Source organism: uncultured Chryseobacterium sp., from assembly GCF_936933875.1.
GTDB lineage: Bacteria > Bacteroidota > Bacteroidia > Flavobacteriales > Weeksellaceae > CAKZIK01.
In genome coordinates this window covers 1-115,343 of record NZ_CAKZIK010000022.1, presented here as the reverse complement: position 1 = coordinate 115,343, position 115,343 = coordinate 1, and the positions used below count along the sequence as shown (strand labels likewise).

The following is a 115,343-nucleotide window of genomic DNA, read 5'->3' as shown; positions in this document are numbered from 1 at the left end:
GTGGTAAATCCGCCAAGAGAATTATGGGGGACGTCTAGATTTTCTATTCCATTCTTTATGCATCCGGTAAGCGAAATGCCGTTGAATGCTTTGGAAGGTACTTATGACGAAAATAATCCTAAACTGTATCCGGACACAAATGCAGGAGAATTTTTACACGAAAGACTGGTGGAGTTGGGCTTGATTAAGTAAGATTTTACTTTTAAATAATTTAAAAAGGACTGAAGAAATTCGGTTCTTTTTTTTGTTTTAAGTTTTTGTACGTAATTTATACGTATATTTATCGTAAAATTTACAGAAATGAGTTCAACTAAAATAAGAAAAGAAGTGACGCTTGATTCAGAAGTAATTGAAAAACTAAAAGTTAAAGCAAAAATTGACGGCAGAAGTTTGAAAAATTATATGGAAAAAGTTCTTCAGGCGCAAGCAGAAATATTGACGGAACTGAGTGATGAAAAGAAATCTAAATTAGACGAATTGCTCTACGAATATGAAGCCGGAACTTTGAAATTAGTTTCTGAAGAAGAATTTAAATATAAGTCGAAAAGAAAATAATGTACACGCTTTATTTTGAAGATTCTACCTTCGAAAGCTTTCAGGAAACAATTAATTATTACGAATATATTTCGGAAGGGTTAGCCGATAAGTTTGAGATCGATTTTTGGAAAACGATTGAGAAGATGAAGAATAATCCAAAACATTTTCAGATTCGTTACAAAAATGTGAGAGTTGCTTTTACAGAGACTTTTTCTTTTGGTATACATTTTTTCATAGACGAAGATAAAATTGTTGTGATTGATCTGTTTCATACAAGTCAGGATGTTGAAAAAGAAATTTGATTTCCAACCTTTTATTGTTAGTTTCTGGCGGCGGCGAAGCCGCCGCCAGAAAAGCATTCTTTAAAACAGCCTCAATTGCTGTGCTTTAGTTCCGGTAAAATCTTTGGTTGAATAAGGCGGCATGTGTTTATCCGCAAAATATTTTCGCTTCCCTAATTTAAAGGTGTTGTGAATGAGTTCTGCGATGTTTCCTTCGCCTTTGTATCTTTCAAAATATCTTTTTTCTCCGAGATTTCCGCCACGCATGGAACGGATTAAATTCAAAACTTTTTGAGCTTTTTCGGGATAATGTTGATTTATCCAATGAACAAAAACGGGTTGAACGGTATCATTCAACCGAATGAGGACATGACTAAAACTTAGTGCACCCGCCTCCGAAACCGCTTTTAAAATAGGTAAACTTTCATCGCTTGTTAAACCGGGAATTACAGGTGCAACCATCACATTCACAGGGATTTTGTTTTCCGATAATATTTCAATTGCTTTAAGTTTATTTTTTACGGATGAAGTCCTTGGTTCCATGGTTCTGCGCAATTCTTCATTAATGGTTGGAATGCTTAAATTAACATGAACTAAACTTTGTTCCGCCATGGGTTTCAAAATATCCAAATCTCGCAAAACCAATGCATTTTTAGTGATAATTCCTACAGGATGGCGGTAATCCAGGCAAACCTGCAGAATTTTTCTTGTGATTTCAAGCTTTCTTTCAATCGGTTGATAACAGTCTGTATTTCCTGAAAGCATAATTGGAAGAGGATTGTAATTTTTTTTCTGAAAGAATTTTTCGAGTAATTCCGGAGCGTTGTTTTTCACCATGATTTTTCTTTCGAAATCAACTCCGGCAGAAAATCCCCAATATTCATGAGTAGGTCTTGCAAAACAGTAGGAGCAGCCGTGTTCGCAACCTTGGTATGGATTCATGGAATATTCCATCGATAAGTCCGGGCTCTTCACAGGATTCACAATGGTTTTTGGAAAAACTTCGGTGAAAGCTGTTTTTACAGCTTCAATATCTTCATCTTCAGGTTCATAGGTGTACCTTTCGAAACGGTTGATTTCGTTTCGGGTTGCGCCTTGTCCTTTATGAAGAAGTTGGTTTTCCATTCTTCAAAATTAAAAATAGTAGAAATTTTTAAAGCGAAAAATTGGCTATAAATTATCACAAAAAAACGATACTAAAATCCGATTATGATAGTTCAACGCAAAATCGCAATTAAATTTTAATACTTTGAAATGTTTTTAAGGCGCAAAGTTTTTGACTTCGTCAAAAATTCTCACAAAAAAACCTGCTCAAAAATTGAGCAGGTTCAGTATTAACATTTAGCAAATTATTTTGCCTTTTCTTTCGTTTTCTTGCTTTCGCCTTCTAAACCGTCTTTGGCTTCGTTGAGTTTCAAAACAACGGTTTCGCCTTCAGCAAACTGCTTGTTCACGAGCATTTCCGCCAATAAATCTTCGATGTATTTTTGGATGGCACGTTTCAAAGGTCTTGCGCCGAAATCTTTATCCCAACCTTTTTCCGAGATGAAATCTTTGGCTTCTTCTGTTAATTCAACTTGGTAGCCCAATTTATCAAGTCTTGTATAAAGTTTACCTAATTCAAGGTCGATAATTTTCTTGATGTCTTCCTGTGCAAGAGAGTTGAAGATAATGATATCGTCAATCCTGTTCAGGAATTCCGGAGCGAAAGCTTTTTTCAAAGCATTTTCAATAGTACTTCTTGCTCTTGCATCGGAAGTTGACTTCTTCGCATTAGTTCCGAAACCAACACCGTCGCCGAAATCTTTCAAATCTCTCGTTCCAATATTGGAAGTTAAAATCACAATAGTATTTCTAAAATCGATTTTTCTACCTAAAGAATCGGTCACAAAACCTTCATCCAAAATCTGCAATAAGATATTGAAAACATCAGGATGAGCTTTTTCGATTTCGTCTAAAAGCACAACGGCATAAGGTTTTCTACGAACCGCTTCCGTCAATTGACCACCTTCTTCGTAACCAACATATCCCGGAGGAGCTCCAACCAATCTCGAAACAGCGAATTTTTCCATGTATTCACTCATATCGATTCGGATTAAAGCATCGTCTGAATCGAAAAGTTCTCTCGCCATTACTTTTGCCAATTCGGTTTTTCCGACACCCGTTGTTCCCAGGAAAATAAATGTTCCGATTGGTCGGTTCGGGTCTTTCAAACCGGCTCTGTTTCTTTGGATGGCTTTTACGACTTTTTTCACCGCATCTTCCTGTCCGATCACTTTTCCGTTCAACAAATTGTCCATTTGCGCCAACTTGTCGAGTTCGTTTTTGCCGACTTTCGTTACAGGAATTCCACTCATCATGGAAACGACTTCTGCCACGTTTTCTTCGGTTACAACTTCTTTCTTTTCCTTAACGTTTTTATCCCAAGTTTCTTGAGCCAAATTCAGTTCAATCTGCAATCTTTCTTCCTCGTCTTTTAATTTTCTTGCTTCAAGGTAATCTTGTGCTTTTACCGCTTTCTGTTTTTGATCCTTGATTTCCTCGATTTTCTTTTCGTGATCGATGATTTCAGTCGGAACTTTCATGTTTTTGATATACACTCTTGAACCCGCTTCATCTAAAGCATCAATCGCTTTGTCTGGTAAAAAACGGTCGGTAATATATCTCGCCGTCAAATTTACACAAGCATCAATCGCTTCTTCAGTATAAGTAACATTGTGATGGTCTTCGTATTTATCTTTGATTTGATTTAAAATCTGAACGGTTTCCTCAATCGTAGTCGGTTCTACCATTACTTTTTGAAAACGTCTTTCCAAAGCACCGTCTTTCTCGATATACTGTCTGTATTCATCAAGCGTCGTTGCTCCGATGCATTGAATTTCGCCTCTCGCCAAAGCAGGTTTGAACATATTGGAAGCGTCCAAACTTCCGGTAGAACTTCCTGCACCAACAATCGTGTGTAATTCGTCGATGAAAAGGATGACGTCTCTGTTTTTTTCGAGCTCCGTCATAATAGCTTTCATTCTTTCTTCGAACTGTCCACGGTATTTTGTTCCCGCAACCAAACTTGCCAAATCAAGTGTAATGACACGTTTCCCGAAAAGAACGCGAGAAACTTTTTTCTGTTGAATTCTCAATGCCAAACCTTCTGCAATTGCAGATTTACCAACTCCCGGTTCTCCAATTAAAAGCGGATTGTTTTTCTTTCTTCTTGATAGAATTTGAGAAACTCTTTCGATTTCTTTTTCACGGCCGATTACAGGATCCAGTTTTCCGTCTTTTGCCAAAGAAGTTAAATCTCTGCCGAAATTATCTAAAGTTGGTGTTTTGCTTTTTCCTGTTCCTATATTTCCGGTTGGTTTACGCATTTGTCCATAATCCTCACGTTCCTCATCATCATCGTATGCGCTCATTTTCGGATTTTGTCCTAAATTTTTCAACAACGTTTGATATTCTTTAGATACACGTTCATAATCCACATCGAAGGCATCCAAAATGCTAGAGGTAGGGTCTTCCGGTTTGTATAAAATTCCCAAAAGCAAATGAACGGTATTGATTTCCGTACTTTGATATTGTCTGCATTCCAATTCTGCTCTTTTTACACCCTGGTCTGCCATTTTTGTAAACGAAATTTTTTCAACTTCTTCTGTGAAAGGATTTAAACTTGCTACATTCAGAGTCTCAATTCTTCTACGGATTTGTGTGATGTCCGCGTTTAAATTCTGCAATATTTCCTTTGCTGAGTTTTCTGTTTTCAGGATTCCCAAAAGCAAATGCTCCGTATTCAGAAACTCACTTTTCAGCCTTCTTGCTTCAATTTTACTCTGTTTGAACACTTTGCCCAAACCGTCTGAAAATTTATAATCCATACTATAATCTCAATAATTGTTATTAAAGGTAGAGATTTTTCCCATACCTCTTTATCAAAGTTACAAATACTTTACCAAAAAACCTAGTGTGACGATATGGCAGAAAAGATTTCTTTATCTCACTGAAAATGATTAGGTTTGTTGCCCAAAATTTTTAAACATGACTCCCGAAATCGCAAGTTATATTGGTTACGCCGCATCTTTTTTTGTTGTTTTGAGCTTTTTGCTGAAAGACATTAAGAAAATTAGAATCATTAATCTTATAGGATGTATCTGTTTCGTGCTATACGGCTTTTACAGCGGAATGTTGTGGCCAATTATTATCCCGAACGCGATACTTTGCATTATTCAGCTTTACCATATCTTCAAAAAAGACTAAATTAACGGAATGAAAGTTCTCGTTAGCGTTTTCGGTAATTTAGCCACAGACCAAAGAGTTGAAAAGGTTTGCAGAACACTTCACGAAAACGCTTACGAAATCTCACTCATTGGTAATAATTGGAAAAGATTACCAGAAATGGTTCGTCCTTATCCTTTTAAAAGGCTTGAGCTTTCCTCAAAATTTCTGAAAGCAGGATATCCCGAATTTAATTTCAAACTATACCAAGAGCTGCTGAAACAGGCAGATAAAAGCACCATTCTTTTGGCGAATGATTTGGACAGTTTGCTTCCAAACTATTTAGTATCAAAAAAATTAGGAATTCCTTTGGTTTTTGACAGTCACGAAATTTTCACTGAAATGCCTTCGGTTCAAGGAAGGTTTACGCAGAAAATTTGGAGATTTTTGGAACGGAAACTTGTGCCAAAATTAAAGTATATGATGTCGGCAAGTGAAAGTTATTCTAAATGGTTTGCGGAAACGTATCACATTCAAAAACCAATAACTGTTCAAAATTTCCCTCGTAAAGTTTTTTTTGAAAAAAAATTTACAGAGAATAAGCCTAAAATAATTTTTTATCAGGGAGCAGTTAATCCTTCCCGCGGTTTGGATAAAATGATTCCGGTCATGAAAAATATTGAAAATGCAGTGTTTTGGATTGCGGGAGATGGACCAAAAAAAGAGGAATATATTGCTTTAACTAAAAATTTAGGTTTAGAAGAAAAAGTAAAGTTTTTAGGAAATATAGAATCTGAGAAATTGCGTGAAATTACAACAAAAGCAGATGTTGGCCTGAGTATCGAAGAAAACAACGGTCTCAGTTATTATTATTCACTTCCGAATAAAGTATCCGATTATATTCAGGCTGGAGTTCCTGTTTTGACAACCAATTATCCTGAAACTTCAAAAATCATCAATCAGTACAAAGTTGGCGCAATTATCAATAATCATTCTGAAGATGAATTGGTTTCTAAAGTTTCGGAAATTCTGAATAATGGCAAAGAATTCTATGCCGAAAATTTAAGAAAAGCCGCTTCAGAACTCTGTTGGGAGAACGAAGAGCAGAAAATAATTTCTCTTTTTGATAGAGTTGTTCAGGAGAACTTCCGTTAATTACGCCCTCAAAAATTCTTATCTTTGAAGAATTAATTTCAGAACAGTATGACCATCAAAGAAAAACAGCAGGAAATTGTAGAGGAATTTGCCTTTCTTGACGATTGGGAGCAGAAATACGAATACATTATCGACTTGGGAAAATCTTTGAAAGGACTTCCCGCAGACAAAAAAACCGACGAAAACCTCATCAAAGGCTGCCAAAGTAAAGTTTGGATTGATGCCGAATTTCGCGATGGCAAATTATTCTTCGATGGTGATTCCGACGGTATTTTACCGAAAGGAATTGTTTCTCTGTTGGTTTCTATTTACAGCGGACATACCACTGCAGAAATTTTGGATTCTGATTTTACCTTTATCTCGGAAATTGGACTTCAAGAGTTTCTTTCTCCATCAAGAGCCAATGGTTTGATGGCGATGACCAAGCAAATTAAATTTTACGCCGTAGCTTTTCAGTTGAAATCGTGACGAAAATTTTAGCATACCGGTTTTCTGCTTTTGGAGATGTTGCCATGACGGTTGCGGTCTTTAGAGAATTTTTAGAACAAAATCCGGAAGCGGAAATTTTAATGGTTTCCCGAAAAAATTTCAAAGACCTTTTTGACGATATTCCACATTTAAAATTTCACGGAATTAACCTCGATGATTACAAAGGATTTTTGGGAATGAATAAGCTTTCAAAAGAAATTCTGAATATTTATCAGCCGGATTATATTGCAGATTTACATGATGTTATCCGCACGAAGATTCTGAACAAAATTTTCCGAAGAAAAGGGTTTAAGATTTTTAAAATCAATAAAGGAAAAGAAGAAAAAGAGGAACTGACTGACGTTTGGAATCTCGAAAAAACGCAACTGAAACAAACTACGGAACGTTATGCTGATGTTTTCCGCGAAATGGGTTTTCCTTTGCAGCTTTCAAATCAGTTTAAAGTCATCAATACAAATAAGAACGGAATCGGATTTGCGCCATTTGCTCAGCACAAAGGAAAAATGCTTCCATTGGAAAAATCTTTTGAAGTGGCAAGAATTTTAGCAAAAGACCATAAAATTTTCTTTTTCGGAGGCGGAAAAGAGGAAACTGAAATTCTAAACGATTGGGAGAAAAAAATCCCCAATTCACAAAGTCTTGCCGGAAAATTGTCTTTAAAAGAGGAACTTCACAAAATTTCAGAACTCGAAACCATGATTTCCATGGATTCCGCGAATATGCATTTGGCGAGTTTGGTAGGAACGAGATGTGTTTCTGTTTGGGGTTCAACACATCCTTTTGCCGGATTTTTAGGGTATGGACAAAGTTTGGATGACGTTGTTCAGGTGAAAGATTTAACGTGCAGACCTTGCTCGGTTTTTGGTGACAAAGAATGTTACCGCGGAGATTGGGCTTGTCTGGAAGAAATCAACATCCAAAAAATTCTGGAAAAGATATGACGCTTTCAATCTGTATTCCTGTTTATAATTTTGATGTGAGAAATCTTGTCAACGATTTGCACAGGGAGATTTCGGACAAGAATTTGGATTCAGAAATTATTTTAATTGATGATGCTTGTGATAAAAATTTTCAGGAAATTAATTCAGAAATCCAGAATAAGGCTGCTCAGTATATTGTTCTTGAAGAAAATGTTGGTCGTTCCAAAATCCGTAATCTATTTTTAAAATATTCTTCAGGTGAATCACTTCTTTTTTTGGATTGTGATGCTAAAATTATATCCAAAAATTTTGTTGAAAAATACATCAACATTATTGAAAAGGAAATACCTCAAGTTATATTTGGTGGATTTAAAGAAAATGAAATAGAAGGAAATCTCCGCTCGCACTATTCGAAAGAAAGAGAAATAAAGTCTTTGGCTGAAAGAATAGCATCTCCCTACGAAACATTCAGAGGAATTAATTTTGTTGTTAAACGTGATGTCTTTGAAGAGGTTCCTTTTGAAGAGAGCATCACAGGATATGGTTACGAAGATTATGTTTTTGCCCAAAGCTTGAAAAGAAATCTGATAAAAATTTCTAATATAGATAATCCAGTTATTCATCTTGATGAAAGCAGCAACGAAGAATTCCTGCAAAAGGTTGAAGCAGCGATTCAGACCTTGTCTGTGCTCTTAAAAAACAAAGAAATTTCTACAAGTTTTCAAGAAATGAAATTGATTAAAGTCTTTAATTTTTTGCAAAAAACAAAAGGTGATAGATTTTTCGCAAAAATTTTTAGAAAACAAAAATCGAGAATAAGAAAAAAGCTATTGACAGGAAAGGTTAGTTTACGTTACCTGGATTTTTATAAACTTGGAGTTCTTGTTGAAAAATTTCAGAACACATAAACAAAAAAATCTCACATTTCTGTGAGATTTTTTTTACAAGTGTGGGTCCTGAGGGATTCGAACCCCCGACCCTCTGGGTGTAAACCAGATGCTCTGAACCAACTGAGCTAAGAACCCTTGTTTTTGGTTCGGCAAATATACAACGTTTTTTTATTCCTGCAAATTTTTTTCTAAAAATTCTCCCACTACAAAGTTGCTTCCGCCAATAAAAATCATTTCGTCATTTTTAATGTTTTGTTTTGCAGTGAGATAGCCTTCCTGAACAGCATCGAAAATTTTGTAATTGATTTTAAATTTTTTCAACAAATATTCGTAATCTTTTGGGTGTCGACCACGGTTGAGGTAAGGTTTTACAAAATAATAGGATTCTTTTTTGGGTAAGATTTCTAAAACTTCATCAATTTTTTTGTCATTAACGAAGCCTAAAACGATGTGTTTTCTTTTTTGAATGGAATTGAGTTGGTCAATTACGAGTTCTAAGCCCGCTTGGTTATGTGCTGTGTCACAAATCGTTAATGGGTTTTCCGAAAACACAAACCATCTTCCAATGAAACCGGTGTTTTGGTGAACTTTCTGTAAGCCATTTTGGAGATTTTCTTCCGATATTTTTACGCCTTGCTTTCTTAATTCATCAACAAGAGCAACTACAACACGGATATTTTTTTGCTGATAATTTCCTTTTAAATCGGTAGATAAGTTGGTTTGAATTTCGGTAGCATCAATAAAAGGAGCAGATGTTTCCACAGCTTTATTTTTGATGATTTCTTTAACAACAGCATTTTCGTCCCCTGAAATAATGGGAATATTTTTTTTGATGATTCCCGCCTTTTCTGCGGCGATTTCTTCAACAGTGTTTCCCAAAATATTCATGTGGTCTAAAGCGACATTCGTGATTGCTGAAACCACAGGTTCAATGATGTTCGTTGAATCTAATCTTCCACCTAAACCGACTTCGATAACAGCAAAATCTACTTTTTGTTGGTAGAAATATTCGAAAGCCATAATGGTTGTGAATTCAAAGAATGATGGACGAATATCTTCCGAAAGTTGCTTTAGTTTTTGGATGAAGTTGTAAACGAATTCTTTATCTGCATTTTTACCATTCACTTTTATTCTTTCCGTGAAATCGATGAGGTGAGGCGAATTGTAAAGACCAACTTTATAACCCGCTTCCTGCAATACCGAAGCCAACATATTGCTTGTAGAGCCTTTTCCGTTGGTTCCACCGATGTGGATGGTTTTGATTTTATCCTGCGGATTTCCAAAAAATTCGCAAAGTTTGCTAATATTCTGAAGTCCCGGTTTGTACGCTTTTTGGCCATCAATTTGATAATTGGGAGCCTGAACAAAAAGCCATTCTACAGCTTCCTGATATTGCTGATTCGTCATAATACAAATTTGAAAAAAGTTTTTCTGAACCAGAAATTTTTCCTGAAAAATATAAGAAATCCTGCGTTACGCCCCGACTTGAGCGGAAATCCTTTTTTCGGCGGCGGCGAAGCCGCCGCCGAAAAAAGATTGGGAGCGGAAGGCGGAAATAGGCGCCTAAAAAAATTAAAAAGTAATTCTGTAAGTTCCTGTTGATGAGGAGTTTGCTCTTTCAGCCTTTACGTATTTTTTTACCCAAGCTACAGAAGTTGAAGCTACACAAGGGTCGGAAATTCCACCTGAACGACGCGCAGAAACCACATTTCCGGCTTTATCTACCGTGTAGGAAATATTAATAGTTCCGCTCGCAGAACAGTTGTGCGAAGGTTGAGCTCCGCCACGACCCATTGTTCCGGGAATGTAGCCGATTAATCGTCTGTCCACCCCAATTTTGCTGTCGCCGTTTCCATCGCCACCTAAAGGGTCGCCGTTGTTTCCAATGCCGGTTCCGGTTCCCTGTGAGCCGGGTTTTGTACCGCGTCCTTTAATTAAATTTCCGACAGCGGCAGTTCCTTTTCCGTCGCCGTTTCCTGTAGTAGAATTGGCTGTAGTTGCTTTGCTACCACTGGTTTTTGAACTTGATGCAGAACTTGTTGTTGATTTGACTGTTGAGGTTTTCGATGCGGTTTTTGATGTTTTGTCAGTCTTGTCCGAAGTCTTTACGGAACTTTTAGTATTGTTTCCGGTAATTATTTTTTCTTTTGCCGCTTCTTTTTTTTGAGGAGTCGCAACTGTGGGTTTTGGTGCTGCTACTGTTTTTGTTTCAGATTTTGGTGCTGAAATTTCCTCAACATTGGTATTAGCTTCTGAAGCTAATGAACCATCCCGATTTGCGGGTTCTTCAATTCCGTTCCCGTTGCGGTTGTCGCCGAAATTGATGAGCATTTTGGTAACAACTTCCTGTTTTGCCGGAAGTCTTTCGGTTACTTTGTAAATAAAGAGAAACAGCAAAATTGCAGACCAAATAATGGCAGTAATAATACCACTTTTCAGTTTGTCCTTATTTTCTTCTCTTTTATTTAAAGTGTAATCGTTCATTATGCGAAGTTTTGCAAAGATTGTGCTATTGCTCTTTTGTGGTCGCGATGGCGATATTAAATTTGTGTTTCTCGGCAATTTCCATAGCGAAAACTACGTCTTTATGCATTGTGTTTTCGTCGGCACGAATTGTAAAACTCGGACTCGTCTGATTTTGAAGTCGGCTCACAATAATTTGTTCCACCTCTTCTTTTTTTACAGGTTTATCGTCGATGTAATATGTTCCGTCCGGTTTAATACTCAATGAAAGGTCATTCGGGATGTTTGGGTTTTCCACTTCGCCTTTTGGTAATTTTACATCAATCGCACTTACATTGGAAGCTGCAGAAGTTACCATAAAAAAGATGAGCAAAAGCAGAATAACATCCACCATCGCAGCAAGCGAGAACTCCGGATTGGCTTTATTTCTTCGTTTAATTTTCATAATTCTTACGGTCTGTTGATGATATCAAGGAAGTCTGATGACAGATTCTGAATTTTCAATACAAATTTGTCAATTCTGGTCAATAATAAATTATAGAAAAAGTTAGACGGAATTGCTACTGCAAGACCCATCGCAGTTTGTCCAAGTGCGGTGTAAATACCTTCTGACAAAATTTTTGGAGAAAAAGAACCTTCAGCATTTGCCATGTTGAAGAACGCCATAATAATTCCGATAACGGTTCCCAAAAGTCCGAGCATTGGAGCAATACTTGGGATTGCGGCCAAAAGGTTCAGGTTTTTTTCCAGTTTTGAAACTTCAATTTGTCCCTGGCTTTCCATTGCGCTTACAATATCCGAAATTGGGCGCCCAATTCTTGTAACTCCTTTTTCCAAAACTCTGGCTTCAGGAGTATTTTGTCTTTCGCAATAATCTACAGCGCTTTCAATTCTACCGTCTTTCAATAAATCGTTGATGTTGTTCATCATATTGAAATCGTTGATTTTCAACTGACGGTTGATGTAGAACAATCTTTCCAAAAAGATATACAATGAAAAAACACCTAGACAAAGTACAGTTATCATGACGATGTTGGCGAAAAGATTACCGTGGAACATAATTTTCCAGAAAGAGAATACCTGTTCCTGAGTTTGGGGTGCTGCTGCTGTTTGCGCTACTGCCTGTAAAAACATATTTTATTTGAGTTTTTTATAATTTGTATTTTTTTAGCTTTAAAACTAACGGAAAAGCGCGTCAGTTATTATGTTTCTGCAATTTTTGCTGCAAAAAATCAAGGCAAAAGTAGTAATTAAAATCCATAGTCTCTTTCCACAAGAGCAATACGGACTTTAAAGCTTTTGTACCATAATTTTATTCCGGTTTCTCTCGCAGTGGTATGTTCAGAATTTACACGCCATTTTTTGACGGATTCTAAATCTTTCCAATAAGAGAAGGTAATTCCGATGTCGTTTCGGGCGCTTTCAACGCCTAAAAAACCGTCCTGATTTTTGCGAGTTCGACCGTCCCTTCAGCCATTTCGGCGTAACCTTCATCATTTTCAGATTTGATGGAAGTAAAGATTAATGCTTAAGATGGTGTTTGGGGAGTTTGAGCAATCACAAATTTTTCTCGCAGATTTAGCAGATTCTTAGAATTTTAATTCGCGCAATCAGCAAAATCTGCGTGAGCTATTATATTTTAAAGATTATTCGTCTTCAACCTCGATGTCATCCTGCTTGAAGTGGCATTTCAGTTTGAAAGGAATGGGCTCGTCGGAACCGGTGTAGAAATCATCAATATTGCCTTTCCAAACCAATTGCAGTTCGCCGTTTTCGTCTTTTGCAAAGGAAAGTTCATTATCGTAGATGTAAGCTTCATCATCATCGAAAAGGTCGACCTCAGTATAAGTTTCTTCGTCGGAATCGTTGACTGTAATGGTCTTGCCTTCAATTTCGGGATCTTCAATAGGAAAATCGAAAACGTCTAAAGAAAGTTGTGGAAAATTGTACTGTAAAGAATCGTCGTCTACATGATCCAAAGAATCGTCTGTAATAACTTCTACCTCGAGGAAATGTTGTGAGTTGCTGTAAACCGCTTTGCAATAAGTGCTTTTGATGTGATATTTAAGGGTTTCGTCCGGATGGTAGATTTTTAAAATCCCTTTCATTTTTTAAGAGAAAAGTTGAGTTAAATAATTGATTGTTAAACTTGTTCAACAAAGATAGAAAATAGATTGAATCATCAAAATTTTTTAGATTATTTTATCGTTATAGAGCGGATCTACATTCATTAAAATAATTTAATTTAGCGTGTCCAAAATTTTAGAAATGAAAAATATCTTCCTGAAAATTGTAATGATGCTTTGTATTGTCGTAGCTTTTCTTTCATGTAAAAAGAAAGATTCTCCTCTTACTAAAGTTACTCCTATTGAGATAGATTCTATCGCATCCAATTATTATGACCAATATCTGAAGCTTTATCCGCTTGAAGCAACAGCTCAAGGTGATAACCGCTACAACGACCAACTTCCTATTAATATTGATAAAGATTTCATTTCGACTGAAATTGCGTTTTATAATTCCGTTCAGGAACAGTTGAAAAAAGTGGATTACAAAGGTCTTTCCGATGAAGATAAAACGGTTTATGATGTGTTGGATTACACCTTGAAAGATAAAGTAGAACGGTATGCTTATCATCCGGAATATATTCCTTTTACGCAGTTTAGCGGTTTGCCTTTAGATTTTCCATTGTTGGGAAGCGGACAGGGAAGTCAGCCATTTAAAACTGAAAAAGATTATGATGACTGGATGAAGCGTGTTGAAAAATTTCCGGAGTGGATGGACACTGCGATAGACAATTTCCGCGAAGGAATGACGAATAATTATGTGCTTCCAAAATCGTTGGTGGCAAAAATGATTCCTCAAATGAAAGCCGAAGAAATTGTAACCGGCGATTATGAAAAGAATATTTTCTTTGGACCGATTAAAAATTTTCCAAAGAATTTTTCATCAGCACAAAAGGAAAAATATACTACGCTTTATAAGGATATGATCGTAAAGAAAATTATTCCAACCTACACCAAAATGGCTAATTTCCTTGAAACCGAATATCTTCCGAAAGCCAGAACTTCTGATGGGATTAATGCTTTACCAAAAGGTAGCGATATCTATGCTTATTATGCAAAAAGCTGGACAACCACTAACAAAACTCCTGAAGAAATCAATAAAATAGGGCTTCAGCAAGTGGCAATGCTTCGTGCAGAAATGGAAAAAGTAAAACAGCAGGTTGGGTTCAACGGAACGCTTGAGGAATTCATCAATTTTGTGAAAACCGACCCGAAAGCAATGCCTTACAAAACTAACACTGAAGTTTTGAATGCGTTCAACGGGATTCTGAAAAAAATCACACCGAAGTTGAAAACGATGTTCAGTGTTACTCCAAAAACACCTTTTGAAATCCGCCAAACCGAAAAATTCCGTGAGGCGAGCGCAAGTGCAGAATATATCCAGGGAACTCCGGACGGAAAAAGACCAGGAATTTTCTATATTCCGCTTCCTGACCCTACCAAATTTAATGTAACATCGGGTATGGAATCTCTGTTTTTACACGAAGCAATTCCGGGACATCATTACCAAGTTTCCTTACAGCAGGAGAATACGGAACTTCCGAAGTTTATGAGATTCGGTTGGTTTGGAGCTTATGGTGAAGGTTGGGCTCATTATTGTGAAACTCTAGGTCCGGAATTCGGATTGTACACCGACCCTTATCAAAAAATGGGTTATTTGAGCGACCAAATGTTACGCGCAGTTCGTTTGGTTGTTGATACAGGTTTGCATACTGGAACAATGACGAGAGCACAGGCAATAAAATATTTTTTAAGCAATATTGCTTATGACGAAGCCGGTGCAACTGCGGAAGTAGAGCGTTACATGGCAGTTCCGGGACAGGCTTTAGGATACAAAATTGGTTCTTTAAAAATCCGTGAACTTCGTGATAAATATTCAAAACAGTTGGGAAGCAAATTCAGTTTGGCAAAATTTCATGATGAAATCCTGAACCAAGGCTGTCTTCCGCTAGATGTTTTGGAAAGAAAGATGGAGAATTGGGCGAAGAAGCAATAGTTGTTGGGGTTCCACTCTGAAAGAGAGGAACCCGCTCCTCATAAAACTATTTTTCAAACAACATTTTCGTAATAAAATCTTTCTCTTTATTTCCGCGTGCAGGTGAATATTCGCGGCCGTAGAAAATAATTTGAAGGTGGAGTTTATTCCAGGTATCTTCAGGGAAAATAGTTTTCGCGTCTCGTTCGGTTTCTACCACATTTTTTCCGGAAGTCAGTTTCCATTGTGTCATTAAGCGATGAATGTGCGTATCAACCGGAAAAGCAGGAAAACCAAAACTCTGGCTCATCACCACCGATGCTGTTTTATGTCCAACGCCCGGAAGTTCTTCGAGCTCTTCAAAAGTTTGTGGAACGATGGAATTATGTTTTTTCACCAGAATTTCAGACATTCTTTTCAGGTTTTTTGCCTTTTGATTTGCGAGACCAATTTCTTTAATCAACTCTTTAATTTCAGCAATTTCAAGCTTCGACATTCTTTCAGGCGTTCCGGCTACTTCAAAAAGTTTTGGCGTGATTTTGTTTACTTTTTTATCGGTGGTTTGTGCAGAAAGTGCGACGGCAACAAGTAAAGTAAAAGGGTCGGAATGATCGAGAGGAATTGGTACTTCGGGATATAGTTTTTCCAGCTCTTCCATTACAACCTTGGCTCTTTGCTTTTTTGTCATTTTAAATTTAAATTTGAACAAAAATAGAAATAATGCTTAAAAAAGGGGAAAAATTACCGGAATTTGAAGGAGTAAATCAGGACGGAAAGAACGTGAATTCTTCCAAATTTTTGGGAAAGAAGCTCGTGATTTTCTTTTATCCGCAAGCCAATACACCAACCTGTACCGTGGAAGCCTGCAATTTGAGCGATAATTATTCAAAACTGAAAAAAGCAGGATTTCAGCTTTTGGGAGTTTCTGCAGATTCTGTAAAAAAGCAGAAAAATTTTCATTCCAAATTTGCTTTTCCGTATGATTTAATTGCAGATGAAAATCATGATATTATTGAGAAGTTTGGAGTGTGGCAGGAAAAAACCACGTTCGGAAAAACCTATATGGGAATTGTGCGAACTACGTTTATTTTTGATGAAAACGGAATTTGTACGGATGTTATTGAAAAAGTAAAATCAAAAGAAGCAGCTGCGCAGATTTTGGAATTATAATTAATCCAAAAGTTCGTAATACATCAGTTCTTCATCGTCGTTCGGAAGCGTAACCATTTTTTTATATTTCAAACCGAGTTTTTCAATCAGTTTTTGTGATGGAATATTGGTTTTGGTGGTGATAGCAGAAATATTTTTGATTCCAAATTCGTTCATCGCGACTTCCTTCAGCTTATTTGCAGCTTCGAAAGCGTTGCCTTTTCCAATAAATTGTGGAAGGTAAGAGAATCCGATGTCCATAACATCCAATCCGTCGCGTTCGAAAATTCCAACAGCTCCGATTTTCTGAGAATCTTCTTTGCGAATCACCACATAATTTCCCAAACCTAATCTTTCAAGCTGAGGTCGAAATTTTTCAACGATATAATTTTCAGCATCTTCAATACTGCGAAGATTTCTGTCGCCGATATTTTAAATAAACTGCGGAGAATTGTAGAGCTCAAGAAAAAATTCGGCATCATTGATGTCTGATGGTTTCAGGATAAAACGTTCGGTTTCGTAGGATTTCATTTGTGAAAGTTAAATAAAATTCTGAACACCCCGTCAAAATTTTCAGTTGAAAATTTCAGCACACCTCTAAGAGCGGAATCTCTAAATTCCTTTTTTACCGACCAAAATCATTTCAATCATTTTTACTTTTCGATTTTCGCGCGTTTCGGGTTTTTTGGCTTCGGTAATCCAACGGATGTATTCTTTTCGGTGCGTGTAACTCATCGCGTCGAAAAGTTCTTTTGCTTTGCTTTCGTTTTCAAAAACCTTCTGCACATCATCGGGAATTTCCACAATACGCTCTTCTTGGTCTTCCCAAAGTTCAACATCAACCGTATCTCCAAGAGATTTGGCGAGTTTTTTTTCTGATGTCTAGTGTTACCCAAGTTTTGGCAGTTTCCATCCATTTTTGCAAAACATTCACTATATACTGTTGCTCCATAAAATATGGCTTTAATTTTTACCTGTCCTTTCTTCCCAAACAGTTCTTCGGTAGAGAAGGGGAAATCAACAAACGCAGCGTTAATGTTTCCGTTTTTTTGAACTTCAGCACTGAATTTTATTTTCTTTTGCATTATTAATTTATTAAAATGAAGGCATTACTTTAAATTTTAAATTATATAAAAAATAATAATAAATGTTTAAAATTACTCAATTAAACTTTAATTTATATAGTAAATATATTAGACCAACAAACGATATTAAAAGGAATCTTATTTCATTAATTTTATGAAATAAATAATAAATTATTAAAAAGGTACAACAATTTTCTTGTATGATTTGAAAAAAGTTATAATTTTGAGTTAGTCAAATTTACTAAAAAATGAAAAAAAGAACTATCTTCTCTGTAGCCGCAATTGGTATTGCGGCTATTTTCTATGGTCAGCAAAATGGCAAAGACCGTCTTTATCCAAATCTCACTGAGTTTTCTGATGCTCAGGCTCCGGGCTTTGCTAAAGGCAAATTCCTGAATGCGGCAAAAGGTCAGGAAAATGTAGAATCAAAACTTTTAAAGTCTGAAAAAGACAACCACGGTTTTGAACATTTCCGTTATCAGCAAACGTTAAACGGCATTCCTGTTGAAGGAGCTTTCTTCGTTCAACACGTTAAAAACGGAAAATTGATGTCTCAAAACGGAACTGTTGTAAAAGATTTTACTTCAGAATCTAAAAATTCCAGAACATCAAAAATTTCTGAAAAAACTGCATTGGAATCTGCAAAAGCATTTGTTGGAGCCAAAGAATACAAGTGGGAAAATGCGGGTGAAGAAGCTTTCCTGAAAAGAGAAACCGGAAATTCTGCCGCTACTTTTTTACCGGAAGCAGAATTGGTTTACTATAACGAAGGTTCTGAATTCGATGCATCTCAACTGAAGCTGGCTTACAAGTTTGATATTTATGCAAATGCGCCGCTTTCCAGACAAATTGTTTACGTTGATGCGCAAAACGGAAAAGTTTTGGGAACCAACCAATTAATTAAAACACTTTACGGTGAAGGTTCGGACCGGGAAATCGTCATTGACCGTTTTCCGGTGCTTGCAGCTCCTGCATCTGTTTTAGCAAATGCTTCAGCAACTGCAACAACAGCTTATAGCGGAACACAAAGCATGACAACGGATTATACCGGCACAACTTACAGACTTCGTGAAACGGGAAGAGGAAACGGTATTGAAACGTATAACCTTAAGAAAGGTACTTCTTATACTGCAGCAGTTGATTTTACAGATGCAGATAACAGCTGGAACAACGTAAATACGGCAGAAGACCAATACGCAACCGACGCACATTGGGGTTCTGAAAAAGTCTATGATTATTATAGCAGCGCTTACGGAAGAAACGGAATCGACGGAGCCGGGATGAAAATGTTAAGCTACGTTCATTATTCTTCAAGTTACTTAAATGCTTTCTGGGATGGAAGCAGAATGACTTATGGTGATGGAGATGCTTCAACAACACCATTGACTTCTTTGGATATCGTTGGTCACGAAATGACTCACGGTGTTACAGAAAGAACTTCCAATCTTGCTTACAAAGGAGAATCCGGTGCATTGAATGAAGCTTACAGTGATATTTTGGGAGTTGCCGTAGAATTCGCAGCAAAACCAACCGGAGCCAACTGGTTAATGGGAGACCAAATCGGGATGACTTTCAGAAGTATGAGTAATCCGAATGCTTACAGTCAACCTGACACATACAAAGGAACAAAGTGGGTTACTGTAACAGGATGTTCACCAACATCTTCGAACGATTATTGCGGAGTTCACACCAATTCTGGAGTATTGAATTACTGGTTCTATCTTTTAACAAACGGTGGTAGCGGAACAAATGATATCGGAAGCGCATTCAATGTTTCTGGTCTTGGTATTACTAAAGCTGCTGCAATTGCTTACAGAACGAATACAACATATTTAGGAGCTTCATCAACTTATGCAGATGCTAGAACTTACTCTATAAAATCTGCTGAAGATTTATACGGAGTTGGAAGTGACGAAGCAAACCAAGTAATGAACGCTTTCTACGCAGTTGGAATTGGAGCAGCTGCAAGTGGAGGAGGAACAACAACATGTTCAGCGCCATCAACAATTTCTGCTGCTTCTGTTACACAAACTTCTGCTACTGTAAGTTGGGGTGCGGTTTCGGGTTCTACAGGATATACATTTGAATATAAAACTGCTGCCTCTTCAACTTGGACGACCTCTTCTACAACTTCAACTTCACAAAGTTTATCAGGCTTAACAGCCGGAACAACTTATGATATTAGAGTTTTGAATGTTTGTTCTACCACTTCAAGCAGTGCATACACAACAGGACAGTTCACCACAACTGCTGCAACAGGTTCTTGTGCACAAAATTACGAATCCAACAATACAGTTGCGACGGCTTATACAATTACTGCCTTGAGTACAGATTACAACGCAACAATTCAGGCTTCAGGAGATATTGACTGGTATAAAATTACCTTCACAACAGGTGGACAAATGACAGTGAAGCTAAGCGGATTAACTCACGATGTAGATTTGAAACTGTATAGCAGCAACGGAACAACTTTATTGAAATCTTCAGTAAATTCCGGAACAACAGCTGAAAAAGTACAGTACACTGTTTCTGCAGGAACTTATTATATCAAAGTTTATCCTTACAGCGGATACAATGCTAATTCTTGCTATGCTTTAAGAGTTGAGCCAGGCTATACTTTAGATAGAGCTTCAACGGTATCGAATGATAATGTGGTGAATGATGAAATGAATCTTTATCCAAATCCGGCGGTAGATTTCGTAACGGTTTCAGTTCCGGAAAAATTAGCTAAAGGAGCGGTTGCAAACGTTTATGATGCATCAGGAAACCTTAGAATGTCTTCTAAACTGAACGGAAACAAACATCAGATTAATGTTTCCAAACTTCAGCAGGGAATCTACGTTGTAAAAGTAGAAATGAATGATGAAGAACCAATTGTAATGAAGTTTATCAAGAGATAAACATTGTTAAATAAACTATGGGAAAGCCACCTCGCAAGAGGTGGTTTTTTTGTTTTTAAATGATTTACCTATTGCAGTGATGAATGTCGAATGATTTAAAAAACATAAGCTTTAAAACGAATTGATTGGTCTCTACTGCTTCTTAAATTGCGTAATTGTTGGAAATCCTGGTATTAATAAACCACTCTAAATGTAATTATTGATACAAAAAACTGTATGAATTATTGCAAATAAAAACGCCGCAGCGAAGCTGCGACGTTCAATTATAACAGTGTTGTATATTATTTTACAAACTTCATTTCACTAATTAAGTGACCTGCTTTACCATATTTTTCAATAATCCAAAGAACAAAACGGATATCAACGTTGATGGTTTTCTGCCATTCTTTTTCGAAAACGATGTCGCCACTTAAAGCTTCACTGTTTCCGTCGAAAGCAAGACCAATCAACCTTCCGTAACCGTCCATAATTGGAGAGCCTGAGTTTCCACCCGTAATATCATTATCAGAAAGGAAGTTCACCGGTAATGTTTTATTCTTTTTGTCCGCATATTGTCCCCAATCTTTTTTAGCTACTAAAGCCAGGAAATCTGCAGGTAAATCAAACTCTTCATCACCTTTTTTGTACTTAGCAACCAATCCATTAATGTCTGTGTAATAATTATTTTTCTCTTTAATACCGAAGTATTTTCTGTCCGTTCTTTCCGGTAGCGTAGCAATTTTTCCAAAAGTTACTCTCATTGTTGAGTTGGCATCCGGATAAAATACTTTGTCCGGTTGAGATTTTCTCAAACCATCAAAGAACAGTCTGTTGTTTTTAGCAAAATTTTCGTCCACTTTTACCCATCTTTCACCTGCAAGTTTTTGGTCAGCCATGTACCCATTTGCTAGTTTCAATAATGGGTCTGCGTCAATTTTCAATCTGTCCGGATTGTTTACAAAAGCCATTGCAGATTCTTTATTCGCAAAAATAGAAGCAAAAGCCATGTTAGAAAGTGCGGAAGCGTTTGCAGCCATTAAAGTGGGAGAAGCTACATCTTTGTTTACTCTTTGCTGATAAAGATTGACCATAGAGTTCAACATTTCGCCTTCTAAATTCGTATTGAATTTATCATAAGCATTGTTAATAGCATCTGTAACTTTAGTTTTCATTGCTGCTTTTCCTGCAGCATCTTGGTCAGCATAAGATTTCAGCAAAGCACCTAAAGAATACGCGTAAGAAATATATTTAGCATTTCTCTGAAGTTGAGCTCCGTAATTTCTTTCAACACCTCTGTTCGAAGTTTGTTGATAGTAAGCCTGAATATCTTTCAACACAGAGCTGTAAGTTGCCTCATTTTCACCTTTTAATGCCCATGTATTGTAGGAATTTTCCAAAGCCTGCTTGTCGGAAATTGTTCCGTTTTTATTTACAGCGTCAATAGTTCCCTGTCTGTTTTTCCAGTAGTTTGCAACTCCTGCGTATTGTGAAGCGTAGTTCAGTTTTGTAGCCTGGTCTTTGTCCATGTATTTTTTCATCACGTCCATTGCCAGTTTCGAAGCTTCTACCCAAGCCGGATAATCTTTGTTCACCATTTGCTCAATTCCGTAAGATGTAAGGTAACGGTTTGTTCTTCCTGGGAAACCAACGATCATGGCAAAATCATTGGGTTTATAACCTTTTAAAGAAATTGGTAATGAATGTTTTGGCTTTAATGGAACGTTGTTTACAGAATATTCTGCAGGATTGTTGTTCGCATCAGCATATATTCTGAATACAGAGAAATCCGCAGTATGTCTTGGCCATTCCCAGTTATCTGTGTCACCACCAAATTTTCCTAAGGAAGCAGGAGGTGTTCCTACAAATCTTACATCGTTATAATCCTGATATACAAAATAATAGAACTCATTTCCGTTAAAGAAATCTCTTACAACAACAGTATATTTTCCGTTTCCATTGTTTTCTTTTTCAATGGCTTTGTATTCGTCATCGATGATTTTTTTACGGTCAGCTTCTGCAACACCGTTTAGTTTTGCATTAATTCTTGCTGAAACATCGTCCATTCTTACCAAAAATCTTACTTTAAGTCCTTTAGCAGGAAGTTCTTCAGATTTTTTCTTTGCCCAATAACCATTCGTTAAATAATCTTTTTGAGGAGTAGAAAGTGCCGCAATGTTCCCGTAACCACAGTGGTGATTCGTGAAAAGTAAACCTTCCTGAGATACAATTTCTGCAGTACAACCACCGCCAAACTGTACGATAGCGTCTTTCAAGCTTGAATTATTTACAGAATAAATTTCATCCGCAGTAAGGTGAAGCCCCTGTTTTTGTAAATCTGTACCGTTAAGTCTTTTAATCAATGTGAAAAGCCACATTCCTTCATCGGCTCTCAACTGCATAAAACTCAACATAAATGTGAGTAGCAAAAATATTTTTTTCATTTACTTAAAAATTTTAATGTCGCTAAATTAACCATTTTAACGCAAAAACAAGCTGAAATTGGTACAGTTTTGGGTTAAAATTTTCATAAAATCAAAATGATGAAAATGCTTCTTAAGACTTTCCTGTTCATTTCCTCTTTCTTCATTTTCCAAAGCTGTGCCTCAGGAAAAAATAATCCCGATGAGCTGAACCGGCAATGGATGCTGATTGAATTTCAGAACTTTAGCCGAGATTTAATGGTGAAAAACAATGCTCAAATGGATTTAAGCCAAACAAAATCTCCCAAAAACCTGTGGAAGGCAAAAATGGGTTGCAATCAAATGTTTTTTGAAGCAGATTTCAAAGCCAATGGAACCGTAAAATTCTCGGATGTTGGAAGCACCATGATGTATTGCGAAAACAATATGAAACTCGAAGATGCTTTTGGAAAAGCACTTCCGTTGATGACGAAATATGAAATTGATGGACATCATCTCACCCTTACAGACACAAAAGGAAACCAAATGAAATTTGTCGCTGCAGATTGGGATTGAAAAGATTGGTGATAAGCGATAGGTAATGAGTAATTCTTTATTTTTGTACTGTTACTCATCGCTAATTATCCATTGCTCATGAACTTTAACCCAGAAATTATAGGTCTTGCCGGAGGATTTTTGTCCTGCATCACCTTCGTTCCTCAAATTTTTAAAACCTGGAAATCAAAATCTGTAAAAGATATTTCGGTTTCCACCTTCCTCATCGTTTTGGCAAGTACCATAATTTGGATTGCTTATGGTGTTTTCAAAGACAGTATTTCGGTAATTCTTACCAATATTATTGTATTTCTTACCGCCGTTATTATGCTCTGGATGAAATGGAAGTTTACAAAAAAAACGTAATATGCTAAATATCAATCCTGAAATTATCGGTTTTGTTGCTGGAGGTTTGTCTTCATCACTTTTTATCCCGCAAATATTTAAAATATTGAAAGAAAAATCTACGGATGAACTTTCTTGGCTTACCATAATCATTGGTGTTGTCAGCTCTTCACTTTGGTTATGGTACGGGATTCTAAACAGCCATATTTCTATGATCGTTACCAATTCTGTTTCAATTTTAGCTTCAGTGATTTTGTTGGGTTTGAAATGGAAATTTTCTAAACAATAAAAATTTAAAATAAAATTAAGGCGAACAAAATTCTTAATTTTGCCAAAAGCGAAAGCAAACCGCCCCACGCGGAAAGCAACAATAATATATGCTCGAAAAAAAAGAACACATCTACGAAAGAGCCGTTTTGGTAGGCTTAATTACCAAAGATCAGGACGAAGATAAACTCACAGCATACCTTGATGAACTCGGGTTTTTGGCTTATACCGCTGGAGCAACTGTGGACAAACGTTTTACACAAAAAATGTCTCAGCCCGACTCCAAAACTTTTGTCGGAAGCGGAAAAGCGGAAGAAATTCGTGATTATGTAAAAGAAAACGAAATCGGAACCGTTATTTTCGATGACGAACTTACGCCGTCTCAGCTCAAAAATTTAGAAAGAGAACTCGAAGTAAAAATTCTCGACAGAACCAATTTGATTCTTGATATTTTTGCGCAAAGAGCCCAAACTTCATACGCAAGAACACAAGTGGAACTCGCTCAGTATGAGTACCTTTTGCCACGTTTAACCAGAATGTGGACCCACTTGGAACGTCAACGAGGTGGTATCGGAATGCGCGGTCCCGGTGAAACAGAAATCGAGACCGACCGAAGAATTATCCGCGACAGAATTTCCCTGTTGAAGGAAAAACTCAAAACGATCGATAAACAAATGTCCACACAACGCCAAAACCGTGGAAAAATGGTTCGTGTTGCGTTGGTTGGTTATACGAACGTTGGGAAATCCACGTTGATGAATGCGCTTTCAAAGTCTGAAGTTTTCGCAGAAAATAAATTGTTTGCAACACTTGACACCACAGTAAGAAAAGTCGTTATCGGAAATTTACCGTTTTTACTAACCGACACCGTTGGTTTTATCAGAAAATTGCCGACACAGTTGGTGGAGTCTTTTAAATCAACTTTGGATGAGGTTCGCGAAGCGGATTTGCTGGTTCACGTTGTTGATATTTCGCACGAAAGCTTTGAAGACCACATCAATTCTGTCAACCAAATTCTTCAGGAAATAGATGCGCACAGAAAACCGATGATTATGGTTTTCAACAAGATAGATGCTTTTGCGTACGAGAAAAAAGATGAAGATGATTTAACGCCTTCTTCCAGAAAAAACATTTCTCTGGACGAATGGCAACACACTTGGATGGCAAAATCTAAATTCCCTACCGTCTTTATTTCAGCATTAACGAAAGAGAACTTCCCGGAAATGAAGAAGTTGATTTACGATGAGGTCTTGAAAATCCATATTTCAAGGTTCCCTTACAACGATTTTCTCTTTGAGTATTTTGATGATGAGGAAGTTTAGAAATTATTGAGTCGTGAAGTCGTAAAGTTGATTATTGATGGAACATAAATATTACTTTGAGAAACTTGATGTTTGGCAAAACGCGAGAGCATTTGTAAAAAATATTTATGTTATCACAGATGGTTTCCTGAAAAAGAAAAATTTGGAATTACTAACCAAATTCGAAGAGCTTCTTTAAGTATAACAGCAAATATTGCTGAAGGTTTTGCAAGAAGCACAAAGGTGGAAAAAGCAAGATTTCTAAATATCTCGTACAGTTCCTGCATTGAGGTTATTAATTTTCTCATTCTTTGTTTAGATTTAAAATTTTTGAACGAAGATGAATATCAGAAATTGAGAAGTAATGCAGAAAAAATTTCTAATCAGTTGATCGCACTTCACAAATCAGTCAATGCAAAATAATTTTACAGCTTTACAACTTTACAACTCAACGACTTTACAATGATAAATGACATCCAACAAGCCTTTGAATTCCTTTCCAGCAAAGAAAAGGCAGAATTTTTTCCGCGTTTTTTCAAGGCTGGTCCTGGTGAATATGCTGAAGGTGATGAATTTATGGGCGTTACCGTTCCCGACCAAAGAAAAGTGGCCAAAGAATTCTGGAATAAAATTTCTCTCGAAGAATTGGCAGAATTGCTTTCATCCAAAATTCACGAACATCGTCACACTGCTTTGCTGATGCTCGTTACAAAATTCGAAAAATCAAATGATTCAAAAGAGAAAGACGAACTTGTAAAATTTTATCTGAAAAATAAAAAGTTCGTTAACAACTGGGATTTGGTGGACAATTCGTGCTATAAAATTTTGGGACGGTATTGTTTTGAAAATCAAGATGATACTATTCTTAAAGAATTATCCGAAGAAGAAAATCTGTGGAGCAAAAGAATCGCAATTGTTTCTACCATGTGGCACCTCAAAAAAGGAAACAGTTTTGAACTGTTGAAAGGATTGGCATTGAAAAACCTACACCACGAACACGATTTAATGCACAAAGCAAATGGTTGGTTGTTGCGCGAAATGGGTGAAAAAAACCAACAAGAACTCATGGATTTCCTCAAACGGCACTACAAAAAAATGCCCAGAACCACACTTCGTTATTCTATTGAAAAACTGGATGAAGATTTGCGTCAGGATTTCTTAAAAGGCAGAATTTAATGGGCGAGTTTTTATATTTACGAGAGTTTGTGCACTACTTTCTGCACATTATTTTTCCGGCAGTAATTGCTTACATGTTTTTTCGAAAAGAATGGAAGAAAGCTTATCTCATGATGTTGGCAACGATGTTGGTGGATGTAGACCACGTTTTCGCCAACCCAATTTTCGACCCCAACAGAAGCAGCGTAGGATTTCATCCTTTACATACTTATCCAATGATTGCGCTTTACTTTTTAGGTGTTATATTTCTAAAAGGCAACTACAAAATCATCGCAGTAGGTTTGCTTTTTCATATGTTTACCGATTTTCAGGATTTTTATTTTTGGCGTTGTTTAGCTCAGATTTAATTAAAATTTGATTTGTTTTAGGACGAAAAAGTCGTATTTTGTAAAAAATCAAAATATGAAGCTGCGCTATTTCCTAAAATGGTATAATATTCTTCCCATTATTTCTGCAATCTTTTATCTCTCTGGTTTTCTGAAAGATGCCGGAACTTCTGCCAATACTATCGGTGGAATACTTCTTTTTGGAAGCGTTCTTGCTGCAGTTCATCATGCTGAAGTTGTGGCACACAAAGTTGGCGAACCTTATGGAACCATTGTTTTGGCCATCTGTATTACGATTTTGGAAGTGGGATTGATAATATCCTTCATGCTTTCCGGTGGAGAAGGAGCAATGACTTATCCAAGAGATACCATTTTTGCGGCAGTCATGCTTATTTTGAACGGAATTTTAGGAGTCTGTATTCTCGTTGGAGGTGTAAAATATAGTGAACAGTTTTTTGCGCGAAGTTCCGCAACAACCTACTTAGTAAGCTTAATTGCTATCCTTGTTCTCACACTTATTTTACCGAATTTTACCTCAAGTGTTCATGGTCCGTTTTATTCGGAACCGCAACTTATTTTTGTTTCTATTGCCTGTCTTGTGATTTATGGCGTGTTTCTGATGGTACAAACCGTAAGACACAGAAATTATTTTATTGTAGAAGGAGCCGAAGAAAATGGAGGAGAACTTCCATCAGTCCAAAAAACTTTTCTAAGCCTTTTTCTTTTGGTTGTCTGTCTCGCAGTCGTAATTTTTATGGCAAAAGGACTTTCTCCTGTTATTGAAGACTTTGTAGAAAGCATGGGAGCTCCAAGAGCTTTAGTGGGGGTAATTATTGCGTCAGTGGTTTTACTTCCGGAAGGACTGGCCGCAATTATGGCTGCCAGAAAAAATCAAATCCAAACATCTATCAATCTGGGTCTTGGTTCTGCGTTGGCGAGTGTTGGTTTAACAATTCCGGCAGTTTCGGTGGTATGTATTATTTATGATATTCCGTTTGTATTAGGATTGGATATTAAATCCATCATTCTGCTTGCGCTTTCAGTTTTTATCGTGATGCTTTCTTTAAGCCGCGGCAAAACCAATATCCTTTACGGAACGGTATTGTTGGTAAATCTTGCAGCCTATATTTTTACCGTAATTTTTCCTTAAGGTTTTCCGGAAAGTCTCGTCGCGGTTTCCATTTTAAAAGCCATTAAATTGGCGATATTCGAAGCTTTGTAAATTGCCAAATCTGCGGTTTCGCCTGCAAAATTTTCTTCCACGGTTTCAGTCCAGAGTTTCAGCCAGTGTTCGAAATGAAATTTTTCCATGGGTAATTTTTCGTTAATGGGAAAGTGCGCTGCCATTGGATTTCCTTTGTAAGAAACCTGCCCGAAAAGCAACGTTTCCCAAAATTTGTACATTTTCGGGAGATGTTCGCCCCAGTTCACTTTTGCAATATCGTTAAAGAAGAAGCCAATCGTTTCGTCCTGTCCAACTTTGTCGTAAAATTTATTCACAAGCAACTCGATATCCTCTCTTGTTTCCAACTTTTTCATGCCTCAAAATTACGGTTTTTTAAAAAGATTGGTTATGAGTGTAATCATCATTTTTATGGCGGACGAACGCTACGTCCGCTGCAATCTTTTTACGCGGCGGCGAAGCCGCCGCGTAAAAAGGATTTTCACTTCCATCGCTGCCGCATTCAGGATATCAAAAGAAAGGTCTTGCAAAAAATAAAAAAGAATTGAGTGACATTGTCAACTTTGTCCCAACCTTATCAAACAATCTCAAACATAATCAAAAATTTCATCTTGCTTATTTAACTAAATTTGCCACAACGTTATCAAGCAAGTTCAAACTCTCAAACAACCTCAAACCAAAAATCTTTGGATTTAGAATTCTACAAAAAACAGGCGCTTCAAAAACAAAAGGAACACAAAAAATTCCTTGAAACGCTCAAAAAGAAACTACCCAAAAATCTCGATTATGTGGTGGAAGAAACCCATGAACAGGTATTTGAAAAAATAGATTGCCTTTCATGTGCAAACTGTTGCAAAACAACCGGTCCGCTTTACACAGAAAAAGATATTGAAAGAATTTCCAAACATCTTCGCATGAAACCTGCTGATTTCGAAGCAAAATTTTTACGAGTAGATGAAGACAATGATAAAGTTCTCCAAAATCTTCCTTGTTTCTTTCTGAATGAGGATAACACCTGTTCCATCTACGATGTCCGTCCAAAAGCCTGTAGAGAATATCCGCACACAGACCGTAAGAAGATTTACCAAATCAATCATTTAATGTTGAAAAACACGGTAATTTGTCCAGCAGCATTTTCGTTTTTGGAAAAATTAACGGAAAATCTCAAAAATCAACGTTAGAAGATCTCAAAAAATATTAAACAATCTTAAAAAAATCTTTTCCAGATAATTTATCAGCTTTAACCAGCGTTTATAATGGCGTAAACTAAAAAATTTAAAATTATGAAAAGGTTACTTTTCGCGGCGGTATTTGCTGCAACAGGTTTTGTGATGGTTAACGCACAAAAGACAGAAACTAAGGCTACAGTTACACAGCAATCAACAACAGCAGATTCCGCTGTAATGAAAACGCTTAAAGGAGCAGATGAAAAAACAAAAGAAGTTTCACCTTTTGCATCTGTAACAGCACAAACAGCCACAACAACTTCTGTAACAGGAGCAGAAAAAGCAGCAGAAGTAAAAGCGACAACTCCGGCTGTAGATGCGGGTGTAAATGCAAACCTTAACGCTCAGGAAAATGCCAATGCAAAATCAGCAGTTGCAGCACAAACTGAGGTAAAAGCAGAAGTTTCTGCTGATAAACCTAATAAAGAAGCAAAAAAATCTAAAAAATAGATTTTATTCAGTAAAAAGTAAAAATTGAAGAAGAAGGATACGGTTTTCGTATCCTTTTTTTATGCAAAAAAATTCCCGAACAAAAACGTTCGGGAATTTCCTTTCACTTTACTTTTTATTTCCCATTATCCCGGGACAGGATTTATCAATAAAAAAGCCCGAAAATTTCCGGGCTTTTTTTTATACTACACCTTGAGCCAACATTGCTTCGGCAACCTTTACAAAACCTGCGATGTTTGCACCTTTTACATAGTTAACATAACCGTCTTCCTCTTTCCCGTAATCTCTACAAGCTTTGTGGATTCCAATCATAATTTCTTTCAGTCTTGCATCTACTTCTTCAGACGTCCAGTTCAAACGGATAGAGTTCTGCGTCATTTCCAAACCTGATGTTGCAACACCACCTGCATTGGAAGCCTTTCCTGGGCTGAACAACACTTTGTTATCCAAGAAATAATTAATAGCGTCCAGAGTTGAAGGCATGTTTGCAGCTTCAGTTACACACATACAACCGTTGGCAACCAAATGTTTAGCGTCCTCCAAATCCAGTTCGTTTTGGGTTGCACATGGGAATGCTACATCACATTTTATTTCCCAAGGACGTTTTCCGGCAACAAATTTTGCATTAGGATATTTGGTAATATAATCTTCAGCTCTGTTGTTTCCAGAGTTACGAAGTTCCAGTAGATATTCAATTTTATCTCCGGAAATTCCGTCTTCATCATAAATATATCCATCTGGACCAGAAATAGTTAAAACTTTTCCGCCCAGTTCTGTCCATTTTTTAACAACACCCCAAGCAACGTTACCGAAACCGGAAACTGCAGCCGTTTTTCCTTCAATTTTTTCGCCTTTAGTCTTCAACATTTGCTCTGCGAAATATACCACACCGAAACCGGTAGCTTCAGGACGGATTAATGAACCACCGTACGCCAAACCTTTTCCGGTAAGCACTCCTGTAAACTCGTTTCTGATTTTTTTGTACTGTCCGAATAAGTATCCGATTTCTCTGGCTCCAACACCAATATCTCCTGCAGGAACGTCAGTTTCCGGACCAATGTGTTTGCAAAGTTCCGTCATGAAAGCCTGGCAAAAACGCATTACTTCCATATCCGATTTTCCTTGCGGGTCGAAATCCGAACCTCCTTTTCCACCTCCCATCGGAAGCGTCGTTAAAGAGTTTTTGAACGTTTGTTCGAATGCTAAAAATTTCAGTACAGAAAGGTTTACAGTTGGATGGAAACGGATTCCCCCTTTGTATGGACCAATTGCAGAATTCATTTGAATTCTGAAACCTCTGTTTACTTGGATTTCTCCTTTATCATCTACCCATGGAACTCTAAAGATGATGATTCTTTCAGCTTCTGCCATTCTTTCCAAAAGCTTCATTCCGTTGTATTCTTTTCTTGTAGCGATAAACGGAATAACGGTTACTGCAACTTCTTTTACAGCTTGTAAAAACTCAGGTTCGTTTGGGTTCTTTGCTTCAATTTTTGCAATAAACTCCTGAATTTTCTGGTCAACATTATAATGTTCCATATCTTAAAAAGGGTGATTAATATTGTCAACAAATTTAATTTTTTTTTCAATATTCGCAAGTCTCGAAATGTTATTTAACGAAAATTTATTGTTTTTGCGTTAAAATTTTACTAAATTCATAATTTATACCATAACATTGTGGAAAATAGTTTGTTAACACTTAATTAATGCATTATTATGAAATGCATTTTTTCTATATCACCAGAAATTGTCTTCCCGAAAATGTTTTGATGTGTCCCGAAAGTTCCAGTTCTAAGATTAAAGGCAAAATTTTGTAGGTTGCAAATTCAGAAAGGTCTGAAAGTTCATCTAAAGTAATGTAAGGATTCTGTTTAATGAAATTATAGATTAACTCCTGTTTTTCAGTGAGCTGCAGTTTGATTTCGGAGGTTGGGAAAAGTTCGCCTGTGCTTTCTTTTGGTTTGTTGAATCCTAAATTTTCGACCAAATCTTTAATGGTGGTAATCGTAAAAGCTTTGTGATGCGCAATCATTTGGTTGCAACCTTGGCTGTATTTGTCAGTGATTTTTCCGGGAAGCGCATAAACGTCTCGATTATAACCATTCGCAAAAGTTACGGTACTGATGGAACCACCACCAAACGCAGATTCCACTAAAATGGTTGCGGGAGAGAGCCCAGCAATAATTCGGTTTCGCTGAATGAAATTTTCCCTGTCGGGTTTTTGGGAAGTATTAAATTCAGTGAAAAGAGCGCCATCGTTTTCCAAAATTCTTTCGGAAAGCAATTTATTCTTTGAAGGATAAAAAGTGTGAAAACCATGGGCTAAAATGCCAACTGTTGCAATATTTTTTTGCAAAGATTTTTCATGAACTTCCGCATCTGCACCTAAAGCAAGTCCGCTAATCGTTACAACGCCATGGTTTTTTAGTTCTTCTAATAAATCTTCAATAAAATGTTTTCCGTAAGCGGTACAGTTTCTTGTTCCAACAATACTTATCGCATTTAATTTTTCGGGAAAAATTCCTTTTTCATACAAAACAGAAGGAGGGTCATCACATTCTGAAAGTAAATTCGGGAGTTCATTTTTGTGTCTTAACCTGATGTTGATTCCATTTTTCTCGCAGAACTTCAGTTCTTTTTCGGCAAAATCAAGAATGCTTTTCTCGCCAATTTCAGCAGAAATCTTTTGACCAATTCCGTTAATTTTCTGAAGTTTTAATTTTGGAGTTTTCCATACTTCTTCCGCAGAACCGGCATTTTCAACCAATTTTTTAAAGTTGGAATCTCCCACGAAAGCGCACTTCCTCAGTGCGATGGAATAAAGATGTTCTTCGGAAAACATTTGTGTTATTTACAGGTAAATGTACGGAAAAAATCAGCTGTTACTACGCAGCTCATCGAGTCTGTCCCAAATTTCATCCTTTTTCTTGTAAGGCATTTCCAAAAAGTCTTCAGGGTGATGTTCTTTGTAGTCCTGCCACAGTTTATCGTCCTTTTCATTATAATAATTAGGATATTCCCAGATAAATTTTTGTTTTCTTTCCCCAATTCTTTTAAAAATGAAAGCCAAAATTACTCCAACTATAGCTCCTGAAAGGTGACTTTGCCAAGAAATTCTGCTTGGCTCTTCCAAATTATAAAATAATTCTTCCGGAAGCATTCCCCAAACCAAACCACCGTAATACAATGCAACAGCAAGAGAAACGGTCAAAAGTTTCATATTCCAACGAAAAACGCCACTAAAGAATAAGAAAAACGCCAAAACATACACCAAACCACTGGCTCCAATGATGCAGCTGTAAAACATTTCGCCGGTGAAAATATCTATTGGCGGAAGAAGCCAGACCAAAAGTCCGGAAATAACCCAGCCTGTAAAAAATATTTTGTTGGCAATTTTAGGATAGAATTGATAAAGCAAAAACATCAGCCCCGCGATTGGAATAGAATTTCCGATAATGTGTTCGTAATTTCCGTGAAGTAGCGGACTCAAGAATATTCCTTTCAAACCTTCCGGAACTAAAGGAATAATTGCACCATTACAGGCTTCAAAAAAACAATGATTCTGCAGGAAAAATCCAAACCACATCGCGCAAAGCATGAGGAAAGGATATAATACCGCTTGTGGAGAGATTGCTTTTTTAACCATTGATTATTTTTCACAAAAAAATTGCCACAAAAGAAACTCTGCAATTTTGTCTATGAATTTATCTAAAATTTTGGTTTTAGGACAAAAAGAACACATTTTGAGCATAAGATGTAAGTTTAAAAGTTTAAGATGTTCTATTTTTGCACTGATTTTTAATGAATTTGGTTTGAAAAAATTACTTCTTCTTATCCTGATGTTGGTGATGGGCTTTAATTTTGCCCAACGAAATAAAAATTTTCAGAAACAGATAGATTCCATTTCGCAACAGCGATGGGACAGTGTTGCGCTGGATTTGGACAGCCTTGCGAATCCGGTGTACGTTGAAATTGATGTAAATCCGAAAGATACGGTTGTTGTTGAGGATGAAATTTTTGTTCCCCAAGTTCCGGAAGAAGTTCCTATCACACCTTTTAACTTAGTAAACAGCGTTGAAGAGCAGCGTTGGTTTTTCTTTGGACAGAATAATTTGGTGTTCAATCAATCTACCTTTTCGAACTGGAACAGCGGTGGTAACAATAATATTGGTGTTATTGGAAAAATAAATTACAATTTAAGCTATAAAAAAGATAAACATTATCTTGAAAATATATTGCAGTTGGGTTATGGTTTTGTGGCTGCAAAAGGACAAAGCACCAGAAAAACTGAAGATTATATTAATTTAATGACCAATTACGGGTATGAGTTAGGCAGGAATTACTATCTGTCAACAGGTTACCAATTTTTGTCGCAATTTACGCCGGGTTATAATTACGGACTTACTCCTGATCCTAATTATGAAGACCGTGTTTCTAAATTTATGGCTCCAGGTTACTTGAATGCTGGTTTGGGTATCGCTTACAATCCCAACGAAAATTTTCAGGTCATCTTCAGACCTTTGAACGGTAAATTCACTTTTGTAACAGATCCGAAATTACAGGTTGCAGGAAGATATGGTTTGGAAAAAGACGGACAAAGCGTAAGAAGTGAGCTTGGTGCAATGCTGAATATTTTGTACAGAATCAAAATTATTAAAGACATTAATCTTATTAACCAGCTTAATTTCTTCTCTAATTATCTATATCATACCGAAAGAGTCGATATCAATTATTCCGGTGTGCTGAATATGAAATTCAATAAATTTATTAATGCCGTGGTAAGTTTAGATATGGTTTACGATCACGATCAAATTCAAAAAATGCAACTCAAGCAAACGCTCGGAATTGGATTTACTTATAATCTTGGGGCAGAAGCACAACCTAAAAACACCAATAAAAAGAACATTAAACCATTCATTAGCAAGTAAATAATTTTTTTTTCTTGCTGTATTTTTTATATTTTTGCACTCTCAAAAATGAGGGCCTTTTAAGGAGATTTTCTTTGCGCTCCATTTATTGATAATTTTTTTGATACAAAAACACAATTGAAACTGGATCTAAGCAAATGATTTTGCTTTAAACATATTCAAAACAAAAACAGGAATTTTTTAAATTCCAAAACAGACACAAATGCCTATATAGCGGAATCCACTTCAACAGAAGTGGATTTTTTTATGCGTTCCAAAATTCGCGATCAAGACTGCGGTACTGAATAGCTTCTGCAATATGATTGGAATTTATTTTTTCAGATTGTTCTAAATCTGCGATCGTTCGCGCAACTTTCAAAATTCTGTCATAAGCTCTTGCTGAGAGATTGAGTCTTTCCATAGCCGTTTTGATGAGATTTTTTGACGTTTCATCGAGTTCGCAATGCGCTTCAATTTCTTTTGGACCAATTTGCGCATTGTAGTGAATATCAGAATTTTTATAGCGCTCCTGCTGAATTTTTCTAGCATTTAAAACCCTTTCACGAATACGTTTGCTGTCTTCGCCTTTTCTTTTGTCAGAAAGCTGTTCGAACTCTACTTTTTGAACTTCAATATGAATGTCAATTCTGTCCAAAAGTGGTCCAGAAAGTTTGTTCATATATCTTTGCATCTCGGAGAATGAAGAAGTGTTGTTGGGATCGTCGGGAAAATATCCACTCGGACTGGGATTCATACTTGCAATCAGCATAAAACTTGCGGGATAGTTAATCGTAAATTTTGCTCTGGAAATAGTGACTTCTCTGTCTTCCAAAGGCTGTCTCATCACTTCGAGAACCGTTCTTTTAAATTCGGGCATTTCATCCAGAAACAAAACGCCGTTATGCGCCAAAGAAATTTCACCTGGTTGAGGATAACTTCCTCCACCAACTAACGCGACATCAGAAATGGTATGGTGTGGAGAACGAAACGGACGAACAGTCATCAACGAAGTTTCAGCACCAATTTTTCCGGCAACTGAATGAATTTTTGTGGTTTCCAGAGCTTCTTTCAAAGTTAAAGGCGGCAAAATGCTCGGAACTCTTTTTGCGAGCATTGTCTTTCCACTTCCGGGAGGACCAATCAAAATAATATTATGTCCACCTGCAGCTGCGACTTCCATTGCACGTTTTGCGGTTTCCTGCCCTTTTACTTCAGAAAAATCGAACGGAAAGATATCCATTTTTTCGTGGAATTCTTTTCTCGTGTCGAGCTCTGTTCTAGTTAACGGAATATCTTCGTTGAAAAAATCGATTACTTCTTTAATATTTTCTACACCGTAAACTTCCAAATCTGCAACTATGGCTGCTTCTTTGGTATTTTGCTGGGGTAAAATAATTCCTTTAAATCCTTCTTCTCGGGCTTTAATGGCAATCGGAAGTACGCCTTTTATTGGTTGTAAACCTCCATCCAAAGAAAGTTCGCCCATGATGATATAGTCTCCAAGGTTTTCAGCCTTTATCTGGTCTGAAGCTGCGAGAATTCCAATAGCAATGCTTAAATCATACGAGGAGCCTTCCTTGCGCAAATCTGCAGGAGCCATATTGATGGTAATTTTTTTTCCGGGAAGTTTGAAACCGACATTTTTCAGCGCTGCAGAAATTCTGTGAGAACTTTCCTTGATGGCATTATCGGGAAGTCCTACTAAATGGTAACCAACGCCTTGGTCAACATTCACTTCAATTGTGATGGTTTGCGCAGAAACTCCATGAATAGCACTTCCGTAGATTTTTACGAGCATATTTGTGTTTTATCTAATAAAATTAATAAAAAACTCAACACAAAGGCACGAACCAAATTAAAAAAAAAATCCGAAGCATTTGCTCCGGAAATGTATTAGATGTATTTATCTCCTTTTTTTAAGTTCTTCAAATCGAGGACATAATCTTTTATCAATTGGTCGTTGTCGCGTGGACAAATGAGTAAAGCTTTTTCGGTATCGACAATGATGTAGTTTTTCAAACCATCAATTACAGCAGCTTTTTTATTGTTTTTCAAACGGATAATATTTCCTCTTGAATTGTAAGTCAGAATATTTTTAGATTTCACCGCGTTATTGTTATCATCTTTTTCTGCATTCTGATAAACGGAAGTCCACGTTCCCAAATCGCTCCAACCTAAATCTGCAGGAATTACATAAACGTTTTTCGCTTTCTCCAAAATTCCATTGTCTATTGAAACTTTAGCCACTTTCGGGTAAATCAGTTCGATGCATTCAGCTTCGCGGTTGCTGTTATATTCGCAAAAATTAAATTGCTGAACCATTTCCGGAAGATGTTTTTCAAACGCTTTTAAAATGGATTTTACATTCCAGATAAAAATTCCGGCATTCCAAAGGAAATCACCACTTTCAAGAAAGCTTTTAGCGATTTCAAGATTTGGTTTTTCGGTAAATGTTTTTACTTTAAAAACTTCGTCTTTTTCGTTCGCCAAATATTGGATGTAGCCGTAACCTGTATCAGGACGCGTTGGTTTGATTCCTAAAGTAATTAAATAATCATTTTGAGAAGCCAAATCGAAACCAAGAGAAACCTTCTCTATAAATTTTTTCTCCTTTAAAATTAAATGGTCCGCAGGAAGCACAATCATGTTTGCCTCAGGATTTTTCTCCGCGATTTTGTTTACCATATAAAGGTTGCAAGCAGAAGTGTTCTTCATCATCGGTTCTCCTACAATATTTTCGGCGGGAACATCCGGAAGTTGGCTTTGGCAAAGCTCAACATATTCTTTATTGGTAATCACAAAGATATTTTCATTCGGAATAATCTGGCTGATTCTATCATACGTCTGCTGAATCATCGTTCTTCCTGTTCCTAAAATATCCTGAAACTGTTTTGGGAATTTTATGGTACTCATCGGCCAGAAACGGCTTCCGATACCTCCTGCCATAATTACGCAGTAATTGTTGGTGCTCATTTAGATGTCTGTTTTTTCAACTTTGGCTAAAGGTTTAAAAATATAATTTTTGCCGTTGCTGAGATTTTTGCAAATATAATTCTTTTTCAGCTTTTCCTGGATAATATACGTTTGTTGTCTGTAAATGAATTTGTTGCCGACTTCAAGTTGCTCAATAAAATAATGATTTTCTTCCAGATTTTCGATGTGAAAGTATCTCACCAAATCGGGACTCGCCATAAAATTGGCTTTCGGCGACAGTGAAAATTTTTTGATAATAGGTTTTAAATCTTCTTCATAGATTTCAATACTTTCTAAAAGCATATCGCGAAAAGTATGTTTCCATTCCATTCCGTGCGGAGCAATTCGGCTTCCAAATTTTTCGAATGCCAAAAGATGTGCGAGTTCGTGAGTGAGAACAAAAAAGAACAACTGTGGTTGCAGAGTAGAATTCACCGTAATCTGATGCGATTTGTCGGGCATTCTACGGTAATCTCCTAATTTACTGTTTCTTCCACGCGTAATTTTGATATGGATATAATGCTCACCAAACCATCTTCTGAGGTAGGGAAGTGTATTTTCGGGAAGATATTTTTCTAAATTTTTTACAGACATTTTACAGACTCAAAGGAATTCCTGCATAGAAATTCAGGAGTTTCTGGCTGAAAAGATAGTTATATTTTGCCTGTGCAACCGAACCTTTTGCATTCGCATAGTTGTTTCGGGCAATATTCAAATCGTAAATCGTCGTTCTTCCGGCTTCGTAACTTTTCTCAGCAAAATCAAGCGCTAAAGCAGAACTTTTCTCGGCTTCAACAGCGGCAAGATAAACTGCGTAATTGCTTTCTGCATTGAACTGTGCACGCTGAACATTTTGCAAAACTTCCTGTTTTTGCAGGCTTAAAGTATTTTTTGCAATTTCTTCATTGAGCTTAGATTGTTCTACCTGAAGCTTTGTAATTCCTTTATTGAAAATCGGAATACTTGCAGAAACGCCAATTTGTTGCCCAAAATTATCTTTGTATTGAGTAAAGAAACTTTTCTCCGAAATATATAGTTGAGAGCCGCCAATATTGTTGGTTACCAGTGAATTATAATAATAAGTTCCAATTCCCGCATTTGCTGAAACGGTTGGCCAAAAGTTGGTTTTCACAATTTCAGTTTGTGCTTCCGCAGATTTTATTCTGCTTTCGGAAGCCTTTATTTGAGGCTGATTTTCGTAGGCTTTATTAATAACATCTTCAGCAGAGTAAAGAGGAGCATCCAATTTGTTTTGGAGTGCAACATCTTGAACATCAAAATTTTTGTAGTCTTCTATTTGAAGCAGCTGTGCTAAGCTGAATAATGATCTTTTAGTATTAATTTCCGCCGTTTTTACATTCTGTTTTTCTCTTGCAACTGCAGCTTCGGCTTCAGCAAGTGTTGTTTTTGGAGTAGTTCCGACTTCAGTTGTAATTTTCGCTCTTCTGTACATTTTGTCAGCATTATCCAGAGCGCTTTGGTTTATTTTTTCGATTTCTCTGTTCAGTAATACATTCAAATATTGTTCAGCAACCTGCAAAGAAATATCATTTTTAATTTTTTCCAAATCCTGCGAAGAGGCTTCTACATCGAACTCATTTTTGCGAACAGTTTTTTCTAATCTTCCGTGGTTGAAAAGTAAAATATCTCCACTTACATTCGCATTGTTACTGAAATTATCGTTTCTCTGGCTGTTCCCAAAAACATCCTGTCCCTGTCCAAAATTAAAAGTATTGCTTACATTTCCGGCAACTCGCGGCAATTTTTCTTTCTTGGAGATTTCCAGCGTATTTTCCTGGATTTGTTTATTGTAATTGCTTTGGCGAACCTGAAGATTATTTTCAACAGCATAATTTACGGCTTCCTGAAGCGTCCATTTTTTTTGAGAAAAAACAGCAACTGCGCTTAGTGAGAACAGAAATGCAAAAACCTTAGTCATTTTTAGCTTTTAGAATATTAGACGAATGTTTTTTTAAATTGTTACAAATTTTTAGTACTCTGAAACGATGAAATGGTTTTACAGGAACGAAAGTTTTTATTATTTTTGTCAGAATGGCAACAAAAGCACTTTTCAATTCGGTGGTGAATTGGTTCATCAAGCAACGGATAGACCAAATTCAGAATTTCATGAACGACCCGATTGAAACGCAACAAGGCGTGCTTTTTTCCAATCTTTTCAGGTCTGAAGAAACTTTTTACGGTAAAAAATTCGGCTTTAAAGATATTTCTTCCATACGAGATTTTCAGAATCGGGTTCCGATTGTAACTTATGAAGATTTCGAACCTTATATTGAAAGGGCAAGACAGGGAGAACGAGATGTCATTTGGCCGGGAAGCATTCGTCATTTCGCCAAATCTTCGGGAACTACGAACGCGAAAAGTAAATTCATTCCTATTACAGACGACAGTTTGGAAGACTGCCATTATAAAGCCGGAAAAGATTTAATCTCTATTTACGCCAATAATCATCCTGAAAATCAACTTTTTACTAATAAAAATTTACGGTTGGGTGGAAGTTCCGAAATGTATGGCGACTTCAATACAAAATATGGTGATTTATCTGCCATTTTAATTGAAAATTTGCCTTTTTGGGTTGAAATTACCACAGTTCCGAGCAAAAAAGTGTCTTTAATGTCGGAATGGGAAACCAAGCTTCAGGCGATTGTTTCCGAAGTAAAATCTGAAGATGTCGGAAGTTTAACAGGAGTTCCAAGTTGGATGATGGTCTTGCTTCAAAGAATTCTCACCGAAACTGGAAACGGTTCCATTTCAGAACTTTGGCCGAATTTGGAAGTGTTTTTTCACGGTGGAATCAGTTTCAAACCGTATCGAGAACAATACCGAAGCCTTATCGGAAAAAACATCAATTACTACGAAATTTACAATGCTTCGGAAGGATTCTTCGGGATTCAGGACCAGGATGGCAGTGATGAAATGCTGTTGATGTTGGATTACGGCATATTCTACGAGTTTATCCCGATGGAAGAGTTCGGTTCATCCAATCCAAAAACGTTAACGCTTGAAGAAGTGGAAATCGGTAAAAATTATGCGTTGGTAATTTCTTCCAATGGTGGATTATGGCGTTATTTAATTGGTGACACAATTCAGTTTACGTGTTTAAATCCGTTCAGAATAAAAATTTCGGGAAGAACGAAACATTATATCAATGCATTCGGTGAGGAACTGATGATTGATAATGTGGAAACCGCAATTTCGCATGCATGTTCAGCAACTGAAGCGGCAGTTTCGGACTACACTGGAGCTCCAATTTATATGAAGGACGGCAATTCGGGAGCACATGAGTGGATTTTCGAATTCAATAAATCGCCCAATAATCTCGACCATTTCACTCAGGTTTTTGATGAAAGTCTGAAGGCTATCAATTCGGATTACGAAGCAAAACGGTACAATAATATGACGTTGAATAAGCCTGTAATTCACGTTGCAAAACCACAACTTTTTTATCACTGGATGTCAGAACGCGGAAAACTCGGCGGACAAAACAAAGTTCCGAGATTAAGTAACGACAGGGAATATATAGAACCTTTGCTTAAAATGAATTCACAGTTTTAACCAGGGTTTTCAAAACACGCACATCATTGTAGAGACGCGATTTATTACGTGTCACGAACGTAACCACAATTTTTTCAACCACAAAAGTCACAAAAGTCATAAGTTGAAAGTTACACTGCTTAAAAGTGAACATAAGAATAGAATCTGGGAAAATCCATTTAATCTGCGGGAAATAAAACCACAAAGTCACAAAAGATTTAAGTTGTAAGTTAAACTGCATAAAAGTCAGCATTAGGAACATCTGCTCTATCAGCTAAATCTGCGAGAAACGAAAAAGAAAAAAGCCGTCAAACGACGGCTTTCCTATTGAAATTTCTTGGATGATTTTTATCCGTTGAATTTTTCTTCTACTTTATCCCAGTTAATCACATCGAAAAACGCGGTAACATAATCCGGTCTTCTATTTTGGTAATTCAGGTAATAAGCATGCTCCCAAACATCAAGACCAAGAACCGGCGTTCCTTTACAGTCTGAAACAGGCATCAAAGGATTGTCTTGATTTGGAGTTGAGCAAACTGAAACAGAACCGTCATCATTTTTGCACAACCAAGCCCAACCAGAACCGAATCTCGTTTTCGCAGCTTCAGTGAAATCTGTTTTAAATTTTTCGAAACCTCCATAAGCTTCAATCGCAGCTTTTACATTTCCTACAGGTTCTTTGCTTCCTCCTGGAGTTAAAATTTCCCAGAAAAGCGTGTGGTTGTAATGTCCGCCTCCGTTGTTTCTTACCGCAGGTTTGTCGGTACCTGTTTTGCAGATTTCCTCGATGGTTTTATCTGCCAAATCTGTTCCTTCAATTGCTTTGTTAAGATTATCAATATAAGCTTGATGATGCTTTGTATGGTGGATTTCCATTGTTTTTGCATCAATGATTGGTTCCAAAGCGTCGTACGCGTATCCTAATTTTGGTAATTCAAATGCCATAATATTTAATTATTTTTAATTAACCCAAAGATAAGACTTACCAAAAATTTTCTCATTATAAATTTTCTTAAATTATTTATAAAAGTGATAGATGTAAACAAAAAACCGCCCAAATCGGACGGTTCGTATTTCAAATTTCGTGATTCGTATTTCAAATTATCTGTTCATCGACATCAAAAACTCCTCATTGTTCAGGCTGTTTTTCATGCTTTTTTCAACAAATTCCATGGCTTCCACAGGATTCATATCGGAAAGATATTTTCTCAGAATCCACATTCTCTGTTGCGTAACATCGTCGAGAAGCAAATCATCTCGTCGTGTTGAAGATGCCACCAAATCAATCGCAGGATAAACACGCTTGTTCGCAATTTTTCTATCGAGCTGAAGTTCCATGTTTCCGGTTCCTTTAAATTCCTCGAAAATCACTTCATCCATTTTAGAACCCGTGTCAATTAACGCAGTTGCGATAATCGTTAAAGAACCACCACCTTCAATATTTCTTGCAGCACCGAAAAATCTTTTTGGTCTGTGAAGTGCATTGGCATCAACACCACCGGAAAGAATTTTTCCTGAAGCAGGCGTAACGGTATTGTAAGCTCTTGCCAAACGCGTGATGGAATCCAAAAGAATCACCACATCGTGTCCGCATTCTACCATTCTTTGCGCTTTAGAAAGAACAAGGTTGGCTACTTTTACGTGTTTTTCTGCAGGTTCATCGAATGTTGAAGCAATGACTTCCGCATTCACGCTTCTTTCCATGTCGGTAACTTCTTCCGGACGCTCGTCAATCAGCAAAATCATCATGTAAGCTTCAGGATGGTTTGCAGAAATGGAGTTCGCGATATCTTTTAGCAACATGGTTTTACCTGTTTTCGGCTGTGCAACAATCATGGCACGCTGTCCTTTACCAATTGGCGTAAATAAATCCACAATTCTCGTAGAAAGTGTAGCGTTTTTACCCGCCAAATTGAATTTTTCTTCCGGGAAAAGCGGCGTCAAAAATTCGAAAGCTACTCTGTCTTTGATGAATTCAAGTTCGCGACCGTTAACTTCCGTTGGTTTCTGAAGTGAAAAATATTTTTCGCCTTCTTTAGGCAAACGAACAATTCCTTTTACCGTGTCTCCGGTTTTCAAACCATAATTTCGGATTTGTGCTGTAGAAACATAAACATCATCCGGCGAAGAAATATAGGAGAAGTCCGAGGAACGAAGGAATCCGTAATTGTCGGGAAGAATTTCCAAAACACCTTCAATCGTCACCAAACCGTCAAAATTATAATCTTTTTTGTTGGCATCTTCGTGGTTTTCACCGTTCTGATGATTTTTTTGATTAGGATTTTGGTTTTGATTTCTGTTTTGGTTCTGGTTCTGATTTTTTTGCTGTTGATTTTGCTGATTTCCGTTTTGGTTTTGGTTTTTGTTTTCAACTTTTGGTTGAGGTTCAACAGTAGTTTCAGTTTCAGCAGCAGCTACAACTTCTTCGTTGGAATTAGGGATACGCTGCCTTTTTTTCTTTTGCTGATTTTGGTTGTTTGTCGGTTTTTCCGCAGGAGTTTCTGCCTGAACTTCCGTTTTTGGCGTAGCTTCAGTACCTTCAAAATTAATTTCACCTGAAGCTTCAGCTGGTTTTTCAGTCTTTTTCTTAGGAGCCGGCTTTTTGGCTGCCGGTTTTTTAGCAGGCGTGCTGCTTTCTTCTGTAGTCATCGGATTTTCTGTAGCGTTATAGTAATCTTTTGCTGCTTTGGTATTGGTAGCCTGAAAATCCAGGATTGCAAAGATTTTATCATTTTCTGTGCTGTTTTTAGCAACTTTAACGCCCAAATCCTTGGAGATTTTGGCCAATTCCGCATCGGATTTTGACCTTAACGTTTCAATGTTAAACATAAATGTATGTAAAATGTTTTTTCTAAAATGTGTGAGATAAGAATGTGAAAGTCAGGCGACTTTCAATAATTATGACGTGGTTGTACACTGCAAATCTACACTAATTTTTGAATTAAGCAAAATTTGTGCTATTTTTGCCCTGTTTTATTAGAAAATGCTACAAAGAATACAAACAATATTTATGGCACTTGCAGTTTTAGCTGCTGTGTTTCTGTTTGTTACATCGCAGGATGTTGACGCTTTCGGAAGTTTACCATCGATGATGATTGGCTGTGTAGTTTTGGTTTTAACCGGACTTTTGAGCATATTTTCTTTCAGAAACAGAAAAAGACAGATTTTGCTGAATAACATCAGCATCTTCATAAACGCTTTGTTGATTGGTGTATTGATTTACTGGCTGCAAAACTTATCCGGAGGAATTAAATTTCCTGAGAAGGGTATTGAGCCAATATTTCCTGTCCTTGCGATTATCTGTTTGTTTATTGCAAACATTTATATCCGAAGAGATGAAAGGCTTGTAAAATCTGTAGACAGACTTCGGTAACCTTACAACGATTTTTTTGAGTGTAAACAGTCCTGAATTTTCGGGACTGTTTTTTTTAGGAATGAGCTATTAAAATTTCAGTAATTTTGCCGTTCAATTTTATTGGATGAAACCATTACAGCGCATTTTATATTTCGCAAAACCACACCAAAGATTTCTTTATTTAAGCATCTTATTTAATATTCTATATTCTGTTCTGAATATTTTTTCCGTCGCCACAATGCTCCCAATTTTGGGTTTGATGTTTGGGACGATGGAAAGGATTGATACCTCGAAGGCTCCGGTTTACAGCGGAAAATTTGCAGATTATTTTGGCTATGCGAAAGATTGGGCATATTATAAAATTCAGCTGAGCATCGATAATTACGGCGCTGTAAAAGTATTGGCTGTGCTTTGTGCGATTACAGCGGTAGCGTTTTTGCTGCGAAATATTTTCCGTTATTTGGGAGCATATTTATTGGTGAATTACCGCGTTGGAATTACCAAAGATTTGCGTACTGCCATGTACAATAAGTTTCTTAAACTTCCGGTTTCTTTCTTTACAGAACAGCGAAAAGGAGATATGATGTCGAGAATTTCGAACGATATCGGTGCTGTAGAAAACGGAATTATGGGAAGTTTAGTGGATGTAGTGAATTCGCCTTTCATGATTATTTCTTCGTTAATTACCCTTTTTCTTCTTTCGCCAAAACTGACGCTGTTTTCACTCATCGTCTTTCCAATTATGGGATGGTTGATTTCTGCTGTTGGAAAAAGTTTGAAACGACAAGCAACAGCTGCGCAGGAAGAACTCGGAAATCTTTTTTCATTGGTTGATGAAACTTTGAAATCATCAAAGGTGATTAAGATTTTTAATGCAGATAAAATCCTGAAAAACAGATTTAATACTACAACAGATAATTGGCAGAATTACGCAATTGGGATGAGTCGCCGTCGTGAAATGGCATCTCCAATGAGTGAATTTTTGGGCTCTGTAACGATTTTGCTGATCACTTGGTTTGCCGGAGTTCAGATTCTGAATGAAAAAACCATGGATCCGGAAACATTTTTGGTGTTCATCGGGATGTTTTTCCAAATTTTGGATCCTGCGAAAAAATTGTCTTCAGCTTTCTCCAATATTCAGGGTGGAATGGCGAGTTTGGACCGTGTTTCGGAAGTTTTGGATTATGATTTGAAGGTGGATGAAATTCCAAATCCAGTTGCAATTACTGGTTTGAAAGACAAGATTGAATTCAAAAACATTGGTTTTTATTACGATAAAGACAATTTGATTCTGAAGAATTTCAGTCTTACAATTCCAAAAGGTAAAACCGTTGCTTTGGTAGGACAATCAGGCTCAGGAAAAACTACGATTGCAAATCTCTTGGCCCGTTTTTATGATGTTTCTGAAGGCGAAATCTTAATAGATGGCGTGAATATCAAACATCTCAATTTGAAAGAATACCGCCATCTTTTGGGAATGGTAACACAGGAATCGGTTTTGTTTAACGATACCGTTTACAATAATATTTTGATGGGAAAGCCGGAAGCTGATTTCGAAGAACTCATCAACGCTTCAAAAATTGCCAATGCGCATAGTTTCATCGTGAATTTACCTGAAGGTTACAACACCAATATTGGGGACGACGGAAACAAACTTTCAGGCGGACAAAAACAACGTGTTTCCATTGCGAGAGCGGTATTGAAAAATCCACCGATTATGATTTTGGATGAAGCTACTTCCGCTTTAGATACCGAAAGCGAGAGACTCGTTCAGGACGCTTTGGAACACATGATGGAAAACCGTACTTCTTTAGTTATTGCACACCGACTTTCTACCATCCAAAAAGCAGATTTAATTGTCGTAATGGAGCGCGGAAATATTGTTGAGCAGGGAACACATCAGGAACTGTTTAACCAAAATGGGGTTTACAGGAAATTGGTTGAGCTGCAGAATTTTGGGTAAACGCTCGCGTCTTATTTCAAGAAACTTTATTCGATAAAAAAGTATAAATTTGTTTTACAAGTTTAAAACAATGGAAGATGATTTGAAAAAATAAATTTGCCAGGAAAACACCAATAAAAATTCGTGCATTCGTGGCAAAAATTTTAAATATTTTAAAGAGATTGCTCTTTCATTTTCGCAATTACATCTACACCACCAGTCGTTTTGTCGCCAATTTTGCAGGTAATTTCTGTATCTAAAGGCAAGAAAACGTCCATTCTGGAACCGAATTTAATAAAACCAAATTCGTGTCCAGCTTTTGCAGTATCGCCTTCATTACAGTAGAACACAATTCTTCTTGCAACATAACCCGCAATTTGTCGGAAAACCACTTTATGATTGGTTAAACTTTGCACCGCAACGGTTGTTCTTTCGTTTTCTGTAGAAGATTTTTCGTGCCATGCAACCAAATATTTTCCGGGATGATATTTTTTGTAAATCACTTTTCCGGAAACAGGATATCTACAGATATGAACATTCAAAGGTGACATGAAAATCGAAATCTGAACGGCTTTTCCCTTCAAAAATTCATCTTCTTCTACTTCTTTAATCATTACCACTTTTCCGTCAACAGGAGCAATTACATTTTCCTTATGATCCAAAATTTCTCTTTCCGGAACACGGAAGAACCAGAACACCAATCCGTAAATAACCAAAAGTGGAATAATAATTAGTAACGACCACATTTTCAGGAAATACACCGCCAAAAAGCCAACTACGGCAAAAATAATGGAAGCAACAATAATAGTTCCTGTGGATTCTCTATGTAATTTCATGATTTTTTTAAATAAATTTTTCCAGAATAAAGTACAAATATACAACCGGAGCAGCAATAATAAAACTGTCGAGCCTGTCTAAAATTCCGCCGTGTCCCGGAATTATGTTTCCGGAATCTTTCACCCCGAAATTTCTTTTGAGTTGACTTTCTACCAAATCTCCAAGCGGAGCAAAAACTGCCACTAAAAATCCTACAACCATCCAGTTTCCACGCAAATCGGTGTGATACTTTTCAATAAAATAGGAAAGGATTAAAGTTAGAATAACACCGCCTGCAAAACCCTCCCAAGTTTTTTTAGGTGAAATTTTCGGAGCCATTTTATGTTTTCCAAAAAGTCTTCCTGAGAAATATGCGAAAGAATCACTACTCCAAATCAAAACAAAAAGAAAGAAAACTTCTAAAGAAAAAGTATCATCAAAAGAAGTAAATCTAGGCAATCCTAACGCAAAGCTAAAAGGAAGCGCGACGTAAATGACGGAAAAAATCAGTTTTCCGCTGTCGTAATAAAGTTCTTCTTTAAATCTGAATAGCGTAATTACCGCAATTGCAATTAAAGATAAACCAAGAATTTCAGATAAATTAAAATCGAAAGAAAACCCGTGGTTAAAGTATCTTTTCGCGAAACGGTATAAAACAAGAAGCGCCAAAGGTAAAACCGCGTACATTTCCCAGCCACGACGAAATTTCATGATCTTGATGCATTCCCAAATTCCAATAAACAAAAAAAAAGAAATTAAACCAAAATAAAGCTGAGACTGTTTGATGTCCGGAAAAACTTTCCCAATCAATTGCGAACCTAAAGGTGTTGTACAAACTATGACAATCAGTCCGTATAAAAAACCTCCAATGAGGCGTTGTACTAGATTTCTATCCAAAATTTTCCGGTTTTAGTTATCATAAAAACTCAAAGAATTAATCCTCGAGCAAAAGTAAGAAAAGTTTGGTATTGTCTTTATTAGGGGTATCCAGCTTGGATTGGCTTCCACTGATCGAGGTAAGGTTTTTCAATGTGCCTCTTCTTTTTACCTTCATCATTGCATCGCCCAAATTGGTAACAATTTGTGAAACGTTTGCCATGATGATAATTTTTTCAGGAAGTCTGGAAGAATGATAATGTAGAATATTGTTATGTGAAAGCATGATTCTTCCATCGAAAGCAATAAGATATTCGCAAGTGATAAATGCGGCATCGTTGAAAAGCTCCAGTTCTTTGGTATAAGGAACTTTTACCACATCAAGAAAATTTTTCAAATCATTATCCCAACAGAAGACAGAGTTGATGCCTTCAATTTTGATGATTTGATTTAAAGTTTGTAACGCTTCTGCCTCATCCGAACAGTAATTGAAAAAACCACCGGAATGCGTAAAAAGCTGCGCAAACTTATAATCAAGATCGGCGTGTTTCAGCTGATCTCCCAGTTTGCTCAGGTCCTGATTTTCTTCATCTTCAGGCTGATTTAGAATGCGTCCTACAATTTTCTTAAATAAACTCAATTGTTGTGGTTTATACGATAAGTATTACAAAAATAGAAAATAATTATTAACAGGCTAAAAAATAAGAAAAAAATCCCAATACTTCTTATGAAAACCGAAATATTGGGATTAATTTTAATTAAATCTGAGTGTTAGATTCCGGAGCCAATACTGTTTCCGGCGATTCACTTTCTTTATTTTGATTGCTTGAAACAGGATGTTCCGTTAATTCCGGATCCCAAGCTCTTTTGCCGAAGATTTCTTCAAGGTCTTCTCGGAAAATCACTTCTTTTTCTAAAAGTTTTCCAGCCAAAGCATCTAGTTTATCCTTGTTTTCAGCCAAAATATGTAGCGCTCTTTGATACTGGGTTTCGATGATTGTAAAAATCTCGCCATCAATCATTTTTGCAGTTTCTTCAGAATATGGTTTTCCGAACGAATATTCAGACTGTCCTGAACTGTCGTAGTAAGAGATGTTACCTACTTTTTCATTTAAACCGTAGATCGTAACCATCGCTTGAGCTTGCTTCGTTACTCTTTCCAAATCCGAAAGTGCGCCCGTAGAAATGTTTCCAAAAATTACCTGTTCTGCAGCTCTGCCACCTAAAGTTGCGCAAAGTTCGTCGTTCATTTGTTCGGTTGTTGTCAACTGTCTTTCTTCCGGAAGATACCAAGCTGCACCCAACGAGCGTCCTCTTGGGACAATTGTAACTTTTAAAAGTGGAGCCGCGTGTTCCACCAACCAGGAAATTGTTGCGTGACCGGCTTCGTGATAGGCTACCCTTTTCTTTTCAGAAGGTTTAATAGCTTTATTTTTCTTTTCAAGACCACCAATAATTCTGTCCACAGCGTCAAGGAAATCCTGTTTTGTAACTGCTTCATGATTGTTACGCGCTGCAATTAAAGCTGCTTCGTTACAAACGTTTGCGATATCTGCACCACTAAATCCTGGAGTTTGTTTTGCCAAGAATTCTCTGTCAACAGTTGGATCTAATTTAATTTTAGCCAAATGAACATCGAAAATTTCTTTTCTTTCATGAAGTTCCGGCAAATCAACGTAAATAGAACGGTCGAAACGTCCTGCTCTTAATAAGGCTTTGTCCAAAATATCTGCACGGTTCGTTGCGGCCATTACGATAACGTTCGTATCGGTTCCGAAACCGTCCATTTCCGTTAATAATTGGTTCAAAGTGTTTTCACGTTCGTCGTTTCCTCCTGTGAAATTTTTCCCGCCTCTTGCTCTACCAATCGCATCAATCTCGTCAATGAAAATAATGGCCGGAGATTTTGCTTTCGCCTGTGCGAACAAATCACGCACTCTGGAAGCTCCAACACCAACAAACATTTCTACAAAATCTGAACCTGAAAGCGAGAAGAAAGGGACTTTCGCTTCACCTGCAACAGCTTTGGCCAATAAAGTTTTACCAGTTCCCGGAGGACCTACCAAAAGAACACCTTTCGGAATTTTTCCTCCTAGTTTTGTATACTTTTCGGAGTTTTTCAAGAAATCTACTACTTCCTGAACTTCCTCTTTTGCACCTTCCAAACCGGCAACATCTTTAAACGTTACCTGAATTTTATCTTTTTCGTCAAAAAGTTTTGCTCTGGATTTTCCGATGGAGAAAATTTGTCCACCAGGTCCACCAGAACCACCCATTCTTCTGAACAATACGAAATAGAATAATGCCATAATCGCAATCCAGAACAAAGCAGTGAAAAGCAATTCGGACATCGGATTTTTGCCAATTCCGTATTCTTTTTGCGTTGTAAGTTGAGGATTTTGCGCTTTTATGTCATCAAATTTTTTGAGAAAAAGCTGCAAGTCTCCATAATCTACCGTGTAATCTGCAGTTGCGCTTTGGTTAAACAAAACCGAAAGCGGGTTTTCCACCGTTTGGTCTTTTTTTACCGTTGCTGCTTGTGCTGCTTTTGTTAAAAAAACATCGATTTTCTCGGTGTCTTTGTAAATTTTAATGTCCTGAACTTTTCCCGCTTGAAATTCTTTAAAGAAATCGTCTTCTGACATCGTTTTTCCACTCGAATCTCCGAAGAATTGCGAGGCGAAAAACAGAAGTAAGGCAACGATAGCAATAGGAAAAAACCAGTTGAATCCTTTATTATTCATTTTTCTTTTTTAATTAATTAGCTTTCAACATTTGTGATTTTTGCATCACCCCAAAGTTCTTCAATATCATAATACTCACGGGTTTCTCTCTGGAAAACATGCACCACCACAGAAACGTAATCTACCAAAACCCACATTGCATTATCTGTTCCTTCAACATGCCATGGCCTTTCTTTAATTTCGTTTCTTACCTTTTTTTCGATATTTCCTGCGATGGCTGAAACCTGAGTGTTAGAATTTCCGCTGCAGATGATGAACGTTTCTGCCACGGAATTTTCGATATTGGAAAGGTCGAAAATTTTGATATCTTCCCCTTTCGTATCCTGTATAGCTTCTACTATTTTATCGATTAGTAGTTGTTTTTCTGTACTTTTACTCATTCAAAAATTGTATAATCTGCAAATTTATTGTTTTTTTATTGATTTTCATTGATTTTAAGGCGCTTCAACTCATAAAATTTTCTTAAAATGCTTCCTCTTTTTTACCTTGAAAACTGCGGCTCAACACAGGATGAAATTCTTCAGTTTTTAGAAATAAATCCTGATGGTGCATCTGTTTTCACTTTTAATCAAACGCAGGGAAGAGGACAGTATGGAAATTCATGGAAATCTCCGGAACATCTTAATCTTGCGTATAGCATCGCTATTAAAACCAGTGCTTTTTTACTTTCGGATATTTTATTCAATTTTCGTACCGCCGTTATTGTTCGGGATTTTCTTGCCAAATTGACCAATGTTGATGTTAAAATCAAATGGCCAAATGACATCATCATCGCTGGAAAAAAGGTTTCCGGAATGCTGATCGAAAAACGAAAATTCAACGGAGAAGACTATTTTATTGCCGGAATCGGGCTGAATATTCTTCAGGAAAATTTTGCTCATTTGCCAAAAGCGGGCTCTATTTTTACACAGACGAATGAAAGATACGATTTACTTCACTTTACTGAAAACTTTCATCAACATATTTGCTCTACTTTGCATAAATGGATTGAAAAAGAGTTGATTTTAAATGATTTAAACCAAAATCTTTTCAGGAAAAATGAAATCGCGGTTTTTGAAATTAAAGGGGTGCGACAAAATGGCATTATTCAAGAAGCCGATGAAGACGGTTTTCTCTGGATTGATTTAGAAAATGACGGTTTACAAAAGTTTTTCTTTAAAGAAATCGAAATGCTTTACTGATTCGCTCTTCTGAGATAAAGAATTAAAGCCAAAGGCCCGAAAATAAAATTCGGAAGCCACATCGCAACTAAAGGAGGCAATGTATTGTTTTCTGAAACTACCTTTAAGGCTTCAAAAGAAAATACAAAAACAAATGCGAGTGAAATACCGATGGCCAAATTAGCTCCAAGTCCACCTCTTCTTTTTTCCGAAGAAAGTGAAAGGGCTAAAACTGCCAAAATTATAATAGAAACAGGCATTGAAGTCCTTTGATAAAGCTCGTTGAGATAAAGGTTCAAGTTGGTATTTCCTTTCTGTTTTTCCTGTTCGATCAATCTTTTCAACTCAGGAGTTGTTTTGGTTTGTCCCAATAATTCATCCGGAAAAAGCTCTTCCGGAGTATGTCCGAAACTCATTGTTTTTTTCTCGCCATTGGAAAGAACTTCGGTATCGTTTACCGACGCTTTTCGCTCCATATAATTGGTAATGACAAAGTTTTTCCCCTTTTCGTCCCAATAAAATTCGTTTCCTGTAACTTGTTGAATGAGTTTTCGTTTCGCATCAAATTTTTGGTAAATAAAGCTTGATCCTCGCTTTTCTTTACGGTTGTAATTGTTGATGAAAATATATTCTGTTTTGGAAAGTGCCGTTGAAATTTCCGTATTTCCAATAACTTTCTGTTTATTAGTCTCGTTGTAGGTGTACGCTTCGAGTTTATTTTTCTGAATATTTGCCCAAGGCAAAAGGAAATGATTCGTCATCAAAGCAAAAGCGGCAATTAAAAGAGAAGCAATAAAATAAGGCCTCGCAAAACGGTGAAAACTTGCGCCACTACTGATGATGGCTACAATTTCGGTATTGTTCGCGATTCGTGATGTAAAATAGATGACAGAAATAAATACCAAAATCGACATGAACGTGATGATAAGGTAAATCATCCAAAACGGATAGTAATGCGTTAGGAAATAACTTACGGTAAATCCGTTTCCTTCAATCCTCGGAGATTTTGCCTGAACATCTATCACGATAACGATTACAGACAGCAAAAGAAGCATGAAACCCAGGGTTCCAAGATACTTTTTGATGATGTAAAGGTCTATAATCTTCATTCTGTTAACAATGAGCAAATATAAGTTTATTGTTTAAATTGTCTTTATATTATCTGAATTGATTGGGTGTTTATTGTTTAAATTAATATTTATTCGTAAGAAATTTTTTCTATATTAGCAATATCAAATCAAAAATATTTTATATGAAAACAAAAAACACTCTTAATTTACTATTATTGCTTATAGTTTTAATTGGATGTAAAAGCAGGGAAGAAGACTTTCTTGCTGTTGATCCTGTTGAAGTTGTACCGGATATTGTTTATAAAGCAGATAATTCTATCATGACTCCCGAAGAAAGACTTGAATTACAGGCGCAACTTAATAATGGAAATCCTATTCCTCCTGCAGGTGGAAGGATTCCGAACAATCCGTAGTGAAAAATTTTAATACAGAGGCTGATTCTAAAAAATCAGCCGCTTAAATTTTAAAGTCTTTGTTTTAAAACTGGAACGATTGAATCCTTCCACTGATAAAAATCTCCTGCTAAAATATGTTCTCTTGCCACTTTTACCAAATCTAAGTAAAATGCAAGATTATGAATCGACGCAATTTGCTTTGCCAAATATTCTTTAGAAACAAAAAGGTGTCTCACATACGCTTTCGAGTAATCGCTGTCCACGAAACTTGTCCCGAATTCGTCCAAAGGAGAAAAATCATTCTTCCATTTTTCGTTTTTCATATTCATAACGCCTTGCCAAGTGAAAAGCATGGCGTTTCGTGCATTTCTTGTCGGCATTACGCAATCCATCATATCAACACCTAAACCAATGGATTCCAAAATATTCCACGGCGTTCCAACTCCCATTAAATATCTTGGTTTTTCAACAGGAAGAACGTCTGTAACTTCGTTGGTGATTCTGTACATTTCTTCTTCAGGTTCGCCAACGGAAAGTCCGCCAATTGCGTTTCCTTCTGCGTTTTGTTCTGAAATAAATTCAGCGGAAGCTTTTCTTAAATCTGAATAAGTAGAACCCTGAACAATTGGGAAAAGTCTTTGTTGGTGTCCGTAGATTTCAGGATTTTCGTTACACCATTCGATACATCTTTTCAACCAACGATGCGTCATTTCCATGGAGTCTTTGGCTAAATTATAATCGCATGGATAAGGAGTACATTCGTCAAAAGCCATGAAGATATCTGCGCCAATTTGTCTTTGGATTTCCATGGATTTTTCCGGAGAAATAAAATGAAAACTTCCGTCGATATGCGATTTAAACTTCACGCCTTCCTCACTCATTTTTCTTGAAGCTGAAAGAGAAAAAACTTGATAACCACCGGAATCTGTAAGAATCGGCAAATCCCAGTTCATGAATTTATGCAAACCTCCGGCTTCCTGCATCACTTCCATTTTCGGACGAAGGTAGAGGTGATAAGTGTTACCTAAAATAATTTGGGCTTTAATGTCTTCTTTGAGCTCGCGCTGATGAACGGTTTTTACAGAGGCAACAGTTCCAACAGGCATAAAAATAGGGGTTTGGATTGTTCCGTGATCGGTATTAATAACACCGGCTCTGGCTTTGCTCTTCGTTGTTTTTTCTATTTCAAAAAATTTCTGCTTCATTTTATTTGTTTAGATATGGTGCGGAAGTTTTGTTCTGCTCCATTTTCTTATCAATGTATTTTTCTGCGTCCGGGTCTTTATTGATGATGATTTCCTGTGCATCATCATAAATTTTATCCAATGAACTTGGAGACGAAAGGTAATATTTATAACTCTCCGAAAACTGTTTCGCGGTTACATTATGTTTTTTCAGAATGTATCTTGTTTGGGTTTCAAGATTTCCGGTTTGGTTCAAGAAACTCATCTGATCTGCCATGGCAAAATCGGCCACCATTTCGCTCATTTTATCTTTCGGTATGAGGTTTTTGGGCTCGTCAATGGGTTTTGAACAACCAACAATCGCAAAAATGGTAAAGAGAAGAATTAAATTTTTCATAGCTTTCCGATTAATGCTTTCCATCTTAAATTCAAAACTCCAAAAATAGCTTCATGAATGATTCCGCCATTCATTTTACTTTCACCCAATATTCTGTTGGTGAAAATAATAGGAACTTCAACGATTTTTAAACCTTTCTTAAAAACGCGGTATTTCATTTCTACCTGAAATCCGTAGCCTTTCAGTTTTACATTATTCAAGCCAATCGCCTCTAAAGTTTCCCTTTTAAAACAAACAAAACCCGCAGTTGTATCATGAACCGGAATTCCCAAAACAAAACGAACATATCTTGACGCGAAATACGAAAGCAAAACCCTTCCCATTGGCCAATTCACAACGTTTACCCCTTGAGAATAGCGCGAGCCAACGGACATATCTGCATTTTTACAGGCTTCAAAAAGTTTAGGCAAATCGTTCGGATTATGCGAAAAATCCGCATCCATCTCGAAAATGTAATCATAATGATTATCGATAGCCCACTGAAAACCATGAAGGTAAGCTTTTCCTAAACCGTCTTTTACTTTTCTGGTCGTGAGATGAAGATGGTGTGGATAATGTTGCTGAAAGCGTTTTACGATATCAGCAGTTCCATCGGGTGAAGAATCGTCAACAACAAGAACATGGAAATCCTGTTCCAAAGAAAAAACCGCCGAAAGGATCGCTTCAATGTTTTCTTTTTCGTTGTAAGTGGGTATAATGACGAGTTTCTTCATTTCAATGCGCAAAGATAAGGTATTTCGGGAATTGAGTTTTATTGCTTTAAAATATTATGATACTTTTGCAAAAAATATTCCCTTGATAAGACTTGCAGAAAATAATGATTGGGTTGTATTGATACTTTTGGGCTCTGTATTGGCTTATGTTCTGATGCTCATGTACTTACACCGTGAAGCAACTTTGAAGGAATTTCTGAGCCAGCAAATTTCAGATACAGGAAATGTTTTGCCAACCTGGCTTATTGTTTCTGTTATCAACTGTGTTCTTTTAGCAGCGCTGATTTCGCAGTACATTCCTATAGTTCCAAGATTGGTTAACAATGTTAGTATTTTGGGTTATTCATTAAATAAGTTTGGTTTTACTTTAATTGTTTTGTCGATTTTCTATTTTGTAAAAATTGTTTTTACGTTTCTTTTTTATTCTTCGATAGGGCAGGATAAAAAGTGGAAAGCAGTAAATTTTGTCGCCTCGCGCTTCTATTTTGTGTTCTCCATTTTTCTAATGATTGCGGTTTTGGTTAATTATTATTTCCCTATCGATAAGCATAAAGCGTTGCAGATTTTTGTAGCATTTGTGCTGCTTGTTTTTATTTTCAAAAACATATTCTACTCTTTCAACAAAAACAGAATTTTACCTAATGAATGGTATTATAAAATTTTGTATATTTGCACGCTCCAAATAGCACCAATGTTAGCGCTATGGAGATTACTGTTTTTTTAAACAAAGCGTGTAAAAGAAATGATGATGAAAATAAAGTCTATTTTGGTTTCGCAACCGGCTCCAAGTGAATCTTCGCCTTATGTTGAAATTGCCAAGAAAGAAAAAATTAAGATTGATTTCCGCCCTTTTATTCATGTGGAAGGCGTTGATTCCAAGGAATTAAGAACACAGAAAATCGACCTTACGCAATACACCGGAATTATCTTCACTAGCAAAAATGCTGTAGATCATTACTTTAGATTAGCTGAAGAAATGCGTTTTTCGGTGCCGGATACGATGAGATACATTTGTCAGTCCGAAGCGATTGCAAATTATCTTCAGAAGCACATTGTGTATAGAAAAAGAAAAATCAGCTTTGGTGAGAAAACTTTTGCAGATTTACTTCCATTGTTCAAAAAATATCCGTCTGAAAAGTATCTTTTGCCATCATCTGATGTTTTGAACGACGATGTTCCAAAAACTTTGGAAAAAGCAGATGTTGCCTGGACAAGAGCAATTATGTACAGAACTGTTTGCTCCGACCTTTCTGACATCACCGTAAAAGATTATGATATGTTGGTGTTCTTCAGTCCCCAAGGAATTAAATCTTTACAGCAGAACTTCAAAGATTTCAAACAAAACGATACAAAGATTGCTGTTTTCGGAAACACTACACAACAGGCTGCAGAAGATGCGGGTTTGAAAATTGATGTAATGGCTCCAACCAAAGAATCTCCATCGATGACGATGGCTATTGAGAAATTTATCAGAGCAGAAAAATAGTTTCGCGCTCAGAAAAACCATACAAACCGTCTATTCCTTTGGATTAGATGGTTTTTTATTAAATTTACTTTTATATATATAATAATGCAGCCACCAAAAGCGAAAAAAATAGAGAAAGTTCTCGAAATCCACGGCGACAAAAGAATCGACAACTATTTTTGGTTGAATGAAAGAGAAAATCCTGAAGTCATCCAATACCTTGAAGAAGAAAACGCCTATTGCGATTTCGTGATGAAGGACACTGAAAATTTTCAGAATTTACTTTTCGAAGAAATGAAAGCCCGTTACAAAAAAGATGACGAGTCGCTGCCCTATTTTTTTAATGAATACTGGTATATCGTTCGTTTTGAAGAAGGAAAAGAATATCCCATTTTCACCAGAAAATTTCAAAGTTTAGACAGTGCTGAAGAAATTTTGCTTGACGTTAATATTCTAGCGCAAGGCGAAAAGTTTTTCGAAGTGGGAAGCGTTGCGGTAGCTCCGAATAATAAATTGATGAGTTTTTCTTCCGATAATTTGGGCAGAAGAATTTATACCATTGGTTTTAAAGATTTGGAAACCGGCGAATATTTGCAGGATCAAATTGCGAATAATACCGGAAAAGCAGTTTGGGCAAACGATAACCGACATGTTTTCTACATCAGAAAAGATAAAAACCTTAGAGCCTTTCAGGTTTTTATGCACGAACTGGGAACCGATTCTTCTCAGGATGTTCTTGTTTACCATGAAAAAGATGACACTTTTGATGTAAACGTTTTCAAAACAAAATCTTTGGAATATATTTTCATTGCGAGTTCTTCAACGATTTCGGATGAGCACCGTTTTATTCCTGCGGATGATGTTTTAGCGCAGTGGAAAGTGGTTCAGCCAAGAATGGATGATTTGGAATATTCCGTGGAACATTTCGAAAGCGACTTCTATATAATTACGAATGCAGATGAAGCTACAAACTTTAAAATCGTAAAAACACCCGTTGCAAATCCGGGAATGGAAAATTGGAAAGACGTTATTCCTCACCGAGAAAAGGTTTTGTTGGAAGGTTTCGAAATTTTCAGAAAATATTTTGTCATTGAAGAACGTGAAGAAGGTTTACTTCAGATTAAAATTATTGATAATCAAACTGGTAACTCACATTATCTTCCTTTTTCAGACCCAACTTACACGGCTTATATTGGTTTAAATTTGGAATTCGATACTGAAAAATTACGTTACGGATACACTTCTTTAACGCAGCCAAGTTCTACTTTCGAATACGATATGAATTTGAAAACCACCACTTTACTCAAGCAACAGGAAGTTTTGGGTGGAAATTTTTCAATCGATAATTATGTTTCGGAAAGAATTTGGGCTCGTGCAAGAGACGGAAAAAAAGTCCCTATTTCTTTAGTTTATCATAAAAATACACCGAAGAATGCTGAAACGCCATTGTTACTTTACGGTTACGGAAGTTATGGACATACGGTAGATGCAAGTTTTTCAAACGTAAGACTTTCCCTCTTGGAAAGAGGTTTTATCTATGCTATTGCACACATTCGAGGTGGTGAATATTTGGGACGAGAGTGGTATGAAGATGGTAAAATGCTTCAGAAAAAGAATACTTTTTTTGATTTTATTGATGCTGCAAAATATTTAGTATCAGAAGATTATACTTCACCTAAACATCTTTATGCTATGGGTGGAAGCGCAGGTGGGTTGTTAATGGGAGCAGTGATGAATTACGAACCCAAATTATTCAACGGAATTGTGTCGCAGGTTCCTTTTGTGGATGTGGTGACGACAATGTTGGACGAGGAAATTCCTTTAACAACGGGAGAATTTGATGAATGGGGAAATCCGAAAATCAAGAAATATTACGATTACATGAAATCGTATTCTCCTTACGATAATATTGAAGCAAAAAATTACCCAAATACGTTGATTACCACAGGTTTGCACGATTCTCAGGTTCAGTATTGGGAACCGGCAAAATGGACGGCCAAGCTTCGTGAGCTGAAAACGGATGACAATATTTTGGTATTCAAAACGGATATGAGTTCCGGTCACGGTGGAGCAAGCGGAAGATTTGAAAGCTTGAAAGAAGACGCTTTGGAATATGCATTCCTTTTAAAATTAGAGAATAAAATTGATGACAAATAAAACAGAAGCACAGCTTTGGACGGAAGTTGAGCAATTTTTTGTAAAAACTTTCGATACAGAAACACATCCGCAAATTGATACGATGCTTTTTCTTATCGGTGTTCAGGAATTGGGAAGCGGTTCGCAGGATTATACTAAAGATGATAAAGTAAACTTGCTGCACATTGCGGTTTGCAGATTATTGGAACCTTTTGGTTATTATAAATTTACGCATTATGATGACGACGGTTTTCCACATTTCGAAGAAACAGCACCTCTTCCCGAGTTAAAACCTAATGAACAGCAGATTTTAATGAAGAAAGCCATCATCCAATATTTTGTAGATGAAGAATTAATAAACGATGAAGAAAGTGAGTAATCGTAATAATTTGTTAAAAAATAAACTTTTAAGAAAAAAAACACAATAATTCTGTGTTTTTTTTGTTGTTATAATCTTAAAATCACTAATTTTAACATTCGAAAGGAAATAAATGAATAAACGTTTTATCCCAATTATATCCATTTTGATGTCTATTTCTGTAGTAATTTTCGTTACACTGCAGATTAAATGGCTGAAAGAATATTACGGCGCTTTGGACCAGGATTTCTCCAACAGGGTGAATCTTGCTTTGGAAGCATCCGCTAAAAAAGTGTCTGATATCGAGATTGATAAATACTTGAATGTAGAATACAAAAACTTCGGTAAAACTGTTGTTGATAATAAAGACCAACCTACTTTAAGTACCATTCAGCAAACCGAAGATTCGGGTTCGAAAAGGACAATTACCTATCAAAGAAGCATTATCGAGAAAAATAATGTGCCGATTTCCAATAAAGGCGACAGTTTGGAGCGCGTGAAAATGTACACCGACGAAGCTTTAATCAAACTGAAAAAAGACCCAAACACGCCGGAAGAATTAACGGCAGCTTTAAATTCCGACATTAATTCCGGAGAATACAATCTTCGTGAGTTTGCAAAGCTGAACGCGACTAATCTTCCGATTGAAAAAAGAGTCGATAAAAAAACTTTGGATTCTGTTCTATCTAAAGAATTGAAAGTCAACGGAGTATCTACGAGTTTCGGCTATGGGGTTTTCGATAAAGCAGGAAAACTGACGTCGATAATGAACGAAAATTACAAGGAGCAGAAAGACAATACCAATTACAGTTACCCGCTTTTTACCGACAGTAAAAAAGGAGATTCTGCTTTGTACACTCTTTCTTTGGTGTTTCCGCGCAAGAATTTTTCATTGGTGAAAAACAATCTCCCAATGCTTTTGGGAACATTTTTGTCTTTGCTTACCATTCTCGGGATTTACATTATTTCTATTAACTACATGATGAAGCAGAAGAAAATCGCCGATGTAAAGACGGATTTCATCAACAACATGTCGCACGAATTCAAAACACCTTTAGCGACAATTTCGGTGGCAACAGATTCATTGGCGAACGATAAAATTGCGATGAATCCGGAGAAAGTAAAATACTACTCACAGCTCATCAAACAGGAAAATCTGAGGATGAAAAAGCAGGTGGAAAATGTGCTCAACATGTCGAAGCTCGAAAGAAACGAAGTGAAATTATTCCTGAAGGAAACCAATGTCCGCGAACTCATTAAAGAAATTACGGAATCTTTCAGTTTGATTGTAGCACAACGAAACGGAACATTAACGCAGAATTTTACGGCGGATAAATTCATTTTTAAAATTGATGAATTCCATATATCGAATACTTTGGTGAATTTGCTCGACAATGCTAACAAATATTCTCCGGAAGCACCTGAAATTAATGTAAAGACAAGAAACGAAGGCAATTGGTACGTCATCGAAATTTCCGACAAAGGAATAGGAATGGAAACCGAAAACAACAACAAAATTTTCGAGAAATTCTTCCGCGAAGAAACGGGAAATGTTCATAACGTAAAAGGACAGGGGCTTGGGTTAACGTACGTGAAAAAAATTATAGAACTTCATAAAGGACAAATCATCGTGAACTCCCAAAAAGGAAAGGGAAGTACGTTTGTTATTAAACTTCCGATGAGCTAGTAAAAAAATTAATAATTAAGAAGGAATAATTAATAATTGGATAAGAAGGAAAACCCTATAAGAGTTAAATCTTTTGAATTTGCAGTTAGGATTGTTAATTTATATAAAATGCTAACTTCAGATAGGAAAGAGTATGTAATGTCGAAGCAATTATTGAGATCAGGAACATCAATTGCTGCAAATATTGAGGAGGCAGCGGCATCATTTAGTAAAAAAGAGTTTATTGTAAAAAATCAAATATCATATAAGGAATCGTTTGAAACAGCTTTTTGGTTAAAACTCCTTCACAAAACCGAATATATTAATGAAAAGGAATTCCAATCTATGTACGCTGATAATGAGGAAATTATTAAAATTCTAACCTCGATTTTAAAAACATCAAAACAAAACAATGAATAAAATTATTCATTATTAATTTTTTAATTATTAATTAAACAAAGATATGAGCAACAGAATCTTATTAGTAGAAGACGACCAAAGTTTTGGTGCGGTATTGAAAGATTACCTTACCATCAACAACTTTGAGGTTACCCTTGCAACAGACGGAGAACAGGGGTTGAAAGAATTTACAGAAAACGAATTCGACATCTGTATTTTCGATGTGATGATGCCGAAGAAAGACGGTTTTTCGTTGGCTGAAGATGTAAAAAAAATCGATAAAAACACACCGATTATTTTCCTTACTGCAAGGAATATGCGTGAAGATATTCTGAAGGGATATCAGATTGGCGCAGATGATTATATTACAAAACCTTTTGATACTGAGCTTTTGCTGTATAAAATCAAAGCGATTTTATCAAGAAGTGCATCTTTGGAAAACGAAGACCAGGAACAGTTCAAAATCAGCAATATTTTCTTTGATTCAATGTTGAGACAGCTTCGCGTTGGCGATAACGAATACAAGCTTTCTCCAAAAGAAAATGAACTGTTGAAGCTTCTTTGTCTTCACAGAAACGATTTTATGCCAAGAGACTTGGCGTTGAGAAAAATCTGGAAAAAGGAAAACTATTTTACGGCAAGAAGTATGGACGTTTACATTGCTAAACTTCGTAAGCTCTTGAAAGATGATGAAGGTCTAGAAATCATCAATGTTCACGGTGAAGGTTTCAGACTTTTGGTGAAGAACTAAAACAGTTACTTTAAAATACAAACAGCGTCAAAAGGTGCTGTTTTTTTTATTTTGAATTTCAGATATTTGCATCAAATTAAATCAAATCAATGAGGAAAAAATTCTATGCTGTTTTAGCAGTTGGGTTAATTGCTGTTTCATGCAAGAAAAATGAAAAAGCAGATGTCTATATCGACCAGTCTGCGATGAAAGAAACTACACAAGCTGAAGTTTCAAACTCAGGTGGAGTAGCACAAAATATACAAAAAGTTCCAACAACACTTGGTGCAAATGGTGTTGTTTCACCTGCTCCTACAAATCCTGCACAGCAACAGGTTATACCTGTCCAAAATTCTGCACCGGCAAAAACCGCACCGGGAATGAATCCTCCTCATGGACAACCGGGACATCGTTGTGATATCGCAGTTGGAGCTCCATTGACCAGCACTCCTGCAAAAAGTTCAACAAATTCTGCTCCGGTTCAAACGCAAACACTTCCTGCAACTGTTGCAGCTCCTCAAAATTCTGAAAATCAAGCTTTGGCTTCCGGTGCAAAACCGGCAACCAATCCGGAACACGGGCAACCACATCACCGATGTGATTTGGCAGTTGGTGCAGCTTTACCATAAAAAAATCCTGAGTGAAAGCTCAGGATTTTTTGTTTATTCGAATTGTCATTCTGAGTGCCGAACGAACTGGAGCAATCGAAGAATCTATTTTTAAAAAGATTCTTCACTTCAATGTTTCGTTCAAAATGAAAAAAAGGGAAATAATCAATTACAAAATCAATCTTACACCGCCCAAATCTTCAACTCTGTGACTGAATCTTTCACCAGGAGAAGAAATAAACATAAAGTTTTTCGGGATGTTCCAGCGTTTGCTGAGTTCATCTACTTTTTCCGGAGTAAAACTTCCTTCTTCAATCACATATTCCATATCGATGTCGGGATAAGCGCGGTCTAAAGTTTCAAAATCTTCTAAAAATTTCGGGTCGGGATGTTGGTATTCTTGCAGAACAGAAACAATTTTAATCTTGTTGGTTACTTCATTTTCAGTAAGATACATCATCACTTTATTCAAAGTCGCAATATCATCACCTTTGGAGAAGAACACGAATTCCTGTTTAAGGAATTTTTTGATGGAGTTGTACAAAGAACGCTCACTTTTCACGGTTGCTTTTCGGTATTTTCCCTGAACAGATTTCAGCATTTTTGCGACGAAAATCATAATGTCTTTTCTTGCAAGCATCGCTGTTACTGCCAAAAAGGAAGGCACAAAATAAGTAAGGAAAGTCAATAGATATTCTGGATTAGCTTTGATGGTTCCATAAAGCGCAATAATTACTGCAATTAAAGCCACTAAAACTGAAATCGGCGTTGCATATTCCGGTCGTGGAAGTTTGGTGCGGCGGATTTTCAGCATAATATTTCCAATGGCGAAAAAAGCCATTACGGTAAGGAAAGAAATCGCATAAACTCCTGCTAAAGGTCCAATTTGTCCTTTCGTTACGAAAAGTACCGAAATGCAAAGCAGGAAGAACAAGATAAGGATTCTGTACGTACTTCCCCGTTTATTTTCTTTTAGGAAATAATTCGGTAAAATTCTGTCGAGCGTCATTCTTTTAATTAAACCATTTACCCCAACAAAAGAAGTAAGAACAGCTCCGGAAAGTACCGTAACAGCGTTAATAGAAATGATGGTTGCTAAAGTTTTTCCACCTGTTAATTCCGCCATGTGAGAAAGAAAGGAGTTTTGGTATTCTCCAACTTCTCCAAGAGGCATAATACAGATGGCTAAAATCGCCATCAAAGGATTCAGGATGGAAACAGCAACCCACATATTTCTTAAAGTTTTTGGGAAAACGCCCCGTTCCTGTTCTTCAACAAAGTTGGCGGAACTTTCAAAACCGGAAATTCCGAGCATGGCAGCACTGAAACCTAAAAAGAGAGCTTTAAAAATTCCTCCCGACTTCAAAGGCATGTTCCAGTTTTGGTTGAAAATGTCAAAACCGTTATTGAAGATGAAAATTCCACAGAAAATAATTAGCACCAACATCGAAATCATGTGGAAAATAAAGATAAGGAGTGCAACAATCGCACTTTCTGAAATTCCTAAAATCGTTAATCCCAGAAACAGCAACAGTAGCCCAAAAGTTGCCCAAATAACATCAAAATGCGGAAAAACGTGGTGCAGATAATGCATTCCTTCACTCGCAGAAATTACGGCAGTTGCCATGTATGAAAGAATTGTTAAAGTTGCCGCCAATGCGGCGTTCCCTTTAGTTGTTGAATTAAGAAGTACATTGTAGGCTCCACCATTTAAAGGAAGTGCTCCTACCACTTCACCATAAATTTTTCTGAAAAGAAAAAGTGTTCCGGCAACCATTAAAAGTGCAATCCAGCCGTATTGTCCGGCAACGCCAATCGTAAGTGCAGAAACATAAAGAACGGAAGAAGTAATATCGTTCCCGCAAATTGCAGTAGCATACCATTCTCCCAATTTTTTGTGTGACATTCTAGTTTATTTTTAGAATGTAAATGTAAAAAATTAGATGGAAACTTGAATTTTTTTAGACCAAACTGTTCTTGTCGGCGTAGTTCAGCTTAAAGAAAATAGCAGTCATAATAGAGAAAGCAAGAAAAGAACTCCCTCCATAACTAAAGTAAGGCAACGGAATCCCAACGGTTGGGAACAATCCCATCACCATTCCGAGATTGATGGCGAAGTGAATTAAAAGAATCGACGCAAAACAATAACCGAAAACACGGTTGAAAACGGATTTCATGTTTTCCGACAGGTAGTAAATTCTACCGATATACAAAGCATAACCAAGAACTAATATCAAACTTCCTAAAAAGCCCCATTCTTCTCCAACGGTGCAGAATATATAATCGGTTTCCTGCTCCGGAACAAATTTTCCTTGCGTAACAGAACCTTCTTTATATCCTTTTCCGAAAAAACCACCGGAACCAATTGCAGTCTTAGAATACAGCAAGTTATAACCGGAAGTATCACGAAAAGCCTTTTCACCTTTGTAGAGAACCTCAATTCTTTCGCGCTGGTGTTTTGGCATTTTTTCTAAAATTTTGGGAGATCCCATTGCCAAACCGGAAAGAACTGCCACTATTCCCATGATAGATGCGATGGAAAAAATATTCCAGCTCATTCGGTAATAATTCATAAAAATGAAAATTCCGACAATGGCCAAAATTCCAATCACTACGTAGATAGGATTTACAGCTAATGAAATCAAAAATACTGTTGCTAAAATTCCAATCGCTCCAAAGAACCAACCGTTCAAACCTTCACGGTAAAGCGCCATCATAAAGGCCATAAAAACGAGCAGTGAACCAACGTCCGGAATTGCCAAAACAACTACTGCCGGAATTCCAATGATCGCAAGAGAAGTAAATAAGGATTTTCTGTACTTTAAATTGAAATCCGGTCCAGAAACATAATTTGCCAACATTAAAGCTGTTCCCAACTTTGCAAATTCAACAGGCTGCATGGTAAATCCTCCGAATTTATACCAGTTTCGCTGTCCTAAAATTTCAGTTCCGAAAGGGAAAAGTCCAACTAATAAAAGAACACCACCAATATAAAAAATACCGGCAAAATTTTCGAAAACTTTGGTTCTCATCACAAAAATGATGAAGCCAATAACAATCGAAAGACAGAAAAAAAAGAACTGTTTTTTACCCAAACCTTCATCAACACTGTAAATATTCGCCACCGCGAAAAGCGAAATCGCGATGTAAAGAAAAATTCCCAGTTTATCTATTCCTTCTGCCCACTTCATTTCTTCTTTGTTTTGGAATTTGTTTTGGTTGAGTCTTTCTTTACATTTTCTTTTTTCAGTGCGTCGGCTTTCAGTTTTTTCGCAGCAACGAGTTTCAAACTGTCCTGAATTTTTTTCAGTTGGATAGAATCCGGTTTTGGTTCTTTGTACCAACCTTTACGCTTCATTTCCGCTACGTACTGACGTTTATATTCCGGCATAAAGCTGGAGCTCGTCATTTTTTTATAAAGATTTTCGCGTTTCAGTGTTCCTGTTAAATATTTTTCAGCAATCACGGTACTTGCGGGACCTGCCCAAGTTGCACCAAATCCGGCATGTTCCATTACGGCAGCGACTACAATTTTCGGCTTGTCAGCTGGAGCAATCAGTACAAAAATTGAGTTGTCTTTGCCTTGTGGAACCTGTGCTGTTCCGGTTTTTGCTAATTGAGTAAAATCATTAGATTTTAATCCTCTTGCGGTTCCGGCCAAAACAACCTGCTCCATTCCTTTTAATACAGGATCAAAATATTTTGGATCTACTAAAGTTTTATGTTTAACTTTAAATCTTGGATCTGGATTAGGTTTTCCGTCGATGGCTTTTACAACGTGAGGTGTGTAATACCAACCTTTATTGGCAATTGCAGCTACAAAATTTGCCATTTGAATTGGGGTTAACAAAACATCACCCTGTCCCATTCCGTTAAACACAGCTCCAGTCGCTAAAGGATCCCAGTTTTTAGGATTCCCTTTGTTGCCACTTGCTTTGTAAATACTAGCCATTCTTTTTTCGTAGAATTCGCCGCTTGGAATTCTCCCTTTCGAACCTGTTGCCAAGTCATTATTTAAGAAGTCTCCAACTCCGAAACTGTTCATGATTTTTTTCCACTCATCAACACCTTTGGAAGGATTTCCGGGATATTTCCCGATAATCGCCAAATATGCATAAGAAAAATAACAGTTACTGGAAACTTGTATCGCAGGAATCAATGGATCAGCTCCACCGTGACCTTTAATGCTCAAACCTTTGTAGTAAAATCCTCTTCCACAAGGGAAAACAGTTTTATCGTTCATCACGCCCATTTGCATTCCTGCAAGCGCTGTCAACAGTTTAAATGTAGAACCTGGAGGATAAGCTGCCTGAATTGAACGGTCGAAAGTTGGCTTGTTTTCATAAATGGTGTCGTTCGCAAGCGCGTATAAATTTTTGGATTTGTTAGGTCCGGTGTACAAATTGGGGTCGATGTCCGGACCGGTTGCCATCACCAAAATTTCGCCATTGTTTGGGTCAATAGCAACGATGGCGCCATGTTTGTCCACCAACATTTCTTCGGCCATTCTTTGGAGGTCGTAATCAATGGTCAATGTAATGTCCTGTCCTGTCACAACATCTTTGTCAAGCGTTCCATTTTTGTATGGACCAACGTTTCGAAGTTTGATGTCTTTCTGAATATATTTTACGCCTTTAATTCCCCGGAGTGTATTTTCGTACGCCTTTTCAATACCCGATTTTCCAATGTTATCTCCCGGTAAATAATAAATGGAGTCTTTTTTCAAATCGCGGTCATTTACTTCAGATGTGTATCCCAAAAGATTTCCGGAAGTGGAAACTTCGTACTGTCTTTGTGGACGTGTAACAATACTGAAAGCCGGATATTTAAAGATAATTTCCTGGATTCTGGCAATTTCCTCCCGACTTAAATTTTTCATGAAAGTCATCGGAGTCAGCTTCGAATAGTATTTTTCTTTCTTTAAATCCTGAACCCTTTTGATGAACTCCGGTTTTGAAATTCTTAATAAATTACAAAAACCTACTGTATCGAAATCAGGTTTTAATAAAGCCTGAGTAAAAGAAATTTCATAAGATGGCTGGTTTCCTACCAAAATCTTTCCATTTCTGTCAAAGATTACGCCACGCTGTGGAATGACGTATTCAGTTTTGATGGAAGTATTCGCGGCATTCAGCGCATAACGGTCTGTAACGAGCTGCAAATAAGCAAGTCTCGCCACGAAAATCGCAGCGATAATAGAAAGGGCAAGGGTAATTTTAAAATACTGATTCACACTTTTTGTTTGATTTTAAATGCCATTGCATAAATCAAAATAAATACGAAGGAAATTAAACTTGTTACTAAGATATTTAAAAATACCTCAAAAAATTTACTGAATTTGAAAAACTCTACATATTGCACAATCAGCTGATGCATGAAAATGCTCGAAAGGATAAACAGTACAAACTGAGACCACTGTAAACTGTCAAACGAGAAAAAATCGGTTGAAGTATCCGTAGAAGTTCGAAAAATTACGGTTCGGAAATAAGCAACAATGGTTGTTGCTAAAGCATTAATTCCCCAAGTTCCGAGAAATGCATCAATTCCTAATCCTAATAGAAAGCTTAGGGCAAGAAAAACAAATCTGTTTCTAAAAAAAGGGTAGAACATGACGAAAACCGGGTACAAAACCGGAGTGTACTGCCCGAAAAGCGTAATTCTGTTCAGAACAAAGATTTGCAGTGCAATAAGCGCTACAATCTGCAAAAAATCTGTGAATAAACTTCTGCTAATCATCCTGCTCCATTGTTTTCGTTAACGTGTCCTGAATTTTCTGTACCGCAGCTTTTTTAAGGTTTTTCACCACATAAATTTTGCTAAGCTGTCCCATTTTTTCTGAAAGTTCCACAGAAATGTCCCAGAATCCGGTTTTACTGTCCACTTCGTAACCGGCAACTTTTCCTACCATAATTCCCTGTGGGAAGATGGCAGATTTACCGTCCGTAATAATGGTGTCACCAACTTTTAACGGTACATATTTCGGAACATCAGAAAGATGCATCAAACGGGAATTGTCTCCACGCCATGTTAAAGTTCCAAAATATCCTGAATTTTTCAGTGCGGCAGAAATTTTAATTTTATTCACACTCAAAACGGACTGAACCAAAGCGTAACTGTCGGTAGTATTCACCACAATTCCAGCAATTCCTTTAGGTGCAATAACGCCCATTTTTGCGGCAACACCGTCGCGTTTTCCTCGGTTAATGGTAAAATAATTGTCTTTTCTGTTGATACTGTTGAAAACGATGTCGCCATCAACAAAAGTATAAATTTGTCCGCCACCAATCGTATCATGAACTCTTCGGAAAGCGGGATTTTTAGCCTTTTCTTTTCCATAAAGTTCTTCCATGAGCTGCTTGTTTTGGGCAACAAGCTCTTCGTTTACCTGTTTTAGTTTCAGGTAAGAAGCACCCTCGTCAATGTATCCGGAAACCCACGAATTGAAAGCGGCAGTTTGAGCGGCAATCCACGACTGCTGCATGGAATTTCTGCTGAAAATAAGCGTCAATGCGACGATTTGCAGGAATATAAAGAAGACGAAAAGCCCGTTCTTCGAAAATAATCTCAGCAAAAATCCCATCAGTTAAGTGTCGTAAAAGTTTTTCTAAAAAAAATTATTTAATCAAGAAGTTGAATTTATCCATGTTTTTAAGAGCGATACCAGTTCCGCGAACTACAGCTCTCAATGGATCTTCTGCAACAAATACAGGAAGGCCTGTTTTCTTGTGAAGTCTGTCTGCTAAACCTCTCAACAAAGCACCACCACCTGCAAGATAAATACCTGTTTTATAGATATCTGCAGCCAATTCCGGAGGAGTAAGAGAAAGCGTTTCCATTACAGCATCTTCAATTCTGATGATAGACTTGTCCAAAGCTCTTGCGATTTCTTTGTAGTTCACCATAATTTCTTTTGGCTTACCAGTAATCAAATCACGTCCTTGTACCGGGATATCTTCAATTTCAACATCCAATTCTTCAACAGCAGAACCTACTTCAATTTTTACTCTTTCAGCAGTTCTTTCACCGATGTAAAGGTTGTGGTGTGTTCTTAAATAATAAGCAATATCGTTCGTGAAAACGTCTCCTGCAATTTTTACAGATTTGTCGCAAACAATTCCTCCAAGAGCAACTACCGCTATTTCCGTTGTACCACCACCTATATCGATAATCATGTTGCCTTCAGGCTTTTGTACATCAATTCCAACACCAATTGCAGCTGCCATTGGTTCATAAATCAAACGAACTTCTTTTGCATTAACTTTCTGTGCAGAATCTCTTACAGCTCTTTTTTCAACTTCAGTAATTCCGGAAGGAATACAGATAACGATTTTCAAAGCAGGCTGAACCAATTTTCCTTTGATACCCGGAATTTTTTTGATGAATTCCTTAATCATGTGTTCAGATGCATGGAAATCTGCAATTACCCCATCTTTCAACGGACGAATTGTTTTGATGTCCTCATGCGTTTTTCCCTGCATGTGTTTCGCCTGTTCTCCAACAGCAATTGGTTTGCCTGTAGAACGTTCTATAGCTACAATCGACGGTTGGTCGATTACGATTTTATTATTGTGTATAATTAGTGTGTTCGCTGTTCCTAAGTCAATCGCAATTTCCTGCGTGAACATATCAAATAACCCCATCTTTTCTCCTATATTTTTAAAGTGTACAAAGATATAAATTTAGAACCATTCTAATAAGCTGCCAGACAAATTATTTGGTTAAAATTTTATTAAAACTTTTATAATTCTTACTTTCCTTAAACTTGATTTTTTTCAATTTATTATCATATCAAAAAATAATTGCTCTCCGATTGCTTTTACTGATAATCATCATAACCAAAGTCATAAATAATTTGCAATAAAAACATTAAATTTGCAACCGTTTATGCCACAGAATTCCAACATACATCAAACCTCAAATTTTGCCGTATTAAGCGTTAGCTACGAAAAAGCTGATGCGGAAACGCGCAGTAAGTTTGCCTTTTTTGATGACCATGTGAAAGGCTTCGTGAACCAGATTCATGAAGAGAATCTCGGTGACGCTTTTGTTGTTTCAACCTGTAACCGTACTGAAATCTACACTACAACGCCAAATTATCTTTTGGTTGCTGAAGAATACTGTAAAAATGTTGGCGTCAATCTTACCGATTTCATGCAGTACGTCAACATCATGAAAAGGGAAGATGCTTTGAACCATCTTTTCCGTGTTGCGGCAGGTTTGGAAAGTCAGATTATTGGTGATTTCGAAATTATCGGACAAATAAAAAACGCTTACAACCGTTTTAAAAGAGAAAAAAGCCAATCCAATCCTTATTTGGAAAGAGCCATCAATTCCGCCATTCAGATTTCTAAAAAAATCAAGAATGAAACCGGAATTTCCAATGGTGCAGCTTCTGTTTCTTATGCGGCAGTTCATTATATTTTAAATTCACAGAAACAGCTTTCCGACAAAAATATTTTATTGTTGGGCGTTGGAGAAATTGGACAAAATACCGTTGAAAATCTCGTAAAACACATTCACAAACCAAAAGTGAAAGTGGCGAACAGAACGATGGAACTGGCTGAAAAAATTTCAGAGAAATACAATATTCCTCATATCGATTTTGAACATTTCAGCGAGGAACTTCATCAAACCGATATTCTCATTGTTGCAACCGGAGCTCAACAACCCATTGTAACCAGCGAACATCTTCCGGACGGAAAAGAAATGTTGGTTATAGACCTTTCTATTCCTAATAATGTTGAGAAAATTTTGGCAGAAAGAGACGGAATTGAATTGGTAGATGTTGATAAATTATCACAGCACATCAGTGAAACGATGGAGCAGCGTAAAAAAGAAGTCCCAAAAGCCGAGGAAATTATTAAGGAGATGACGAAGGATTTTATAGAATGGGAAAAGAAAAGAAAACTGGCTCCCAATATTCATCATTTTAAAGCTTCGCTGAAAAATATGGAGAATAACGAACTTCATAATATCCACCGCAAACACCGTTATGTTGGGATAGAAGATATGGAGCTTAGCAACAAACTGATACAAAAAATCACGAACCGTTTTGCGAAATATATTATTGATAATCCTTGGAAAGCCGAAGAAATTAGTAAATTAATGCACGAAATTTTAGTAGAACAACCCAATCAGGAATTCAATGAAAAGCATTAAAATAGGAACCCGAAATTCTCCATTAGCACTTTGGCAAGCCAGAGAAGTTGCAAGAAATCTTCAAAACAAAAATTTAAGGACCGAAATTACGCCCATCGTTTCTTCAGGCGATAAAAATCTCACGCAACCACTATACGCAATGGGAATTACAGGTGTTTTTACCAAAGATTTGGACATCGCATTGTTGAACGGAGAAATTGATATAGCAGTTCATTCCTTAAAAGATATTCCAACACAACTTCCTGAAAACATTGAGATTATTTCTGTTTTGGAACGCGATTTTCCTCAGGATGTTTTGGTAAGAAAATCTGCATCAAAAGACAAACCTTTGCACGAACTGAAAATTGCAACAAGCAGTTTGCGAAGACGTGCTTTTTGGCTGAAAGAATTTGCCGGAACGGAATTTTCGGACATTCGTGGAAATGTTCAGACACGTTTGCAAAAACTCGAAGAAAATGATTTCGATGCCACAATTTTTTCTTTGGCAGCGATTAAAAGAATGAGTTTGAATGTTGATTTTGAAGAACTTCATATAATGCTTCCAGCGCCTTCACAAGGAGTTGTCGCGATTTGTGCTCGAAAGGATGATGCTGAAATGAAAGAAACTTTCGCAGACATTAACCATAAAAAAACGCAAATCTGCATCGATATCGAAAGAAATTTCCTGAGCACTTTGGAAGGAGGTTGTACTGCACCCATTGGAGCTTTTGCAGAAATTAATGACCATAATGAAGTGCGTTTTCAAGGCAGACTGTGTTCTTTGGACGGAAAAAACTGCATCGAAACAGATGAAATTTTCATCTGGAACGAAACCGAAAATTTCGGACAGCAATTGGCAGAAAAAATTCTCAACAATGGTGGAAAAGAATTAATGGCGGAAATAAAAACGCAGATTACGTAACACTTTTTCTGAAGGAAATGAAAATCCTTTTTACAAAAAAATTAGATAAAAACATGGTTTCCAAATCGTTAGGAAGTCATGTTTCTTTTGATACACTTCAGGTTATTTACATTAAACCTTTGCAGAAGGAAACATTTGATTTAAAAAATAAATCTCTGATTTTCAGTAGTGTAAATGCTGTAGAATGTTTTTTTGAAAATGAATTTAAGCCCAGCGAAAATTTGCTGGACGAAAACTCCAATAAAATTTATGCCGTAGGTTTAAAGACCAAAAAACTATTGAGGGAAAACGGTTTCGGGACTTTTAAAGTAGCCAAACACGCAAGCGAACTTTCAGATTTTATCATTAAAAACTGCGCAAAGGAAAAATTTCTGCATTTCTGCGGAAATCTCGCTTTAGACGTCCTAGACAAAACACTTCCGCTACAGAATATTTGGTACAAAAAAGTAGTGGTGTACGAAACCGAGCTTTTAAATCCGAAAGTGGAGGAAAAATATGATGCGGTTTGTTTTTTCAGTCCGAGTGGAGTTCGTAGTTTTGCAAAATTCAATTCTTTGGATGGGATGAAGTTGTTTTCCATCGGCGAGACCACAGAAAAAGAGCTGAAAAAGTTCACGAAAAATAAAATAATTACGAGTAAAGAAAGCAATCTCGACGATTTGCTGAAACTGATAAAGGCAGAAAGCGAAAAGCACAATGCCAAAAGCAAAAATTTATGATTAAAAACGACTTATACCTAAAAGCATTACGCGGAGAAACTGTTGAAAGACCGCCGGTTTGGATGATGAGGCAAGCCGGAAGATATTTGCCGGAATTCATCGCGTTGCGCGACAAATATGATTTCTTTACACGGTGTCAAACACCAGAACTGGCTTCTGAAATTACAGTGCAACCACTTCGCAGATTTCCTTTGGATGCCGCGATTTTGTTTTCCGATATTTTGGTGGTTCCGCAAGCAATGGGAATCGATTTTAAAATGAAAGAATCTGTGGGACCTTGGTTGGATACGCCGATTCGTACCATGGAACAGGTTCAGAATATCGAAGTTCCGGATGTGAATGATACTTTGGGATATGTTTTTGATGCGATTGAATTAACGCTTCAAAAACTTGACAATTCTGTTCCGTTAATTGGTTTTGCGGGTTCTCCCTGGACAATTTTGTGTTACTGTGTGGAAGGAAAAGGCTCCAAAGCATTTGATATTGCAAAATCTTTCTGCTTCCAAAATCCTGAAGCTGCGCATCTTTTGTTGCAAAAAATTACAGATACAACAATTGCATATCTGAAAAGAAAAGTTGAAAAAGGTGTTTCTGCCGTGCAGGTTTTTGATTCTTGGGGCGGAATGCTTTCTCCGGAAGATTATCAGGAATTTTCTTGGAAGTACATCAACCAAATTGTGGAAGCGCTTTCTCCTTTAACTCACGTTGTAGTTTTTGGAAAAGGATGTTGGTTTGCTTTGGAAGAAATGACGCTTTCGAAAGTTTCTGCTTTGGGTGTTGACTGGACAATTACTCCAGAATACGCAAGAACTTTAACGAACCATACCATGACTTTGCAAGGAAATTTTGACCCTGCAAGATTGCATTCTTCACCTGAAACGATTAGAAAAATGGTTCATGAAATGATTAACCGTTTCGGAAAAGACCGTTATATTGTCAATCTCGGACACGGAATTTTACCCAACATTCCTGTCGAAAACGCCGAAGCTTTTGTAAGAGCGGTGGTAGATTGGAAACCGAATTAGTAACCCGAAATTTTGTCAAAATTTAAAATCTTCAGCAAATTTTACTGGAAATTATACAACCCTTTCAGAGTTTCAAACTTTGAAAGGGTTTTTGCCTAAATAGTTTTTTTGCGGAGCTCCGTAGGAGCGAAAATTTTGTAATCGTTAACTAAAATTCTCGTTTGAGCTCCGTAGGAGCGGAATATTGGTAGAAAATTGGTCAACAGAAAAAATGCGCTCCAGAGGAGCGCAATATAGGTTTTAGAAAAATTGAAAATAATTAATTTTTCAATTCTTCCTTTACTTCCTGAACTGATTGCTCCGCTTTATGTGCCGCCTTTTTTGCCTCTTCTTTTGCATTGGCCGCTTTGTCTTTCAATTCTTTCTCTGCTTTTTCAGCTTCAGCTTTGGTTTTTTCTGCTGTTTCCTCGGCTTTCTTTTTGGCAGATATTGCTTCTTTATCTAATTTTTGGTCTGTTTTGGTAACAAGCGTATCAACTTTATTACGCATCGTATCAAAACTCATTTTGATATTATTTAAAGTTGCACCTCCGGAAAAGGAATCAATCGCCGTAGTGTCGTAATTGGCAACTGCGCTTTCAACATCGGTTTCAGATTCCTTATTTTCTTTTTTGGAGCAGGAAATCAGAAGTATTAATAGAAAAAAGACAAATATATTGTGTTTCATTATGAATTCAAATCTTAAAATTTATTCAACATCAAAAGTAGCAATTACCGGAAAATGGTCGGAAATTTTTACGCTTCTGTCAACTCTGTAAGTTATTGGCTTAATGGTTTTTGAACTTAAAAGATAATCAATTCTAATCGGAATTTTATAATCGTGAAAACTGGTTCCGCTTCCTCTTCCTACTGCTTCAAACGCATCTATAAGTCCTTTACTCATGTGGTAATATTCGTAAGAATTGGGAACCGCATTGAAATCACCACCAATAATCACAGGATAGGGAGATTGGTCTGCAAATTTTTTAATTTCATCCACCTGTTCCTGATGCATTTTGAAAGTCGGAATCATCTTACTGATTAAAATCTTGGCTTTCTGCTCGTTAACATCCTGATTATCCGTTGGTTTCACCATTGATTTTTCAAGATAAAAAGGTTCGAGATAAACATTGATGATGCGGATGGTTTTTCCATGATAACGAATATCAGCATAAAAGGTTTGCGAATTTTTGGAAGGAACGTCAATTAAACCCTTTCCCAAAATTTTGTGCTTGGTTTTTAATGTAACAACTGAATAATTAATGGTTTGCTCATTATTTTCTTTCATGGTGTATTCCTGCGCAATCACAATGTCTGCGTCAAGTTTTTCCATGTATTCTTTGATATTTTGGTTTCCGAATTTTCCGTTTCTGCCGTTAAAAGTTAATACTTTCAAAGCGCCTTGTTTTTCAACTTTCGGACTGTAATTAATCCATCTTGTAACAGGTTTAAATAATAAAATCGAAATTAAAACGAAGAAAACCGCTCGCTTCTTCCAACTAATGATCCAAATGAACGTCAATAAAATATGAGCAATCATTAACCCAGGAAAAGCAAGGGAAAGAAAATTGAGGGCACCAAAAATTTTTGGTGGAATGAAAGCGTTCAGCAAACAGCCCAACAAAAGCCCAACAACACCAATATGAATAATTAAAAGCGTGAAACGAACTAACTTCATCTGCCCAAATTTCGGTTTCTTTTAAAGGCTAAAATCCACAAACAGCCAATTAAAGCACCACCAAGATGTGCGAAATGCGCAATATTGTCCCACTGAAACTGTCTGAATCCAAAATAAAGAGAAGCAATCACGATAAGGGGCAAAAGATATTTTGCTTTAACCGGAAATGGAATAAACATGAAAAACAGTTCAGCATTCGGGAAAAGCAACGCAAAGCCCGCAACAACTCCGAAAATAGCTCCGGAAGCTCCTACCATTGGTCCCGCTAAAATTCCCCAAAGTTTTTGTGTTTGTTCATCACCATTTACCATTCCATAGTCGCTGCTGTACATGTTGGCTTTATTGTAAATGTCCACAACATCTACACCTTTCTGTGTAAGAACCTGTACCAATTCACTGTACTGGTAATAATTCCAAAGGTTGAAAAGGATAAAAGAACCTAAACCGCAAGCAAAGTAAAATAGTAAAAATTTACGGCTTCCTAAAACTTTTTCCAGAACAGGACCGAAACTCCACAGCGTTAACATATTAAACAAAATGTGTCCGAAACTTCCGTGCATAAACATGTGCGTAATCACTTGCCAGAATCTGAAGTTCGGAGACAATGGGAAAAATCCGCTCAAATAAGCATTAAGTTGCGGTAAAAGATATTGTGCAAGTACAAAAACAATTGCATTGATCATGATAATCGCTTTTGTCACAGGTGTCAGTTGCTGAAACATAGTTTAAAAATTGTTTTTTAATTCATCCAAAGGAAGCTCGATGAAACATTTTTTTCCGTTGGGTGTGTAAGTCGGAAAACCCAGTTTGGTAAAATCTTTTATCAGTTCTTCCACTTCGTATTTGTATATAAAATCGAAACGCGATTTCGAGTTCATCCTGTTCCACTGATTATTGTAGTAGTTAATAAACTCTTCTTCCGTTTTGTAATCAAGGATTTCAAAAAGTGTTTCCAAGAATTTAATGACCTGCGTTTCTTTCAAACCTTCAGGAACTGCATCAATTCTCAACACATTTTCCTGCGCCAAAGTCATGTCGAAACCAATTCCCGGCAGGTATTTTTTGATGGATTTGTATTTGTTTTTCTCAATTTCGTTCAAATGGTATTCCAAAGAGAACAGTAAAGCATGGCTAGTTTTGGTCGGCTTTTTATCCTTGTTTCGGTCTGCGACCACAATTCTGTGCATTCTTCCCAAATCCAGCATCAACGTTTTTTCAGCTTTATTGAAAATCCAGTAACCGTTGGGTAAACGCATCAAATCTTCCTCAAAATCTTCGTCTTCAAACAAATTTATTTTTGAAGGCTCGGCTGAAAGATTTTGTTCGTAAATTTCTTTTAGATTGATGATTTCTGCAGCCGTCGTGGAAGTCGGTTCATCGAGAAAAGGGTTGAAATCTCTGTTCACCGAAACCGAAGTTTGTTTTGATATTGCTGAATCCGTAGCATTCATCGAACTGGCAGAAGCTCCTCTGAAAAAACCGTCCATTTTTGGATCACGGTCAAAATCCAGACTCGGCGCGATGTTGTAAATCCCCAAAGATTTTTTAATCGTAGAGCGGATTAAAGCGAAAATCAGGTTTTCATCTTCAAATTTCACTTCTGTTTTTTGGGGATGAATGTTCACATCAATTCTTTCCGGGTCGATGTCGAGATACAAAAAGAACGACGGAATATAACCCGGTAAAAGCAATCCTTCAAAAGCTTCCTGAACAGCTCGGTTCAAATAAGGGCTTTTGAAAAATCGGTTATTCACAAATAAAAACTGTTCACCACGAATTTTTTTGGCACCTTCCGGTTTTGCAACGTAACCATGGAAAATAATCCAGTCCAGTTCTTCTTTTATAGGAATCAAAAGCGGATGCAGTTTTCTGCCGAATATTTCGACAATTCTCTGCATGTGGTTTCCTTTTCTGAGTCTGAAAATGGGTTCGTCATTATGAAAAAGGTCGAATTCCAAATCCGGATGAGCCAACGCAACACGCTGGAATTCATCAATAATATGTCGGAATTCAACATTATTATTTTTCAGAAATTTTCTTCTCGCCGGAACATTGAAGAACAGGTTTTTCACCAAAAAATTAGAACCTTCCGATGTCTGAACCGGCTCCTGAAACTGAAAACCGCCACCTTCAATGTAAATATTGGTTCCCGTAACCGAGTCTTTCTGTTTGGTTTTGAGTTCCACCTGCGCAACTGCTGCGATTGAAGCCAAAGCCTCACCACGAAAGCCTTTCGAAGAAATTTTAAAAATATCTTCTGTGGTTCGAATTTTTGAAGTAGCATGTCTTTCAAAAGCCAGTCTTGCATCGGTTTCCGACATTCCGGAACCGTTATCCACAACCTGAATCAGATTTTTTCCGGCATCGCGGATAATCAGTTCAATCTTTGTCGCCTTTGCATCAATCGCGTTTTCCAACAATTCCTTTACAATGGAAGCCGGTCTTTGCACGACTTCTCCTGCAGCAATCTGATTAGCAACATGATCCGGTAAAAGCTGAATGATATCTGACATTTTTTTTCTGAAAACTCTAGGGCAAAAATAGTGATAAGATTTTTTAAAACGAATATTTTAAAAATTTTGAGATTATATTTATCCGAATTACAAAAATAAAAAAACCTCTGCTGAATTCAGCAGAGGTTTTATGTACCCCAGACGGGACTTGAACCCGTACATCCTTGCGGATACAGGATTTTAAGTCCTGCGTGTCTACCAATTCCACCACCAGGGCAAAGTAGAAATTGAGCGAAAAACGGGATTCGAACCCGCGACCCCAACCTTGGCAAGGTTGTGCTCTACCAGCTGAGCTATTTTCGCAAAAAAAATTTCTAAAAAAACTAATTTTTAGAAACTTTACAAGTGCGGATGAAGGGACTCGAACCCCCACGCCTCACGGCACCAGATCCTAAGTCTGGCGTGGCTACCAATTACACCACATCCGCGGTTTTATAAGAACTACTTTTCTTTTTTGTGAGTGCAAATATAATATTATTTTTTCCTTTTCAGCAAACTTTTTTCAAAAAAAATATTTTTTTCCACAATTTCAGATTTCGCTGTCTTATTCGTTTTCATTTTCCTATTTTTACAGTCTTAACGAATGATATTATGGAACTACAGGGAACAGTAAAAAAACTATTTGATACTCAGACTTTTGCAAGTGGATTTCAGAAAAGAGAATTGATTCTTTTGACGCAGGAACAGTATCCACAGCCAATTAGTATTGAATTTTTGCAGGATAAAATTTCTTTGCTCGACAATATTGCTGAAGGTGAAGAAGTGAAAATCGGAATCAACATTAGAGGTAGAGAATGGACTTCCCCGCAAGGAGAAACCAAATATTTCAACTCTATTACAGGTTGGAGATTAGAAAAATCTGCAGGAACAAACAATTTTAACGAACCAACGCAAGCGCAACCTGCTGCACAGGCTCAAACTCAGCCTGCGAACGGAGGAAATCCTTTTGCAGATGAAGAAGACGATGATCTTCCATTCTAATAAAATAATTTATAACGAAATAAAAACCTACTTTTGATGAAGTAGGTTTTTTTATGGTTTTACTCGACACTAACGAAATAGCATTCCCAGATCCGCAGCAGTATCATCCTGATGGAGGATTAATTGCTGTGGGAGGAGATTTGTCACCGGAAAGAATTTGGCTTGCGTATCAGTTGGGGATTTTTCCGTGGTATAATCCGGGTGAGGAAATTTTATGGTGGTGTCCGGATCCGCGATTTGTTCTTTTTCCCAGTGGTTTAAAGGTTTCAAAATCAATGAAGAAAATTCTTCAGAAAGAAACCTTTCAGTTTACCGAAAACGTGTGTTTTGAGGAAGTGATGTGGAACTGTATGTCAGCGAAAAGGGAAGGGCAGGACGGGACTTGGATTTCCGAGGAACTGATCTCCTCTTTTGTACATTTGAATGCTGCAGGCAAAGCAAATAGCATTGAAGTTTGGCAGGATGGGAATTTAGTTGGTGGATTTTATGGGGTGATGGTAAACCGAGTTTTCTGCGGCGAAAGTATGTTTTCTAAAGTGAGCAATGCTTCCAAAGCTGGGTTTATACACTTTGTGCAACAGTATCAAAATGATCTTAATTTAATTGACTGTCAAATCCATTCTGAACACTTGGAAAGCCTGGGAGCCACCATGATTAAGAAAACAGAATATCTTGAGATTCTGTACGGCAAATAAAAAAAGACCGCAAATTTTGCGGTCTTTCATTGATAGTAATTTCTGGTTTATTGATACCCTTTTACAACAAAATTATCAAGAGTCCAAGTTGTTGAAGCACCTGCAACTGAGGTATATTTGAATCCAACATAAATATTTTTTCCAGCAAAGGCTTTAAGATTTACTTTTCCTGAAGGGGTATAGTTGTCATAAATACTTACATCTGAATCAAAAGTTGCATTTAACTTCGTCCATGTTGTTGTACTTGGATTTCCTGTATAATTGTCGGTAACATATACTTCTAAAGGATTTCCAGTAAATCTTCCGTCGGTTTCGAAAGAAAGATATGCATCTGTGTATCCTGCAAGAGAGATTGCTGTTTTATTAATCAGCCAATCTTCATTAGCCAGTCTTGCGCCATCCATTCTTACAGCAGGAGTTGGATTTCCTCTGGTAATGGAGCTCCAAACCTGAGCACCTGTTACGCTTACTGCATTCCAGTTGTTTAAGTTGGTGAACCCGTCTGCAAAGATTTGTGTGGATTTTGGAGGCAGGCTTCCATCGCATCTCGGATTATCCAGATCAATATCGGTTAACTTTGTAATCCACAATTGATATGTTCCATTATATACTGAAAGTACACCGTACACATCACCTTTACCAGGATCAACTTCTGTTGCGTTTGCAGGTTTAGGAGAAGTATTTGTTCCAAAATCAGCATAACCACTTGTTCTAAGGATTAGTTTGTTTCCGCTGCAGTCTTCCAGAGTTCTATTGGTTGTTGCTGTACCGTCTGCATAGTTTTTACCTACATCTCCATCGATAAACTGCACATCTTTAATTTTGATCCATCTTCCAACATCGCTTGGCTGAAGGGTAGCAATTGTTTTTTCTGTTGGTATAACAGCTGTTAAAGGTGTATCTGTTCCGAATAAATGTTTGTAGGTGTCTACACTTTCAATTTGTCCTAGTTTACCCTGATAAAGACCTCCTAAATATAATTCTCCGTTTACATTATCAATATAAAGATTCTTAAGGTTGATTGTAAGCATTCTTCCCACAGTGAATCTTTTATCAAGGTACATATCTGTTAAATTCACATTAATTCTGATTCCACCAGTTGCATCTTCAACATAAAGATATTTATAAAGATTTCCGGCTTTATCGTTTGCTATTACTTTTGCAGTTAAGGTCGCGTTTTCTGTAATTTGTGTAAGAGCACCTTTATACATTGCTTCTACTTCAGCTACGGTTTTTTGTGTTGCTGTTGGATCTGGTGTACATGGAGCTGAAGCAATCCCGTCTAATCTTGGGAAGTTATTCATCTTCAGATCGCTGTCTCTGTTGATATAGAATTGATAAGTAGAATTGTATTTACTTAAAATTCCAACGAAGCTACCATTTCCAGAAGGCAAAGTTTTACCTGCGAAAGATGCAAAACCACTGTTTCTTACAACTCTTGTTGTTACAGTACTTGTAGGGTCATTTAATTGTCTGTCCACACTTGTTCCGTCTGGTGCATACTGCATACAAAGATGTTTTGATGCAAATTCTGCATTTTTCACTTCGATAAGAACTCCTACGTACTGATCGTTTGCAGTTCCCATTTCCTTTAGTGTCATTACTTTAGGAACAATAGTAGCAGAAGTGGTACAGGATCTTACAAGGCTGGAAGCAACTTGTTTTTCCGGAATTCTACCGAAAGTTTTTCCGCTCATAGCTCCAAGCTGAACGTTTCCATATTTCCCTACAGCTAAACCTTTCAGTTTAATATAGATTTTAGAACCTTGAGGATAGTTTAAGTAAGTACTTACGGCATCAACACTAATCGTTAAACCCTGAGTTGGATTTTCCGGTTTGTCCTGGATGTAGATGTATTTGTAGATATTTCCTGTTTCATCAGAAGAAGAAACGTAACCTTCAATCACATCATCGGTTGTAATTACTGTATTTTGAGTCATTGCTTTAACCTCTGCCAAAGTTTTGGTAGCAGTTAAATCTCCACACTGATAAGTGTTCAAATCAGGATTGTCATATTTATCATCGTGTACACAGCTCGTTACGAAAAGTGCAGCGAAGAAAAGAAACAATACTTTTATTAATGAATTCGTTTTTTTCATTATTTCTTTAATTGTAAAAAATTAGAATCTTAAATATACATTTGCGAAGAACGTTGTCCCTCTGTCGTACCATAATTTAGGGCCAAACAATGGTGTCGTTCTGTTGCTTTCTATTACTGCATCCGGATAGTTTGCAAGTCTAGCCTGCTCATATCCTCCAGTTACGTAGTTTCTGTTGTTCAGGATGTTGTTTACACTTAAACTCAATCCCATTCTGTATTTTCCGAAAAGGAAGGATTTCCCAGCATTGGCGTTCAGCATAAACTGATTGTCAAACTTCGTTTGCTGAGTAAGTTCAGCCAATTTTGTAGGATCGATATTAGCATAATCGTCACCGGTAATTGGATCGGTGTAGAATACTGGAGTTCTCGTCAATGGTGAGAAATCAAGATACTGATCTGCCAAATAATTAGCGGAAGCACCTAACCACCAGAATTTTGGTGAGTTATATCTCAAACCAAATGAATAAGCTTTTTGTGGAGTTCCTGCCACTTTAAATCCTTTAATATTGGCCTTTCCGTAAAGGTTTGGTCCCTGGATTACATTTGCGTCATCTGCTGCGTAATAAACATTCGGATTGTTTTCGTAAGTGTATTCACCAACGCTTGCAACAGCAATGGCATTTAATGTAGGCGTAATTTTTACGTCTGCACCAAGTTCAGCACCTTTATATCTTTTCTGCACTCCGGCCATTACCTCAGTAGTAAATAATCCACCTTCACCTGAAGTTTCAGCATAGTATCTTGATACTTCTGTTGAGTTGTAAATGTCTGTCCAGTAACCGGAAATTCTCAGTTTCAGAATCTGTCCTCTAAGAATATAGCTTAAATCGTTAGAGTTGATAATTTGGTTCTGCAATTCTGGTGTAAGGAAATCGTTTGTTCTTGGATTTAAGAAGATTTCATTTAAACTTGGAGCCAGGCTAAAGAATGCACCGTTGTAAACGATAAAGTTTTTACCGTTTAGTTTATAAGTGATTTTACCTTTAATACCTGCATCTGTTGCATTATAAACAGCGCTTTTTCCTTTAGAATTGTTTTGGTAGAAATGGTTTCTGAATTTACCGTCTCTCTGAGATTCTGAGAAAGAGGTGAAAGCAGAAGCAACAATATTCCATTTTGCTAAATCTACTTCTGTAGATGCGTTGAATGAATAAGTGTCTTTTAACAGGTCATAAGAATACTGTACTCTGTCTCCAACAACAGCTCTTTGGTTCGGGTTGTCAATGTCGTATTCACCGTCTCCACCAAAAGCATCTTTGTTATTAGCAAAATCTGCACCTAAAAGATCTTTAACTCTTCTAAAGTTATCCGATTTAAGTTTCTGATAGTTGAAGTTTAGATTTAATTTCCAATTCTCGCTTAATTTAGTATCGAAGTGAGAAACATAGTTAAATGTTTTGTCCTTATTTACATCTTCTACAACTGTGTAACGAGCACCAATGCTTCTGTTGTTATTGTTGGCTTCGTAAAGATCCAGCCAGTTGATTTGGCTTACATTATCGTCATTTCTCCAGCTGTCGGAGATAACATCAACTTCAGCCTGTGTTGCTCCACTTTCAATGGCCCAGCTTGGTAATTTTCTGTAATAAGTTGGGTTAGGATCGTTTGCATGGAACCAGTCTAATCTGGATCTTGCATCGCTACCTGTTTGGTAAGAGAAAGTGTTGTTCCAGTTGCTGGTTTTTCCTACTTTGTTGTAGAATCCAAGTTGAAAAACAGGTTCAAAAACCTTTCTGATTCTCGAATTTCTTTTTTCTCCATCTTGCCATCCCCAATATGCATTATAGTTTTTACCCATCAAATCGTAAACTTCCTGCGTGTTTGCACTGTTTGAAGCTCTGTATGTTGGTGATCCAAAAGCAGTTAAGTTTACAGAGAATCTGTCGCTGAATTTTTTCTCAACAGCAGCAAAATATGCGTAAGCATCCTGGTAAGTTCCTTCAATTACTCCTTCATCTGCCCATCTGCGGCTTCCTGAAACTGTAAAAGCCCAACCGCTTTTTGTAAGACCTGTAGAGTATGTCGCCATCGCTCTGTGTCTATAACTTCTGTTCGTGAAAGAATATGCCAAAGAAGTTCCTTTTCTGTAGCTGGATGCTCTTGTGTTATAATAAACAACCCCTCCTAAATTACCGAAAGTATATTCTGAAGGCGTAATGTTATCCACACTTTCAAGCGGATATCTTGTAACGTCGTTCAAACCACCCCAGTTACTGAAGTCGATTTTTCCGTCGTCGTTTTTAGACATTGAAACACCGTTAAACAAAACATCTTCATATCTGTTGTCCACCCCTCTTGGACGGAACCAGTACGCTCCCAATTCGAAAGCTGCAGCGTTTTGGAAAGCATCACGACCAGAACTCAAAAGTCCTACTGTAGGTTGCATTGAGCTTCCTTCATCGTCAGTTGTAGCTTCATCCACTACAATTACACCAGCATCAGAACTTCCTGAAAGAAGAGAAAGGTTAATAACTCCTAAATCTTTTCTTTTTTCTGCCGAATTAACATCGAAATCTAGTACACGTGTTTCATAACCTGGCTTCGACACAGTTATTTGGTACGTTCCCGGTTGCATATCCACAAACTGAAAATAACCGATTTTGTCTGCAGTTATATCGTTGTCGGATTGTTGAAGATCTACCTCAGCTCTTTCAATTGGGTTACCCTGCGCATCTTTAATATAGGCGTAAACTGTTGTCTGCGCATAGTAAAACGATGCTGGAAGCAAGGTAAACAAAGAGATTAAAGATAATTTTTTTATCATAACTTTTTAATTGTTTCCTGTTGGTTTTTAATTCATTAAACAAGGGACGCAAAGTTAACTTTATTTTTGATTTTGTTAAAGTTTTTTAACAATGATATTTATTATATTTTGTTCACATTTAATTATTAATCAATTTCTTAATCTAACTGAAAAGAAAAATATAAATTTGCGTTCCTATTTAATGATATAATGAAAAAACAACTTTTACTTTTGGCTTTGTTTTGCTTCAGCTTTATTTTCGCTCAGCAAAAACAGGTACAGCGCGCTACGGTTGCGTTTTTGAATGTTGAAAACCTTTGGGATACCATACCATCCGCAGATTATATAGATGGTACTTTACCAATTAAAAGCCCTAAGTTCCACCGTAGTGTTCCCGTAGATTCTTTAAAATATTTGGAAACTACACAGGATAAATATGATGGAGTTTGGAGTGATTCTCTCCTTATTGGTAAAAAAGTAATCCGTTACCAGGGAAGTAACGAGGAATTTACACCATTAAGTCCCAAACATTACGGCGGAAAAGTTTACAAACAAAAACTTCATAATGTTGCTAAAGTCATCTCAGAACTGGGAAGACAGTACACCAACACCAATCCTGCAATTGTTGGATTAATTGAAGTGGAAAACAGGCAGGTTGTTCAGGATGTAATTAACCAGCCGGAATTGGCAAAAGACGATTACGGGATTATTCATTATAATTCTTACGATTACAGAGGGATTGATGTTGCAGTTATTTATCAAAAGAAAAGGTTTATCCCTACTAATTCTTACAAAAAAGAGGTAAAAGTTTTTGATGATGAAGGAAAACGAGAATATACCCGTGATGTTTTGGTTGTAGAAGGTTTGTTGGATGGTGAAAAAATTGCAGTGTTCATGAATCACTGGCCTTCCAGAAGAGGAGGAGAAGCAGCTTCAGCTATCAGGAGAAATGCTGCAGCAACTGTTTTGAAAACTGAAATGGACAAAGTTCGAGCTAAAGATCCTTCAGTAAAAACGTTTGCCATGGGAGATTTTAACGACGATCCTGTAAGTCCGAGTTTGAAAAAATATTTAGGTGCTGTAGGTGATCAGAAAGATCTTTCGGATAAGAATCCTTATTTCAACCTAATGACAAAACTGTATAAAGCAGGTGTTGCTTCATTGGCTTACCGTGATGCACCGAATTTGTTCGACCAAATTATTGTTTCAAGAAACTTGTTGGGTGAAAAAATTACACCTACTTATACCATTTACAAAGCGGAAATTTACGCTCCGTCTTATATGATTAACAGAGAAGGACAGTGGAAGGGTTATCCGTTGCGTTCTTGGGATGGAGACCGTTACACCGGAGGTTATAGCGACCACTTCCCGGCTGTTTCCATAGTACAGCGAGAGTACATTAAATAATAATTAAAACCGCAGCAATGCGGTTTTTTTGTATCTTTATTTTACTATATTTAAAAATGTTACCATGAAAAAGCTGCTTATTATATTCTTAATTATCATAGGGTTTTCAAGCTGTGCACCAAGAAATCCGGTTGCTGATTCCCAGAATTCTGAAATTAAACCGGAAAAAAATGAAGACGGGGAATGGGAATTGGATGTATATGATTCCCAATATGATTATTTCCTGAACGCTGTAGCAAAACCAATGAGCATGTACATCGAAAGTTATCTTAAAACGAAAAATGCGTTTCTTGTTAATGAATGGAACTCATTGTATTACGCAGGACGATACCGAAATATTGTTGAATCTGCCATAGATTATGATCCACAGGAAAATTACGGACTCAAGTTTGAGTACAGGCTGTATCAGGTTTTCGTTTATGCAAACTGGAAATACGGTTTAAGGCTCAATGGTTTAAGCGGAGCCGATGGAATAAGATAATTACATCAGCATTCGCTGTGCTTTTTTTACCCCTTCCGCCAAAATATCAATTTCTTCAAAAGTATTATAAACCGCAAAACTTGCGCGAACAGTTCCAGCAATATTGAAAAACTCCATAATAGGTTGCGTACAGTGATGTCCGGTTCTTACGGCGATTCCCATTTTATCGAGAATCATTCCGACATCAGATGAAATTCCGATTCCCTCAAGATTAAAAGAAACAACACCTGTTCTGTCCGCTTTCTCGCCGTAAATTTTTAAACCCTCAATTTCGAGAAGTTTCTTCTGGGCGTAATTCAGCAAAGCATTTTCGTGGTTCTGAAGATTTTCATGACCAATAGATTCCATAAAATCCACTGCAGCTCCCAAAGCGATATTTCCACCAACATTGGGTGTTCCGGCTTCAAATTTAAAAGGCAAATCTGCGTAAGTCGTTTTTTCGAAAGAACAGGTCGCAATCATTTCGCCACCACCATGAAAAGGATTCAATTTTCTGAGTATTTCTTCTTTTCCGTACAAAATTCCGGTTCCCATTGGCGCATACATTTTATGCCCTGAAAACACGAAGAAATCACAGTCTATTTTCTGAACATCAATTTTGAAATGCGGAGAAGACTGTGCTCCGTCGATAATGATAACAGCGTCAGAATTTTTTCTTGTTTTTGAAATAATTTCATCAATCGGATTTACAATTCCCAAAGCATTCGAAACCTGATTAACAGATACAATTTTCGTTTTTTCGCTAAGGTTTCTATCTAAAAAATCAAGTTGAAGGATTCCGTTTTCATCAATCGGAATCACTTTCAGAACAGCACCGGTTCTCTCACACAGCATCTGCCACGGAACAATGTTCGAATGATGTTCGAGATAAGAGATAATAATTTCATCTCCTGATTTAATCTGCGATGTTATTGCATAAGCAATCAAATTGATACCTTCTGTTGTTCCTTTAGTAAAAATAACTTCGAAATCGTGTTCAGCATTAATGAATTTCTGAATTTTCTTTCTTGAATTTTCCATCTCTTCAGTCGCTAACTGACTGAGCGTATGGATTCCACGATGGACATTGGCGTTGATATCAGTATAATATTTTTCCCAACTTTCCAAAACCGAAACCGGTTTTTGTGAGGTTGCAGCATTGTCCAGATAAACCAATGGTTTGCCGTTAACTTGCTGATTTAAAATGGGAAACTGACTTCTTATCTGCTGTAGATCAATCATGATGAAATTTAAAAATTCTAAAGTTGGATTTGGTTATTTAGAACGGTTCAAATTTACGAAATTTATTGGAAAGGGATTGTTGAATTTTCCGCGGCGGCGAAGCCGCCGCGGAAAAACAGTTTCAATTTGTTAATTCTAAACATAGCGAGTAGAATCGAATCTCTCTTTTAGAATATTTTCGAAAGTTCATTCACCAAAAACTTCACCTGATCCGGTCTTCCGTTATCATTTTTAGGTTGGTCTTTATAACTTCCGGTTCTTACAATAATCATCTGTTTTTCAGGAATTACGATGATGTATTGGCCAAGAAGACCCCAAAAGAAATAATGCTTTATTGGATTGTCGTAATTAATCCAAAGTCCCATTCCGTATGCATTTTTGGATAATTTTGTTGGCGTAATCATCTTTTGGATAAAATCCGGACTGATGATTTGCAGCGTGTCCACTTTTCCATTATTCAGCATGAGCTGACCTAATTTTGCAAAATCTTTGGCGTCACTTTGGATGCAGCAAAACGTTTTTTCCATTCCGAAATCATCGGTACTCCATTCTGCATTTTGTTCCATTCCGAGTGGAATCCACAATTTTTTGGAAGCGTAACTCGCAATCGGCATATTCACGGCTTTTCGGATGGCAAATCCTAAAAGTTGTGTTGAACCGCTTTGATATTCGAATTTCGTTCCCGGATTTTCTTTGAAATTTTTGAGCAAAACTGATTTTCCAAGACTTTTTCCGTAATATGCTTTCGCATTTGGGCTGAAAGGATTTTTATAGTTTTCGTGCCAGTTGAGCCCGGCTTCCATCGAAGATAAGTCTTTCAAAGTAAGCTTATTTCCGTACGGGACGTTAGCGTAATTTTGATAGAAATCAGAAAAGTATTGGTTTTCAGAATCGATTTTTCCATCCGCAATGGCTGCTCCCATTAAAAGTGTCGTAACGGTTTTTGCCATCGAAAAAGAATTGGTTCGAGAGTTCGCGTTGTAGCCGTTCCAATATTCTTCGTGCAGCAATTTCCCATTTTTAATAACCACTAAAGCAGCGGTTTTGCTGTCTTTCAAATTTTTCAGAATATTTTCGGGAAGTTTTGTCTTGTTGTAATTCGCATCTTTTACCCAAGGTTTTGGCGTTCCTCTCACAATCGTATGGCTTGGAAAAAATTTACCGTCATCAATTGTAGCACTTGTATCTCCATGAAGATAGGTTACCCAAATTCCTTTAAAAAGATAATCATAACCAAGCATATAAGAAAGCGCTACAAGTCCGGCCAAAACCATCAATAAACCTTTCAGAAATTTTTTCACTGCAAATTTTTTCAACAAATTAACTAAAAATTCCGTCAAAAACTATGAAATGTTTTGCGTAAATTATTTAGAACAACTATCGATACAATTGCAGCAGCATTGCATTATTCACAGAATAAATTTCTTTTTTAATCCTTTCAATTTCTGCTTTATTTGACGACGTTAAATTAACATCCCCCGAAAAAATAATGCCTCTGTTTTGCATTTGCGTCATTACCGGAACAGGATTTTCTTTGAATTTCTTCCATTCTTTAGTGAAGCGGCTTTCATCTAAATCAACAATTTTTCCCATGGTGAAACGGTTTATTTTATTGTTGGTGCTGTTGTGATTTCCTTTCAAAATAAAATGATGACTTTTAGTTTGGTCTTCTAACTCAACAATTAGTCCAGGAAGACCTTTGAAAATATAAGGACCATCCTGAAAAGGAAGTTCATTGGTAAACCACGCATACCAGAGGCGTCCTTTATAAAATGAGTTAGCCTTTTGACAGTTATAACCACTTATTTTTTTCGTTTCCTTTTGTAAATTCCATTGAGGAAGTTCATTAATTTTTACGGCAACCTGCTGAATGCCAATCTCTGCAAACACTTTTGTTTCTGCTGAATGTAAATCTGTATAAGAATCGGTTGAAATATCATTCTCGGAGAATTCAATATCAAAATTTTTTTTCATTTCCAGATTTTTCATGATAACAGAATCATTTTTTGCTTTCTTTTCTGGTAGAAATTCTGAAAAATCTTTTGTAATGTTTAGTCTCATTAGTTTCTTAACGATAGAATCCTGTTTTAGCGAATCAGGCTTGTAGGAATATTCGTAAATAAATCTGTGACTTTGTGCTGCTGCAAAAGAATTTATAAAAAAGATAAATAGTAGAATGTGTTTCATATTCCAAATGTATATAAAAAAATTCCTGCAAAGTCTTGCAGAAATTTTAATCTATAGTTAAAAAGTACTAAATCTTGGAAAGCAACGTTCTGAAATTCACTTTTTCATCAATAATTCTTCTCAAATCAGCCACAGCAACTCTTTCTTGCTTCATGGTATCTCTTTCTCTCAAAGTTACGGTGTTGTCGTTCAAAGAATCGTGGTCCACAGTGATACAGAAAGGTGTTCCAATCGCGTCCATTCTTCTGTAACGTTTTCCAATCGCATCTTTTTCTTCATAATACACGTTGAAATCGTACTTCAATTCATCGTAAATTTTGTTGGCGAATTCAGGTAATCCGTCTTTTTTCACCAATGGCAAAATCGCAGCTTTTACCGGAGCCAAAGCCGGCGGAAGCGAAAGAACGGTTCTTTCGGAACCGTCTTCCAAAGTTTCGTTTTTCAGACAGTGCGACATTAAAGCCAGGAACATTCTGTCCAAACCAATTGATGTTTCCACTACGTAAGGAACATAGTTTTCGTTTCTTTCAGGGTCGAAATACTGCAATTTTCTTCCGGAGAATTTTTCGTGCGCTCCCAAATCGAAATCTGTTCTCGAGTGAATTCCTTCTAATTCCTTGAAACCAAATGGAAATTTAAATTCAATATCTGCAGCAGCGTTCGCATAATGCGCCAGTTTTTCGTGGTCGTGGAATTTGTAGTTTTCCTGTCCTAAGCCTAAAGCCAAATGCCAGTTCAGACGTTTTTGCTTCCATTCTTCGTAAAATTTCAGCTCAGTTCCCGGCGGAACAAAAAACTGCATTTCCATCTGTTCAAATTCACGCATTCTGAAGATAAACTGTCTCGCAACAATCTCATTTCTAAAGGCTTTCCCTATTTGTGCAATCCCGAAAGGCAATTTATGTCTTGAAGTTTTTTGTACGTTCAAAAAGTTCACAAAAATTCCCTGTGCAGTTTCCGGACGAAGGTATAAATCCATCGCATTATCCGCAGAAGCGCCAAGTTTTGTTCCAAACATCAGGTTGAACTGACGAACATCTGTCCAGTTTTTGGAGCCTGTATCTGGGTCAGCTATTTCAAGCTCTTCAATCAAAGCTTTTACATCAGCCAAATCTTCATTTTCTAAAGATTTTGCCATTCTCGATAGGATGTTTTTCTGCTTTTCGCGGTATTCCATTACTCTCGGATTAGTAGATTCAAACTGAGCCTTGTCGAAAGCATCACCAAATCTTTTCTCCGCTTTTTCGATTTCTTTTTGTGCCTTATCTTCCAGTTTCGCGCAATAATCTTCAATTAAAACATCCGCACGGAAACGTTTTTTGGAATCTTTATTATCGATCAAAGGGTCGTTAAAAGCATCAACGTGACCGGAAGCTTTCCAGGTTGTTGGATGCATCAAAATGGCAGAATCTATCCCAACGATGTTTTCATTGAGCTGCACCATTGCTTTCCACCAGTATTGTTTGATGTTGTTTTTCAGTTCCGCACCATTCTGTCCATAATCGTAAACGGCTGAAAGTCCGTCATATATCTCACTCGAAGGAAAAATAAACCCGTATTCTTTTGCGTGGGAAACCACATTTTTAAACAAGTCTTCCTGCTTTGCCATAATTTGTTAGATTTTGTGCAAAAATAGGGAATTTACGGCAAATTTTAAAGGTTTTTAGGAGCCGGGAACCTGCTTTCGTTACTCGCTTTTTATTGCGGCGGCTTCGCCGCCGCAATAAAAGAGTTCAAACATACCACTCAATGGGCTATAATGCCGTCCTTTTACGAAAATGGTTTTTAACGAAAGAAATTCAGTTTTCATTACACCCCAAAAAACAGTACATTTGTAAAACCTTTTTTCAATGTACAAAAGCATTCTGCGTCCGTTTTTATTCAGTCTCGACCCCGAAAAAGCACACCATTTAACCTTTTCGTTACTCCAAAATTTTGGAGGATTTGGAAAACTTTTTCTCCCCAAACCTATTGAAGATTCTCGTTTGGAGCGTGAAGTTTTTGGGATTAAATTCAAAAATCCTGTTGGTTTAGCTGCAGGTTTGGATAAAAATGCAGTGGCTTTCGAAGAATTTGCAGATTTAGGTTTCGGTTTTGTGGAAATCGGAACTTTAACGCCAAAAGCACAACCCGGAAATGATAAAAAACGGTTGTTCAGACTCATTGAAGATTCCGGAATCATCAACAGAATGGGTTTCAATAACGATGGCGTAGAAGCTGCAGTTGAAAGACTCAAAAAAAACAAAAACATCATTATCGGTGGAAACATAGGGAAAAACAAAACCACACCGAACGAAAACGCTGTTGACGATTACAAAATCTGTTTCGAAAAATTGTTCGATTATGTGAATTATTTCGTTGTTAACGTTTCTTCACCCAACACTCCAAATTTGCGCGAGCTTCAGGATAAGGAACCTTTAACAAAACTGTTAGGCGAACTTCAGGAACTCAATTCAAAAAAACAAAATCCAAAGCCTATTCTTCTGAAAATCGCACCGGATCTGTCTGATGTCCAACTTTTGGACATTATCGATATTGTTAAAGAAACTAAAATTGCAGGAGTTATTGCAACGAACACTACACTTTCACGTGATAATTTAAAATCAGAAAACAGGAAAGAAACCGGCGGACTTTCGGGAAAACCTTTAACAAAACGTTCAACAGAAATTATTCGTTTCCTTTCCGAAAAAAGTGGGAGAGCATTTCCAATTATTGGCGTTGGCGGAATTCATACCGCAGAAGATGCTATTGAAAAACTGGAAGCCGGCGCAAGTTTAATTCAACTGTACACAGGATTTATTTATGAAGGGCCGGAATTGATTCGGAAAATCAATCAGAAAATTTTGGAGAAATATTAAACCACAAAAGATCTTATCGGTAATTAAGCGTTCATTCAAAGTTCACAAAATATAAAAATCTTTAGATTTTTGCTTTGTTTGCTTCATTCAAATAAACTTCACAAAAAAAACTGTTGTGACTTTTGTGGTTGAAAAGTGTTTCAAATAAAAAAATGCGCCACCGTATAAATCACCAGTCCAACCAAACCTCCCACTAAAGTTCCGTTCAGTCGGATAAACTGTAAATCTTTACCGACTTCCAGTTCCAGCTTTTCGGAAAGCTCTTTTCCTTGCCAATTTCCGACCGTGGAGGAAATTAAATCTCCGAATTGATGCGTGTTTTTTAGAATGTATTTGTAAGCGGTTACGCGAATCCAATGGTCGATTTTATTCTGAAGTTTTTCGTCAGTTTGCAGGTTATGAGATAATTCATCAATATTTTTCTGAATATAATTTTTCAGTGCTGAATCTTCATTTTCAAGCTCTTTGGAAAGCGAATTTTTAATTGATTTCCAGATGTCTTTGGAATATTGCTGCAGTTTTTCTTCCTTCAAAAAGTTTTCGCGAATACTTTTAAATTCTTCTTCCCATTTTTCATTTTCTTTGAGTTCGTAAGCAAAAGCAAGCAATTTTTGAGTGATTTCCTTTCGAATAGAATGATTTTCGTCTGCTTCCACTTCTTCAAAAAATTTGGAAAGTCCAGAAGTAATTTTATCCGCAATCGCATCATCCACAAACTTTGGGATTAAAGCGAAGCTTTCTTTTTTCACGCGTTCACGAACAATGGTTTGATTTTGTGCGATATAAGTTTTAATCTGTTTTGAAAGATTGGTAACGAGTCTTTGGTGGTCGTTTCTTTCTAAAATATAATCGAGACCGTTCCCGACGATTTCGTTGATTTTCAAATCATTAGACATTTCTTTTGCCTTTTTTGAAATGAAATTCACAACAGCTGTATCATCCAATTTTTGAAGTATATCTTTAACAATATTTGCGGTTTCTTTCAACAAAATTTCCTGATTTCGTTCTTTAGAAAGCCAATCTCCCACAAAATGCGAAACTTTTAATTTCAGGATATAAGGACGGATATTTTGCGGGGCTAAAAAATTATCTACGACAAAACTCCCGAGATTATCGCCAATTTGGTCTTTTTTGTTCTGAATTAAATTCGTGTGCGGAATTTTCAAACCTAAAGGATGATGAAAAAGGGCAGTAACAGCAAACCAGTCGGCTAAAGCTCCAACCATGGCAGCTTCCGAAAATGCACGAACATAGCCAATCCAATGCGAATTATCGGATTTCTGAAGAATGGTCGTAATTACAAAAATCACCGCCATCAGAACAAGAAGTCCTGTTGCAAATAATTTATATTTTCGCAACTGAATGCGTTTTTCTTCGTCGGTCATTAAAACAAATTTAGTAATTTTGGCTTGAAGAGGGAAGTACGAAGTTGGAAGTCTTCGCGCTTCGTGGTTCCCTCTAGCTGCTTATGAAATTCATCAGTTTAATATCACTTTTTTTATTTCTGCTAACCTGTTCGCAGACGCAGAAACCTATAAAATCAACTTCTATGGAAAACAATACATCAAATAACAATCCACATTATTCCCGAACAGATTCTTCAAAAGTTACGCTTACAGACGAAGAATGGCAAAAAATACTTTCTCCGGATTTGTATGCTATTGCTAGACAGCAACATACGGAAAGACCTTTTACCGGAAAGTATAATGAATTCGATGAGGTTGGAGAGTATTATTGTGCCGCTTGCGGAAATCATTTGTTTAAAAGTGACCAAAAATTTGCATCAACGTGTGGTTGGCCGAGTTTTTTTGAAGCTGATAAAAATGGTGTCGCTTACAAACGCGATTCTTCACACGGTATGGAAAGAATAGAAGTCGTTTGTAAAAGATGTGATGCACATTTAGGACATGTTTTCAACGATGGACCACCGCCAACAGGAGTGCGTTTCTGCATGAATTCTGTAAGTCTTGAATTTGTTCCAGAAAAACACTAAACATCACAAAATCACAACGTTAAATTTTTATAAAATTTCGTTAAAGTTTTTCATTTTAACCATTTCGTATTGATGTTTTTATAAATTTGCCGCACCAAAATTTATTTAACATAATATTGAATGAAGAAATTAATTCTTGCTCTTGGAGTAACTTTCGCAGTAGCGACATCTTACATCTCATCAGACAGAACGGTTACTGTAGCCAACACGAATCAGAAAGTTACAGATACTTTGGCGGCACCGGTAAAATTCGCTGCAAACTCTACAGAAACTAAAACGCCGTCAGCATCAGAAACATTATATAACAAAATTAATTTTAGCAATATCAATACGCTGAAGTTTGATGTTTTTGAAAAAGCTTTGAAAGGTTTCGAAAATTTAAAAAAATCAGGTAAAATTCACGCTTCAACAAAATTATTGACGGTTTGTGATTTTTCTTTGTCATCCAACACGAAAAGACTTTGGGTTATCGATACGGAAACCGGAAATATCCTTTTCAATTCTTTAGTAGCTCACGGAAAAAATACTGGCGAAGAATTTGCAACCAATTTTTCGAATACAGAAAGTTCATTGCAAAGCAGCCTTGGGTTTTATATTACGGATGCAACTTATGAAGGCGATAATGGTTATTCTCTGAGATTATTGGGAATGGATAAAGGATTCAACGATAATGCTTTACAGCGTTCTATTGTGATGCATGGAGCAGATTATGTGAGTGAAGAATTTGCCAAAAGAGAAAAGCGAATCGGTAGAAGTTGGGGTTGTCCTGCAGTTCCGAGAGCTTTAGCAGCACCAATTATCAACACAATTAAGGGACAAAATGTTTTGTTTATTTATTATCCGGACCAAAATTATCTGAATTCCTCGGAATGGCTGAAATCTTAGTTTGATTAATTTTTATCTATAAAAGAAAAGGAGTTCAAAAAATTTGGACTCCTTTTTTGTAATTTTTGTTTCTTTTGCTTCAAGACAAAAGAACAATGTTTAAAGCTTCAAATCCAACCCAACATACACGTTCAGCGGCATAATTGGAGCATAAACCATTCCTCCGTCAAAATAATTTCCGAAAGGATTTTTTGCATCAATAATCGGGTTTTTCTGCGTGTAAGAAGTTAGATTTTCTCCACCTAGATAAAGTCGGATTTTATCATTCAGGTTTTTAGAAACCTGCGCATTCCAAGTTAAATATGCCTCCGAATATTCCGGAAGTTGAAATTCCGCCGGATTGGAACTCATATTAGGTAATCTTTGCTTTCCAACCGCATTGAAAGTGGTATCGAAAGCCCAAAATCCGCCTTTCTGATTTTTGTTGGTAGAATAAGCAAGATTCAAAAATCCTCTGTGTTTTGCCATGAAAGGAACTTCGCGTCTTCCATCCGCATAATCCGCCTGAACATCGTAAAATTTGTATGCCAAACGCACGTCAAAATTCTTCACAGGCATGAAATCCCACTGTGTTTGGAATGAATTTGCCCAAGAATTCCCTTCAAGATTGTAGAATACAATTTTCTGTGGAGATTGGTCTAAATCCAAAAGAACCTGGTCTTGGAAATCTGTTCTGAAAAAGTCTGCAACAATCATCGATTTGTTGCCAAAAAGTTTGAATTCCTGCTGTAAGCTTGCTCCGTAATTCCAAGCGATTTCAGGTTTTAAACCGTAAATTTTTCCGCCGTTCTGCTGAATTTCAATTTCACGGTTGGAAGCAAAATAAGCCTGACTTTCCGCAAAAATATTTGCCGTTCTGAAACCTCTTCCTGCAGATAATCTCAAAATGGTTTTGGGAGTGATGTCGTATTTGAAATTTAATCGTGGTGTAAACTGCGTTCCGGCCAAATTGTGAAAATCAGCTCTTGCTCCTGCAACCAAAGTATATTTCGCGCCGGTTAAAGTGTATTCGAAGAATAATCCGGGAACAGTTTCGGTTCTTTTAAAGTTTTGAAGCAGATAATCTTCATCATATTTATCATAAAGAAAGCTCGCTCCGGTTTTGTATTTATGATTGGTATTTCCAAAAATACTTTCAAAAATTAAATTTGAATAATACGTCGTTTGTTTCCCAAAATAATCCCTCAAACCAAAAAAACTGTCTTGTTGATGATAGGTGAGTTGATTCATCCAACCAATACTTTGATAAGGTTTTCCTTTGAAGACATGTCCGGTTTTGTTCCACACCTGAAATCTGGAAATATCAATTCCAACGCCGTAAGCAGTTTGTTCGCTTTGGTCCAAATTTTTGTTGAAATCCATTTGTCCCGCATTTCTTGTGTCCTGGACGAAATTAATTCCGAAATGAGAACCCCAACCTGTATGGTCTAAATCGCTGTAATTCAACAGATAAGCTGCATTGACTTGCGTTCCCGTTGGTTGGTCCAGAAATCCATCATCGTTGTAATCCATTTTCGCCAAAGTTCCGTTTCCATGTAGCAAAATAGACTGATTCCAATGTTCGGATAGGGAAGAAGTGTGGGTAATGTTGGCTTCGGTTCTTGCATTTAAATCTGCAAAAAGATTCAAAGTTGTTTCCGGTTCTTTGTTGAATTTCAAAAGTTCGGTATTGATTTGTCCGGTAATGCTTTCATACCCGTTGGTCACCGTAGAACCTCCTTTTGTGAGCTGAATTCCGCCAATCCAACGACCGGGAATAAAATTTAAACCATACGGAGTTGCCAAACCACGAATTTCAGGCAGAAGTTCTTTCGTTAAAGCCGTATATTTTTGGTCTAAACCCAACATTTTCAGCTGTTTTGTTCCTGTTACCGCATTCGAAAACGAAACATCAACTGTCGCATTGGTTTCAAAACTTTCAGATAAATTACAGCAAGCCGCTTTCAACAGTTCTTTTTGACCAATATTAAATGTTAAGTCGGCAGATTTTCTGCTTAAAGACGTGGCTTCCTTTGCTTTGGTAATATGAACTCCGTCAATTGATTTATCATAATGGTCGGGATGAACTTCCTTTTCAATTACAACAATTTTCATCGGATTGGTAGCGTGTCCGTCCTGAAGTTTTACTTCTTCGCCTTTTTTTGGAAATTCGGAATTTCTGTCGTACAAACAACACTGCGGTAAAGCATTATACACTTTATCATCTGCTTTAAATTTCTCGTTATCGTGTCCAACTTCCGCTAATTTTTTCAACAAATCATCATCTGTAAACTTTGTTGTATCAAAATCTACTATTAAAGTTTGAGATTCCGGTGTCCATAAAGCAGATTTTGCGCCCATTTCCAAAGCGGTTTGTTCAATTCTTGCTTTGCATGATTCGCAGTTTCCTTTTACCAAAACCTGATGAACTGTACTTTGAGCAGATTGAGTTACAGTACTTATTTCGTTTTGCCTGGGTAAGGCAGCATCACGGTCGTAATGGCAGCAACCCGGAAGTGCATCATACACTTCCTGTGTGGTTTTAAACTGCTCATTGTCGTGTCCTGCCTCGGCGATTTTTTTAAGAATTTCTGTGCTTGTTACTGTCGAATGATTGAAATCCATGGTAAGGATTTGTGTTTCTGCGTTCCAATCTGCAGAAGTTGCACCCGCTTTTTTTGCGGTAGTTTCAATTCTGTCTTTACACATTCCGCACAATCCTTTCACAAAATATTGGTTGTCTTCTGCTGATGTTTTAGCCTCAGTATTTAAAAATGAAGGCTGTCTTTCGTAATGACAACATCCGGGAAGACTATTGTAAACGTCGTCTTTCGTCGTGTATTTTTCATTGTCGTGACCAGCTTCTGCAATTTTTTTGAGGATTTGCTCATCAGAAGTTTTTGAAGCATCAAATTCTACGGTAAGGATTTGTGTTTCTGCGTTCCAATCTGCAGAAGTTGCACCCGCTTTTTTTGCGGTAGTTTCAATTCTGTCTTTACACATTCCGCATTCGCCTTTTACTTTAAAGGTGTTTTTTGCGATTTGCGCAAATGATAAACTGAATATGAATAGGGAAATAACAAGGAAAAACCTTGTAAATAGTGATTTCATTGTATGTTAGATTTAATTAATAAATTAAGTTTCAGTTCTTTTTAAAACTGAAATACGGATTTATTAACCAATCTTCGGCGGTTGCCAGATTTCTTTTAAACTCAATGAAATAAAAGGTTCCTGATATCTGAACGCTGATGTTTTATCAACAACTTTATTGGAAGAAATTATAGCTTCCTCAATTAAAACTGGATTAAAAACAAAAGTAGTGCAGGTATTGCAGGAAGAGCAACAGCCGTCGTCGCAGCCGTGGCTTTTGTTGTCAGATTTTTGGTGATGGTCTTTGCAGCAGTCTTCTTTCTTGGATTCTTTTTTACAGCACGACATTTCTGTCTGCTGTGCAGAAATCATCTGTTTGGGAAGAATAAAAATTCCCAAAGAAAGAATCATTAAAAAAATCTGTAATTTTTTCACAGTACAAATTTACTCATTTTTATATTAAGCAAATAAAAAAACCACTGCAAATGCAATGGTTTTATTTTATATCAATCAAATGATTTCGGGGAATTAGTTGTTCGCCAATGAAGTTGGGTTTACTTCCGCATTATCATTAATGATTCTTTTAGCAAACCTGAATTTTGGTCCCCAATAAGAATCTGTTAATGAAGATACCATAACACCTCTTGATGTTGCAGCGTGGATAAACTTGATGTCGCCTTCAGGAGAAACACTGTGTACAATTCCTACGTGAGAAATTCTGCTTCCGTGAGAGAAAAATACCAAGTCACCCTTTTGGATTTCGTCGCGGGTAACTCTTTCACCTTGTTGAGCTTGAGAAGCGGCAACTCTTGGAAGATTCATCCCCATTGAAGTACCAAATACAGAAAGCACAAACGCAGAACAGTCGATGCCGTTTCTTGTCATTCCTCCATATCTATAAGGAGTTCCAAGGTAAGAATCTGCTTCAGCTAAAAGACCGTCAATTTTTCTGTCGTGCATAATAGCTTTCTCGATAGCAGCATTAGTATTTGCTTTCTCGATGCTTGCTAAAGCGTTGTTAATTTGCTTAGCAGGAGAGATTTCCTTTTTTACTTCGCTTAAATTATTTTGAGAAATTAAAGCCAGTTTGGCATTTGTTTTGTATGTTATTGGAGAAGATACAACGTAGTTAGAAACGCAAGATTGTAATGAAAATACAGAAGTGATTACAGCTATGTATAATAAGACTCTTTTCTTCATATATATTTGATTATCTGTGTTAAAAATTGTTTTTTACTTTCGAATCGCATAGCAAAAGTATAGAATCAGCCCTTAAGAGCATTAAATCTGTAATTTCAGATTCTTTTTTTAACACATTTTAACATATTTTTTAAGTATGTTAAAGAAAAATAAACCGCAAACCCCTATTTTAGGTGCTTGCGGTTTTATTTTGCAAGCATTTTCTTTAAGATTTTTTAACATTTTATCTCAAAAATCTATTAACTATATAAATCTTGTCTATAATTCTGTAAAGCTTTTAATTTTTTTATTTGTTAATTAAATAGCAAGTAAATATCACAATTCCTTTAGTAATGGAAGCTTACGTTGATTTTGAATGTTAAATTTGCGTTTTTGAATTCTTCGTAAAAATATTATGCATTGTTTATTAATTTTGAAAAACAGACGCTTTCTTTAACGTTAATATAGGGTCCATAGTTTTCGATAATATCATACCCGGAACCTGCATAAAGTTTTTGTGCATTTTGAAGTCCAATAGCTGTTTCTAGAATGAGTTTTTTAAAACCCAATTCTTTTGCCCATTGTTCTAATTCTGAAAGTACTGCTTTAGCAATGTGCTGTTTTCTGAACTCTGGAAGAGTGTACATTCTTTTAATTTCTATCGTTTCATCAGCAACTTTTTTAAATGCACCGCAGCTTACTGCTTTTTCATCAATATAGGCAACGATACAGTTTTCCAACAAATCAATCTTGTTGAACTGGCTGTAGAATACATCCTTCTTTCCGTTATGTCCGGTAAGATAAGCATCGAGTTTTTCTACTAAGCTGATGAAATCTGGGTCTTTTGAGGTGGTTCGAATTAATTCCATGGTTTTAGGGTTTAAAAAAAGCCTGCTGAAACAGCAGGCTTTAAAAGGTTATCTTGTAAATAACAGCTCTCTGTATTTCGTCATTGGCCAAAGTTCGTCGTCCACCATCATTTCTAAAGCGTCACTTGCGACACGAATTTTATCAAATTTAGGTTTTACGTCGTTGCAATACGCTTCTGCCTGTTTTTGTCCGTGAAGCGTTGAAGCTTTGTCCTTCGCGTTCAAGAGTTCGTCAACACCTACTTTAATTTCTGCTACGTTTGCGGAAATATCGGCAATCAGGTTTAATTGCTCTTTTGCTAAAGCTTTGTATTCATTATCGCTGAAGATTTCTTTTAAACCTTTTACATTTTCAATTAATCTGTTCTGATAATTCAACGCTGCAGGAATGATGTGGTTTCTTGCGATGTCCGCCAAAACTCTTGATTCAATATCAATTACTGTAGAATATTTTTCAAGTTTAATTTCGTTTCTTGCTTCAAATTCTCTGTGAGAGTAAATTCCAAGCTCTTCGTAAAGCTGAACGAATTTTTTATCCATTTCCTGCTTCAAAGCTTCAGGAGTAGTTTTCAAATTGTTAAGGCCTCTTTTCTTAGCTTCTTTCGCCCAATCGTCAGAATATCCATCGCCTTCAAACATAATATTTTTAGACTTTTTGATGTATTCTCTCAGAACATTAAAGATAGCTTCGTCTTTTTTAAGACCTTTATTTTCAATTAAAGCATCTACTTCAGTTTTGAAAACCTGCAGCTGTTTTGCCATAATCGCGTTCATCACCGTCATTGGTTCTGCACAGTTTTGCGCTGAACCTACAGCACGGATTTCAAATTTATTTCCTGTGAATGCGAAAGGAGAAGTTCTGTTTCTATCGGTGTTATCTAATAGAATTTCAGGAATTTTACCAACAACATTTAATTTAAGTTCGGTTTTTTCTTCCGGCGATAATTTTCCGTCAGTCACTTTTTCAAGCTCAGAAAGAACGCTGAACAACTGAGTTCCGATAAATGCCGAAATAATTGCAGGCGGTGCTTCGTTGGCTCCCAATCTATGGTCGTTGCTTGCAGAAGCGATAGAAGCTCTTAATAAATCAGCATAATCATGAACCGCTTTCAAAGTATTCACAAAGAAAGTAAGGAACTGAAGATTTTTTTTAGGATTTTTTCCAGGGCTCAAAAGGTTTTCGCCTGTGTCTGTTGCTAAAGACCAGTTGTTGTGTTTTCCACTTCCGTTCACACCTGCGAAAGGTTTTTCATGGAACAAGATATGGAAATGATGTTTGTGAGAAACTCTTGCCATTACATCCATCAACAATGAATTATGGTCAACAGCAACGTTTGCTTCTTCGAACATTGGAGCCAATTCGAACTGGTTTGGTGCAACCTCGTTGTGACGAGTTGTTACAGGGATGCCCAGTTTCATACACTCGATTTCCAACTCTTTCATAAAGTTCATTACTCTAGTGGGAATCGAACCGAAATAATGGTCATCCAATTGTTGTCCTTTTGCAGGGGAATGTCCCAACAAAGTCTTTCCGGTAATTACCAAGTCTGGTCTTGATTGATACAAAGCTGAATCCACTAAGAAATATTCCTGTTCCCAACCCAAAGTAGGGATTACTTTTGTTACGTTTTTATCAAAATAAGCTTTACAAACATCTGTTGCAGCTACGTCAACTGCGTGAAGCGCTCTTAGTAAAGGCGTTTTGTAATCCAAAGTTTCTCCTGTGTAAGAGATGAAAATTGATGGAATACAAAGTGTGGTTCCCATAATGAAAGCTGGAGAAGTTGGATCCCATGCGGTGTAACCTCTTGCCTCAAAAGTATTTCTAATTCCTCCGTTCGGGAAGGAAGACGCATCCGGTTCCTGTTGAATCAACATTCCACCGTTAAATCTTTCAATTGCTCTTCCGCCTTCAATAGGTGAGAAGAAAGAGTCGTGTTTTTCTGCGGTAGAACCTGTCAATGGCTGAAACCAGTGTGTATAGTGAGTTGCTCCTTTCGACAAGGCCCAGTCTTTCATGGCTACTGCCACTTGGTCTGCTATGTGTCTTTGGATTTTTGTTCCTTTTTTAATGGCATCCAAAATAGAAGTGAATGCTTCTTTTGTTAAATATTCTCTCATTGTTTCTTCTGAGAAAACATTTTGGCAGAACAGTTCGGAAAGTTTTGCCGGAACCGTAACTGCGTTATCCTGTCTGAAATTCTTAAAAGAAAGCGTTTCTAACGCCTTAAATCTTAATGTTGACATTTTTAGTGATGATTTTAATGATGCAAATTTACGCTTTTTTAATAATCAAAAGTAAAAGTTGATAATATTTTAGGGGTATGTTTAAAAAATTTAATTTAAACATCTATTTAAAGTTTAAAACTTAGGGGGTGTTTTTAAAAATTATTGTTTTTTGGATTTAGTTTTGATTAAAAAGTAAATTTTTCGAAATTCAGTTTAAATTAAATTTACACAGGGTTAACTAAAAATTTCGTAATTTTGTGCGTCATTAATTATAAATTTAACCCTTATATATAGATAATTTATGGCAACAAACTTAAGAGCACGCGAAACAACGGAAGCCATTGAAAGGCTATACGTTACGATGCGACACCTTTTCTACAGGGGCTTTTTCAAACCGGGCGGCGTTTCCGGTGAAACTATCCGAAATCTTTTAATGATTATCTCTCCCGAAATCTACGGTTCCATGAGTATTGCGAACAAAGTAGAGTTGGACGGACTTCTTTATGTTCTGGACCGTCTTCCGGAAGGAATTGAGGAAACAGCTTTCGTGCATTTGACGTCGGATGAAGGTTTTGAAAAGGGAAGTTTTGAAGTTATTGTTCCAAAAAAACGGAGAAGAAACTGCTACAGAATTGATGAACACCAAATGAACATTGAAGTTCTTCTAGGCCGTTCTGAAATTTATGATATCCTTACGCACCTTACCTTTTTATATATAGAAGCGGATAAAATTCGCGAATTGGCCTACAAAAAAGATGAAGATTATAAGCCTACAAGAGCATGGACGATTATCGAGGAAGTGGCGAAAGGCGAGAAAAAACTCAGCAGAAAGGAAAAAGAAGTAGCACTGATTCACCTTTCTTCGCTTTTGGGAAGAACTTTTGATGAGGTTCTGAACGCTTACAACAGTTTTGGTGATGATAAAAATCCGGACCGTCTTTTCAAAATTATCTATTTCCTTGGAAAAGCAAGTTTGGATGATTTGAAAGGTCTTAGAGAAAGAGAAATCTTCTTCTCGGCAATTCTTCGTGAACGAGTTGGACATCATCTTTTCGGAGAACGTTGGGCTAATAAAGTGAAAGAAGTTTTGGCGTCGAACAATCTTCACATGAGGCCACTTCATATTATTTCAGCGAATATGCATTCTGTGAAAAATATGCTTTACGGAAACGATGCTGTTGGGAAAAAGTTTACAAAAAGTGTTGATTACAGCCTTTACGAAGAAATTTCAAATAAGAAATCGCTGCAGGAAAAGGTGTTGAATCATTCCCAAAAATCCGGATTGATTTATATTGATGATGACAGCGGAAGTAATATCGATGTTCAGATTATCGATTTATCTAAAACTGATTTGAAAAATACCCCTTTCGGACACCTGAAATATAAAGGCGATGATGTGATTTTGGTTTTCGATTATGCCTTTGGAGAACAGGCTTTCGAAATTATGGATGAATTGCTTCGTCCTTACGAATACAATCAGGAAGTCTATACAATGCACGTAAAATCTGTTTCAATTATGGGTAAAGCCGGAATTCTTACCGGTGGAAAGGGAGATATTATGATTCCTACTTCTCATATTTTTGAAGGAACAGCAGATAATTATGTTTTCGACAATGCTTTAAAGCTGGATGATTTTGTGGATGATGAAATCAAAGCTTTTGAAGGTTCGATGATTACAGTTTTAGGGACTTCACTTCAGAATAAGGACATCCTTTCTTATTTTATGACGACAACATGGAAAGCAGTTGGTCTTGAAATGGAAGGAGCGCATTATCAAAAAGCGATTCAGGTAGCCTCGAAAGTGAGACACCACATCACTCCGGATTTGTTTGTAATGTATGCGTATTACGCATCTGATAATCCTTTGGAAACGGGTTCTACATTGTCTTCGGGTGGTTTGGGTTTAACAGGTGTAAAACCAACCTACATGATTACAGGAAAAATTATTGAGAAGATTTTGAATCCTTCTGTGAAGAAATAATCTTGAAAATATGAAATTAAAAGGGCTGCAAATTATTTGCAGCCCTTTTTTGCTTGATTTAATTACACAAGGCCTGGTTCAAAACCCGAATGGCTTCCTCATAATGTTCTCGTTTTATGACGAACTGCATATTCACTTGCATTAAAGACTGGGCATAGCATTCAATATTAATGTCTTTTTCGTACAAAGCTTTCGTAGCCTTGTATAAGAAACCTGTAGATGCAATATTAGTTCCCATCGCGCTTACCATGGCAACAGGTATTGCAGTAACCTGGTAAAATTTATCTTTTAGTTCTGCAATCAGGTTTTCTGCAGTTTTGGTATCCCAAACCACAATGGTGATAGAGTTGGCGTTGGTTGCTTTCAAAACATAACTCACTCCAAATGTTTGAAAAACATGCATAATCCTCTCATCATAACCTACTTCGCTTACCATCATTGGATCATGAACTTCAATAGCGATAAGTTCCTTCGAGCCGGATACAATTTCCACGCGGCTGTTTGGAGATTTATAATCTTTCGAAATTAAAGTTCCGGGATGTTCCGGTTCAAACGTATTTTTAATTCTGATATTAACACCGGCAATTTCCAATGGTTTTGCCGCTTTTGGATGAATCGCTTCCATACCAATATCTGCAAGTTGGTCTGCAACGATATAATTGGTTTGTCCAACCGGAATGCTGTTCTCAACCCCTACAATTTTTGGATCCGCGCTGGAAAGGTGAAATTCTTTATGGATAATGGCTTCATCAGCTTTCACATCCACCGCAATTTTACTGAAAGTCACTTCGGAATAGCCTCGGTCGAAAGCGCGCATAATTCCCTCTGTACCTTTGGTATAACCGGTTGCAATGCAAATAACTTTTGAAAAATCGATATTGCTGAATTCCTTATTAATACGTTCATCAATCGTTAAAGGTTCATTGTCATTAAATCCGCAAAGGTCAATGAAACGTGCATTTATACCATTATTGTTTAGAATATTGGTGGAATTCCATCCCGAATGTGCTTCTCCAATAGAAGCTAAAATTTCCCTTGCAGCCAAATGAATATCCTTCATGTCCACATATCCGGAAGCCAAAACATTGTTCAGGCTGTGAAGCATGGTTTTTGCCTGGTCGATTCTGAAACGGATAAATTCCGCTGCTTCAGCTTGATTTAGACCAATATTTTCAAAATTTTTGTTGATTTCAATCAATTTGTCGTAAAGTTCATCAAGCGCGATTTTATAATCTTCTCCTTTCAGAAATTTATCATAAACTCCGGGTTCTCCGGTCTTTTTATGTTCCAGAAGCCAGTTGGTAACATTGTTGTAAGCGGAAACCACGAAAATTCTGTTATAAAATTCGTTTTCGGTTCTGTTTCCTTTGATGATATTCTGCAGAACATCCTGAAACTGAGACATCGATGTTCCTCCAATTTTTTCTACCGTCAGCATTTTCAATATTTTATGGTGCAAAATTAACAAAGTTTTAGAATCAAAAAAGGTTCGTTACTAATTTTCAAAATTCTTATCTTGCTCTTTTAAATAAAATAAGATGACAAAATCATTTTTAGCGATATTTTCTTTCGTTTTCGGAATTTTTTCGGCCCAGTTAGGTCCTTATTATCAGCAATATGCAAAATATAAAATGGATATTGATGTAGATGCGCCCAACTTTACTTATCAGGGAAAGCAGTCTTTAATTTATACCAATAATTCTCCGGATGAACTTAAAGTGGTGTATTTTCATCTGTATTGGAATGCTTTTAAACCTGGCTCAATGATGGATCAAAGGGTTCAAAACCAAGGAAAAAATGGAGATTCACGTTTGCAAAGAGATGGTGTTTCGCGTTTGGCTTCCATTCCGAAAAATGAAGAAGGCGCACAAAATATCCACTGGATTAAGCAAAATGGTAAAGATTTGAAGTTTGAAATTCAGGGAACTGTAATGAAAGTAGATTTGGCAACGCCCATCAAACCAAATTCTTCCACAAATTTCACGATGGAATGGGACGCAAATATTCCGATGCAGATTAGAAGAAGCGGAAGAAACAACCGCGAAGGAATTGATATGACGATGACGCAATGGTATCCGAAAATTGCTGAATACGATTATGATGGTTGGGCAACTTTCGATTATGTTGGAAGAGAATTTCATGCACCGTTTTCAGATTATGATATTTCCATTAAAATTGATAAAGATTACGTCATTGGAGCAGGTGGCAATCTTGAAAACCCTTTAGATGTAAAAGGTTATGATGCAACTGCTGCTGTAAAAACCGACAATGCCGGAAAAGCGACCTGGAGATGGACAGCGAAAAACATTCTGGATTTTGCCTGGGCAGCTGACAGAGATTACACTGTTGAAAGCTTTACCGTTTTAGATGGACCGAAAGTGTTTTATGTTTACCAAAAATCTGAAAAAACAAAATTCTGGGAGGAATCCAAACCATATATTACCAAATTTTATCAGTTGATGAATGCGTCTTTTGGGCGTTATGTGTATCCGAGCTATTCATTTATTCAAGGTGGAGACGGTGGAATGGAATACGGAATGGCAACCATGATGCTCGGAGAATCCAAAACTTTGGATGGTTTAGTTGGTTTAATGGTTCACGAAGGTGGACATTCCTGGAACCAACAGATTATGGCCTACAACGAAAGTTTGAGACCTTGGATGGATGAAGGTTTTACAAGTTATTACGAAAGTTATGTGATGCACCAGCTTTTTCCACCAACGGAACCGGTTGCGAATCCTTTTGTTGGAAGCATCAATAACTATGTAAATTTCACCAAACGCGGTATTGAAGAACCTGCGGTTTGGTTAGGCGACCATCACGATAACGGAAGCGCATATTCTTTTGCGTCTTATGTAAAAGGGGAGTTGTTTCTTGTTCAGTTGGGTTATATTATGGGAGAGCAGAATCTTTCTTTAACCATGAAAGAATTCTACAACCAATGGAAACTGAAACATCCAACCGACAGAGATTTAATGCATATTGCACAGCAAATTTCCGGGATGGATTTGAAATGGTTCCACCATTACTGGATTAACACCACAAAAACTATCGATTATGCCATTAAGGATGTGAAATACGATAAAAATTCAACAACCATAACGTTGGTCAACAACGGTTCGGTTCCGATGCCGATTGATTTTTCAGTTTTAATGAAAGATAAAAAGGTGGTGAATTATCAAATACCTGTAAGTTTAACTCATGTTTGGAAACAGAAAGACATCTACGGAAGTTTCAAAACGTTAGATTATTGGGCATGGACTCAGAAGGAATACACTTTCACGATTCCATACGATAAATCTCAAATGGCCGCTTTGGGAATTGATTTTTCACAAAGATTAGCAGATGTACATCCGGAAAATAATTTAGTGGAAGTGAAGTAATTTATCATTCATCATTCAAAATTCATCATTCAAAAACATGACCTCCATCGTAATCAACATCGGCAATACCAATATCCGTTTCGGATTGTTTGACGATGACAACTGTGATATTTCCTGGATTATCAATACAAAACCTTACAAAACCAGCGACGAACTTTTTGTGCAGTTCCTCACTTTGTATCAGTATTACAAAATTGATATTGAAAAAATTGAAAAAATCATCATTGGTTCCGTGGTTCCGCAGTTAACGTACGATATTACGAGAGCCATCGAAAAAATCCACGGAAAGAAACCGATTTTGGTGGACAGAAATACGAAATCTGCAGTAGAACCGAAATCGAAACAGATGGGAACCGATATTTACGCCAATTTGGTTGCAGCGCATCATCTTTATCCGGACCGCAAAAAAATTATTATAGATTTTGGAACTGCTCTTACAGCAAGCTGCATCACAGAAACGGGCGATACTTTGGGCGTTATCATAGCTCCCGGAATTATTACTTCCTTAAATTCTTTGGTGGGACAAACGGCTCAACTTCCTGAAATAGAACTGGTGAAGCCAAAATCTGTACTCGGTTTAGATACGGTTACCTGCATGCAAAGCGGAATGGTGTACGGATTTTTAGGAATGGTGGAAGGTTTTATCGATAGAATTAATGAAGAAGTAAAAGATGATTGCTTCGTTGTCGCAACCGGCGGAGTTTCCCACGTTTATAAACCTCTAACTGAGAAAATCCATATTGCAGACAGGCTTCATACTTTGAAAGGACTGTATTTTTTAGGGAAGGATAAATAACATCCATTATTGTCTTTTGAACGAAACGGAGTGCAGTGAAGATTCTCTTTAATTAAACGATTCTTTGTTCCTCAGAATAAAAAATAAGTTGTCTATCTTTTCGATTTAAAAAATTCCTTCAAAATCACAGAACATTCATTTTCCATAATGCCGGTCACGATTTCTGTTTTGGGATGAAGCGTAAGATTTTTATTAATAAAACCGCGCTGTTCGTCTCTTGCGCCTATCACCACTTTTGAAATTTGGCTCCAGCTTAAAGCGCCACTGCACATTATACAAGGTTCCAACGTGATATACATCGTACAGTTTTGCAAATATTTTCCGCCCAAAAAGTTGGCGGCCGAGGTTATTGCCTGCATTTCCGCATGTGCGGTGACATCATTTAAAGTTTCAGTAAGGTTGTGTGCTCTTGCAATAATGCGGTTTCCGGAAACGATGATGCAACCTACAGGAATTTCATCCTTTTCCAAAGCGGCTTCAGCTTCCTGAAGTGCGATTTTCATAAAATATTCGTCCGTGAACATATTCAAAATAAAAAAGCTTCAGTACAAAACTAAAGCTTTTTATCATATTTTAAATTGAAGTTTTTAGAAGGTGGCTTCATTCACCTCTTTTCCTCTTTGGAAGTTCATTGTTTTTTGCTGTCCTTTATAAGCAACGTTTACTACGTTAAATTGTTTTGGATAAGTTTCCAATAGGATGGTATTTTTAATTTTTAATGAATTAACATCTGCAACTCCTCCCGTTTCAAAATACACCCAAACAGATTCGCCATTTACTTGGCTTCCAGTGAAAGTTAAATTTTTAGGAGCACCATTAACATAAACATCGAAGTTTTTGTTTACATATTTCTTTACTTCCGCTTCAAATCCTGCTGTATTTGGATTGATTTTTATGGCGTTCGAAATATGGTCGGTATTCATCTTAGTGGTGAATTTTAGGGTTCGTGAGCCCTCTACATAATCAACTTTTGTCATTGATGAAAAAAAGTCTGCCACTGCAAAACTCATCATCATAAACAATGTTAATATGCCGAATATTTGTAAAAATTTTTTCATTTCCTTTATTTAAATAACAAATTTCACTTTGTTTTTTCAAGTTAAAACTCAAATAATGTGCCAATCAGAAGTTAACGTTTACAGAATATTTATCATAAAATGCTTTTATGTGAGCTACAGCTTCGTCGGCTGTATCAACAATTCTGTAAAGATTGAGGTCAGCTTCATTAATCATTCCGTTGGCTAAGAGCGTGTCGTTGAACCATTGCAGCAATCCACCCCAGAATTTTGTCCCTACCAAAACAATCGGGAATCGCCCAATTTTATTGGTCTGAATTAAAGTAATTGCTTCAGTTAATTCATCCAAAGTTCCAAATCCTCCCGGCATTACAATAAACCCTTGCGAATATTTTACGAAAACTACTTTTCTCACAAAAAAATAGTCAAAATTCATGGAATAAGCTTTGTCAATATACGGATTAAAATGCTGCTCGAAAGGAAGCTCAATATTCAAACCGATTGATTTTCCGCCACCTTGATGAGCACCTCTGTTTCCGGCTTCCATAATTCCGGGACCTCCTCCTGTAATCACGCCAAAACCCAGTTTTGTAATTTTTTCGGCGATGTCAACCGCCATTTGGTAGTATTCGTTTTCAGGTTTCAGTCTTGCAGAACCAAAAATCGAAACACACGGACCTACTTTAGCGAGCTTTTCATAACCTTCCACCAATTCTGCCATCACTTTAAAAACCATCCAACTGTCTTTGGTAATGGTTTCGTCCCAGGTTTTTTGGCGGAAACTTTCGTGCAGTTTCTGCTCGTCCACTTCAACAGCGGGGTTCGTTAAACTTTCGTCGCGTTTTCCTTCGGTTGCCATAGTTTATTTAAATATTTTTTCCGCTTCTGCAACGGATTCTGGTTTTCCAACATCAATTAAGTGCGCATCGTGAACGAATCCATGGATGCTTTCAGTCAACATTAAATCCAGATATTCTTCCATAATGGAGAATTTTCCGGTTCTTTTTATTTTATTAAAAATTTCCGGATTAATACAGTGTATGCCACTGAAAGCCAAAGCTTTGAATCCGGCGTTAAATTCTGCTAATCGCTGTTCTCCTGTTTGTACATTCAGCCAGCCTCTTAAAATAAAATCGCTGTTGAAGAACAATTTTCGGGAACTCGGTCTGTCTGATACTGCTAAAGTAGCGAAATCTTTTTTCTCCTGATGGTATTTAACGAAATCGCTGATGTTCAAATCTGTTAAAATATCAGCGTTCATAATCAGGAAGTCTTCACCGAAATCCAAATATTTTCTAGCAAAAACCAAGCCGCCTCCGGTTTCGAGAAGTTCGTCTTTCTCGTCGGAGATTTCAATTTTCGCACCGAAATTGTCATTTTTCTTCAGAAAATCAACAATCTGGTCTCCGAAATGGTGAACATTAATCACAAAATCGTTGATACCGTAGCTTTGCAGATATTTGATATTTCTTTCCAGTAAAGGAACCTCATTAACAGGAGCTAAAGCTTTTGGATGGTTGTTTGTAAAGGGTTTTAGGCGTGTTCCTTTTCCGGCTGCGAAGATGAGTGCTTTCATAAATATGGATAAAGAATAAAGAATAATGAGTAATAAGCAATCTATCAAGTTTACCGAATAATTACTTATTGCTCATTGCTGATTACTTATGAATTAAGTTGAGGTTGTTCGTCGTGATTGATGATCACACTAACTTCCGGGTATTTTTCACGGATAAATTCGGCAATTTTCAAAGCGGAATAAACCGAACGGTGTTGTCCTCCTGTACATCCGAAATTAATTTGAAGATGTTCGAAACCGCGCTCCAAATAATTATCAATGTTGATAGAAACGATATTTTTTACCAATTCGATGAACTTTGGCATTTCTGTTTTGGTTTCCAAATATTCCTGAACGGGAAGGTCGTTTCCGGTTTGGGGTTTGTATTCTTCAATTCTTCCGGGATTTAAAATTCCACGGCAGTCGAAAGCGAAGCCGCCTCCATTTCCGCTGTTATCTTTCGGAATTCCGCCTTTTTTATAGGAAAAACTGTGTATTTCTACTGTTAGCATAATTTTTATATTCGAAAATCAGTAATTACTGATTAATTATAGTTTTGATTTTTTGTTGAACGGCTTCTGTTTTCAAAGCATCAATTACTTTTTTCAGGTGAGGGAAATTTTCCATTTCGCTCCACGAGTTTGAAAACTGATAAAGGTTTTCAATTCCGTTATCAATACTTGCAATGAAGTGCGCCTTTCGCTGAATGAGTCCGCGGAAACCGTAAGCGCCCAAAACCTGCATAAAACGAATCAGCTGAATTGGTTTCACCGAATTTTTTAGTTGAACTTTTTTAGAATCGTCACTCCATAATTTAAAATAAAAATCCAGCATTTCATTTTTAAAATCTTCCGGAAAATTAGCTTTCGCCTGAAAAAGAAAGGAAATCACATCGTAGATCAAAGGTCCTTTCATGGCTCCCTGATAATCGATGAAGTGAATGTTTTCATTTTCATCCACCATAATATTTCTTGCCTGAAAATCGCGAATCATCAATCCTTTTGGTTCAAGTGTTTCAATTTTCTGAGTTAAGGTTTTAAATTCTTTCAGCAAAGAAGATTTATGGTAATGAATCTCCAAAACATCTGCCACGAAATTTTTAAAGTAATACAAATCGTGCATGATTGGAAGTTCATCGTAGCTTTCGTACTCAAACGTTTTGCTATAATCAATTATGTTTTCAGTTTTGGTTTGAAGTTCAAAAAGTTGAACCAAAGTTTGCTTTACCAAAGATTTTACTCTTTCGGAAAGTTGGTCTTCAGCAATAATTTCGCTTAAAGTTTGGCTGCCCAAAAACTCCTGAATATAGGTTCTGCGGTCATCAGAAATTTTTAAAATTTTGGGAGTGTTGAGATTTTGTGAACTGAAAACTTCAGAAAAATAGAAAAAGCTTTCATTTTCCCTCAGATTTTCGTTGAAAGTAATGATGAATTTTTCGGCATCGGAGGAAGCTACATAATTGACCCTTTCCGAACCGCTTTGAGCCAATGTTTTGAAATTGGATGACGATTTTCCGATATAATTTTCAAAAAAAAGTTTTGCTTTTTCCGCCTCTGCCATAAGTTACAAATATAAGGTTTTGGAACCAGAAATTGGTATATTTGCACGATGTTCAACGATTTTAAACCTGTTCTGAAAATTTTATTGCGCTTCATCATTATTTATTTGGTGTTGGTGTTGCTGTATCAGTTTTATCTGAATGAATTTAAAGGTCTCGGTCTCGACCCAGTTTCAAAATGGGTTGCGGAACAGTCTACTGCAGTGCAAAATTTTTTGGGTTACAAATCGCAAATGGTGGATGGAAAACCGCATCAGGAAACTTCTTGGTTTTATGTTGCCGGAAAATATGTGTCGCGAATGGTGGAAGGATGCAACGCGATTTCGGTGATGATTCTTTTTCTTGCATTTATTTTCGCGTTTTATAATGCGAGGAAGACATTTATTTTTGCCGTAGCTGGACTTTTAATTCTGCATATTTTAAATGTTTTGAGAATAGCAGGACTGAATATTCTTCTTATTGAAGCTCCCCAATACGATAAAATTGGACACGATTATGTTTTTCCAGCGATTATTTACGGTGGAGTTGTGGCGTTGTGGTTGGTTTGGATTAAATTTTTTGCTTTAAAAGATTCGAAAAATGAAACGGCTTAGTTGGTTCTTGGTTGTTCTCGGAATTCTCGGACTGATTGGTGTCCGAATGATGGAAGATAAAATTTTCTACGACCCTTTTCTCAATTATTTTCATGAAGCCAACAAAAAAGCGGTTTTTCCGGATTTTGAATGGGGAAAACTGATTCTCAACTATATTTTTCGTTTTGTTCTAAACCTGTTTTTTTCAGCAGTTATTATTCAGTTTGTTTTCAAGAATTTTAGATGGACTGTTCAGGCGGTTGTAATGATTTTGCTCGTGTTTGCGATTACTTTTCCGATGTATCTGTACTGCATTTCCACGAAATTTGAAATTGGTTATCTGTTCTCGTTTTATATGAGAAGGTTTGTGATACAGCCTTTGATTTTACTGCTCGTTATCCCGATGTTTTATTACAGGAAGCAAATTTCTTACAGTAAGTAATTTCCCACAGGTTTCACAGATTTCCACAGATTTTTTTCTCGCAGATTAAGCGAATTTCGCAGATTTTCTTTTGCTGACTTTTCTACCGAATGCTTTTCAGTTTTAAACTTTTGTGGTTGAATGAAGATCTGGTTATGTACGTGACACGCGATGAATCGCATCTCTACAATGATTGTGTGGTGTTGTTTTCTCTCGCAGATTTCGCGGATTGTGCAGATTTTTTCTTTTGTTGACTTTTATAAGTCATAATTTTCAGCTTAAATCTTTTGTGACTTTTGTGGTTGAATGAAAATCTGGTTATGTATGTGACACGAGATGAATCGCATCTCTACAATGATTGCGTTTTTTCTCTCGCAGATTTCGCGGATTGTGCAGATTTTTTCTTTTGTTGACTTTTAT

At 36.9% G+C, this 115,343-nt stretch carries 110 protein-coding genes and 4 tRNA genes (1 of these 114 running past the window's edge); 51 read left to right on the top strand and 63 right to left on the bottom strand.

Annotated features, from left to right (window positions below; all coding sequences use genetic code 11):
• From Q0252_RS03525 to Q0252_RS03515, 3 genes are all read left to right on the top strand, one after another.
• On the top strand, positions 1-192 hold the 3' portion of the coding sequence (locus Q0252_RS03525; RefSeq protein WP_297983890.1) for a 2-oxoglutarate and iron-dependent oxygenase domain-containing protein. 756 nt of this gene lie to the left of the window's left edge; 192 of the gene's 948 nt are visible here — the last part of the coding sequence; its start codon lies beyond the left edge, outside the window; the stop codon is at positions 190-192.
• A gap of 108 nt (positions 193-300) precedes the next feature.
• Positions 301-555: a hypothetical protein gene (locus tag Q0252_RS03520; protein ID WP_297983889.1), complete on the top strand. Its 255-nt coding sequence runs from the start codon at positions 301-303 to the stop codon at positions 553-555.
• Complete coding sequence (locus Q0252_RS03515; RefSeq protein ID WP_297983887.1) at positions 555-839, top strand: hypothetical protein; 285 nt, start codon at positions 555-557, stop codon at positions 837-839. The genes Q0252_RS03520 and Q0252_RS03515 overlap by 1 nt, the downstream gene beginning before the upstream one ends.
• Before the next feature lie 60 nt (positions 840-899).
• On the opposite strand, the gene Q0252_RS03510 is transcribed toward Q0252_RS03515, so the two are convergent.
• Together Q0252_RS03510 and Q0252_RS03505 are read right to left on the bottom strand one after the other, a co-directional pair.
• Positions 900-1,943, bottom strand: a complete 1,044-nt coding sequence (locus Q0252_RS03510; protein ID WP_297983885.1) for a PA0069 family radical SAM protein — start codon at positions 1,941-1,943, stop codon at positions 900-902.
• Positions 1,944-2,167: 224 nt separating this feature from the next.
• Positions 2,168-4,687, bottom strand: coding sequence for an ATP-dependent Clp protease ATP-binding subunit (locus Q0252_RS03505; RefSeq protein ID WP_297983883.1), 2,520 nt, complete (start codon positions 4,685-4,687; stop codon positions 2,168-2,170).
• A 160-nt stretch (positions 4,688-4,847) separates the two neighbouring features.
• On the opposite strand from Q0252_RS03505, the gene Q0252_RS03500 reads away from it, so the two are divergent.
• Genes Q0252_RS03500 through Q0252_RS03480 form a run of 5 tightly spaced genes read left to right on the top strand, consistent with a single transcriptional unit; the run spans position 4,848 to position 8,496 of the window.
• Positions 4,848-5,066 (top strand): uroporphyrinogen decarboxylase, encoded by a 219-nt coding sequence (locus Q0252_RS03500; RefSeq protein WP_297983882.1) that lies wholly within the window; start codon positions 4,848-4,850, stop codon positions 5,064-5,066.
• A gap of 9 nt (positions 5,067-5,075) precedes the next feature.
• Complete coding sequence (locus tag Q0252_RS03495) at positions 5,076-6,179, top strand: glycosyltransferase (protein WP_297983880.1); 1,104 nt, start codon at positions 5,076-5,078, stop codon at positions 6,177-6,179.
• Between the two features lie 48 nt (positions 6,180-6,227).
• Complete coding sequence (locus tag Q0252_RS03490) at positions 6,228-6,647, top strand: SufE family protein (RefSeq protein WP_297983878.1); 420 nt, start codon at positions 6,228-6,230, stop codon at positions 6,645-6,647.
• Complete coding sequence (locus Q0252_RS03485) at positions 6,644-7,609, top strand: glycosyltransferase family 9 protein (RefSeq protein WP_367174815.1); 966 nt, start codon at positions 6,644-6,646, stop codon at positions 7,607-7,609. Before Q0252_RS03490 ends, Q0252_RS03485 begins: the two co-directional genes overlap by 4 nt.
• Positions 7,543-8,496, top strand: a complete 954-nt coding sequence (locus Q0252_RS03480) for a glycosyltransferase family 2 protein (RefSeq protein WP_367174814.1) — start codon at positions 7,543-7,545, stop codon at positions 8,494-8,496. The genes Q0252_RS03485 and Q0252_RS03480 overlap by 67 nt, the downstream gene beginning before the upstream one ends.
• Positions 8,497-8,538: 42 nt before the next feature.
• Here the strand turns inward: Q0252_RS03480 and Q0252_RS03475 are convergent.
• The 6 genes from Q0252_RS03475 to Q0252_RS03445 all read right to left on the bottom strand — a co-directional run bounded on the left by Q0252_RS03475 (position 8,539) and on the right by Q0252_RS03445 (position 13,049).
• Positions 8,539-8,613 (bottom strand) — tRNA-Val (locus tag Q0252_RS03475).
• Positions 8,614-8,646: 33 nt separating this feature from the next.
• On the bottom strand, positions 8,647-9,885 hold the full coding sequence (locus Q0252_RS03470) for a folylpolyglutamate synthase/dihydrofolate synthase family protein (RefSeq protein WP_297983874.1): 1,239 nt from the start codon (positions 9,883-9,885) through the stop codon (positions 8,647-8,649).
• 165 nt (positions 9,886-10,050) lie between these two features.
• On the bottom strand, positions 10,051-10,962 hold the full coding sequence (locus Q0252_RS03465; RefSeq protein WP_297983872.1) for a ferric siderophore ABC transporter substrate-binding protein: 912 nt from the start codon (positions 10,960-10,962) through the stop codon (positions 10,051-10,053).
• A 25-nt stretch (positions 10,963-10,987) separates the two neighbouring features.
• On the bottom strand, positions 10,988-11,386 hold the full coding sequence (locus Q0252_RS03460; protein WP_297983871.1) for a biopolymer transporter ExbD: 399 nt from the start codon (positions 11,384-11,386) through the stop codon (positions 10,988-10,990).
• 5 nt (positions 11,387-11,391) lie between these two features.
• On the bottom strand, positions 11,392-12,075 hold the full coding sequence (locus tag Q0252_RS03455) for a MotA/TolQ/ExbB proton channel family protein (RefSeq protein WP_297983869.1): 684 nt from the start codon (positions 12,073-12,075) through the stop codon (positions 11,392-11,394).
• Positions 12,076-12,587: 512 nt separating this feature from the next.
• A complete protein-coding gene (locus Q0252_RS03445) occupies positions 12,588-13,049 on the bottom strand; it encodes a hypothetical protein (RefSeq protein ID WP_297983868.1) in 462 nt (153 codons plus the stop codon).
• A gap of 160 nt (positions 13,050-13,209) precedes the next feature.
• Between Q0252_RS03445 and Q0252_RS03440 the strand changes: the two genes are divergently transcribed.
• Positions 13,210-15,003 (top strand): DUF885 family protein, encoded by a 1,794-nt coding sequence (locus Q0252_RS03440; RefSeq protein WP_297983867.1) that lies wholly within the window; start codon positions 13,210-13,212, stop codon positions 15,001-15,003.
• Between the two features lie 46 nt (positions 15,004-15,049).
• Here Q0252_RS03440 and nth read toward each other — a convergent pair whose 3' ends face one another.
• A complete protein-coding gene (gene nth / locus Q0252_RS03435; RefSeq protein ID WP_297983865.1) occupies positions 15,050-15,670 on the bottom strand; it encodes an endonuclease III in 621 nt (206 codons plus the stop codon).
• 32 nt (positions 15,671-15,702) lie between these two features.
• Here nth and bcp point away from each other — a divergent pair, with 32 nt between their 5' ends.
• Positions 15,703-16,152, top strand: coding sequence for a thioredoxin-dependent thiol peroxidase (bcp, locus tag Q0252_RS03430; protein WP_297983864.1), 450 nt, complete (start codon positions 15,703-15,705; stop codon positions 16,150-16,152).
• Here the strand turns inward: bcp and Q0252_RS03425 are convergent, their stop codons facing one another.
• A complete protein-coding gene (locus tag Q0252_RS03425) occupies positions 16,153-16,536 on the bottom strand; it encodes a GNAT family N-acetyltransferase (protein WP_367174816.1) in 384 nt (127 codons plus the stop codon). It lies immediately after the preceding gene.
• 207 nt (positions 16,537-16,743) lie between these two features.
• Positions 16,744-16,935, bottom strand: a complete 192-nt coding sequence (locus tag Q0252_RS03420) for a YdeI/OmpD-associated family protein (RefSeq protein ID WP_297983862.1) — start codon at positions 16,933-16,935, stop codon at positions 16,744-16,746.
• A gap of 529 nt (positions 16,936-17,464) precedes the next feature.
• On the opposite strand from Q0252_RS03420, the gene Q0252_RS03415 reads away from it, so the two are divergent.
• Entirely contained in the window at positions 17,465-20,116 is a 2,652-nt protein-coding gene (locus tag Q0252_RS03415) for a M4 family metallopeptidase (protein WP_297983860.1), read from the top strand.
• Between the two features lie 281 nt (positions 20,117-20,397).
• Here the strand turns inward: Q0252_RS03415 and Q0252_RS03410 are convergent, their stop codons facing one another.
• Positions 20,398-22,536: a S46 family peptidase gene (locus Q0252_RS03410; protein WP_297983858.1), complete on the bottom strand. Its 2,139-nt coding sequence runs from the start codon at positions 22,534-22,536 to the stop codon at positions 20,398-20,400.
• Positions 22,537-22,632: 96 nt separating this feature from the next.
• Here Q0252_RS03410 and Q0252_RS03405 point away from each other — a divergent pair, with 96 nt between their 5' ends.
• The 8 genes from Q0252_RS03405 (at position 22,633) to Q0252_RS03370 (ending at position 27,614) form a co-directional block, all read left to right on the top strand.
• A complete protein-coding gene (locus Q0252_RS03405) occupies positions 22,633-23,070 on the top strand; it encodes an META domain-containing protein (RefSeq protein ID WP_297983856.1) in 438 nt (145 codons plus the stop codon).
• A gap of 78 nt (positions 23,071-23,148) precedes the next feature.
• Positions 23,149-23,415, top strand: a complete 267-nt coding sequence (locus tag Q0252_RS03400) for a SemiSWEET family transporter (RefSeq protein WP_297983853.1) — start codon at positions 23,149-23,151, stop codon at positions 23,413-23,415.
• A gap of 1 nt (position 23,416) precedes the next feature.
• Positions 23,417-23,683, top strand: coding sequence for a SemiSWEET family transporter (locus tag Q0252_RS03395; protein ID WP_297983850.1), 267 nt, complete (start codon positions 23,417-23,419; stop codon positions 23,681-23,683).
• A gap of 88 nt (positions 23,684-23,771) precedes the next feature.
• Complete coding sequence (gene hflX, locus Q0252_RS03390) at positions 23,772-24,983, top strand: GTPase HflX (RefSeq protein WP_297983848.1); 1,212 nt, start codon at positions 23,772-23,774, stop codon at positions 24,981-24,983.
• 72 nt (positions 24,984-25,055) lie between these two features.
• On the top strand, positions 25,056-25,385 hold the full coding sequence (locus Q0252_RS03385) for a four helix bundle protein (RefSeq protein WP_367174813.1): 330 nt from the start codon (positions 25,056-25,058) through the stop codon (positions 25,383-25,385).
• Positions 25,386-25,424: 39 nt separating this feature from the next.
• Entirely contained in the window at positions 25,425-26,138 is a 714-nt protein-coding gene (locus Q0252_RS03380; protein ID WP_297983845.1) for a DNA alkylation repair protein, read from the top strand.
• Entirely contained in the window at positions 26,138-26,485 is a 348-nt protein-coding gene (locus tag Q0252_RS03375) for a DUF6122 family protein (protein WP_297983842.1), read from the top strand. Before Q0252_RS03380 ends, Q0252_RS03375 begins: the two co-directional genes overlap by 1 nt.
• Before the next feature lie 55 nt (positions 26,486-26,540).
• On the top strand, positions 26,541-27,614 hold the full coding sequence (locus Q0252_RS03370) for an ionic transporter y4hA (RefSeq protein ID WP_297983840.1): 1,074 nt from the start codon (positions 26,541-26,543) through the stop codon (positions 27,612-27,614).
• On the opposite strand, the gene Q0252_RS03365 is transcribed toward Q0252_RS03370, so the two are convergent.
• The gene (locus Q0252_RS03365; protein ID WP_297983837.1) at positions 27,611-28,003 is read right to left on the bottom strand and encodes a group III truncated hemoglobin; all 393 of its coding nucleotides are present in this window, start codon (positions 28,001-28,003) and stop codon (positions 27,611-27,613) included. The genes Q0252_RS03370 and Q0252_RS03365 overlap by 4 nt on opposite strands.
• 330 nt (positions 28,004-28,333) lie before the next feature.
• Between Q0252_RS03365 and Q0252_RS03360 the strand changes: the two genes are divergently transcribed.
• Both Q0252_RS03360 and Q0252_RS03355 read left to right on the top strand, forming a co-directional pair.
• Complete coding sequence (locus Q0252_RS03360) at positions 28,334-28,828, top strand: YkgJ family cysteine cluster protein (protein ID WP_297984047.1); 495 nt, start codon at positions 28,334-28,336, stop codon at positions 28,826-28,828.
• Between the two features lie 102 nt (positions 28,829-28,930).
• Entirely contained in the window at positions 28,931-29,323 is a 393-nt protein-coding gene (locus tag Q0252_RS03355) for a hypothetical protein (protein WP_297983834.1), read from the top strand.
• Positions 29,324-29,503: 180 nt separating this feature from the next.
• Here the strand turns inward: Q0252_RS03355 and gdhA are convergent, their stop codons facing one another.
• The 3 genes from gdhA to Q0252_RS03340 all read right to left on the bottom strand — a co-directional run bounded on the left by gdhA (position 29,504) and on the right by Q0252_RS03340 (position 32,969).
• Complete coding sequence (gdhA, locus tag Q0252_RS03350) at positions 29,504-30,862, bottom strand: NADP-specific glutamate dehydrogenase (protein ID WP_297983830.1); 1,359 nt, start codon at positions 30,860-30,862, stop codon at positions 29,504-29,506.
• Between the two features lie 193 nt (positions 30,863-31,055).
• Positions 31,056-32,165 carry a DNA-processing protein DprA gene (gene dprA, locus Q0252_RS03345; protein WP_297983827.1) on the bottom strand — a complete coding sequence of 370 codons (1,110 nt, stop codon included), beginning with the start codon at positions 32,163-32,165 and terminating at the stop codon, positions 31,056-31,058.
• A gap of 33 nt (positions 32,166-32,198) precedes the next feature.
• A complete protein-coding gene (locus tag Q0252_RS03340; protein WP_297983824.1) occupies positions 32,199-32,969 on the bottom strand; it encodes a rhomboid family intramembrane serine protease in 771 nt (256 codons plus the stop codon).
• A gap of 52 nt (positions 32,970-33,021) precedes the next feature.
• Here Q0252_RS03340 and Q0252_RS03335 point away from each other — a divergent pair, with 52 nt between their 5' ends.
• A complete protein-coding gene (locus Q0252_RS03335; RefSeq protein ID WP_297983821.1) occupies positions 33,022-34,251 on the top strand; it encodes a DUF3078 domain-containing protein in 1,230 nt (409 codons plus the stop codon).
• 244 nt (positions 34,252-34,495) lie between these two features.
• Here the strand turns inward: Q0252_RS03335 and Q0252_RS03330 are convergent, their stop codons facing one another.
• From Q0252_RS03330 to Q0252_RS03315, 4 genes are all read right to left on the bottom strand, one after another.
• Positions 34,496-36,028, bottom strand: coding sequence for a YifB family Mg chelatase-like AAA ATPase (locus tag Q0252_RS03330; RefSeq protein ID WP_297983818.1), 1,533 nt, complete (start codon positions 36,026-36,028; stop codon positions 34,496-34,498).
• A gap of 95 nt (positions 36,029-36,123) precedes the next feature.
• Entirely contained in the window at positions 36,124-37,203 is a 1,080-nt protein-coding gene (locus Q0252_RS03325; protein ID WP_297983815.1) for a mannose-1-phosphate guanylyltransferase, read from the bottom strand.
• The gene (locus Q0252_RS03320; protein WP_297983811.1) at positions 37,204-37,797 is read right to left on the bottom strand and encodes a SprT-like domain-containing protein; all 594 of its coding nucleotides are present in this window, start codon (positions 37,795-37,797) and stop codon (positions 37,204-37,206) included.
• Between the two features lies 1 nt (position 37,798).
• Entirely contained in the window at positions 37,799-39,142 is a 1,344-nt protein-coding gene (locus tag Q0252_RS03315) for a TolC family protein (protein WP_297983809.1), read from the bottom strand.
• Positions 39,143-39,255: 113 nt separating this feature from the next.
• Here Q0252_RS03315 and Q0252_RS03310 point away from each other — a divergent pair, with 113 nt between their 5' ends.
• Positions 39,256-40,776 (top strand): GH3 auxin-responsive promoter family protein, encoded by a 1,521-nt coding sequence (locus Q0252_RS03310; protein ID WP_297983807.1) that lies wholly within the window; start codon positions 39,256-39,258, stop codon positions 40,774-40,776.
• Between the two features lie 327 nt (positions 40,777-41,103).
• Here the strand turns inward: Q0252_RS03310 and Q0252_RS03305 are convergent, their stop codons facing one another.
• Positions 41,104-41,700 carry a superoxide dismutase gene (locus Q0252_RS03305; protein WP_297983804.1) on the bottom strand — a complete coding sequence of 199 codons (597 nt, stop codon included), beginning with the start codon at positions 41,698-41,700 and terminating at the stop codon, positions 41,104-41,106.
• Positions 41,701-41,856: 156 nt separating this feature from the next.
• A complete protein-coding gene (rho, locus tag Q0252_RS03300; RefSeq protein ID WP_297983801.1) occupies positions 41,857-43,584 on the bottom strand; it encodes a transcription termination factor Rho in 1,728 nt (575 codons plus the stop codon).
• Between the two features lie 154 nt (positions 43,585-43,738).
• On the opposite strand from rho, the gene Q0252_RS03295 reads away from it, so the two are divergent.
• Both Q0252_RS03295 and Q0252_RS03290 read left to right on the top strand, forming a co-directional pair.
• Positions 43,739-44,128 carry a DUF4293 domain-containing protein gene (locus Q0252_RS03295; RefSeq protein WP_297983798.1) on the top strand — a complete coding sequence of 130 codons (390 nt, stop codon included), beginning with the start codon at positions 43,739-43,741 and terminating at the stop codon, positions 44,126-44,128.
• A 106-nt stretch (positions 44,129-44,234) separates the two neighbouring features.
• Positions 44,235-46,073, top strand: a complete 1,839-nt coding sequence (locus Q0252_RS03290; RefSeq protein WP_297983795.1) for an ABC transporter ATP-binding protein — start codon at positions 44,235-44,237, stop codon at positions 46,071-46,073.
• A 152-nt stretch (positions 46,074-46,225) separates the two neighbouring features.
• On the opposite strand, the gene Q0252_RS03285 is transcribed toward Q0252_RS03290, so the two are convergent.
• The 5 genes from Q0252_RS03285 to rsfS form a co-directional block, all read right to left on the bottom strand.
• A complete protein-coding gene (locus Q0252_RS03285; RefSeq protein ID WP_297983793.1) occupies positions 46,226-46,888 on the bottom strand; it encodes a phosphatidylserine decarboxylase family protein in 663 nt (220 codons plus the stop codon).
• Positions 46,889-46,895: 7 nt separating this feature from the next.
• Positions 46,896-47,765, bottom strand: a complete 870-nt coding sequence (locus tag Q0252_RS03280) for a phosphatidate cytidylyltransferase (protein WP_297983790.1) — start codon at positions 47,763-47,765, stop codon at positions 46,896-46,898.
• A gap of 37 nt (positions 47,766-47,802) precedes the next feature.
• Positions 47,803-48,384 (bottom strand): LUD domain-containing protein, encoded by a 582-nt coding sequence (locus Q0252_RS03275; protein WP_297983787.1) that lies wholly within the window; start codon positions 48,382-48,384, stop codon positions 47,803-47,805.
• A gap of 118 nt (positions 48,385-48,502) precedes the next feature.
• Positions 48,503-50,488, bottom strand: a complete 1,986-nt coding sequence (gene ftsH, locus Q0252_RS03270) for an ATP-dependent zinc metalloprotease FtsH (RefSeq protein ID WP_297983785.1) — start codon at positions 50,486-50,488, stop codon at positions 48,503-48,505.
• 17 nt (positions 50,489-50,505) lie between these two features.
• Complete coding sequence (rsfS, locus tag Q0252_RS03265) at positions 50,506-50,868, bottom strand: ribosome silencing factor (protein ID WP_297983783.1); 363 nt, start codon at positions 50,866-50,868, stop codon at positions 50,506-50,508.
• Positions 50,869-50,955: 87 nt separating this feature from the next.
• Between rsfS and Q0252_RS03260 the strand changes: the two genes are divergently transcribed.
• Complete coding sequence (locus Q0252_RS03260) at positions 50,956-51,669, top strand: biotin--[acetyl-CoA-carboxylase] ligase (protein WP_297983780.1); 714 nt, start codon at positions 50,956-50,958, stop codon at positions 51,667-51,669.
• Here the strand turns inward: Q0252_RS03260 and Q0252_RS03255 are convergent.
• Positions 51,663-52,757 carry an LptF/LptG family permease gene (locus Q0252_RS03255; RefSeq protein ID WP_297983777.1) on the bottom strand — a complete coding sequence of 365 codons (1,095 nt, stop codon included), beginning with the start codon at positions 52,755-52,757 and terminating at the stop codon, positions 51,663-51,665. The genes Q0252_RS03260 and Q0252_RS03255 overlap by 7 nt on opposite strands.
• Before the next feature lie 176 nt (positions 52,758-52,933).
• On the opposite strand from Q0252_RS03255, the gene Q0252_RS03250 reads away from it, so the two are divergent.
• Positions 52,934-53,131, top strand: a complete 198-nt coding sequence (locus Q0252_RS03250; protein WP_297983774.1) for a hypothetical protein — start codon at positions 52,934-52,936, stop codon at positions 53,129-53,131.
• Between the two features lie 50 nt (positions 53,132-53,181).
• Here the strand turns inward: Q0252_RS03250 and tgt are convergent, their stop codons facing one another.
• From tgt to Q0252_RS03235, 3 genes are read right to left on the bottom strand one after another with little or no spacing between them, the layout of a single operon-like run.
• Entirely contained in the window at positions 53,182-54,318 is a 1,137-nt protein-coding gene (tgt, locus tag Q0252_RS03245) for a tRNA guanosine(34) transglycosylase Tgt (RefSeq protein WP_297983771.1), read from the bottom strand.
• A 1-nt stretch (position 54,319) separates the two neighbouring features.
• A complete protein-coding gene (locus Q0252_RS03240) occupies positions 54,320-54,694 on the bottom strand; it encodes a DUF4296 domain-containing protein (RefSeq protein ID WP_297983768.1) in 375 nt (124 codons plus the stop codon).
• Entirely contained in the window at positions 54,691-55,407 is a 717-nt protein-coding gene (locus Q0252_RS03235) for a polyprenol monophosphomannose synthase (RefSeq protein WP_297983766.1), read from the bottom strand. The genes Q0252_RS03240 and Q0252_RS03235 overlap by 4 nt, the downstream gene beginning before the upstream one ends.
• A gap of 82 nt (positions 55,408-55,489) precedes the next feature.
• On the opposite strand from Q0252_RS03235, the gene Q0252_RS03230 reads away from it, so the two are divergent.
• The 8 genes from Q0252_RS03230 to Q0252_RS03195 all read left to right on the top strand — a co-directional run bounded on the left by Q0252_RS03230 (position 55,490) and on the right by Q0252_RS03195 (position 62,790).
• Positions 55,490-56,131, top strand: a complete 642-nt coding sequence (locus Q0252_RS03230) for a DUF4271 domain-containing protein (RefSeq protein WP_297983763.1) — start codon at positions 55,490-55,492, stop codon at positions 56,129-56,131.
• A gap of 24 nt (positions 56,132-56,155) precedes the next feature.
• Positions 56,156-56,893: a uroporphyrinogen-III synthase gene (locus Q0252_RS03225; protein ID WP_297984045.1), complete on the top strand. Its 738-nt coding sequence runs from the start codon at positions 56,156-56,158 to the stop codon at positions 56,891-56,893.
• An 84-nt stretch (positions 56,894-56,977) separates the two neighbouring features.
• On the top strand, positions 56,978-59,029 hold the full coding sequence (locus Q0252_RS03220; RefSeq protein ID WP_297983761.1) for a S9 family peptidase: 2,052 nt from the start codon (positions 56,978-56,980) through the stop codon (positions 59,027-59,029).
• Positions 59,019-59,387, top strand: a complete 369-nt coding sequence (locus tag Q0252_RS03215; protein WP_297983759.1) for a hypothetical protein — start codon at positions 59,019-59,021, stop codon at positions 59,385-59,387. The genes Q0252_RS03220 and Q0252_RS03215 overlap by 11 nt, the downstream gene beginning before the upstream one ends.
• 112 nt (positions 59,388-59,499) lie before the next feature.
• Entirely contained in the window at positions 59,500-61,053 is a 1,554-nt protein-coding gene (locus Q0252_RS03210) for a HAMP domain-containing sensor histidine kinase (RefSeq protein WP_297983755.1), read from the top strand.
• A gap of 36 nt (positions 61,054-61,089) precedes the next feature.
• Positions 61,090-61,452 (top strand): four helix bundle protein, encoded by a 363-nt coding sequence (locus Q0252_RS03205; RefSeq protein WP_297983752.1) that lies wholly within the window; start codon positions 61,090-61,092, stop codon positions 61,450-61,452.
• Between the two features lie 43 nt (positions 61,453-61,495).
• Positions 61,496-62,182 (top strand): response regulator transcription factor, encoded by a 687-nt coding sequence (locus Q0252_RS03200; RefSeq protein WP_297983750.1) that lies wholly within the window; start codon positions 61,496-61,498, stop codon positions 62,180-62,182.
• Positions 62,183-62,271: 89 nt separating this feature from the next.
• Complete coding sequence (locus tag Q0252_RS03195; protein WP_297983748.1) at positions 62,272-62,790, top strand: hypothetical protein; 519 nt, start codon at positions 62,272-62,274, stop codon at positions 62,788-62,790.
• Positions 62,791-62,938: 148 nt separating this feature from the next.
• Here Q0252_RS03195 and Q0252_RS03190 read toward each other — a convergent pair whose 3' ends face one another.
• From Q0252_RS03190 to Q0252_RS03165, 6 genes are read right to left on the bottom strand one after another with little or no spacing between them, the layout of a single operon-like run.
• Complete coding sequence (locus tag Q0252_RS03190) at positions 62,939-64,675, bottom strand: APC family permease (protein ID WP_297983746.1); 1,737 nt, start codon at positions 64,673-64,675, stop codon at positions 62,939-62,941.
• Positions 64,676-64,730: 55 nt separating this feature from the next.
• Positions 64,731-65,960 (bottom strand): rod shape-determining protein RodA, encoded by a 1,230-nt coding sequence (gene rodA / locus Q0252_RS03185; RefSeq protein ID WP_297983744.1) that lies wholly within the window; start codon positions 65,958-65,960, stop codon positions 64,731-64,733.
• Positions 65,957-68,002 (bottom strand): penicillin-binding protein 2, encoded by a 2,046-nt coding sequence (locus Q0252_RS03180; protein WP_297983742.1) that lies wholly within the window; start codon positions 68,000-68,002, stop codon positions 65,957-65,959. Before Q0252_RS03180 ends, rodA begins: the two co-directional genes overlap by 4 nt.
• Positions 67,999-68,505, bottom strand: coding sequence for a rod shape-determining protein MreD (locus Q0252_RS03175; RefSeq protein WP_297983740.1), 507 nt, complete (start codon positions 68,503-68,505; stop codon positions 67,999-68,001). Before Q0252_RS03175 ends, Q0252_RS03180 begins: the two co-directional genes overlap by 4 nt.
• Positions 68,498-69,349 (bottom strand): rod shape-determining protein MreC, encoded by an 852-nt coding sequence (mreC, locus tag Q0252_RS03170; RefSeq protein WP_297983738.1) that lies wholly within the window; start codon positions 69,347-69,349, stop codon positions 68,498-68,500. The genes Q0252_RS03175 and mreC overlap by 8 nt, the downstream gene beginning before the upstream one ends.
• A gap of 34 nt (positions 69,350-69,383) precedes the next feature.
• Positions 69,384-70,409, bottom strand: a complete 1,026-nt coding sequence (locus tag Q0252_RS03165; RefSeq protein WP_297983735.1) for a rod shape-determining protein — start codon at positions 70,407-70,409, stop codon at positions 69,384-69,386.
• Between the two features lie 244 nt (positions 70,410-70,653).
• Between Q0252_RS03165 and hemA the strand changes: the two genes are divergently transcribed.
• From hemA to hemE, 4 genes are read left to right on the top strand one after another with little or no spacing between them, the layout of a single operon-like run.
• Entirely contained in the window at positions 70,654-71,928 is a 1,275-nt protein-coding gene (hemA, locus tag Q0252_RS03160; protein ID WP_297983733.1) for a glutamyl-tRNA reductase, read from the top strand.
• A complete protein-coding gene (gene hemC / locus Q0252_RS03155; RefSeq protein ID WP_297983730.1) occupies positions 71,915-72,829 on the top strand; it encodes a hydroxymethylbilane synthase in 915 nt (304 codons plus the stop codon). Before hemA ends, hemC begins: the two co-directional genes overlap by 14 nt.
• 17 nt (positions 72,830-72,846) lie before the next feature.
• The gene (locus Q0252_RS03150) at positions 72,847-73,548 is read left to right on the top strand and encodes a uroporphyrinogen-III synthase (RefSeq protein WP_297983727.1); all 702 of its coding nucleotides are present in this window, start codon (positions 72,847-72,849) and stop codon (positions 73,546-73,548) included.
• A complete protein-coding gene (hemE, locus tag Q0252_RS03145; RefSeq protein WP_297983724.1) occupies positions 73,545-74,573 on the top strand; it encodes a uroporphyrinogen decarboxylase in 1,029 nt (342 codons plus the stop codon). The genes Q0252_RS03150 and hemE overlap by 4 nt, the downstream gene beginning before the upstream one ends.
• Positions 74,574-74,832: 259 nt before the next feature.
• Here hemE and Q0252_RS03140 read toward each other — a convergent pair whose 3' ends face one another.
• The 7 genes from Q0252_RS03140 to Q0252_RS03110 all read right to left on the bottom strand — a co-directional run bounded on the left by Q0252_RS03140 (position 74,833) and on the right by Q0252_RS03110 (position 79,171).
• Positions 74,833-75,240 carry a hypothetical protein gene (locus Q0252_RS03140; protein WP_297983721.1) on the bottom strand — a complete coding sequence of 136 codons (408 nt, stop codon included), beginning with the start codon at positions 75,238-75,240 and terminating at the stop codon, positions 74,833-74,835.
• Positions 75,241-75,261: 21 nt separating this feature from the next.
• Entirely contained in the window at positions 75,262-76,230 is a 969-nt protein-coding gene (locus Q0252_RS03135) for an endonuclease/exonuclease/phosphatase family protein (protein ID WP_297983719.1), read from the bottom strand.
• Positions 76,227-76,952 carry a rhomboid family intramembrane serine protease gene (locus tag Q0252_RS03130; RefSeq protein ID WP_297983716.1) on the bottom strand — a complete coding sequence of 242 codons (726 nt, stop codon included), beginning with the start codon at positions 76,950-76,952 and terminating at the stop codon, positions 76,227-76,229. Before Q0252_RS03130 ends, Q0252_RS03135 begins: the two co-directional genes overlap by 4 nt.
• A gap of 3 nt (positions 76,953-76,955) precedes the next feature.
• Positions 76,956-78,743 (bottom strand): DNA mismatch repair endonuclease MutL, encoded by a 1,788-nt coding sequence (gene mutL, locus Q0252_RS03125; RefSeq protein WP_297983714.1) that lies wholly within the window; start codon positions 78,741-78,743, stop codon positions 76,956-76,958.
• Positions 78,744-78,876: 133 nt separating this feature from the next.
• Positions 78,877-78,960: transfer RNA gene (locus Q0252_RS03120), tRNA-Leu, on the bottom strand.
• A 13-nt stretch (positions 78,961-78,973) separates the two neighbouring features.
• A tRNA-Gly gene (locus Q0252_RS03115) sits at positions 78,974-79,046 on the bottom strand.
• Positions 79,047-79,089: 43 nt separating this feature from the next.
• A tRNA-Leu gene (locus Q0252_RS03110) sits at positions 79,090-79,171 on the bottom strand.
• 163 nt (positions 79,172-79,334) lie between these two features.
• Here Q0252_RS03110 and Q0252_RS03105 point away from each other — a divergent pair.
• Together Q0252_RS03105 and aat are read left to right on the top strand one after the other, a co-directional pair.
• The gene (locus Q0252_RS03105) at positions 79,335-79,724 is read left to right on the top strand and encodes a DUF3127 domain-containing protein (RefSeq protein WP_297983711.1); all 390 of its coding nucleotides are present in this window, start codon (positions 79,335-79,337) and stop codon (positions 79,722-79,724) included.
• Between the two features lie 53 nt (positions 79,725-79,777).
• Positions 79,778-80,419, top strand: coding sequence for a leucyl/phenylalanyl-tRNA--protein transferase (gene aat / locus Q0252_RS03100; protein ID WP_297983708.1), 642 nt, complete (start codon positions 79,778-79,780; stop codon positions 80,417-80,419).
• 47 nt (positions 80,420-80,466) lie between these two features.
• Here aat and Q0252_RS03095 read toward each other — a convergent pair whose 3' ends face one another.
• Both Q0252_RS03095 and Q0252_RS03090 read right to left on the bottom strand, forming a co-directional pair.
• Positions 80,467-82,518: a DUF5689 domain-containing protein gene (locus tag Q0252_RS03095; RefSeq protein WP_297983705.1), complete on the bottom strand. Its 2,052-nt coding sequence runs from the start codon at positions 82,516-82,518 to the stop codon at positions 80,467-80,469.
• 21 nt (positions 82,519-82,539) lie between these two features.
• Positions 82,540-85,284: a TonB-dependent receptor gene (locus Q0252_RS03090; protein ID WP_297983702.1), complete on the bottom strand. Its 2,745-nt coding sequence runs from the start codon at positions 85,282-85,284 to the stop codon at positions 82,540-82,542.
• Between the two features lie 189 nt (positions 85,285-85,473).
• Between Q0252_RS03090 and Q0252_RS03085 the strand changes: the two genes are divergently transcribed.
• Both Q0252_RS03085 and Q0252_RS03080 read left to right on the top strand, forming a co-directional pair.
• The gene (locus tag Q0252_RS03085; RefSeq protein ID WP_297983699.1) at positions 85,474-86,670 is read left to right on the top strand and encodes an endonuclease; all 1,197 of its coding nucleotides are present in this window, start codon (positions 85,474-85,476) and stop codon (positions 86,668-86,670) included.
• 64 nt (positions 86,671-86,734) lie between these two features.
• The gene (locus Q0252_RS03080) at positions 86,735-87,151 is read left to right on the top strand and encodes a DUF6146 family protein (RefSeq protein WP_297983697.1); all 417 of its coding nucleotides are present in this window, start codon (positions 86,735-86,737) and stop codon (positions 87,149-87,151) included.
• On the opposite strand, the gene Q0252_RS03075 is transcribed toward Q0252_RS03080, so the two are convergent.
• From Q0252_RS03075 to Q0252_RS03060, 4 genes are all read right to left on the bottom strand, one after another.
• A complete protein-coding gene (locus tag Q0252_RS03075; protein WP_297983694.1) occupies positions 87,152-88,372 on the bottom strand; it encodes an aminotransferase class V-fold PLP-dependent enzyme in 1,221 nt (406 codons plus the stop codon).
• A 167-nt stretch (positions 88,373-88,539) separates the two neighbouring features.
• Positions 88,540-89,673: a serine hydrolase gene (locus Q0252_RS03070; RefSeq protein ID WP_297983692.1), complete on the bottom strand. Its 1,134-nt coding sequence runs from the start codon at positions 89,671-89,673 to the stop codon at positions 88,540-88,542.
• Between the two features lie 76 nt (positions 89,674-89,749).
• Positions 89,750-90,559, bottom strand: a complete 810-nt coding sequence (locus Q0252_RS03065) for a GLPGLI family protein (RefSeq protein WP_297983689.1) — start codon at positions 90,557-90,559, stop codon at positions 89,750-89,752.
• Between the two features lie 67 nt (positions 90,560-90,626).
• Positions 90,627-92,168: a glycine--tRNA ligase gene (locus Q0252_RS03060; RefSeq protein WP_297983686.1), complete on the bottom strand. Its 1,542-nt coding sequence runs from the start codon at positions 92,166-92,168 to the stop codon at positions 90,627-90,629.
• A gap of 241 nt (positions 92,169-92,409) precedes the next feature.
• Between Q0252_RS03060 and Q0252_RS03055 the strand changes: the two genes are divergently transcribed.
• Positions 92,410-93,417 carry a quinone-dependent dihydroorotate dehydrogenase gene (locus Q0252_RS03055; protein WP_297983684.1) on the top strand — a complete coding sequence of 336 codons (1,008 nt, stop codon included), beginning with the start codon at positions 92,410-92,412 and terminating at the stop codon, positions 93,415-93,417.
• A gap of 140 nt (positions 93,418-93,557) precedes the next feature.
• On the opposite strand, the gene Q0252_RS03050 is transcribed toward Q0252_RS03055, so the two are convergent.
• Positions 93,558-94,802 (bottom strand): DUF445 domain-containing protein, encoded by a 1,245-nt coding sequence (locus Q0252_RS03050; RefSeq protein WP_297983681.1) that lies wholly within the window; start codon positions 94,800-94,802, stop codon positions 93,558-93,560.
• Between the two features lie 83 nt (positions 94,803-94,885).
• Between Q0252_RS03050 and msrB the strand changes: the two genes are divergently transcribed.
• The gene (msrB, locus tag Q0252_RS03045; RefSeq protein ID WP_297983678.1) at positions 94,886-95,410 is read left to right on the top strand and encodes a peptide-methionine (R)-S-oxide reductase MsrB; all 525 of its coding nucleotides are present in this window, start codon (positions 94,886-94,888) and stop codon (positions 95,408-95,410) included.
• A gap of 120 nt (positions 95,411-95,530) precedes the next feature.
• Complete coding sequence (locus Q0252_RS03040; protein ID WP_297983675.1) at positions 95,531-96,295, top strand: murein L,D-transpeptidase catalytic domain family protein; 765 nt, start codon at positions 95,531-95,533, stop codon at positions 96,293-96,295.
• A gap of 99 nt (positions 96,296-96,394) precedes the next feature.
• On the opposite strand, the gene Q0252_RS03035 is transcribed toward Q0252_RS03040, so the two are convergent.
• The 5 genes from Q0252_RS03035 to Q0252_RS03015 form a co-directional block, all read right to left on the bottom strand.
• On the bottom strand, positions 96,395-99,385 hold the full coding sequence (locus Q0252_RS03035; RefSeq protein WP_367174812.1) for a TonB-dependent receptor: 2,991 nt from the start codon (positions 99,383-99,385) through the stop codon (positions 96,395-96,397).
• A 63-nt stretch (positions 99,386-99,448) separates the two neighbouring features.
• Positions 99,449-99,799, bottom strand: coding sequence for a hypothetical protein (locus Q0252_RS03030; RefSeq protein ID WP_297983673.1), 351 nt, complete (start codon positions 99,797-99,799; stop codon positions 99,449-99,451).
• Between the two features lie 93 nt (positions 99,800-99,892).
• On the bottom strand, positions 99,893-100,564 hold the full coding sequence (locus tag Q0252_RS03025) for an NlpC/P60 family protein (RefSeq protein ID WP_297983671.1): 672 nt from the start codon (positions 100,562-100,564) through the stop codon (positions 99,893-99,895).
• Positions 100,565-100,956: 392 nt separating this feature from the next.
• The gene (locus Q0252_RS03020; RefSeq protein ID WP_297983669.1) at positions 100,957-101,412 is read right to left on the bottom strand and encodes a GNAT family N-acetyltransferase; all 456 of its coding nucleotides are present in this window, start codon (positions 101,410-101,412) and stop codon (positions 100,957-100,959) included.
• 48 nt (positions 101,413-101,460) lie between these two features.
• The gene (locus Q0252_RS03015; protein WP_297983667.1) at positions 101,461-103,659 is read right to left on the bottom strand and encodes a glutamine synthetase III; all 2,199 of its coding nucleotides are present in this window, start codon (positions 103,657-103,659) and stop codon (positions 101,461-101,463) included.
• Positions 103,660-103,942: 283 nt separating this feature from the next.
• On the opposite strand from Q0252_RS03015, the gene Q0252_RS03010 reads away from it, so the two are divergent.
• On the top strand, positions 103,943-105,622 hold the full coding sequence (locus Q0252_RS03010; RefSeq protein WP_297983664.1) for a hypothetical protein: 1,680 nt from the start codon (positions 103,943-103,945) through the stop codon (positions 105,620-105,622).
• Between the two features lie 58 nt (positions 105,623-105,680).
• On the opposite strand, the gene Q0252_RS03005 is transcribed toward Q0252_RS03010, so the two are convergent.
• Positions 105,681-107,060, bottom strand: a complete 1,380-nt coding sequence (locus Q0252_RS03005) for an aspartate kinase (protein ID WP_297983660.1) — start codon at positions 107,058-107,060, stop codon at positions 105,681-105,683.
• Between the two features lie 100 nt (positions 107,061-107,160).
• Here Q0252_RS03005 and Q0252_RS03000 point away from each other — a divergent pair, with 100 nt between their 5' ends.
• Both Q0252_RS03000 and Q0252_RS02995 read left to right on the top strand, forming a co-directional pair.
• Positions 107,161-109,005: a M1 family metallopeptidase gene (locus tag Q0252_RS03000; protein ID WP_297983658.1), complete on the top strand. Its 1,845-nt coding sequence runs from the start codon at positions 107,161-107,163 to the stop codon at positions 109,003-109,005.
• 37 nt (positions 109,006-109,042) lie between these two features.
• Complete coding sequence (locus Q0252_RS02995; protein WP_297983655.1) at positions 109,043-109,801, top strand: type III pantothenate kinase; 759 nt, start codon at positions 109,043-109,045, stop codon at positions 109,799-109,801.
• A 92-nt stretch (positions 109,802-109,893) separates the two neighbouring features.
• On the opposite strand, the gene Q0252_RS02990 is transcribed toward Q0252_RS02995, so the two are convergent.
• The 6 genes from Q0252_RS02990 to Q0252_RS02965 all read right to left on the bottom strand — a co-directional run bounded on the left by Q0252_RS02990 (position 109,894) and on the right by Q0252_RS02965 (position 113,932).
• Positions 109,894-110,325: a nucleoside deaminase gene (locus tag Q0252_RS02990; RefSeq protein ID WP_297983652.1), complete on the bottom strand. Its 432-nt coding sequence runs from the start codon at positions 110,323-110,325 to the stop codon at positions 109,894-109,896.
• Between the two features lie 63 nt (positions 110,326-110,388).
• The gene (locus Q0252_RS02985) at positions 110,389-110,859 is read right to left on the bottom strand and encodes a DUF6702 family protein (protein ID WP_297983650.1); all 471 of its coding nucleotides are present in this window, start codon (positions 110,857-110,859) and stop codon (positions 110,389-110,391) included.
• A gap of 64 nt (positions 110,860-110,923) precedes the next feature.
• Positions 110,924-111,676 carry a TIGR00730 family Rossman fold protein gene (locus Q0252_RS02980; RefSeq protein ID WP_297983648.1) on the bottom strand — a complete coding sequence of 251 codons (753 nt, stop codon included), beginning with the start codon at positions 111,674-111,676 and terminating at the stop codon, positions 110,924-110,926.
• A gap of 3 nt (positions 111,677-111,679) precedes the next feature.
• On the bottom strand, positions 111,680-112,393 hold the full coding sequence (locus tag Q0252_RS02975) for a nucleotidyltransferase family protein (protein WP_297983645.1): 714 nt from the start codon (positions 112,391-112,393) through the stop codon (positions 111,680-111,682).
• 86 nt (positions 112,394-112,479) lie between these two features.
• The gene (locus tag Q0252_RS02970) at positions 112,480-112,884 is read right to left on the bottom strand and encodes an RNase adapter RapZ (protein ID WP_297983642.1); all 405 of its coding nucleotides are present in this window, start codon (positions 112,882-112,884) and stop codon (positions 112,480-112,482) included.
• Between the two features lie 25 nt (positions 112,885-112,909).
• Positions 112,910-113,932: a phosphotransferase gene (locus Q0252_RS02965; protein WP_297983639.1), complete on the bottom strand. Its 1,023-nt coding sequence runs from the start codon at positions 113,930-113,932 to the stop codon at positions 112,910-112,912.
• 48 nt (positions 113,933-113,980) lie between these two features.
• On the opposite strand from Q0252_RS02965, the gene xrtF reads away from it, so the two are divergent.
• Together xrtF and Q0252_RS02955 are read left to right on the top strand one after the other, a co-directional pair.
• Positions 113,981-114,523: an exosortase family protein XrtF gene (gene xrtF / locus Q0252_RS02960; protein WP_297983636.1), complete on the top strand. Its 543-nt coding sequence runs from the start codon at positions 113,981-113,983 to the stop codon at positions 114,521-114,523.
• Entirely contained in the window at positions 114,510-114,944 is a 435-nt protein-coding gene (locus Q0252_RS02955) for an exosortase F system-associated protein (RefSeq protein WP_297983633.1), read from the top strand. The genes xrtF and Q0252_RS02955 overlap by 14 nt, the downstream gene beginning before the upstream one ends.
• Positions 114,945-115,343: the final 399 nt, after the last annotated feature.

Coding starts and splice junctions, on each gene's coding strand:
- aat (WP_297983708.1), top strand. CDS start 79,778: ATGGTTTTACTCGACACTAACGAAATAGCATTCCCAGATCCGCAGCAG.
- mutL (WP_297983714.1), bottom strand. CDS start 78,743: ATGTCAGATATCATTCAGCTTTTACCGGATCATGTTGCTAATCAGATT.
- Q0252_RS03150 (WP_297983727.1), top strand. CDS start 72,847: ATGAAAATCCTTTTTACAAAAAAATTAGATAAAAACATGGTTTCCAAA.
- Q0252_RS03340 (WP_297983824.1), bottom strand. CDS start 32,969: ATGGTTAAAAAAGCAATCTCTCCACAAGCGGTATTATATCCTTTCCTC.
- Q0252_RS03330 (WP_297983818.1), bottom strand. CDS start 36,028: ATGCTCGTAAAAATCTACGGAAGTGCTATTCATGGAGTTTCTGCGCAA.
- Q0252_RS02990 (WP_297983652.1), bottom strand. CDS start 110,325: ATGTTCACGGACGAATATTTTATGAAAATCGCACTTCAGGAAGCTGAA.
- hemC (WP_297983730.1), top strand. CDS start 71,915: ATGAAAAGCATTAAAATAGGAACCCGAAATTCTCCATTAGCACTTTGG.
- Q0252_RS03035 (WP_367174812.1), bottom strand. CDS start 99,385: ATGAAATCACTATTTACAAGGTTTTTCCTTGTTATTTCCCTATTCATA.
- Q0252_RS03285 (WP_297983793.1), bottom strand. CDS start 46,888: ATGAAATTACATAGAGAATCCACAGGAACTATTATTGTTGCTTCCATT.
- Q0252_RS03380 (WP_297983845.1), top strand. CDS start 25,425: ATGATAAATGACATCCAACAAGCCTTTGAATTCCTTTCCAGCAAAGAA.
- bcp (WP_297983864.1), top strand. CDS start 15,703: ATGCTTAAAAAAGGGGAAAAATTACCGGAATTTGAAGGAGTAAATCAG.
- Q0252_RS03355 (WP_297983834.1), top strand. CDS start 28,931: ATGAAAAGGTTACTTTTCGCGGCGGTATTTGCTGCAACAGGTTTTGTG.
- rodA (WP_297983744.1), bottom strand. CDS start 65,960: ATGAAGTGGGCAGAAGGAATAGATAAACTGGGAATTTTTCTTTACATC.
- Q0252_RS02970 (WP_297983642.1), bottom strand. CDS start 112,884: ATGCTAACAGTAGAAATACACAGTTTTTCCTATAAAAAAGGCGGAATT.
- Q0252_RS03255 (WP_297983777.1), bottom strand. CDS start 52,757: ATGAAGATTATAGACCTTTACATCATCAAAAAGTATCTTGGAACCCTG.
- Q0252_RS03025 (WP_297983671.1), bottom strand. CDS start 100,564: ATGAAGAAAAGAGTCTTATTATACATAGCTGTAATCACTTCTGTATTT.
- Q0252_RS03465 (WP_297983872.1), bottom strand. CDS start 10,962: ATGAACGATTACACTTTAAATAAAAGAGAAGAAAATAAGGACAAACTG.
- Q0252_RS03395 (WP_297983850.1), top strand. CDS start 23,417: ATGCTAAATATCAATCCTGAAATTATCGGTTTTGTTGCTGGAGGTTTG.
- xrtF (WP_297983636.1), top strand. CDS start 113,981: ATGTTCAACGATTTTAAACCTGTTCTGAAAATTTTATTGCGCTTCATC.
- Q0252_RS03235 (WP_297983766.1), bottom strand. CDS start 55,407: ATGAAGAAACTCGTCATTATACCCACTTACAACGAAAAAGAAAACATT.
- Q0252_RS03460 (WP_297983871.1), bottom strand. CDS start 11,386: ATGAAAATTAAACGAAGAAATAAAGCCAATCCGGAGTTCTCGCTTGCT.
- Q0252_RS03515 (WP_297983887.1), top strand. CDS start 555: ATGTACACGCTTTATTTTGAAGATTCTACCTTCGAAAGCTTTCAGGAA.
- Q0252_RS03510 (WP_297983885.1), bottom strand. CDS start 1,943: ATGGAAAACCAACTTCTTCATAAAGGACAAGGCGCAACCCGAAACGAA.
- Q0252_RS03295 (WP_297983798.1), top strand. CDS start 43,739: ATGCTACAAAGAATACAAACAATATTTATGGCACTTGCAGTTTTAGCT.
- Q0252_RS03410 (WP_297983858.1), bottom strand. CDS start 22,536: ATGAAAAAAATATTTTTGCTACTCACATTTATGTTGAGTTTTATGCAG.
- Q0252_RS03005 (WP_297983660.1), bottom strand. CDS start 107,060: ATGCTGACGGTAGAAAAAATTGGAGGAACATCGATGTCTCAGTTTCAG.
- Q0252_RS03310 (WP_297983807.1), top strand. CDS start 39,256: ATGGCAACAAAAGCACTTTTCAATTCGGTGGTGAATTGGTTCATCAAG.
- Q0252_RS03315 (WP_297983809.1), bottom strand. CDS start 39,142: ATGACTAAGGTTTTTGCATTTCTGTTCTCACTAAGCGCAGTTGCTGTT.
- Q0252_RS03015 (WP_297983667.1), bottom strand. CDS start 103,659: ATGTCAACATTAAGATTTAAGGCGTTAGAAACGCTTTCTTTTAAGAAT.
- hemE (WP_297983724.1), top strand. CDS start 73,545: ATGATTAAAAACGACTTATACCTAAAAGCATTACGCGGAGAAACTGTT.
- Q0252_RS03085 (WP_297983699.1), top strand. CDS start 85,474: ATGAAAAAACAACTTTTACTTTTGGCTTTGTTTTGCTTCAGCTTTATT.
- Q0252_RS03325 (WP_297983815.1), bottom strand. CDS start 37,203: ATGAGCACCAACAATTACTGCGTAATTATGGCAGGAGGTATCGGAAGC.
- Q0252_RS03190 (WP_297983746.1), bottom strand. CDS start 64,675: ATGTCACACAAAAAATTGGGAGAATGGTATGCTACTGCAATTTGCGGG.
- Q0252_RS03095 (WP_297983705.1), bottom strand. CDS start 82,518: ATGAAAAAAACGAATTCATTAATAAAAGTATTGTTTCTTTTCTTCGCT.
- Q0252_RS03495 (WP_297983880.1), top strand. CDS start 5,076: ATGAAAGTTCTCGTTAGCGTTTTCGGTAATTTAGCCACAGACCAAAGA.
- Q0252_RS03210 (WP_297983755.1), top strand. CDS start 59,500: ATGAATAAACGTTTTATCCCAATTATATCCATTTTGATGTCTATTTCT.
- Q0252_RS03375 (WP_297983842.1), top strand. CDS start 26,138: ATGGGCGAGTTTTTATATTTACGAGAGTTTGTGCACTACTTTCTGCAC.
- Q0252_RS03445 (WP_297983868.1), bottom strand. CDS start 13,049: ATGAAAGGGATTTTAAAAATCTACCATCCGGACGAAACCCTTAAATAT.
- Q0252_RS03400 (WP_297983853.1), top strand. CDS start 23,149: ATGAACTTTAACCCAGAAATTATAGGTCTTGCCGGAGGATTTTTGTCC.
- gdhA (WP_297983830.1), bottom strand. CDS start 30,862: ATGGAACATTATAATGTTGACCAGAAAATTCAGGAGTTTATTGCAAAA.
- Q0252_RS02955 (WP_297983633.1), top strand. CDS start 114,510: ATGAAACGGCTTAGTTGGTTCTTGGTTGTTCTCGGAATTCTCGGACTG.
- Q0252_RS03440 (WP_297983867.1), top strand. CDS start 13,210: ATGAAAAATATCTTCCTGAAAATTGTAATGATGCTTTGTATTGTCGTA.
- Q0252_RS03195 (WP_297983748.1), top strand. CDS start 62,272: ATGAGGAAAAAATTCTATGCTGTTTTAGCAGTTGGGTTAATTGCTGTT.
- Q0252_RS03140 (WP_297983721.1), bottom strand. CDS start 75,240: ATGAAACACAATATATTTGTCTTTTTTCTATTAATACTTCTGATTTCC.
- Q0252_RS03290 (WP_297983795.1), top strand. CDS start 44,235: ATGAAACCATTACAGCGCATTTTATATTTCGCAAAACCACACCAAAGA.
- Q0252_RS03090 (WP_297983702.1), bottom strand. CDS start 85,284: ATGATAAAAAAATTATCTTTAATCTCTTTGTTTACCTTGCTTCCAGCA.
- Q0252_RS02965 (WP_297983639.1), bottom strand. CDS start 113,932: ATGGCAGAGGCGGAAAAAGCAAAACTTTTTTTTGAAAATTATATCGGA.
- Q0252_RS03050 (WP_297983681.1), bottom strand. CDS start 94,802: ATGACCGACGAAGAAAAACGCATTCAGTTGCGAAAATATAAATTATTT.
- Q0252_RS03075 (WP_297983694.1), bottom strand. CDS start 88,372: ATGATTGATCTACAGCAGATAAGAAGTCAGTTTCCCATTTTAAATCAG.
- Q0252_RS03480 (WP_367174814.1), top strand. CDS start 7,543: ATGTTACCGCGGAGATTGGGCTTGTCTGGAAGAAATCAACATCCAAAA.
- Q0252_RS03370 (WP_297983840.1), top strand. CDS start 26,541: ATGAAGCTGCGCTATTTCCTAAAATGGTATAATATTCTTCCCATTATT.
- nth (WP_297983865.1), bottom strand. CDS start 15,670: ATGACAAAAAAGCAAAGAGCCAAGGTTGTAATGGAAGAGCTGGAAAAA.
- Q0252_RS03305 (WP_297983804.1), bottom strand. CDS start 41,700: ATGGCATTTGAATTACCAAAATTAGGATACGCGTACGACGCTTTGGAA.
- Q0252_RS03225 (WP_297984045.1), top strand. CDS start 56,156: ATGAAAATAAAGTCTATTTTGGTTTCGCAACCGGCTCCAAGTGAATCT.
- Q0252_RS03055 (WP_297983684.1), top strand. CDS start 92,410: ATGTACAAAAGCATTCTGCGTCCGTTTTTATTCAGTCTCGACCCCGAA.
- Q0252_RS03130 (WP_297983716.1), bottom strand. CDS start 76,952: ATGTTTCAGCAACTGACACCTGTGACAAAAGCGATTATCATGATCAAT.
- Q0252_RS02975 (WP_297983645.1), bottom strand. CDS start 112,393: ATGAAAGCACTCATCTTCGCAGCCGGAAAAGGAACACGCCTAAAACCC.
- Q0252_RS03500 (WP_297983882.1), top strand. CDS start 4,848: ATGACTCCCGAAATCGCAAGTTATATTGGTTACGCCGCATCTTTTTTT.
- mreC (WP_297983738.1), bottom strand. CDS start 69,349: ATGGGATTTTTGCTGAGATTATTTTCGAAGAACGGGCTTTTCGTCTTC.
- Q0252_RS02980 (WP_297983648.1), bottom strand. CDS start 111,676: ATGGCAACCGAAGGAAAACGCGACGAAAGTTTAACGAACCCCGCTGTT.
- Q0252_RS03105 (WP_297983711.1), top strand. CDS start 79,335: ATGGAACTACAGGGAACAGTAAAAAAACTATTTGATACTCAGACTTTT.
- Q0252_RS03220 (WP_297983761.1), top strand. CDS start 56,978: ATGCAGCCACCAAAAGCGAAAAAAATAGAGAAAGTTCTCGAAATCCAC.
- hflX (WP_297983848.1), top strand. CDS start 23,772: ATGCTCGAAAAAAAAGAACACATCTACGAAAGAGCCGTTTTGGTAGGC.
- Q0252_RS03415 (WP_297983860.1), top strand. CDS start 17,465: ATGAAAAAAAGAACTATCTTCTCTGTAGCCGCAATTGGTATTGCGGCT.
- Q0252_RS03080 (WP_297983697.1), top strand. CDS start 86,735: ATGAAAAAGCTGCTTATTATATTCTTAATTATCATAGGGTTTTCAAGC.
- Q0252_RS02995 (WP_297983655.1), top strand. CDS start 109,043: ATGACCTCCATCGTAATCAACATCGGCAATACCAATATCCGTTTCGGA.
- Q0252_RS02985 (WP_297983650.1), bottom strand. CDS start 110,859: ATGAAAAAATTTTTACAAATATTCGGCATATTAACATTGTTTATGATG.
- Q0252_RS03260 (WP_297983780.1), top strand. CDS start 50,956: ATGCTTCCTCTTTTTTACCTTGAAAACTGCGGCTCAACACAGGATGAA.
- Q0252_RS03200 (WP_297983750.1), top strand. CDS start 61,496: ATGAGCAACAGAATCTTATTAGTAGAAGACGACCAAAGTTTTGGTGCG.
- Q0252_RS03240 (WP_297983768.1), bottom strand. CDS start 54,694: ATGAAAAATTTAATTCTTCTCTTTACCATTTTTGCGATTGTTGGTTGT.
- Q0252_RS03165 (WP_297983735.1), bottom strand. CDS start 70,409: ATGGGGTTATTTGATATGTTCACGCAGGAAATTGCGATTGACTTAGGA.
- Q0252_RS03335 (WP_297983821.1), top strand. CDS start 33,022: ATGAATTTATCTAAAATTTTGGTTTTAGGACAAAAAGAACACATTTTG.
- Q0252_RS03365 (WP_297983837.1), bottom strand. CDS start 28,003: ATGAAAAAGTTGGAAACAAGAGAGGATATCGAGTTGCTTGTGAATAAA.
- tgt (WP_297983771.1), bottom strand. CDS start 54,318: ATGAAGCAGAAATTTTTTGAAATAGAAAAAACAACGAAGAGCAAAGCC.
- dprA (WP_297983827.1), bottom strand. CDS start 32,165: ATGTTTTCCGAAGAACATCTTTATTCCATCGCACTGAGGAAGTGCGCT.
- Q0252_RS03455 (WP_297983869.1), bottom strand. CDS start 12,075: ATGTTTTTACAGGCAGTAGCGCAAACAGCAGCAGCACCCCAAACTCAG.
- rsfS (WP_297983783.1), bottom strand. CDS start 50,868: ATGAGTAAAAGTACAGAAAAACAACTACTAATCGATAAAATAGTAGAA.
- msrB (WP_297983678.1), top strand. CDS start 94,886: ATGAAATTCATCAGTTTAATATCACTTTTTTTATTTCTGCTAACCTGT.
- Q0252_RS03470 (WP_297983874.1), bottom strand. CDS start 9,885: ATGACGAATCAGCAATATCAGGAAGCTGTAGAATGGCTTTTTGTTCAG.
- Q0252_RS03135 (WP_297983719.1), bottom strand. CDS start 76,230: ATGAAGTTAGTTCGTTTCACGCTTTTAATTATTCATATTGGTGTTGTT.
- Q0252_RS03040 (WP_297983675.1), top strand. CDS start 95,531: ATGAAGAAATTAATTCTTGCTCTTGGAGTAACTTTCGCAGTAGCGACA.
- Q0252_RS03020 (WP_297983669.1), bottom strand. CDS start 101,412: ATGGAATTAATTCGAACCACCTCAAAAGACCCAGATTTCATCAGCTTA.
- Q0252_RS03490 (WP_297983878.1), top strand. CDS start 6,228: ATGACCATCAAAGAAAAACAGCAGGAAATTGTAGAGGAATTTGCCTTT.
- Q0252_RS03505 (WP_297983883.1), bottom strand. CDS start 4,687: ATGGATTATAAATTTTCAGACGGTTTGGGCAAAGTGTTCAAACAGAGT.
- hemA (WP_297983733.1), top strand. CDS start 70,654: ATGCCACAGAATTCCAACATACATCAAACCTCAAATTTTGCCGTATTA.
- ftsH (WP_297983785.1), bottom strand. CDS start 50,488: ATGAATAATAAAGGATTCAACTGGTTTTTTCCTATTGCTATCGTTGCC.
- Q0252_RS03000 (WP_297983658.1), top strand. CDS start 107,161: ATGACAAAATCATTTTTAGCGATATTTTCTTTCGTTTTCGGAATTTTT.
- Q0252_RS03010 (WP_297983664.1), top strand. CDS start 103,943: ATGGCAACAAACTTAAGAGCACGCGAAACAACGGAAGCCATTGAAAGG.
- Q0252_RS03520 (WP_297983889.1), top strand. CDS start 301: ATGAGTTCAACTAAAATAAGAAAAGAAGTGACGCTTGATTCAGAAGTA.
- Q0252_RS03215 (WP_297983759.1), top strand. CDS start 59,019: ATGACAAATAAAACAGAAGCACAGCTTTGGACGGAAGTTGAGCAATTT.
- rho (WP_297983801.1), bottom strand. CDS start 43,584: ATGTTTAACATTGAAACGTTAAGGTCAAAATCCGATGCGGAATTGGCC.
- Q0252_RS03320 (WP_297983811.1), bottom strand. CDS start 37,797: ATGTCTGTAAAAAATTTAGAAAAATATCTTCCCGAAAATACACTTCCC.
- Q0252_RS03065 (WP_297983689.1), bottom strand. CDS start 90,559: ATGAAACACATTCTACTATTTATCTTTTTTATAAATTCTTTTGCAGCA.
- Q0252_RS03060 (WP_297983686.1), bottom strand. CDS start 92,168: ATGGCAAAGCAGGAAGACTTGTTTAAAAATGTGGTTTCCCACGCAAAA.
- Q0252_RS03405 (WP_297983856.1), top strand. CDS start 22,633: ATGATGAAAATGCTTCTTAAGACTTTCCTGTTCATTTCCTCTTTCTTC.
- Q0252_RS03175 (WP_297983740.1), bottom strand. CDS start 68,505: ATGATTAGCAGAAGTTTATTCACAGATTTTTTGCAGATTGTAGCGCTT.